At 45.3% G+C, this 94854-nt stretch carries 75 protein-coding genes, 1 tRNA gene and 3 pseudogenes; 48 read left to right on the top strand and 31 right to left on the bottom strand.

Annotated elements, in window-relative coordinates:
* Positions 1-106 precede the first annotated feature (106 nt).
* On the top strand, positions 107-553 hold the full coding sequence (locus tag QUA62_RS18525) for a hypothetical protein (protein ID WP_333405826.1): 447 nt from the start codon (positions 107-109) through the stop codon (positions 551-553).
* Between the two features lie 84 nt (positions 554-637).
* Here QUA62_RS18525 and QUA62_RS18520 read toward each other — a convergent pair whose 3' ends face one another.
* The gene (locus QUA62_RS18520; RefSeq protein WP_333405822.1) at positions 638-1552 is read right to left on the bottom strand and encodes an alpha/beta fold hydrolase; all 915 of its coding nucleotides are present in this window, start codon (positions 1550-1552) and stop codon (positions 638-640) included.
* Between the two features lie 272 nt (positions 1553-1824).
* On the opposite strand from QUA62_RS18520, the gene speB reads away from it, so the two are divergent.
* The 12 genes and pseudogenes from speB to QUA62_RS18465 all read left to right on the top strand — a co-directional run bounded on the left by speB (position 1825) and on the right by QUA62_RS18465 (position 15055).
* On the top strand, positions 1825-2754 hold the full coding sequence (gene speB / locus QUA62_RS18515; protein ID WP_006632090.1) for an agmatinase: 930 nt from the start codon (positions 1825-1827) through the stop codon (positions 2752-2754).
* Positions 2755-2887: 133 nt separating this feature from the next.
* On the top strand, positions 2888-3445 hold the full coding sequence (locus QUA62_RS18510) for a thioredoxin family protein (RefSeq protein WP_190661312.1): 558 nt from the start codon (positions 2888-2890) through the stop codon (positions 3443-3445).
* 179 nt (positions 3446-3624) lie between these two features.
* Positions 3625-4431: a molybdate ABC transporter substrate-binding protein gene (modA, locus tag QUA62_RS18505; protein ID WP_333405820.1), complete on the top strand. Its 807-nt coding sequence runs from the start codon at positions 3625-3627 to the stop codon at positions 4429-4431.
* Between the two features lie 70 nt (positions 4432-4501).
* A pseudogene (modB, locus tag QUA62_RS29445) lies at positions 4502-5134 on the top strand (molybdate ABC transporter permease subunit); the annotation flags it as partial.
* 234 nt (positions 5135-5368) lie between these two features.
* Positions 5369-5786: pseudogene (locus tag QUA62_RS29440) on the top strand (sulfate/molybdate ABC transporter ATP-binding protein); the annotation flags it as partial.
* A gap of 626 nt (positions 5787-6412) precedes the next feature.
* Positions 6413-6811, top strand: coding sequence for a peptide-methionine (R)-S-oxide reductase MsrB (gene msrB, locus QUA62_RS18495; RefSeq protein WP_006632094.1), 399 nt, complete (start codon positions 6413-6415; stop codon positions 6809-6811).
* A 151-nt stretch (positions 6812-6962) separates the two neighbouring features.
* Positions 6963-7691, top strand: a complete 729-nt coding sequence (gene pyrH, locus QUA62_RS18490) for a UMP kinase (RefSeq protein WP_071884014.1) — start codon at positions 6963-6965, stop codon at positions 7689-7691.
* Complete coding sequence (gene frr, locus QUA62_RS18485) at positions 7678-8226, top strand: ribosome recycling factor (protein WP_006632096.1); 549 nt, start codon at positions 7678-7680, stop codon at positions 8224-8226. Before pyrH ends, frr begins: the two co-directional genes overlap by 14 nt.
* A gap of 187 nt (positions 8227-8413) precedes the next feature.
* Positions 8414-9508, top strand: coding sequence for a geranylgeranyl reductase family protein (locus QUA62_RS18480; protein ID WP_333405816.1), 1095 nt, complete (start codon positions 8414-8416; stop codon positions 9506-9508).
* A 470-nt stretch (positions 9509-9978) separates the two neighbouring features.
* Positions 9979-11151 carry an RNA-guided endonuclease TnpB family protein gene (locus QUA62_RS18475; RefSeq protein ID WP_333405813.1) on the top strand — a complete coding sequence of 391 codons (1173 nt, stop codon included), beginning with the start codon at positions 9979-9981 and terminating at the stop codon, positions 11149-11151.
* Between the two features lie 78 nt (positions 11152-11229).
* Entirely contained in the window at positions 11230-11682 is a 453-nt protein-coding gene (locus QUA62_RS18470) for an NADAR domain-containing protein (RefSeq protein WP_333405811.1), read from the top strand.
* 367 nt (positions 11683-12049) lie between these two features.
* Positions 12050-15055, top strand: a complete 3006-nt coding sequence (locus QUA62_RS18465; RefSeq protein WP_333405809.1) for a GAF domain-containing protein — start codon at positions 12050-12052, stop codon at positions 15053-15055.
* 82 nt (positions 15056-15137) lie between these two features.
* Here the strand turns inward: QUA62_RS18465 and QUA62_RS18460 are convergent, their stop codons facing one another.
* From QUA62_RS18460 to QUA62_RS18445, 4 genes are all read right to left on the bottom strand, one after another.
* Entirely contained in the window at positions 15138-15746 is a 609-nt protein-coding gene (locus QUA62_RS18460; protein ID WP_333099789.1) for a DUF4276 family protein, read from the bottom strand.
* Complete coding sequence (locus tag QUA62_RS18455; RefSeq protein ID WP_333405807.1) at positions 15743-16891, bottom strand: AAA family ATPase; 1149 nt, start codon at positions 16889-16891, stop codon at positions 15743-15745. The genes QUA62_RS18460 and QUA62_RS18455 overlap by 4 nt, the downstream gene beginning before the upstream one ends.
* Before the next feature lie 179 nt (positions 16892-17070).
* Positions 17071-17847 carry a pentapeptide repeat-containing protein gene (locus QUA62_RS18450; RefSeq protein WP_333405805.1) on the bottom strand — a complete coding sequence of 259 codons (777 nt, stop codon included), beginning with the start codon at positions 17845-17847 and terminating at the stop codon, positions 17071-17073.
* Between the two features lie 260 nt (positions 17848-18107).
* Positions 18108-18752, bottom strand: a complete 645-nt coding sequence (locus QUA62_RS18445; protein WP_190655462.1) for a pentapeptide repeat-containing protein — start codon at positions 18750-18752, stop codon at positions 18108-18110.
* A gap of 1082 nt (positions 18753-19834) precedes the next feature.
* Here QUA62_RS18445 and QUA62_RS18440 point away from each other — a divergent pair.
* Positions 19835-20272 carry a helix-turn-helix domain-containing protein gene (locus QUA62_RS18440; protein ID WP_333216224.1) on the top strand — a complete coding sequence of 146 codons (438 nt, stop codon included), beginning with the start codon at positions 19835-19837 and terminating at the stop codon, positions 20270-20272.
* Positions 20273-20843: 571 nt separating this feature from the next.
* On the opposite strand, the gene QUA62_RS18435 is transcribed toward QUA62_RS18440, so the two are convergent.
* The 4 genes from QUA62_RS18435 to QUA62_RS18425 all read right to left on the bottom strand — a co-directional run bounded on the left by QUA62_RS18435 (position 20844) and on the right by QUA62_RS18425 (position 22709).
* On the bottom strand, positions 20844-20981 hold the full coding sequence (locus QUA62_RS18435) for a hypothetical protein (RefSeq protein WP_333405803.1): 138 nt from the start codon (positions 20979-20981) through the stop codon (positions 20844-20846).
* 149 nt (positions 20982-21130) lie between these two features.
* Positions 21131-21715: a hypothetical protein gene (locus tag QUA62_RS18430; protein WP_333405801.1), complete on the bottom strand. Its 585-nt coding sequence runs from the start codon at positions 21713-21715 to the stop codon at positions 21131-21133.
* Positions 21716-21871: 156 nt separating this feature from the next.
* Positions 21872-22057 carry an IS1 family transposase gene (locus tag QUA62_RS29435; protein WP_445301685.1) on the bottom strand — a complete coding sequence of 62 codons (186 nt, stop codon included), beginning with the start codon at positions 22055-22057 and terminating at the stop codon, positions 21872-21874.
* Positions 22058-22355: 298 nt separating this feature from the next.
* Positions 22356-22709: a metal-sensitive transcriptional regulator gene (locus tag QUA62_RS18425; RefSeq protein ID WP_333405799.1), complete on the bottom strand. Its 354-nt coding sequence runs from the start codon at positions 22707-22709 to the stop codon at positions 22356-22358.
* Positions 22710-22887: 178 nt separating this feature from the next.
* Between QUA62_RS18425 and QUA62_RS18420 the strand changes: the two genes are divergently transcribed.
* The 3 genes from QUA62_RS18420 to QUA62_RS18410 all read left to right on the top strand — a co-directional run bounded on the left by QUA62_RS18420 (position 22888) and on the right by QUA62_RS18410 (position 28157).
* Positions 22888-24132: an HhoA/HhoB/HtrA family serine endopeptidase gene (locus tag QUA62_RS18420; protein WP_333405797.1), complete on the top strand. Its 1245-nt coding sequence runs from the start codon at positions 22888-22890 to the stop codon at positions 24130-24132.
* Positions 24133-24793: 661 nt separating this feature from the next.
* Entirely contained in the window at positions 24794-27208 is a 2415-nt protein-coding gene (locus QUA62_RS18415) for an EF-hand domain-containing protein (RefSeq protein ID WP_333405796.1), read from the top strand.
* A gap of 307 nt (positions 27209-27515) precedes the next feature.
* Positions 27516-28157: an RNA ligase family protein gene (locus tag QUA62_RS18410; protein WP_333405795.1), complete on the top strand. Its 642-nt coding sequence runs from the start codon at positions 27516-27518 to the stop codon at positions 28155-28157.
* Between the two features lie 38 nt (positions 28158-28195).
* Here QUA62_RS18410 and QUA62_RS29430 read toward each other — a convergent pair whose 3' ends face one another.
* The gene (locus QUA62_RS29430) at positions 28196-28330 is read right to left on the bottom strand and encodes an NACHT C-terminal alpha/beta 1 domain-containing protein (protein ID WP_445301684.1); all 135 of its coding nucleotides are present in this window, start codon (positions 28328-28330) and stop codon (positions 28196-28198) included.
* A 6-nt stretch (positions 28331-28336) separates the two neighbouring features.
* Here QUA62_RS29430 and QUA62_RS18405 point away from each other — a divergent pair, with 6 nt between their 5' ends.
* Both QUA62_RS18405 and QUA62_RS18400 read left to right on the top strand, forming a co-directional pair.
* The gene (locus QUA62_RS18405) at positions 28337-28552 is read left to right on the top strand and encodes a hypothetical protein (protein ID WP_333405794.1); all 216 of its coding nucleotides are present in this window, start codon (positions 28337-28339) and stop codon (positions 28550-28552) included.
* A gap of 2 nt (positions 28553-28554) precedes the next feature.
* The gene (locus QUA62_RS18400; RefSeq protein WP_333405793.1) at positions 28555-29640 is read left to right on the top strand and encodes an ATP-binding protein; all 1086 of its coding nucleotides are present in this window, start codon (positions 28555-28557) and stop codon (positions 29638-29640) included.
* On the opposite strand, the gene QUA62_RS18395 is transcribed toward QUA62_RS18400, so the two are convergent.
* From QUA62_RS18395 to QUA62_RS18380, 4 genes are all read right to left on the bottom strand, one after another.
* Positions 29641-29907: a hypothetical protein gene (locus QUA62_RS18395; RefSeq protein WP_333405792.1), complete on the bottom strand. Its 267-nt coding sequence runs from the start codon at positions 29905-29907 to the stop codon at positions 29641-29643.
* Between the two features lie 29 nt (positions 29908-29936).
* The gene (locus tag QUA62_RS18390; protein ID WP_333405791.1) at positions 29937-31130 is read right to left on the bottom strand and encodes a glutathione S-transferase family protein; all 1194 of its coding nucleotides are present in this window, start codon (positions 31128-31130) and stop codon (positions 29937-29939) included.
* 235 nt (positions 31131-31365) lie between these two features.
* Entirely contained in the window at positions 31366-32247 is an 882-nt protein-coding gene (locus QUA62_RS18385; protein WP_445301681.1) for a tetratricopeptide repeat protein, read from the bottom strand.
* A 358-nt stretch (positions 32248-32605) separates the two neighbouring features.
* Positions 32606-35839: an ATP-binding protein gene (locus tag QUA62_RS18380; protein WP_333405789.1), complete on the bottom strand. Its 3234-nt coding sequence runs from the start codon at positions 35837-35839 to the stop codon at positions 32606-32608.
* A 396-nt stretch (positions 35840-36235) separates the two neighbouring features.
* On the opposite strand from QUA62_RS18380, the gene QUA62_RS18375 reads away from it, so the two are divergent.
* The 6 genes and pseudogenes from QUA62_RS18375 (at position 36236) to QUA62_RS18350 (ending at position 43453) form a co-directional block, all read left to right on the top strand.
* Complete coding sequence (locus QUA62_RS18375; protein ID WP_333405788.1) at positions 36236-37171, top strand: circadian clock protein KaiA; 936 nt, start codon at positions 36236-36238, stop codon at positions 37169-37171.
* A 188-nt stretch (positions 37172-37359) separates the two neighbouring features.
* Complete coding sequence (gene kaiB, locus QUA62_RS18370; RefSeq protein ID WP_006632119.1) at positions 37360-37674, top strand: circadian clock protein KaiB; 315 nt, start codon at positions 37360-37362, stop codon at positions 37672-37674.
* 346 nt (positions 37675-38020) lie between these two features.
* Positions 38021-39583: a circadian clock protein KaiC gene (gene kaiC, locus QUA62_RS18365; RefSeq protein WP_190661008.1), complete on the top strand. Its 1563-nt coding sequence runs from the start codon at positions 38021-38023 to the stop codon at positions 39581-39583.
* Between the two features lie 567 nt (positions 39584-40150).
* A pseudogene (locus QUA62_RS18360) lies at positions 40151-40834 on the top strand (EAL domain-containing protein).
* 118 nt (positions 40835-40952) lie between these two features.
* Entirely contained in the window at positions 40953-41831 is an 879-nt protein-coding gene (locus QUA62_RS18355; protein WP_333405787.1) for an alpha/beta hydrolase, read from the top strand.
* Positions 41832-41845: 14 nt separating this feature from the next.
* A complete protein-coding gene (locus QUA62_RS18350; RefSeq protein ID WP_333405786.1) occupies positions 41846-43453 on the top strand; it encodes a diguanylate cyclase domain-containing protein in 1608 nt (535 codons plus the stop codon).
* Between the two features lie 70 nt (positions 43454-43523).
* Here QUA62_RS18350 and QUA62_RS18345 read toward each other — a convergent pair.
* Positions 43524-43596: transfer RNA gene (locus tag QUA62_RS18345), tRNA-Arg, on the bottom strand.
* 368 nt (positions 43597-43964) lie between these two features.
* Between QUA62_RS18345 and QUA62_RS18340 the strand changes: the two genes are divergently transcribed.
* The 4 genes from QUA62_RS18340 (at position 43965) to QUA62_RS18325 (ending at position 51387) form a co-directional block, all read left to right on the top strand.
* Positions 43965-46832, top strand: coding sequence for an ATP-binding protein (locus tag QUA62_RS18340; RefSeq protein WP_333405785.1), 2868 nt, complete (start codon positions 43965-43967; stop codon positions 46830-46832).
* Positions 46825-48261, top strand: coding sequence for a response regulator (locus QUA62_RS18335; RefSeq protein ID WP_333405784.1), 1437 nt, complete (start codon positions 46825-46827; stop codon positions 48259-48261). Before QUA62_RS18340 ends, QUA62_RS18335 begins: the two co-directional genes overlap by 8 nt.
* Positions 48262-48388: 127 nt before the next feature.
* Positions 48389-48784, top strand: coding sequence for a response regulator (locus tag QUA62_RS18330; protein ID WP_333405783.1), 396 nt, complete (start codon positions 48389-48391; stop codon positions 48782-48784).
* The gene (locus QUA62_RS18325; RefSeq protein WP_333405782.1) at positions 48781-51387 is read left to right on the top strand and encodes a PAS domain S-box protein; all 2607 of its coding nucleotides are present in this window, start codon (positions 48781-48783) and stop codon (positions 51385-51387) included. The genes QUA62_RS18330 and QUA62_RS18325 overlap by 4 nt, the downstream gene beginning before the upstream one ends.
* A gap of 104 nt (positions 51388-51491) precedes the next feature.
* On the opposite strand, the gene QUA62_RS18320 is transcribed toward QUA62_RS18325, so the two are convergent.
* The 6 genes from QUA62_RS18320 to tkt form a co-directional block, all read right to left on the bottom strand.
* The gene (locus tag QUA62_RS18320) at positions 51492-52580 is read right to left on the bottom strand and encodes a response regulator (RefSeq protein ID WP_333282855.1); all 1089 of its coding nucleotides are present in this window, start codon (positions 52578-52580) and stop codon (positions 51492-51494) included.
* A 125-nt stretch (positions 52581-52705) separates the two neighbouring features.
* Positions 52706-54208 carry an ATP-binding protein gene (locus QUA62_RS18315; protein ID WP_190660991.1) on the bottom strand — a complete coding sequence of 501 codons (1503 nt, stop codon included), beginning with the start codon at positions 54206-54208 and terminating at the stop codon, positions 52706-52708.
* Between the two features lie 91 nt (positions 54209-54299).
* Positions 54300-54449 carry a hypothetical protein gene (locus tag QUA62_RS18310; protein ID WP_333405781.1) on the bottom strand — a complete coding sequence of 50 codons (150 nt, stop codon included), beginning with the start codon at positions 54447-54449 and terminating at the stop codon, positions 54300-54302.
* Positions 54450-54754: 305 nt separating this feature from the next.
* Positions 54755-55201 (bottom strand): response regulator, encoded by a 447-nt coding sequence (locus QUA62_RS18305; RefSeq protein ID WP_190660988.1) that lies wholly within the window; start codon positions 55199-55201, stop codon positions 54755-54757.
* A gap of 48 nt (positions 55202-55249) precedes the next feature.
* On the bottom strand, positions 55250-58045 hold the full coding sequence (locus QUA62_RS18300) for a PAS domain-containing sensor histidine kinase (protein ID WP_445301683.1): 2796 nt from the start codon (positions 58043-58045) through the stop codon (positions 55250-55252).
* A gap of 486 nt (positions 58046-58531) precedes the next feature.
* Complete coding sequence (gene tkt, locus QUA62_RS18295; protein WP_333405779.1) at positions 58532-60547, bottom strand: transketolase; 2016 nt, start codon at positions 60545-60547, stop codon at positions 58532-58534.
* A 34-nt stretch (positions 60548-60581) separates the two neighbouring features.
* Between tkt and QUA62_RS18290 the strand changes: the two genes are divergently transcribed.
* On the top strand, positions 60582-60719 hold the full coding sequence (locus tag QUA62_RS18290) for a hypothetical protein (RefSeq protein ID WP_333405778.1): 138 nt from the start codon (positions 60582-60584) through the stop codon (positions 60717-60719).
* A 318-nt stretch (positions 60720-61037) separates the two neighbouring features.
* Positions 61038-62591, top strand: a complete 1554-nt coding sequence (gene lysS, locus QUA62_RS18285; RefSeq protein ID WP_333405777.1) for a lysine--tRNA ligase — start codon at positions 61038-61040, stop codon at positions 62589-62591.
* Positions 62592-62735: 144 nt separating this feature from the next.
* Here the strand turns inward: lysS and QUA62_RS18280 are convergent, their stop codons facing one another.
* The 5 genes from QUA62_RS18280 to QUA62_RS18260 form a co-directional block, all read right to left on the bottom strand.
* Entirely contained in the window at positions 62736-63335 is a 600-nt protein-coding gene (locus QUA62_RS18280; protein ID WP_333405776.1) for a TerD family protein, read from the bottom strand.
* Between the two features lie 81 nt (positions 63336-63416).
* Positions 63417-64871: a TerD family protein gene (locus QUA62_RS18275; protein WP_333405775.1), complete on the bottom strand. Its 1455-nt coding sequence runs from the start codon at positions 64869-64871 to the stop codon at positions 63417-63419.
* A gap of 99 nt (positions 64872-64970) precedes the next feature.
* A complete protein-coding gene (locus QUA62_RS18270) occupies positions 64971-65543 on the bottom strand; it encodes a TerD family protein (RefSeq protein ID WP_333405774.1) in 573 nt (190 codons plus the stop codon).
* A gap of 54 nt (positions 65544-65597) precedes the next feature.
* Complete coding sequence (gene def, locus QUA62_RS18265) at positions 65598-66131, bottom strand: peptide deformylase (protein WP_333405773.1); 534 nt, start codon at positions 66129-66131, stop codon at positions 65598-65600.
* An 87-nt stretch (positions 66132-66218) separates the two neighbouring features.
* Positions 66219-67463: an HhoA/HhoB/HtrA family serine endopeptidase gene (locus tag QUA62_RS18260; protein ID WP_333405772.1), complete on the bottom strand. Its 1245-nt coding sequence runs from the start codon at positions 67461-67463 to the stop codon at positions 66219-66221.
* 206 nt (positions 67464-67669) lie between these two features.
* Between QUA62_RS18260 and dnaA the strand changes: the two genes are divergently transcribed.
* The 3 genes from dnaA (at position 67670) to dnaN (ending at position 70905) form a co-directional block, all read left to right on the top strand.
* The gene (gene dnaA / locus QUA62_RS18255) at positions 67670-69037 is read left to right on the top strand and encodes a chromosomal replication initiator protein DnaA (protein ID WP_333405771.1); all 1368 of its coding nucleotides are present in this window, start codon (positions 67670-67672) and stop codon (positions 69035-69037) included.
* Positions 69038-69353: 316 nt separating this feature from the next.
* The gene (locus QUA62_RS18250) at positions 69354-69527 is read left to right on the top strand and encodes a hypothetical protein (protein WP_190734896.1); all 174 of its coding nucleotides are present in this window, start codon (positions 69354-69356) and stop codon (positions 69525-69527) included.
* A 238-nt stretch (positions 69528-69765) separates the two neighbouring features.
* The gene (dnaN, locus tag QUA62_RS18245; protein WP_190660964.1) at positions 69766-70905 is read left to right on the top strand and encodes a DNA polymerase III subunit beta; all 1140 of its coding nucleotides are present in this window, start codon (positions 69766-69768) and stop codon (positions 70903-70905) included.
* Positions 70906-71013: 108 nt separating this feature from the next.
* Here dnaN and QUA62_RS18240 read toward each other — a convergent pair whose 3' ends face one another.
* Positions 71014-72453, bottom strand: a complete 1440-nt coding sequence (locus QUA62_RS18240; RefSeq protein ID WP_190660962.1) for an ATP-binding protein — start codon at positions 72451-72453, stop codon at positions 71014-71016.
* A gap of 1109 nt (positions 72454-73562) precedes the next feature.
* Here QUA62_RS18240 and QUA62_RS18235 point away from each other — a divergent pair.
* The 9 genes from QUA62_RS18235 (at position 73563) to QUA62_RS18195 (ending at position 84791) form a co-directional block, all read left to right on the top strand.
* Positions 73563-74642 (top strand): permease, encoded by a 1080-nt coding sequence (locus QUA62_RS18235; protein ID WP_333405770.1) that lies wholly within the window; start codon positions 73563-73565, stop codon positions 74640-74642.
* A 186-nt stretch (positions 74643-74828) separates the two neighbouring features.
* On the top strand, positions 74829-75617 hold the full coding sequence (locus QUA62_RS18230; RefSeq protein ID WP_333405769.1) for a TIGR03943 family putative permease subunit: 789 nt from the start codon (positions 74829-74831) through the stop codon (positions 75615-75617).
* A 185-nt stretch (positions 75618-75802) separates the two neighbouring features.
* Positions 75803-77179, top strand: a complete 1377-nt coding sequence (locus QUA62_RS18225; RefSeq protein WP_333405768.1) for an oligosaccharide flippase family protein — start codon at positions 75803-75805, stop codon at positions 77177-77179.
* Positions 77180-77199: 20 nt separating this feature from the next.
* Positions 77200-78186 carry a hypothetical protein gene (locus tag QUA62_RS18220; protein WP_333405767.1) on the top strand — a complete coding sequence of 329 codons (987 nt, stop codon included), beginning with the start codon at positions 77200-77202 and terminating at the stop codon, positions 78184-78186.
* A 483-nt stretch (positions 78187-78669) separates the two neighbouring features.
* On the top strand, positions 78670-80235 hold the full coding sequence (locus QUA62_RS18215) for a hypothetical protein (protein ID WP_333282804.1): 1566 nt from the start codon (positions 78670-78672) through the stop codon (positions 80233-80235).
* A gap of 249 nt (positions 80236-80484) precedes the next feature.
* Complete coding sequence (locus tag QUA62_RS18210; RefSeq protein WP_333282801.1) at positions 80485-81051, top strand: hypothetical protein; 567 nt, start codon at positions 80485-80487, stop codon at positions 81049-81051.
* Between the two features lie 715 nt (positions 81052-81766).
* Positions 81767-83122: an ATP-binding protein gene (locus QUA62_RS18205; RefSeq protein ID WP_445301682.1), complete on the top strand. Its 1356-nt coding sequence runs from the start codon at positions 81767-81769 to the stop codon at positions 83120-83122.
* A gap of 108 nt (positions 83123-83230) precedes the next feature.
* Positions 83231-84607 (top strand): ATP-binding protein, encoded by a 1377-nt coding sequence (locus QUA62_RS18200; RefSeq protein ID WP_333216123.1) that lies wholly within the window; start codon positions 83231-83233, stop codon positions 84605-84607.
* The gene (locus QUA62_RS18195; RefSeq protein ID WP_333282795.1) at positions 84582-84791 is read left to right on the top strand and encodes a hypothetical protein; all 210 of its coding nucleotides are present in this window, start codon (positions 84582-84584) and stop codon (positions 84789-84791) included. Before QUA62_RS18200 ends, QUA62_RS18195 begins: the two co-directional genes overlap by 26 nt.
* 93 nt (positions 84792-84884) lie before the next feature.
* On the opposite strand, the gene QUA62_RS18190 is transcribed toward QUA62_RS18195, so the two are convergent.
* Entirely contained in the window at positions 84885-85664 is a 780-nt protein-coding gene (locus QUA62_RS18190; RefSeq protein ID WP_333405765.1) for an ion transporter, read from the bottom strand.
* A gap of 46 nt (positions 85665-85710) precedes the next feature.
* Between QUA62_RS18190 and QUA62_RS18185 the strand changes: the two genes are divergently transcribed.
* From QUA62_RS18185 to QUA62_RS18175, 3 genes are all read left to right on the top strand, one after another.
* The gene (locus tag QUA62_RS18185; RefSeq protein WP_333405764.1) at positions 85711-87447 is read left to right on the top strand and encodes a pentapeptide repeat-containing protein; all 1737 of its coding nucleotides are present in this window, start codon (positions 85711-85713) and stop codon (positions 87445-87447) included.
* A gap of 275 nt (positions 87448-87722) precedes the next feature.
* Entirely contained in the window at positions 87723-88244 is a 522-nt protein-coding gene (locus QUA62_RS18180) for a hypothetical protein (protein ID WP_333405763.1), read from the top strand.
* 75 nt (positions 88245-88319) lie between these two features.
* On the top strand, positions 88320-88664 hold the full coding sequence (locus tag QUA62_RS18175; protein ID WP_333282783.1) for an NAD(P)H-quinone oxidoreductase subunit M: 345 nt from the start codon (positions 88320-88322) through the stop codon (positions 88662-88664).
* A gap of 219 nt (positions 88665-88883) precedes the next feature.
* Here the strand turns inward: QUA62_RS18175 and QUA62_RS18170 are convergent, their stop codons facing one another.
* Complete coding sequence (locus tag QUA62_RS18170; protein WP_190735248.1) at positions 88884-89267, bottom strand: hypothetical protein; 384 nt, start codon at positions 89265-89267, stop codon at positions 88884-88886.
* Between the two features lie 829 nt (positions 89268-90096).
* On the opposite strand from QUA62_RS18170, the gene QUA62_RS18165 reads away from it, so the two are divergent.
* Together QUA62_RS18165 and QUA62_RS18160 are read left to right on the top strand one after the other, a co-directional pair.
* Positions 90097-92394 (top strand): protein phosphatase 2C domain-containing protein, encoded by a 2298-nt coding sequence (locus QUA62_RS18165; RefSeq protein ID WP_333405762.1) that lies wholly within the window; start codon positions 90097-90099, stop codon positions 92392-92394.
* Positions 92395-92559: 165 nt separating this feature from the next.
* On the top strand, positions 92560-93285 hold the full coding sequence (locus QUA62_RS18160; protein ID WP_333405761.1) for a glycosyltransferase family 25 protein: 726 nt from the start codon (positions 92560-92562) through the stop codon (positions 93283-93285).
* 352 nt (positions 93286-93637) lie between these two features.
* Here the strand turns inward: QUA62_RS18160 and QUA62_RS18155 are convergent, their stop codons facing one another.
* Positions 93638-94255 carry an LPS assembly lipoprotein LptE gene (locus QUA62_RS18155; RefSeq protein WP_333405825.1) on the bottom strand — a complete coding sequence of 206 codons (618 nt, stop codon included), beginning with the start codon at positions 94253-94255 and terminating at the stop codon, positions 93638-93640.
* A 123-nt stretch (positions 94256-94378) separates the two neighbouring features.
* The gene (locus tag QUA62_RS18150) at positions 94379-94744 is read right to left on the bottom strand and encodes a DUF1823 family protein (RefSeq protein WP_006632158.1); all 366 of its coding nucleotides are present in this window, start codon (positions 94742-94744) and stop codon (positions 94379-94381) included.
* Positions 94745-94854: the final 110 nt, after the last annotated feature.

Raw genomic sequence — 94854 nt, 5'->3', positions numbered from 1 at the left:
CTCAGGAGGTTTTATCGTTTCGGCAAGAATTTTAATATTGTTAATCTTTTATTTCAATTGTTTGCTAAATATAATCTCTTCAATTTTCCTAACTTGAAAAGATTTGATGCCTTTTCACAATTCATATAGGATTGCTATAGAGAATTTCGTTAATGTCACAGGTACTCCCAATGTAGATGTCCTTACCGGAAACATCCAAGACAATTATTTAGTAGGAGGAGATGGTAGCGATATACTTTCAGGTTTGCGCGGCAATGATACCCTGATTGGAGTAAATCCATTGACTGCTACACCGGGAAGCAATGAAACGGATGTGCTGATTGGGGGTCGAGGTACAGATGTTTTTGTTCTCGGTGATGCCACCAAGACATACTATAGTGGAACAGGATTTGCCTCGATTCCATATTTTCAGCAGGGAATCGATCGCATTCAGTTACGTGGCAGCCTTTCTGATTACAATATTGTTGGTAACTCCATCAATTTGGCTGGTACGTCTGACCAAATTGCTGTAATTCAAGGCCCGTTTACCCCTGATAGTTTCATATTCGTGTAAAATATCGACTTTTAGAACCCCGACTTCGCAGAATTGGTCGGGGTTCGGGTATTATGTTTTTTTACAAATAACCAATAAAATCAACTAATTTTCTGCAAATGCCGATCGCTCTTTAATCCAATCGAGTAAAATAGGATTGACCAATTCCGGCGCTTCATCCTGGGGACAATGGCCCACTCCCTCCAAAGGAATAAACTTTTCAACAGCCGGAAACTTTGCCAATTCTCGCCCCAATGCGATCGGCTCCCAAGGGTCATCTGTCCCCCACAAAATCAAAGCAGGACAGCTTAAACGCGGCAACAAATCCTCCGGTAGCGGGCCTTGAGAATAACTGATAAATGCTACAAATACTTCGACTGCGCCGCTGTCTTTTGCAGGTTCCAGCAGCATATTTACCAGTTCGTCGCTGACAGCTTCAGGACGGTGATAAGCTTGCAAAAGCACTTTTTTTACTGTTTTTGGCGTTGCTAATTGTTTAAAAAATAATTGACTTATCCACTTGACATTTAAAACTTTTTGTGCAATTGGCGCTCCAAAACTGCGATACCAAGGCAATTCGGCGCGTTTGCGATCGTGCAGCAACCGCAGGGAACAATTGAGTAAAATTACGCCAGAAGCAATATCGGGAAAATCCACAGCGGCTTGCATAATTGCCACGCAGCCGATCGAATTTCCCACCAAAAAAGCCGGCCCGCCCGCAACTTCCCGACAAAAATCAGCAATTAGCTGACCCCAAGTTTCAAAAGTATAGTCAATTTCAAGCTTGGGCGCTGGTTTAGCAGAACCGCCAAAACCAATGAGGTCGATCGCAAAACAGCGGCAATCAGCCGCCAGCGCCGGCAAATTCTTACGCCAGTGACCCCAAGACGCACCAAAACCGTGGACAAACACCACCGCAGGTCCCTGGGAACCCGCAGCCTGGTAGCAAATCGGAAAGCCTTTCCACAGCCAAGTTTGAGGTGCAGCAACTGTTGACGAAGTGGGAGTAGAAGATGTCATGCGATTTTAGATTTTAGATTTTAGATTTTAGATTTTAGATGAATGCAAGGCTGCAAAGCACTCAAATCATTACTACAAACCGTATCGCAATTCGAGGCAACCACGGGGAGATGGCCCCCACTGCATAAATCCTCAGCCTTCCTTCCCTCTCCCCTCTTCCCTCTTCCTTCTTCCTTCTTCCTTCTTCCTTCTTCCTTCTGACTTTGCAGTTAGAGCCGATAGTATGTCACGATTAAAGATGCTGACTTCTTTGCCTTATTGAAATTTCCCTTATGCCAACGATCGTTTCCACTGCTGTCGTACCGTTTCTGGGGTCGGAAATTGTACCCGACTACGACACCGCCAAAGTAGTTATCTTACCAATTCCCTACGAAGCTACCACCACTTATCGCCGGGGGTGCGAAAACGGGCCGGCTAAACTTCTAGAAGCTTCTCATCAACTCGAGTGCTACGACGAAGAACTAGATTCCGAAGTTTGCTACGATGTCGGAATTTATACACAAGAGCCGATCGCCGATACCCGCAACCGCCAACCGGTTTCATCCTCAGAAATGCTGCGAGTCACCCAAGCCGCAGTGCACCAGCTAGTTACCGAAAATAAATTTGTCATCTCCCTCGGAGGCGAACACAGCATCACTGCAGGCGTTGTCGAAGGTTATCGCCAAGCGTACCCGGATGAACCTTTCACAGTCGTGCAAATCGACGCCCACGGCGACTTGCGGCACGAGTACGAAGGCTCGATTCACAACCACGCCTGCGTGATGCGACGTATTGTCGATATGGGCTTACCGACACTGCAAATCGGGATTCGCGCCATTTGCAAAGAAGAAGCAGACTTGATTAAAGCAAAACAGCTAAACGTGATTCGAGCTAGGGAAATCGCTACTCAACCGGATTGGGCCGATCGGGCAATTGCCAGCATCACAACTAAGCGAGTATTTTTGACGATCGACTTAGACGGCATCGATCCGACTTTAATTCCAGGGGTGGGAACACCCGAACCGGGCGGGTTAAATTGGTATTCCCTCACCGGATTTTTGCGCCGCATCTTCGAGTCCTACGAAGTAATCGGGTGTGACATTATGGAATTAGCACCTATTGTAGATTCTGTAGTCTCAGAATTTACCGCCGCCAAATTAGCATACAAACTTATTGGATACCAAGCTCTGGCTCAAGGTTGGCTAAAGCCAGACGAGGAATAAATCCCGAAGTACGAATCACAAGAGGCTGTTGGGAAGGCTAGAATTAAGTTAAAGCCAAACAACAGCCAATTTTAGTCGTGCTGACAGTTTCATCTTTCATGCTGGCAAATACTGCTCTTCACCTCCTGAAAACATGAGTTTACTAATCGATACAACTGGTACTCCCATTAACGGCTACGCTCCCGATTTTGAATTGCCGGGAGTTGACGAAGAAGTTCACCATTTAGCTCGATATTTAGAAAAATTTCGGGCGATAGCGGTGATATTTATGTGCAATCATTGCCCTTACGTGCAGTTGTATCTCAATCGCATGAAAGAACTTCAAGCAGATTTTCAAGATCGAGATGTTACTTTAATCGGGATTAATGCTAATGATGCAAACCAGCATCCCGACGACAGTTTTGAGAACATGAAAACTTTTGCCGCCAACAATCAACTCAACTTCCCGTACATCCGAGATGTTGCTCAAGATGTGGCTGAAAGTTTTGGGGCTTCTAAAACGCCGGAGGTTTTTTTGTTAGACCAAGACGGCAAACTGCGCTATAAAGGTTTAATTGACGACAACGCCGACGATCCGGCGGCGGTGCAGGTTTCTTATCTGCGGAGTGCGATCGACCAATTGCTCAATAACCAACCCGTTGAGCCTTCAACTACAGAGGCGATAGGCTGTTCCGTCAAATGGCGAGCATAGGCAGATTTAAAATTAACGTTCCGGCACTAATTATTAACTGGTTCCCTGGCTGTGCCTGGGAACCTATCTCCAGAGGCTCTGCCTCGTCAAAGAGTGGAGGCAAATTGGAGGTACAGCCTCCGAATCTGCTTTACCAGGCAGAGCCTGGTAAGGAGTAAAAAGATTCAAAACAATTTTCTGTGAACTTAAAAAGTAGACGTATTCCCAACTTAATTCTCGCAGTCGCCTTCATACTAGCACTGCTGATTAGTTGGAACTTATTTAAGAACTTTTCCTCAGTCGATACGCTGCAGCGCACCTCCTTAAACGTATCCGCTGCCATCAGCCTCTCGAAAGCTTTAGAGGAAATCAAAACTGTTTATCAAAGCAGTAATCCGAATTTTACTATTACTTATAATTTTGGTGCTTCCGGTGCTCTAGAACAGCAAATTCAGCAAGGAGCGCCAGTAGATGTATTTTTCAGCGCCGCCACCAACCCAATGGATGCTTTGCAGCAATCTAACCTGCTAATTAACGACACGCGCCGCAATTTGCTGACAAATCGCCTAGTTTTGATTACTCCCAAAAACGGTGTTGCTTTGAGCGATTTCAAACAGTTGACAGATGCCAGAATCAAGAAAATTGCGATCGGTGAACCGAAAAGCGTACCTGTGGGCCAATACGCTCAGGAAATGTTAACTAAGCTTGGATTGTGGCAGCAACTCCAGCCAAAATTAGTGCTAGGAAATAACGTCCGCCAAGTGCTGACATTCGTCGAAAGCGGCAATGCGGATGCTGGCATAGTTTACACGACTGATGCCAAAGCATCCGACAAAGTAACTGTGCGGCTAACGGCTGCTGAAAATTTACACTCGCCCATTGTTTATCCCCTGGCAGTTATCAGAAACAGCCGCAATCCGGCTGCGGCAAAAGCGTTTGTTGACTTTTTGGCGGGCGATCGCGCTAAAATAGTATTTCAGAAATATGGATTTGGCATAGTTCGATAACTAATTAATTAGGGATTTTTTACCGCTGATGACAGCAGATAAGCGCTGATTAACGCGGATGTATTTATAGATGGAATTTGATATTTCTCCGCTCTGGATATCTCTAAAATCCTCCGCTATTGCGACATTTATCACCTTTTTCCTGGGAATAGCCGCCGCCCGGTGGATGCTTTCCACTCGCATCAGAGGTAAAGCTTTAATTGAAGGGATTCTAATTTCTCCCTTAGTTTTGCCGCCGACTGTAGTGGGATTTTTGCTGCTGCTGCTGTTTGGTAGAAATGGGGCGATCGGGCAATTCTTGCTACAATTCGATTTAACTATAATTTTCACTTGGCAAGCCGCCGCTATTACTGCCACAGTTGTATCATTTCCCCTCATGTACAAAACTGCTTTGGGAGCTTTTGAGCAAATTGATGCCAATCTTCTCAATGCTGCTCGCACTTTGGGAGCCTCGGAGTGGCAAGTATTTTGGCGCATTATGGTGCCGCTAGCATGGCCGGGAATTTTAGCAGGAACTATTCTCGCATTTGCCCGCGCTTTGGGTGAATTCGGCGCGACGTTGATGTTAGCGGGGAATATTCCCGGACAAACTCAAACTATCCCGATGGCAATTTATTTTGCTGTGGAAGCAGGGGATATGAGGCAAGCTGCTATTTGGGTTTTGATTATTCTTAGTCTTTCTTTGAGCGTGCTAACTGCTGTTAATTTTTGGACTGATTTACAAAGGAGAGCGCTCAAACCGAATTCGAGCCAAAGACTGCAATCAAATTTTCCTAAAGTCGCGTCTACTTTTACCACAAAATCCCAAAAACAACAACCGAAAAACGGACTTTTTTTAAGCATTTTTAAACCTCTCTCCGGTTTTGCCTTGGATGTCGGCTTCAATATCGGCCCGGAAGTGCTGGGAATTTTGGGCGCGTCGGGTTCTGGTAAGAGCATGACTCTGCGCTGCATCGCCGGTTTGGAAACTCCCAGGAGCGGTCAAATTTCAGTCAATGGCAGGGTTTTATTTGACTCAGCACAGGGTATTAATGTAGCTTCTAAAGACCGCCGCATAGGTTTTTTGTTTCAAAACTATGCTTTATTTCCTCACCTGACTGTTGCTCAAAATATTGCGTTTGGCTTGCAGCATTTATCTGAAAGCGAGCAAAGACTTCGGGTAAAAGAACAGCTAATTTCGGTGCAAATGTCGGGACTGGAAAACCGCTATCCGCACGAACTTTCAGGAGGCCAACAGCAGCGGGTGGCTTTGGCGAGGGCGATCGCCCCTTCTCCTGAATTGCTGCTGTTAGACGAACCGTTTTCTGCTTTGGATACTCACTTACGCAGTCAACTGGAACAGGAGTTAATGCAGACTCTGGCTAATTATCGGGGAATTACTTTGTTTGTCAGCCACAATTTAGAGGAAGTTTACCGGGTGTGCAAAAATCTGTTGGTGTTGGCCCAGGGAAGACCGATCGCCTTTGATACCAAAGAGAACATTTTCGATCGCCCTGGCAACTTCATTGTCGCCCAGTTGACGGGCTGCAAGAATTTCTCAGCAGCTAAACCGATCTCCGTAACTGTCGTGGAGGCGATCGACTGGGGCTGTACTCTGGCTGTAGTCGAACCAATTCCCAAATCTCTAGTTTCTGTGGGAATTCGGGCTCATCAACTGATTTTTGTTAGCGGGTGCGATCGTGAAAATACTTTTGCTTGTTGGATCGCCTCGACTGTGGAAACTCCGCACCGGGTGACATTATATCTCAAATTGCACTCGCCTCCCAATGATTCCCAAGATTATCACTTACAAGCCGAAGTTTTCAAGGAAAAGTGGAGGGCTATTAAGGACAATCCTTTTCCCTGGTATGTTCATTTCGAGCCAATTAGGTTAATATTAATGGAAGCCTGAGTTAACTAGGAATATAGCGTTAACCGTCAACACTCAACAGTTAACCGTCAACACTCAACAGCTAAATACATCTTAACCAAACATCAAATCATGCCTGAAAAAGTTAAAAAAACCGACGCAGAATGGCAACAACAACTCACGCCAGAACAATTCAAAGTCGCCCGAAAAAAGGGAACAGAAAGAGCTTTTAGCGGCGAGTACCACGACAACAAAAAGCCCGGAATTTATAATTGCATTTGCTGCGGTACGGAGCTATTTAAATCAGAAACCAAGTTCGATTCCGGTACCGGTTGGCCTAGTTTCTACGCTCCAGTTAGCGAAGAAAATGTCAAGTGCGAGTCGGATAACACCTTGTTCATGCGCCGAACAGAGGTACTGTGCGCTGTTTGCGACGCTCATCTCGGTCACGTATTTAACGACGGGCCCAAACCTACCGGTCAGCGTTACTGCATGAATTCTGCTGCTCTTAATTTCGTCCCCAAGGATTAATTCAGTCCACAGTCAACACTCAGCAATCAACGGTTCTCAGCAAGGTGTTCTGGAACAAGTTCAAAAGGCTGTTCCAGGCAATTGATGTTCAAAATGCACCCGTACTGCTATCTTATGGTGGAGGCAAAAAGAGTAAAAAAATAGTGGCGGCATGGGGATGGTATATCAGCGAGTTTTGCTGAAGCTCAGCGGTGAAGCGCTTATGGGCAGCTTGGGCTACGGCATCGATCCGGTAGTCGTTCAGTCGATCGCCCAAGAAGTGGCCAAAGTCGTGTCCCAAGGGATTCAAATCGCGATTGTTGTCGGTGGCGGCAACATTTTTCGCGGGGTGAAAGCGGCTTCGGCAGGGATGGATCGGGCAACGGCTGATTATGTGGGCATGATTGCTACGGTGATGAATGCTATCACTTTGCAGGATGCCCTTGAACAAGCAGGAGTGCCAACGAGGGTGCAATCGGCGATCGCCATGCAAGAAGTAGCTGAACCCTACATCCGGCGGCGGGCGATTCGACACTTAGAAAAAAAACGAGTAGTGATTTTTGGTGCCGGTTCTGGCAACCCTTTTTTTACTACTGATACTACAGCCGCTTTGCGGGCGGCTGAAATTGATGCAGAGGTGATTTTTAAAGCTACTAAGGTAGATGGGGTGTACGATTCCGACCCCCACCTCAACCCCAACGCGCGCAGGTATCAAACCCTCACCTATGCCCACGTCTTGAATCAAGATTTGCGGGTGATGGACAGTACGGCGATCGCCCTTTGCAAAGAAAATAATATTCCTATTATGGTATTTGACCTCTCGGTGTCGGGCAACATCTACCGAGCTGTAATGGGAGAATCGATTGGAACTCTTGTCGGAGGTTTTTGTGAAGTTAGCTGACGCAGAAGATCATATGCAAAAGGCAGTTGAGGCTACTCAACGGTCTTTTAATACTATTCGGACGGGACGGGCCAACGCCTCCCTCCTCGATCGAGTCATGGTAGACTACTACGGCTCTCCAACTCCGATCAAATCCCTTGCCAACATCGGCACCCCGGATGCGACTACGATCACCATTCAACCGTTCGATCGCACAGCGCTCAACTCGATCGAAAAAGCAATTTCCCTGTCGGATGTAGGACTCGTTCCCAACAACGACGGTTCAGTTATTCGCTTGAACATTCCGCCGCTGACGAGCGACAGACGCCAAGAATTTGTCAAAATGGCCAGTAAGTTTGCTGAAGAAGGTAAAGTTGCAATTCGCAATATCCGCCGCGATGCCGTTGACTCGATTCGCAAGCAGGAAAAAAGCAGCGATATCTCTAAAGATGAATCCCGGGACTTGCAAGATAAAATTCAAAAGCTGACGGACAAGTACATTGCCAAAATAGAAGAAGTTCTGGCAGCGAAAGAGAAAGATATCACGACTGTTTAGGGAATGGGAAATTGGGCAGGGGGAATAGGAATAGTGTTGAGATTGCGGAGATACGGCCGCGAACAACGAGCAGATGCTTAATGATTTGTGAGTTGTGAGTTAAAAACTCAAGATTTAACACTCATTAACTTACCAATTCCTCCTGCCCCACGACCAATCACCCATTACCAGTTACCCATTACCCAAAATGTTTGATTGCATTATGGTCGGTGCAGGCCCGGCAGGCAGCACAGCAGCTTATCACCTGGCCAAGCAGGGACGTTCTGTTGTGGTAGTAGAAAAAGCATCTTTGCCCCGTAATAAGCCTTGCAGCGGCGGCGTTTCTGGGGCGATCGCCCACTGGCTCGATTTTGACCTGACGCCAGCTATTTCGATGAAAGCTAACAAAATTACCTACACATGGAAAATGGGAGATCTGGTGCAGGTTCAGATAAATTCCCCAATGTGGATGGTACAGCAAGATGTATTTGACGACTTTTTAATTAAACAAGCTCAAAAAATTGGTGCGGAACTTAGAGACTCTACACAAGTTAAAGGAATTGAGTTTAAAAATTATGTTTGGGAAGTTAAAACAAACTCAGAACCTGTTTCTGGCCGCTATTTGATTGGTGCTAGCGGTGCCGGCGGGCCGATGACTAAGAGGCTGGGATTAAAAGAACCAACACTCTGTTTGAGCGCAAGTTTAGAAACTCGCTCAATCAAGGGCGATTCCGTCAATTTCGATTTTGGTACTATAAAAAAAGGTTTTATCTGGAGCTTTCCCAAAGCTGACGGCTACTCTTGGAGTATTGCTGCGATGCGTGACCACAAGCCAAAAGATATCAAAAAAATGTTGGCAGAGTACGCACCTAAGTGCGGGGCGGATGTTAGTGTCAGCAACGGGCGGGAACACCCCAGGAGTTTGTGGGAGGGCGATCGCAAATTGCACTCTCCAAATTCCCTGCTCGCAGGAGACGCAGCCAGTCTCGCCGACCCCCTGTCCGGTGAGGGAATTCGTCCTGCCATTTTTAGTGGCTTTAAGGCCGCTAAAGCGAGCGATCGAACTCTTGGAGATGCCGAGGACGCTAAGGAGTCGTACACTGAATCGATCGCCCAAGAATGGGGCCCTGATATGGTTTGGATCAGCCGCTTAGCCAGGGCCTTCTATGAGTTTACAGGAGTTGTTTATAGAGCGGGCCTCCAATTGCCGAGGACTACTCAGTTGATGAGCAAAATTTTGTGTGGCGAACTGCTTTATGCCGATATCGCTAACCGCGCTTTTCAAAAGCTGATGCCGTTTTAGAATGAAGGAAGGGGGAATAATAAATATTCTTAAATCCCCATTGCTCATTCTTGATTTCAAATTCTTACTCGTTAATTTAAAAATAGGAATTACGCACTATTCCTCAGAAAGCCTGTTGATTCCTAGATTTTGCGTTCCCCAACCCGATTTTTTCCAAGAAACTGGGTTCAAAAGCGTAAATGCTATTTTAAATAAAGTCGATGCGAGGATTTTTTAATACAAGCCGCGCGCTGCTTATAGAATAAACCTCAAATAGCCCGGGAGGCAAAAAAAAGTGGTTTGACACGTTACTCTAACGCGGTAAGGCGCTTCAGGGACACCCTGAATAATTACCGAAAACTTTGGGTTTAAAGCCCCGTCCTTCTAGGACGGCTTTTTATTCCACTTCATGTTAAGATACAGACAGTAAATATCAAAAATAAATGAAAGCTAGATATCGCTACCGATGCTATCCGACACCCTCTCAGAAATTGGCGTTAGCCAAATTATTTGGGTGTGTCAGAGTAGTATGGAACGATAGCCTAGCTTTTTGCATTTCTGAATATACTGGAGGCAGAAAGAAGCCGAAAAACGCCGAACTTCAAAAGCAATTCATCACTCTATCCAAAAAACTAGAGGAACGTAAATGGTTGTCAGAAGTTTCAGCCGTTCCTCTGCAACAATCATTAAACGATTTAGAGCAGGCATACCAAAACTTCTTCAATTCCTGTAAAGGGAAACGGAAAGGGCAAAAAGTTAAGACCCCTCGTTTTAAAAAGCGGAAATCTCAACAATCCGCCCGATTCACTAAATTAGGGTTTTCCATCAAAGGTGAGAAGGTTTATTTAGCGAAAATTGGGAAGCTTAAGGTAGTTTGGACAAGAGAGTTGCCATCAGAACCCAATTCAGTCACAATCGTCAAGGACAGTTGTGACCGATATTTCCTCAGTTTTGTCGTGGAAGTTCAACCAGAAGTCTTGCCATTTTCTGATAGTTCAGTTGGCATAGACTTAGGGATTTCAACCTTTGCAACTCTGAGTAACGGACAAAAAATAAAAGCTCCCAAACCCCTAAAGAAAAGAATTAGGAAGCTGAGAAAATTATCTAAATCTTTGTCTCGGAAAACTCAAGGCTCTAAACGACATGAATATTCAAGAAAGCGGTTAGCTAAACTTCACGCTAAAATAGCTGATACTCGCACAGACTTCCTGCACAAGTTATCAACTCAACTCATTCGTGAGAATCAAGCGATTGTGTTAGAAGATTTAAATGTGTCAGGAATGATCGAGAATCGCAAATTATCTCGTGCAATTTCTGATTTAGGCTGGAGAACATTGAGAACTTTCCTAGAAGCTAAATCAGAAAAATATGGCAGAGATTTTCGAGTCATTGATAGATGGGAGCCGACTTCTAAAACCTGCTCTTGTTGTGGGTTTAAAATCGGGAAGTTAGATCTCTCAATTCGAGAATGGATTTGCCTAAACTGTGGCACGTCTCACGATAGGGATATTAACGCTGCAACTAACATCTTAGTCGCCGGAGGGCTTTCGGAGACTTTAAACGGGCGTGGAGGAAGCATAAGACTATCCCAGGATAGCAGCACCCAAAGAAGCGCTAACCCACCAGAATTTAAGCAATTATCAATTTTTGATTTGCTTGAATAGATGGAATCCCCGTGCGTTCACGCCGGGGTGGATGTCAAATTCTACCTACATCCTGTAAAATATAAAATCTCAAATCTAATGATAATTTATTTTTATAAAGTAGAGGAGCCTTACGGCTGCTTTTCTAATTTTTCACTACACGACATTAGCCTGCAGGGTCAACATTGGTTGACTGTGGAACATTACTATCAAGCCCAGAAATTTGTCAGCGCTGATGAAAGATTAGTGGCGGCGATTCAAGCCGTAGCAACTCCTCAAGAAGCCGCTAAATTAGGTCGCGATCCCAACCACCGGATTCGCGCTGATTGGGAAGCCGTGAAAATTCCTATTATGCGCGAAGCAGTTTTAACTAAGTTTCTCGCTCATACAGACATTCAAGCGATTCTACTCGCCACAGGCGATCGAGTGATTGTCGAAGATTCGCCAACGGATTACTACTGGGGCTGTGGCTGCGACCGAACCGGTCAAAATCATTTGGGTAAAATTCTGATGAGCGTGCGCCAAGAAATTAGTCAGCGCCTTGCGGGCTGATAGAAACTCAAATTCTTTCGTTAATTATCATTATATGAAGTTATACAACAAATGTCAAGTTATCCTAACAATGAATAATTCTCATAGTGAGAGTTTAAGATTGCGAGAAATTTATAAGAGCATTAAAATAATAATAATTATTTGCTTAAGTCGCTCTGCCTGTTGAAGGCAAGGATTAAACTGGCGCGATCTCAGATTTTACTTAGCCCAGCCCACCCGAGGCGATACACGGTCGTCTCTGACAAGTGCGCGACCGATTAATTGTACAGATCGGTTTAGTCAAAAATTCCAGGTAATATATTTGAGTTTGAATGTTCCAACAGCACATCAAAACTTCTTATTATTGTATAAGTACAAAAGGAGATTTATGCAACTCACAGAAAATACGGAAGAATTACATTATAAACTAGACAGAGAAGTTTTGATACGGCGGATAACTGAACGTATCCGCCAATCTCTAGAATTAGAAGATATTTTAACCAGTACGGTAGCAGAAGTGCGGTCTTTTTTGAAAACTGATCGCATTATGATTTACAGGTTTAGTGCCGACGGAAGTGGAGAAGTTGTTGCTGAGTCAATTAATAACAACCGTCTCCCTTCCTTGAAAGGACTGCACTTTCCAGCAGACGACATTCCCGCGAGCGCCAGGGAGATGTATGTCGCTTTGCGCCAGCGGACAATAATAGATGTTAACTCAGGGACGATCGTCCTGAGTCCCCTCGATGCAGCAGACACCGGTCAACCTTTAGTAAAGGAGGAGATGCACTACCGAGCGCTCGATCCTTGCCACACCGCTTACCTGATGGCAATGGGAGTGCAATTTTCCTTAGTCGTGCCGATTTTGCACCGCAGGATCGCGTCGCCAAACAGCAAAACAGATATCTGCGAGGCGGCAACGTGTCTGACTCGATACGAGCCAGGAAATAATCAAAAAATTCACATCGAACTGTGGGGACTTTTAGTGTCTCACCACTCTGCGCCCCTCAATATTTCACCAGCAGATTTACAAGTAGTTCAGCTCGTATCAGATCAATTGTCTAGCGCTATAGCCCACGCGCTTCTCCTCCAGCAAACCCGCTCTCAAGCCGCCCGCGAAGCTACCGTGAGCCGCATAGCAGCCCTGTTGTACGGTCACGTCAACATTCAACTGCAACAGGGTTTAGAAGCCACCGTCACCGCTTTGGGCGGCAGCGGTGGCAGACTCTATCTCAACCAGCCGAAAATCAACGGTGAAAAGTTATCCGCTCCCAAGATTGAAGGAGAATTGGCAATTGCCCCGGCCCACCGCGATACTACCTTTGAACTGTTCACCACAGGAGAACAACCGACACTTCCCAACTGGGAAAAAGTTAAGGCGATCGAAGCTCATCCCCTCTGGCATGAATGGCTAACCAAAGGATTCAAAAATACCGAAGAAATTCCCAAATTATCAATTTTTACTAATTCTCAATTTCCAGTTTTGATAATTACCGACTTATACAAAGAACCTCTATTTAGAGTTTTAGTTCCCGGTTTCCAATCTACTAAAATTCGGGGTTTGCTGGTAATTCCCCTCCACTACAAACAACAATTAGTCGGCTGTTTGACCATTTTTCGCAATGCAATAGATACCGAAAAAATGTGGGCGGGGCGCTTTGACAGCAACGCTGCACAAACCCTTCCCAGACAATCCTTTGAACTCTGGCGAGAAATAAAAAAAGGTCAGTCGCCCGAGTGGAAGTACGAGGAAATTGAGCAAGCTTTAGCTATAGGCCGCCAATTTTGTTCGGCAATTGGGCAGTACGTTCTTTATAAAGAAGTACAGACCCTGAATGCCAACTTGGAGCGCCAAGTTCAAGAACGCACCGCCCAATTGCAACAATCCTTGGACTTTGCCAAAGTATTGACGCGAGTTAGAGACCAGATTCGCAGCACCTTAGATTTAAAAATCATACTGCAAACTATTGTGCGAGAAGTCAGAGTTTTGTTGGATACCGATCGCACGGTAATCTACCAATTTGCAGCAGACAAACAGGGCGAGGTAGTTGTCGAAGCTGTTTGCGGCCAGTGGCGGTCAATTTTAGGTATCACATCTCCACAAGAATGCTTTCCCGAAGGCTCAGACTGCTTTTATCGAGCCGGACGGGTGCGAGCAATTAATGATATTTATACTGAGGATTTAACACCCTGCCACCGCGAATTTTTGGAAGAGTTGCAGGTGAGAGGAAGTTTAATTGTACCCATGAGAGGCAAAGATTCCCAATTGTGGGGGTTGTTGATTGCCCATGAGTGTTCGGGGCCGAGAGTTTGGCAAACAGCAGAACAGGAATTAGTGCAACATTTAGCGGCTCAAGCTGCGATCGCCATTCACCAAGCAGAACTTTATCAAGAAAGTCTCAATGCAGCAACGGCCGAGCGATTAAAAGCCGAACAGCTAGCTAAAACAGTCACAGAACTGCACAATACCCAAGCCCAACTGATTCAAACCGAAAAAATGTCCAGTCTCGGACAACTCCTGGCCGGAGTCGCGCACGAAATCAATAACCCCGTTAACTTTATCTACGGCAATCTGTCCCACGCCAGCGAATACACCAAAGATTTGCTCTGCTTGGTGGAACTCTACCGCCAGCACTACCCCAATCCCAACCCAGAAATTAGCGAGTGTTCCGAAGCAATCGACATCGAATTTCTTGCCGAAGATTTGCCAAAAATTTTGGGTTCCATGACAGTCGGAGTTGAGCGCATCCGCCAGTTAGTTGTATCTTTGCGTAATTTTTCCAGGAGCGATCAAGCCGAGAAAAAAGCCGTTGACATTCACGAGGGCATCGACAGTACCCTGTTGATTTTGCAGCACCGGATCAAAGCCAATTCCGATCACAACACCGTAGAAATAATTAAAGAATACGGCAATTTGCCCTTAGTAGAATGCTATGCCAGCTCGCTCAATCAGGTATTTATGAATCTGATCGGTAATGCCCTTGACGCCCTAGAAATGGGAAAAAAAGAGCGAGTTATGAATCTTCCCTTTAAAGCGGCAAGTGCAGGGGCGACACATTTAAGCTCCCAAATACTGCCTATCGAGTCAGGAGATATAAATGCCACCACCGAGTGTTTGATTCCTGATTTCCCATCTCCTTGCATTCGGATTCGCACTGAATTAATCGATGAAAAAACGGTAGGAATTTGCATTGCCGACAATGGTCACGGCATCCCCCAAGAGTTAATCTCTCACATATTTAATCCGTTTTTTACTACTAAACCCGTAGGTCGGGGCACGGGTTTAGGACTGTCTATCAGTTACCAAATTGTAGTTGAGAAACACCAAGGCGTACTTAAGTGTGTTTCTGTACCCGGTCATGGTACAGAGTTCTGGATCGAGATTCCGCTGAATTAGGTAGAACAACCTAAAAAAACAACACACCCAGATACCCGACTTCTTTGAGAATTCGGGAAATTAACAACGATCGCGTTTTACGTCAAGAAATTATTTTCTCTTCATCGCAGAGAGAGATAATTCGATTCACAAAAGCTTTTAGCTCTGGACAAGCTTGAATCGCAATCATCAGATCGTTGTTTTTCAAAATAGCCATTCCATCAATCACTTTGTTATAGTCTTTTCCGCGTTTTCCAGAGCTAAAAATCTCCTTAATCCAATAGTAAGGTGGCTTTTGATGATTCACTGTTTCAGGCGAACCGCTAGGAGCAGAAAGGTTGTGTTTCGCTAGCTTCTGGATAGTTGTCCAGTAGGGAAGAAGCCATGCTTCAAAATCATGTGATGCTGTGTGAGGATAGAATTTTGGGTTTTTACCTACCCATGTCCTCATTTTCTCTTTAGCATCATTGGCATCTTTAAAGTCCGGCTTTCCGGTATAAACGTCTGTAAGTGCAATTACAGCATCATAGCCATCATTATCGAGGAGAGTTTCAACTATTTTCTTGAGTTTCCCTTCCTTGGGAATTCCACCATGTTGTGGTTTAAAGTCTAGTCTGGGCATTTTTTGCTCTAAACGACTTTGCAGAAACTCATGAAGCTTCTTTCTAAATGCCATTTCAGTAGCACCTTCAACCAAAATAGCAATTCTCATGGACGGCCACCCATCACATTCATTTCCCAAACCTGGTCAAGACTGTAATCTTCTAACCATTTATCCAGGTTAAAAGTGTCACCCCACCTCATTTTTGCCTCCCCTTCTTCCAAATCGCAGACCAAAACCTCGCTTGGATCAAGAAATCTGATGAGTCGATCTGAGTGTGTTGCAACTATCAGTTGAGTGTGTTTTGAAGCTTCTCTCATTAGATAAACTAAGTGTCTTAATAGTTCCGGGTGTAGGCTAACTTCTGGTTCATCTAGCAACGTAATAGTTGTTAAAGTTTGACTTTGCAGGAGCGCAACTAACCAGAGGAAGCGCAGCGTTCCTTCTGATAGCTCATGGACATAGAAAGGCTGAGGAAAATTCCTATCTGTCCACGTCATAGACATAGTTCCTGCGGCAACCGGAGGAAAGTTTAATCGCTCGAAATCTGGAAAGGCAGCAGAAATGATATTTTCAACCATTTCAAAACTGTCTCGATCGGTTTCCCGAAGGTCATAAAGACAGGAAACCAGGTTTTCACCGCTTGCTCCAGGCAACTTTGCAGGGCGCATTGCTTGAGGTAGACGAATTGGACTTTTCTCTGAAACATCCAGTGCTCCATAATATGTGCAAGAAGCAAGGCTCTTTCTCAGGTTCTCTGGTTCGCGATACATTTTAGGAACTTGAGAAAGGGATGTTTCAAGAGGATTGTGATCCCAACTCGGTCTCACAAATCCTCTGCTTTCTTCTTGAGAATATTTAATATCCAAACCTTGTGATTCAATATACTTGAATGGTTCAGCTCTGTGGGGATTTCTCTGCTGTGTTAAAGATTCGTCTCTAACTTCATAAGATAAACCTTTAGGTGACAATGTTAAGCTGTACTTCAAAGGTTGTTCCTTTGGCACTTGCATTGAAATTTCAATTTCAAGTTCTTGTAATTTACCTCTTGTCAAAATTTCATTCAAGCCGCCTTTAAGTTGCAATAAATTCTGTAAATTTCCACTTGCTGAAGCGGCTAGTATTGAAAGAACATCTAAAAAAGAAGTTTTTCCTGCTCCGTTTGCACCAATCATGACGATAAGATTTCTCATCTCAAGCTCAATATTTTGAAGACGCCGAAAACCCCTTACTGATATATTTTCAAATCTATTCATATTCTGTCCTTAAATAGTGAAACTAGCCTAGACACATATATTGAGACTAGGCTAAGTATATCTGCCTTAGATACTTTAGAGGTTTAGTAAAGCCAGATGGGTGTATGAAACGGTCTGCATCCTTTGGGTTGGCGCAGCATGAAAAGTCGTTGGAGCAGGCCGAGGTCGTTCACAAGTCTTTAAGGCAAGATTAGCTTCACCAGCACAGAACCGATCGAGCCCAGAAGACTCATAAAGTTGCCACCGCCGCCCGTGCGGGGTTCCGTAGGCTTTTGACGTGCAACAATGGCTTCGGCTAACTGCTTTGACAAATCCTGACCTTGGGGATTTCCTTGAGCTGCAAAGAGTTGGTTTGCTCGATCGGCGTCTTGAGTCGCGCCGGCGAAGTCTCCCAAGTCAGCGCGAGACATACTGCGCGCAAAATAAACGGCTGCTAAATCCGATTTCAGATTCAGCGCTTGATTGTAATAATCAATGGCGTTTCTGTAGTTTCCTGCTTGAGCTTCCAGCACTCCCAACCGGTAGAAGTCTTCAGCGGTGCCGATATTGGTTGGCATTCCTCTAACTCCGAGCAGTTGCGCGTTAGTTAAATTGGCGCTGAGCAAATTGGCGTCCGTGAGATAGGCACTTCTCAAGTCAGCACCGCTGAGGTTGGCACCGGTGAGGTTCGCCCCTGTCAGGTTGACGCCAAACAGGCTAGTGCCGCTGAGGTTCGCACCGCTGAGGTCAGCCCCGGTGAGGTTGGCTCGACTGAGGTTAGCCAACCTCAAGTCAGCACCTTTGAGATTGGCTCCTGTTAAATTGGCTAAAACCAAGCCTGCACTGCTGAGGTCGCAGTTGGGGCACTGTCGGGTGGCTAGTAATTGTTGCGTGTGTTGGATGTTCTCGGCGGGTGCAGGAGCGATCGGGGCGATCGCGCTCAGCAGCGTTGCCGCAGCGAGGATTCTGAGTTTCATTTTGACCGTCCAAAATCCAAAATATTAAATCTAAAATAGCTTTTATCCAAGCAATTGAAAATCACCATAACACAAGTTCACCCAACAAATCTTTTGACTCGCCGTATGTAGGAGTTCTGCGCGCCATCAGCACCCTACATTGAAGTTCTCGGCCTTACCTTAGTGTCAAATAAAGATTTCGCTGCCAATAAATTAGGGTAATGAATTACTCATTACCCTTTAGCCGCTGTTCTCGGCAACCATAAAAATTAACAAATAAATTAGTCGTGAATCGTGCCGTCGGGCATCGTTGTACCCTTAAGATATACTCCGCTCAGGTTAACTTTTGTAAGGTTTGCTCCCAACAGGTTTGCTCCGCTTAAGTCTGACGCACTTAAAATCGCTTCAGTCAAGTCTGCCCTAATTAGACTCGCCCCCATTAAGTCGGCTCCGCTAAGGTCTACTTTGCTCAAGTTTGCGCCAATTAAATCGCATTCTGTCAGCACCGCCCTACGCAAGTTTACCCCGTAAAGATTTACTCCGTGCAAGTCTGCACGGCTGAGTGTGGCCCGAGATATGTTGGCTCCAATTAAAGTTGCTTGGATGAGGTTCGCTCCGCTCAAGTCTGCTTTGCTGAGGTTCGCTCCCATCAACTCAGCTCGATTCAGGTTAGCTTCAACTAAAAGTGCTTCTGTGAGGTCAGCTCCACCTAAGTCTGCTCTCCTCAAATTAATTTTGCACAAATTGGCTTTGCCAAAGTTGACTCTGTTGAGTTTCGCTTTGCTGAGATTGGCTCCAATCAGGTCGGCTTCATACAGATTGGCTCCAATCAATTCTGCTTCGTAGAGGTAGACCTCGTGCAGGTAGACCCCGCTAAAATTTCTTTCTCCTATTGCGTATAGCTTGAGCAGTTCGTCAACGTTCATTGTGGCTTCTCTACACCTTTTAAATGAAGAATACTGTCAGCAAGCTCGTTGCACCGGATGTTCTGCTATTTTAGATTCTGAAATATTCACACCCAGCCTGAAACTTCCCTCAATCTGCAAGGTTTGAGTATAAATTAGATGGTTTGGTGAGGGTGAAGGACAAAGCTGCATTCTCTTTTCCCTTTGGTTAAAAATTAATATTTAAAAATTTTAACAACAAGTTTGCTCGCACTTGGTAACTAAATCCCAAAGATTCTACGTGGAAACTCCGATCGAACCCATAACTTTTTGTGGCTAGTTGAGCTTACTGAGTAAAACTGTGATCTTGGTCACACAGCCATGTTAGTAGGATCACATAGAAACCCCCCTTTCGATCACAGCAGGCGGGCAAAAATAGCCGATACTTATACTGTAATGCTGAAAAATTGACAATGCCACCCTCGCCGTGTTTTACTCAATTGGCAATAAAGTCAGTAGTTTCACAGATACTTGCCCGCGGCAAGAAAGTCGGTGGCAACGTCACTCGGCGCTACCCGCTCTGACCGATGAGAGTGCTGATATCTAAGGATTTTTCGCACAGCGAAAGCCAAAAATGCACTTCGGGGACTAGGGGAATGTCTGTATAAAAATGCGATCGCTGGTGTACATTCGCCTGTTTGCTAGCACCTAATGACTAAAAATCGCCCGTACGTTCGCAAAAAATACCAATAAATACCAGGAAAACCATGATAGATGTTTAACAATAAGAGAATAAATGGTATTCCTTAAGAGTCACCTATGGCCGCTAATCTTACAGTCGATCGGTTAACGGCTATCAGTATTAGCAATGACGCTTGTCCATCAAATACAAAGCTGACCCAGAAACCGGGTTTTTACTAAAAAAAATCGTTGCAACCTTGCTCCAGGTTAAAATAATCCGGTTTCTGAGCGTCTGAGTGCCTCCAGGAAGGAAAAAGTTTAATGAGAACGAACGCTTTTGTATAGCTTCAGGGCAAACAAAAGGTCAGCATTTAGGATAGGAGCAGCTTTTGCTCCATTGTCAAACAAAGGTACTGTAGAACGCGAATTGTGAGGTAATTGATATGGCTGGAGTATGTAAACTTAGCATCACAGAGACAACTGAAGAACTAAAAAACCTGTTAACTGAACAAAAAACAGCAAGCGGCTTTCAAAAAATTCAAGCACTTTACCTGTTCAAAATTTGTCACGTTAAGACAGTTAAAGAATTGGCAATGACGATCGGGGTCAATCGAATTACAGTGCAGCGGTGGCTGAGAAAGTACCGCTCTGACGGACTCGAAGGACTCCTCGAAACAAAGCACAGCGGCGGCCGTAAGCCCGCCATTCCTCCTCTGGCTCGCGCTAGTTTGGCAATGCGCCTCAGCAACCCCCAGGAAGGCTTTAAAAGCTATGGAGAGATTCAAGAGTGGTTGCAGCAGGAATACAGCATTGAAGCTTCCTATAAAGCGGTTTACGCAACAGTCAGATACCACCTAAAAGCCAAGCTGACGAAAGTCTAGACATTTCATACCATGTCGGATTAATCACTGGTCATCTAATTGTTTGCAGTCAGCCTTTGAAGATTTTGAGGAGTTCCTTCGTCACGAAAAACCTGATTAATTCTTTTTTAACAAAACTCGCTATCATAAATTGCGAAGCATATACAGCCAGCCTAAATCATTTGTGAATTTCTTACTCCCTCCCCTTGATAAGGGGAGGGTTGGGGTGGGGTCAAAAATTTACGACTCCTGCAAGGATTGCTATACAGCGTATCCCTGGTTTATGAAGCAGCTTTAGACACGGCCGTGCCCCGTGTCTCTACGGGGATTGATCGAGCGGCTGGTGTACTTCATAAACCTGCAATCTGCTGTAAATTAGATGTTGCGGCGATTGGGGTGAGGGCGAGAAGATTTGACGCTTTTTCCCTGTTTGTGAAAGATGCTTAAAAAAGGGCCCAGAAATCATAACTTGCAAGTTTTGTCTAATTTGCAGGTTTTGTTTATATGGATTTGAAATACTCTCAAGCCGTCGATGCGTGGAGATTCTAATTCATGGTTCATCGAAGTCCACTTGTTATCTCACGGCGCATCGTCACGAGTAGAGGGGGTCTTCTCCCCATGCTTTCCCTCTTTCGAGGCGCATTCCTCTTGCCCAGAGGTACTGTTTTGCTGCTCCAACCGGTTCAGCAGTTTCTTCGTTAAAAAAATATTTGGAAATGATTTTAGACATCAAGCACAAATCATTGTTTGCGATCGCTCTCATCTGTTAGGTAAAAAAATGCACAACTATTGCATCATTTTTTAGCAAACTTTTTGTGGGAGATAAAGAAACTCAAGCAGAGGCAAATCTTACTGTTATTAAAAGCCCTCAAAGGTAGGTCAATTATTTGACCTGACTTTAAGTCTTCTCCGCTGTACCCAATAAGCGTCAAACACGAATCCAAGGGAGATTGTTTGTTCGGCTAGAAGCAGCCAATGACCCTGAATACCCATAAGACCGGCGCAAGTAATATTCCCTAGCATCAGCCAGAAATATCCATGAGGCTTGTCTTTGGAAAGCAGATAAGTTCCCATTAGGAATCCAGAAGCCATTCCTAGTTCCAGCACCTGACTGAGACTGGTGAGGCCTCCGAAGTCATACAAGCTCAATCCCAGACCGATTGCTAAGGCTAGTTTGGCAAAATGGTCAAGCCATAGGGGTGCGTGCCCTTGACCCCTCCGCGCGTTAATCAGCCCAACCAGCATAGCCGGAGCGCCCCCAGTTTCGATAGCTGCGGCTATCCAGTTGCGTCCCGATACCAGGACTATGACCCATGCTGGTACACCAATGAGATAGAATGCCCAGGCCCAAAAACGCGATTTTTGCTTGCCTTGACTGTTTTTACTGCGTTCCGCCCTTGAGAAAAAAACTTTGTTGAGAAGATAAAATAATCCTCCCCATACTTGAAGAAGTAAGTTGAGCACAGGTTACACTTTGATAGAAGATAGTCGATAAAATATTCCCAACAACATTAGGCTTAAAACTTAATTAATGTCCTTTGGAAAAGGAACAGCTCGTTATGCCAGTTATAACTCGTAGCTTTCTAAACACTTAAAACCCTTCACCAAGTATTGGTAGTGCTACACAAGTAATGATGCCTTATAGTGATGAATGAAATACCAGATGGCACCAATGTGATTCTCCAACGATTTTAAAAAGGACAAGGTTTTTCGGACTAGCCGAGACACCCGTTGCTTCAATGTATTGTTGAATCGCTCTTCGGTAGCTGGTTTTGCTGTCGGACAGCGGGCGTAGAACGGCTCCATACGCTGCCCAGAAATTGGCGATAGACCGGAGGCAAAGATTCCCACAATTTGCGGGCTGCAGCTTCATCCCGTGCGCCAATGTAAATGCCAACAATCTCGCTCTTTGTCTGCATCAAGCGCCAACAAAACCCACTGCTTGTTGTCTTTGTTTTCTACCAATGACCATAACTCATCGCATTGAAACGCTCACGCCTCCCCTTTTTTTGGGTGTTACCTGCACGCTTCGGGCAACCTTGGCATATGTCGCGTTTTTAGTGCGGGGCTTTCAACCCAAATTTTCGGTAAAAATTGGCAGCGGCTAAGGCAAAAACCGATCCAAAGCCGCTTTCAACTCTTCGATTTCCGTATCGATATTGCCTTCTTTAGCGGCTCTGCCAATACACTCAGTTAAATGTTCATCAAGAATGATTCTCGCTACGCGATCGAGGGCGCCTCGAACCGCAGCAACTTGCACGAGAACTTCGGGACAGGGACGGTTTTCTTGGACCATTGTTTTAATGCCGCGGACGTGCCCTTCAATCCGAGACAAGCGATTTACCAGCCGCCGCATCGATTCTTCATCGTGATGGTGAGGGTGGACTGATTTATCGTCGTGATGGTGGTGGGAAGTTGAGGGCAAGGATTTGTCAGTAGAAGTATCAGATAGAATCATTGGGGTTACGAGGGAATTTTTAAAAGTTAGAATTCTGAATATGTTGAGTTGGTGCGGGCTCCTGACTCATGTATTGTAACTGTCAAAATATATTTAGGATCTTCATAGCGGCAGATTATTGAGTCCGCACGATCGCACACGTTTACCAGACTAACCCAGACTAACAAAGATTGACGCTATGCGACTATTTAAGTTTTTTCGCCCCACACCTCGAATCGGTGCTCGTTGGTTCGCCCTAATTTTAGGAATGACGATCGCCCTGAGTGCGCTGGGTATCAATGCTGCACCCGCTGCCGCCGCTGATGGCACAAATCCGCCCAACTTAGAGTTCCAGAGTTCCCCCGCCACCCCCCCGAATCCGCAACAGTTAGCGCTGCGGGGCGGGGAACTCCCGGCGGATACGGCCAGTTTTGTAACGGCGGCAGTCGATCGAGTCGGGCCGGCAGTTGTCCGCATTGATACCGAGCGCACTGTCAGCCGCAACATCGATCCTTTAATGGAAGACCCATTCTTCCGCAGATTTTTGGGAGAAGATTTACGCAGCCTGACGCCCAGACAAGAACGGTTACGCGGTCAAGGTTCCGGCTTCATCATTGACAAAAGCGGGATTGTTTTAACCAACGCTCACGTAGTTGACAAAGCCGATCGAGTGACTGTCACCTTAAACGACGGCAGGACATTTCCAGGAGAAGTCCAAGGTACTGACGAAGTAACAGATTTGGCTGTTGTCAAAATTAATACCAAGCAATTAAACCTGCCGACGGCCACCTTGGGAGATTCCGACGCGGTGAAAGTGGGAGATTGGGCGATCGCTGTGGGCAACCCCCTGGGATTTGACAACACCGTCACCTTGGGCATTATCAGCACCCTCAAACGCTCCAGTGCAGCCGTCGGCATTCCCGACAAGCGGCTCGATTTCATTCAAACCGACGCCGCCATCAATCCCGGCAATTCCGGCGGCCCGCTGTTAAACAGCAGAGGAGAAGTGATTGGCATCAACACGGCGATTCGAGCCGATGCAATGGGTATAGGCTTTGCGATTCCGATCGACAAAGCCAAGGCCATCTACGCGCAGTTAGCCAAGGGAGAACAAGTCAGCCATCCGTTTTTGGGGATTCAGATGATTGCTTTGACTCCTGAAATGGCCAGAGAGAATAATTCGGACCCCAATGCTCCTTTGATTGTGCCGGAAGTTCAAGGGGTGTTAGTGATGCGAGTTGTGCCAAATACGCCTGCTGAGGCAGCAGGGGTTCGCAAGGGGGATGTCATCGTTCAAATTGACGGTGAGGCAGTGACTGAACCCGAACAGTTGCAAAATTTGGTGGAAAACAGCAAAATCGGTCAAATTCTGCAACTGAAGGTGCGCCGCGGTGCCCAGATTAAAGAAGTTCCGGTTCAAACTGCTCAACTGAGAGATTTTTAACTAGAAGGGGAAGGGGGGAAATCGTTAAAACCCCCTCCTCGACTCGATCGGGCTGCTGGGCATAAAAATTGTTCACAAATGAAATAGGATTGCTATCATAGATGATTTAACTTCACTCAACTATGACCGAATATTGCGTCTATTTTTAACTCAAATCCTGATGCAGAAGGATCTCGCCCTTCAGTCAATTCGATCGGACTATAACCACTTCACCTCAAAGTCGCGCTTCATCGGAATTACAAAGTCGAGTCAAGTGGCAACCATATGTATTTTCGATATAGCAGCGCACTTTTCAGTTTATCCACTCATAGTCAACTGCCCCAGGTCAACAATAAAAACTATTGATTGACTTAAATACGGATGGCTTTCTAACTATTTAATTCACCAACTAAAACGCCCAAGCATTGCGATCTGGCAAGTATGCAGAGTTATAGTATCGGTTGTAACAGTTGCGTAAGTTATTAGCAATTAAAGTAAGTTGGTTTAAATAAACCTTACAGGGTAGACCAGCTTTTGCACTAATAACATCTCTCTTAGTATAGATACTAGGCTAAACCAGCCCCGGCAAGACCTTACAAAATATAATTGTTTTTTTGCGCTTACCTACTTATATTAGCCATAATTAATAGACATAAAAAAAAAATATCAGGGAAAATTTAGTATGACATCTGTGGAGATTGAAAAAAAAGCCATGACTGAAGAAGAGGAGGCAAAGTTATGGGAAGCGTTCCAAGTATTTGACGCGGACGGGAGCGGTGCTATTTCATCAGAAGAACTCGGTCAAGTGATGCGATCGCTAGGCCAGAGTCCTAACGAAACCGAGCTGCGCGAAATGATCGAAGAAGTGGACGTAGACAAGTCTGGCAGTATCGATTTTGAGGAATTCAAAATGCTGATGGTGTCCGAACAAGGCGATCGCCCCAGTCGTCTCAAAATGTCATTTAGTGTATTTGATGAGGATGGTAGCGGTCAAATCACTAAAAACGAGATGCAGGATATGATGAGCCCGTTTGGGCTGACAGAGCCAGAGCTCGATGAGATTATCAAAGAGGCAGATCATGACGGCAATGCCTTAATTGACTTTGAGGAATTCTGCACACTCGTACCCGATGAGTCAGATATCACAACAGGAGATCAAGACTCGCCGATTCCCGTTGTCAGTACACAGACAACCGAGATTTCAGATAGTACAGTGGCTGCGATCGAAAGTATAGCCACTGCTGTCAACGAGCCAGCTTCTGCCACTATTGAACCTCATCTACAAGAGCTACAAGAAGCACCCACCGATTGCAATCGAGAAATAGCGCGGCTAAAAGAACTACTCGCCCAACACCCACAAGCTGATAAGAAGCGCGGTACGTCCCGCTTGGAGATGCAGATTGGTTTGTTTCGTCTGATCCAGGGAGCAGCCTACCGCAGCTTCCGCGAGAGTTTTTCCGCCAACCACGAGACTCACCTTTGCGTGAGAAACTTGCCATACAGAATCGTTGATTTTGTGCGATTTGTCAGGAGTGCGATCGCGCTTTATAAAGGATTAGGTGTAGTAGAATCGGCGTGCAACCCTCTACTGGATGCTGTAGTTAAATCGCTCGAAGATGAATATGCGCGACTAGAGCATCGCATCAAGAACTGGAAAACCATAGAAAAAACTCCTGAAATGTTGGCAGAAGAAAAAGCCATGTTGGAGGCGCGGGGTAAGTCGGCCACGGCCAAGGAGAAGTTTGGGGCGGCAGTCGAGTTGGCAATGACGATCAAAAAGGATAGTCTCAACTTGCGTGACATCGCGGAGGGTGTGCTTGCAATCAACGAACTCAACCGACTGCGAAACCTGGAGCTGAGTGAGAACATGGCGCCACCACCCAAATCCGAGGGAGATCCCAAGGAGTACCTGAAGAAGTGGAACCGCGTCATCGTCTCGGAGGCATTAGAGGAAATAGATGGTGCGATGATGCCAGTAGCATATTGGTATGAAGACTTTATGCCGAAGTTGCTGGCTGCCTTCAGCGTCATTACCGCAGCAGACATCCCCTTCAACACGGTGCCTGATGAAGCAGCTTTAAACGAGTGGTACGAAGCGACTAAAACGTCAGGGGAATTTGGGCGCTATGGGGCGGATGTTGCAGAAAACTTTGCCAAATGCGCTCCAAAACAGCAACTGATGCTTCAACAGGCATGGCGCTTGACGCACCACTACCTCAATGGGATACAGAAACGGCGCGAAAGCTTAGAGTGTGGGCGCGAGTCTGGCGAACTCTCGCAATATGTGGCGTTTATCGATGTTTATATCGATCGCACTGAAGTAAAGAATTCACAAATGCGGGTCAGCTTCCCTTACTATATTGGCCCTGCGGTGTGGCGTTTCTTCCACACTACGGCTGAAATCGTCTCTACCAAGACCCCCGAACAGCAAAAAACTCTGGTGGCAATTTTCAAGGAATTCTTCAACCTGTTTGCCACTATGTATCCCTGCCCCTACTGCCGCCACCACCTCAACGCCTACGTCGTGCAGAATAAAGAGGTGGAAATGTACCCTCTGGAGTACCTGGTGCTTGGGCGCGACCCGCGTCTCAATAGCTTTGAGGTATCAATGGAGGCCAAGCTGTCCACCGTAGTAGATGGCGATTCCCTGCGCTTATTCTTCTGGAAGTTGCACAATACTGTCTCCTCATCAATTGCGCGATCGGAAGAGTGGTATCAAAAGGATGAGGAAGCATTCTACACCACCCGTTATTGGCCCAGCATTGAGTCTGAGCTAGCACGAGCCAAAGCCCTCAAACAAATCAGCATTGCCACCGATCGGATGTACCGCCTCTACACTATACTCAAGCCCGCAGCACGACTGACAGGGGTGAGAGCTATATTGCAAAAGCTGTTGGATAAGAGGGATGAGGAAGGCATCAAGGAGGTATGCTTAGTTGCCCAAGATTACATCAAGGAGTTGGACGAGGCGATCGTCACGGGACAATTCTTACAAGAGACATACTACTTTGACCCTGAGCTTGTGGATGAAGCTCCTGTCTTCACTCCTGAAGAAGAGGAGTTTGCTCGCAGCGGTGTGTTCGTCGAGGCTACTTGAATATCAGCAAGTAAAAACTTAAGTTTTTCCGCTTAACTCACATCTTGCACCCTTCTCAATTACTTGTTTAGGAACAGGCAAGATGCCTGTTCCACAAGAAAACTCATTCTTTGTGGAACGGGCATCTTGCCCGTTCTTGACAATGGTGCAAGATATCAGTTAACTTTTTACGCCTTCAAAGATATAGATAGCAATACTCCAGGAGTTCGGTACGGGAAAAACCGCGATCGTTTTATGGCAAATGCTTTCGTCGGTTATGGCATAAACTGAGAATAGTCTCTTTTGTTGCGGAGCGATCGCACGACTCATGCTTCTTGCCTATCCCAAAATTCCCGATAGTAAAAATTGCCCTAACGAACAATGTGTAGCTTTTGAGAAGTACGATGGCACTAATTTGCATTGGGTTTGGGAAGTTGAACTTGGTTGGTATGCTTTTGGTACGCGCCGCAGTAGATTTGATTTGGATGAGATGGGAATTGCAGAATTTAATACTGCACATCCAGGTTTAGAAGAAGCACCGGAAATATTTAAAAGAGACTTTGCTAGTCCCTTAGAGTCTATATTTCGAGAGAACGAACACTATCACTGCCCTGAAATTACTGTGTTTACAGAGTTTTTTGGTGCTAACTCGTTTGCGGGAAGGCACAAAAAGGACGATCGCAAACAACTGGTGCTTTTTGATGTGGAAACCGAGGGCGGTATGGTTGTTCCCGATCGGTTTATTCATGATTTTGGTAAATTAAATATTGCGCGAGTGATTTATCGCGGCAAACTGACGGGCAAGTTTATGGAGGATCTTCGCAAGGGGAAATACGGTGTGGATGAAGGTGTTGTGTGCAAGGGAGGCCGCAATGCTAATAATCTGTGGATGGTGAAGATTAAGACTGATGCGTATATGCAGAGATTGCAGCAAGCTTTTAAGGATGATTGGGAAAAATACTGGGAGTAATATAAAATCTGAAGACTAACTTTTATCGGCTAGTTTTCTCATAGGGTGCGTTGCAGCCAGGTAAGTATAGATTGGATCAGGTGGGGGTCTTGAGGTGAGAAAGTGGGAATGATGGGATAGGATGAATCGGTGATGAGGCAGATTGTAGCGTCAAAGCCTGTGAGGGCATCCAGAAAAGTTTGGCTAAAATCTTGGGTAGTGGCGATCGCGTCTTCGTAGAAGTTGTTGTAAGACAGTCGGACAATCGAGCAGTGATTATTTACTATACCTCTAAAAAAGCTACTGTAGATAATCCTAATGCAGAATTATGGATTGATAATGGGGTTGATGAACCAAGGCATTTAACTCTAGGCAACATTATTAAAACGACAGGTATTAATAGGATTCGAGTTTAAACATGGATATTACAAATGAAGTAGCCCAAATAATTGGACAGGCCGAAAGCTCTACGCTTGAATATAAAGCGGTTTTGCCACCATCCAATAACATTGCTAAACTAATCAGTTCATTTGCTAATGCTGAGGGTGGATACATCATTTTGGGTGTGTCAGAGGCTCGGAAAGGAAATATCGAAATCAACGGTTTAAGTGAAGAATTTCATGCCAACACAATTATTCATAAAGCATTAGATATTCTTTCACACCAACCGCAGGTATATTACCAATACGTTGTATATAATGGCAAAAAACTTTATGCAATAAAAATTGAAAAATCTGATTGTTTAGTTGCTGTAGAAGATAAAATTTATAAAAGAGTTGGCGCTCAAGTTCTACTTTTAAATCCTAGTGAACCTCAATTAAAATTCAACGGATATTTAAAAATTACAAGTATAAATCAGCAGCTTGAAGAATATAAAAAAAAGGCAACAAATGCCAAGAGCAAGTTGATTGAACACTATCAAAGTATTTTAAAGATAATAGATGATCTTGCTCTGATGCTTTATCCAATAGATGCAAATACGCCTACAATCAATCAAGAAGGGAAAATACTTACAAGAATATTGTTTTCCTCCTTTGTGGATAACTTTGAAACATATTTGTCGGACTTGTTGTATGAGATTTTTCTTGCAAATCCGGCAACACTAAAATCTAAACAGCAAGTTACTCTTGAAGAGGTTTTAAATTGTTCAGACATGGAAGAATTTGTCAAATATTGTGCCAAAGAAAAACTTGGTAAGTTGCAAAAAGGTAGTGTAAAAGGTTTTATCAAAGAAAATAAACAAATAAGCGATTTGGGTGTTCTTAATGAATTAAAACAAAATGAAATAGAGAAGATACTTCAAATAAGGCATTTGTATTCTCATAGAAACGGCTTTGTAGATGAAAAATTTATTCAATATTTTGCGGGAAAATTTACTTTGAATTCAGAACATCAAATGTCTATAAGTGAGATTTGCGATAAGCTATATTATTTGGCTGAAATTACCGATCAGATTGATTCAGCAGCAACAGCTAAATATAAACTGGCACAGATTAATAAATGATTAAAAAATCTTTTTCAAATCAAGGGCTTGTACCGTTGCTCGGCCGATCGCCCTTAACCCGATCGCTTCCACACCATTCCAAACAAAGTGAGTATTCCATCTCTGTTGACGAGGATTAAAAATATAGACAACCTCATCTTCAAGAGCGATCGCCAACTCCACCAGCCCAGTATCCTCCTCTTCAAACAGAACCGGATTAAAAATCACATCAACCTTTAGTTTCATCGATCGAGCAGATAGCAAGCTGATGAAGTAGAGCAGCAGCAACGCCCATTCCGTCTGATTCCGATCGCCCCCTACACAAAATTAGCCGGATCTTGATCTCGCCGATGCTTCAGCAGAATCGGAGAACCTTGGCCATCACCCACCAAAGTCGCCGTTTCCTCCAACGCTTCCCTCAATCGCTTGGCCGCGTAGATCGACATATCGCGCGGCACATTCACCCGATCGCGCAAATACCGCAAAGCCGCATCAGAACCAGCAGGCGGCGTACAAACTTCGCCAGTCATCATCAAAGTTAAAGCACAACGCAAAGCCTCATCGAATAACTTGTCATCAGCAGGATTGACTCGAACGATGTTGCGCTGGTGCTTAATGACGCGGTGAAGTGCTTCAGCGCGGCAGGTTTCCGGTTCTGGATACATCACATCCGGCAGTCCAGCCCAAGGCCCATTATCCACGCGGGCTTTATTGAGAAGCATCTGAGGTTCGCCGTTTTCATAACACCCGCCCATTTGAGGTGGTAAATCGTGGACGTGGGTGTGAAAATCGCTTTGAGTGCCGCGATAGGTAGGGCGGGTTTCCATCGCCGCAAACCAGTCCGCAAAGCGCGGGTTTTCTTCCCGCATCGAGTAGCCTTTGTAGTAGTAAAGACTGGCATTCATGCGTTCGACGTAGGGCGTAAAGATCACATCCGCAGTGCCAAATTCATCGAGGAAATAAGGCCCGGGGGTGCTGCCGAGAGCCTTTTCTACCTGGGTGACGACGCTGATAAATTGGTTGCGGTTGTGCTGTTCTACTTTGGCTGAACTTGCTGGGTAGCACAGCCAAGAGCACCAGGCTCTAAACAGCAGTCGCTCTAACCGCCGCATGGGTATTACTGCGGGGTTTTCCATGCCCAAACCCAAGGGGCCATAGACTCGTTCGAGGGCGATTAAGATATCATCGCTTTCGGTGATGATGCGGCCGTCTAGTTCGATCGCCGGTAGCATTCCCGATGGCACTTTGCGCTTGTACCAGCTTTCTTTTTCCCCATAGCAGAACATAGTAACTTTCTCAATGCGGTAGGGGATTTGTTTTTCTTCCAGCCACAGCCAGATTTTTTGGCAGTAGGGACACCAAGCATGGTTATCGCGGTAGAGGATGACTCGCACATCCGATTCGGTTTTACCAAACAGGCGCAACCGGGCTTGGGCGTTCGTTGGCCCGTTGACGCGATCGATTTGAAAGTCTGTGAGGGCTTCTAATTCTGTCCAGCTTAGAGGGGTCATGCGATTTTAGATTTTAGATTTTAGATTTTAGATTGGAGAATTGAAGACAGCGACTGCTTCGTGGCAATAATAGAACTTACGCACAAACTCTATCTGTAGGGTGCGCTGTGCGCGCACCTTACCCCTACCCATAGCGCATTCAACTATTTTTTGGTCTTAGTCCTGAATAAGATAGTTGGTTATCAGTTAAAAAAGGCTTTGAGGACTTCAGTCCTCACTACCAACTTAACTACAATTAAGGCGACATTTGGGTAGGGGGTGGGGCGTCTTGAATTTTAGCCAGTGCTGCTTTCATTTCAGGAGTGGCTAGCAACTTTTGGGTATCTGCGATTAAACGATCGCCCCAGAGGTTTTCTTTGAGATATTCTACGGTAGCATAGCGTTTGTCGAGTTTCAGAGCTGCTTCTCCCATCGCTAAGCCTTTTGCTTGGTCGCCTTTGCCGTAGAGTGCTACTGCTAGAGCTAGCATTGCTTCTGCTGCTTTGTCGTCGATCGCGATCGCCTGTTCCCAGCGTTTTATGGCGCTATCAACATCTCCCATTTCGTATTTCACTAATCCGATATTGTTAATAGCAGGCCACAGGTTTTTTTCTAAAGCAAAGGCTTTTTCGTATTGGGCGATCGCCTGATCGAACCGCTTCAGCTTATAAAAAGCATTGCCTAAATCAAATAATGCACCTGGAGTGTCGGGTTTTAACTTTAACCCTGCTTGCAAATATTCGGCTGCTTTCTCGTAGTTCGCTTTGCGAAAGTGAGCTTCTCCCAAGACAAATTTAATTGAGGGATTTTCTGGCGACAGAGATTGAGCTTGCCCCAAAGCTTCAATACCTTTGTCAAACTGCTCGACTTGAAGGTACAAGCTGCCTAACAAAGTCCAAGTTTGAGCATTCTTGGGGGCTAACTGTGTGGCGAGTTCGGCTCTGGGTACGGCTAGTTGGTACTGCTGGAGTCTGGCTAGCTGGACGGCTTCTTCTGCAAGGCTCAAGGCTGTTTGTTCGAGTTGGGCCGAGTCGATTTGCAGGGTGTAAGGCAGGAGTGCCTGTGCGACAGCAGGCTCGGGCATTGCCCCCAAACCGAGTGCAAGTAGCAGAGATATTAAAGGAATGCGATTAGGCACTGTACAGCCCCAGAAAAAAATATAAGGGTTTCTCGATCGCCTATAATAACTCATATTTTTGAGTTTTGATATTGCTTCTTGACTCGCAACACTTCGGGGTTTTCATTTAAATATTTCTCAAATTATGTTTACACTCAGGGTAGCCGTTTTTCTTCACTGTTTTATAGACGACTGAGAACCTCACTACAAATAGGCAAAATTATGAGTTATTAGAAACTTGAATGAGTTAATAAATAACGCTTGGCGGTTTTCCGTTAAAGAATTCCCCAACTCTGTTCTCACTCAGAAATAATAGTTTGTCTTTACAGGTTTAGAGAGGAGTGAATTCCTCACTACAAACCTGGTAAATTCTTCATTTTCAGGAATTTGAGTGAGTTAATAAAGTCTGTTGAATTTTGTCTAATAATTGTGCTGCCGATAAGGAAGAAGGCAAAATTTTGGCAGATACTTCTTGCAGTAGAAAGTCGATCGCCTCGGATTCCGAATTTACAGCAGACCGATAATCCCAGACTAAAATTGGCACTTTTACTGCCATTTGGCGCAGGTTCGATAGCGCCTGCAACATAGCGGGGGATTCTGAGGGGGCATCTCGCAAACACAGCAAAACTAAGTCAACGCTTTGATATTGCAACTGCTGCAAAACTTCTGTCCAGCAGGAAGCGATCGACCCTCGAAATCCTGCAGTTTGGATGTACTGAATCAAAGCTTGAAAGTTAGGAGTAGAAAACTGGGAATTGGGGAGGGGAATCTCGGCATTTGTCGATCGATCGCAATGTTCCAATTCTTCCGTCGGGTTCCCCCCAGAAGAGGAGTGCAAATCGGGTAAAGTCGAAATGTCTGCAAATAAAATGCTGGGCTTCCAACTCATGCCAGCAGCAACTTGAATCACTTGCCACAAAGCACTTGGTACCAACCCGGTAGGTGAAGTTTCACTGTCACCAGGAGTGCTAGTGGCTAAACAGGGAAATACCGACAATCCTTTGACTTGATTTGCCAGTTGCGTAGTTGGAGGGTCTAAAGTCACCAAAGGGAGAGAACCCAAATTTCGAGACCGGCTTAACTGTTCGATAAAAGCTAAGGGGTTTTGCAGTTGACTTGTACCGTCCAAGACGATCGCGTCGGGCCGCCAAATTCTGGCCACGAGTTCTGCTTGGCCGAGGTCGTCTGCTTCTAAAACCCGGCAGTAGTTGGGGTTGAGCAGTAAAGCGGAACCTTGAGACGAACTGTTTTGCGGGCTGAGCCACAACACGGTTAAAGAACTCCTTACTTTGGGGCTGCTAGCATTACTCTGACCGATCAAGTCTGCCAGCAGCCGGCGCAAAGCGGGTTCTTCCACCGGCAAGCTCAAAAAGCCTTCGGCTCTGTTGACACTGGCCCGTTCTTTTTCCCCTCTGGTGGCCGTGACGATCGCCGGAATCGATCGGGTATCCGGGTCACTCTTGAGCAGCGTCAGCACGTCCCAACCCGACAGCAGCGGCAGCAGCGGGTTGAGGAAAATCGCTTCGGGACTGAACCTGCGAGCTTTTTCCAGCGCTTCGGTGCCGGAACGGGCGACTATTACTTGGTAGCCCAAACCTGAGATGAGGTTGGTTAAATCTTCGATATATTTGGGAACTGCTTCGACTATTAATACTAAACGAGAGCGAGAATTGGCGCTCAGAGTCGGATATTGGGGTTTTAATAATTCTTCCTCAGCCGCTTCCTGTGCCGGGATTTCTTCGCTGCTGTTTCCCGGAGGATTTGGTGGCAGCAGCAGGGTAAATTGAGAGCCTTGGTTTTCTGAGGAAATAAACGAAACGTCCCCGCCGTGGAGCCGAGCTAGGCGTTGAGTCAGTACCAGTCCCAGTCCGGTTCCTTGAAAGCGCCTGGTGAGGGGGCTTTCTAGCTGTTGGAATTTCTGAAAGATCAGGTGCTGTTTGTCGGCGGGGATGCCGATGCCAGTGTCCCAAACAGTGAATGCGATCCAGCCTTCCCAAACATTTACTTTCAATCCGATTTTGCCGCCGAGTTCGGTGAATTTTAGGGCATTGGAAAGGAGGTTAACCAGCATTTGCCGCAGCCGCAGTTCGTCGGCAATTAAGTGGCTCAGTCCCGGTTCTATTTCGAGGGTAAACTCTATTTGGGCGGATGGTTCTGCGTTTGGTGTACCGTCCGTTTTGCTGGGGGCGGGAGGGTTTTTTTCTTCTTGCTGTTGCAGTTGTTTTGCTTGTTCAAAGGCTCTGTGGCAGGTTGATGCTATTTCGACTGCTTCGGGAATTAATTCTAGCTGCCCGGTTTCCATCCGGGTCAAGTCTAATATATCGTTAACAATTGTCATCAAATGCCGCCCGCTTTTATGGATTAGTTTGGCGTAGCGTGTTTGGCGGTCGTTGAGTTCTCCGATCAATTTATCTTTCAGGAGGCTCGACAAACCGAGGACGGCGGTGAGCGGGGTTTTTAGTTCGTGGCTGATGCAGGATAAAAATTCGTCTTTGAGTCGGTTGAGGTGGATTAAATCTGCGTTTTTCGCTGCTAGTTCTTTGGCGACTAAATGTTCTTCGGTGACATCTTGTCCCATTACTAAAATTAGCTGGTCTGAGAGCGGTTGTTTGACAAATTGCCAGATCCGTTCTTGACCTTTTTGTACGGGGCACTCGCAAATGTAGGTGTCTGGTTTGCCGGCGATGGGACACCAAGCTGGAGCGGTTAATGTTGAGGGGGAGGCTGCAGCGTACAGGGGCAGCGGGCAACTGGTGGCTGCGGTTGAATCGCGATCGTCCGCTCTACTTGCTCCTACTAGGCTCCTGCAGTCTGTGGTGATGCCCTCTAACTGCACGCTCTTGTATTCGCTTGTTAAATGGCTTGGTTTGCGGGGCGAGTGTTTACCCAAATTTGCTGCTGGTTCTGGAACTGGTTCTGGGCCTGCTCCCAGCAAAATCCGCCACGCTGCGTTTTGGCTGACTATTTGTGCGGTGGGGGTTTGCAATCTCAGGGGCAGGGGCAGTTTTTCCAGTAGTTGGACTAGGGAGTTCAGGTTTTCCGAAGGTTTCAATCCTGCTTCTAGAAAGCGCACTTGAGCGTCTAGGACCGTGGCGATGGCTTGGGAAATCGGCCTTAATTCGATTTCTTTGACTGCTGTGGCCTGCTCTGTGAGGCTGCAGAACGAGCTGCTGTTGAGTGCGGCGAATTGCAGCAGGCTCAGGCTGTCTAGCATTCCTAAAAATTGACCGCTGGCATCTGTGAGGGCGATCGGGTTGTTTGATGAAACGCCGGCGGTTTGGCGGTTTGGCCGGGCTGGGATGTTCTGTTCCTCTGTTTGCAGGTACTGCCAGAATTCGCTGACGCTCATAGCGGCTGGTAATGCCCTGACTGGTTCGATCGCGATCGGGCTTTCTGACAAAGGTTGCTGCCCGTCGTTTGTGCGATCGGCCGCGCGGGCCCAAAGGCTGCGGAGGTAAACTAATCCCACCGGCTGTAGCTGTTCGTTGACTACTGCGACTCGATCGCAGTTGCAGGAGCTGAAGATTGACTGCAGCGATTCTAGCGCTGCTGTTTGGAGGCACAGCGGCACTGGCTCGATAAAATTTTTGATACTGGGGCTGGTGAGTGGCATAACAAACCTGAGAGTCTGCTCGCGAGAGCAGTAATATTTTTGATTCTCAATGTAGCTGCGGATTTCTGTATCTTATTTGTTTTATATCAGTTCCCTATCAGGCCCGGGTTCTGCACCGAAACCTGGGAGTTCGATGCCTACACCTGATTTGAGGCGACTAACAATTATTTTAAGGCTTAAGCTTAATTGCAGAAATCACGCTCAGGGTGCTTGACACAAAAACCACCGAGTAAACTTTGATTCTTCCTCTGGTAGAAGCGCATCACTTATTTTGCGGTTAAGATTGGTTAAAATAAATGTTGAGATGATTGTTAAAATGTTAAGTTTTTTGTAAAGGAGATATCAACTCTGAGCGAGCCAGCACTTTCAGGCAACTTAGGTGGTGCACCTACAGCTTTGCTTCCTCAACTTTCTATCGGTATTTTTGTCCGCTCTGAGGAAATCGCAGCCTCTGCGATTGAGCTTTTGAGGGGCGATCGCTATGCTTTAACGCACATTAAGTCGCCAGGGGAGTTTTTGGGGTTCCTCAAGCACAATTATCACCTTGATTGTTTGGTTTTGGAGGTGGATGCGGATCTGCGATCGCTTCTGGGCAAGCTGCAAGAACGATCGCTCTTTTTGCCTGCTGTGATTTTTTCGCCTCACGCGCAGGTAGATGGCAGACCAGAAGCACCATATTCAGATGGTTTTGAGGCCGCAGCCAGTACCGCCAACAAGAGTCAAGACGAAAGCTGTGCTTTTTTTTATCACCCTGGTGAGGTGCAACTGGCAATCGCTCGATCGAGCGAAATAGCTGCAGGTATCGAGCGGGCGATCGCACAATTTCTAAAACTTTCAACTCCGGTTCCTGTCAATTACCAATCCGTAACGGTCGATGCGACAGCCCAATTGACTGCTCAAAGTTTGCTCAGCCGACAGCAGCGGCGGCTGGCGGAAAAATTACGGGAGCGATTAGGATACTTAGGTGTGTATTATAAAAGAAATTCCCAGATTTTTTTGAAAAATCTGCCGGGAGCTGAGAAACAAAAGTTTTTGGAGCAACTCAAGTCGAGTTATCGCGACATCCTTTTGAATTATTTTTCTCAAGATACTGCGGTCAACAATCAAATAGATGAATTTGTGAATTTGGCTTTTTTTGCTGACGTTCCGGTGACTCAAATTGTAGAAATTCACATGGAATTGATAGACGAGTTTGCTAAACAGCTAAAAATAGAAGGGCGCAGCGAGGAAATATTGCTCGATTACCGCTTGACTCTGATTGACGCGATCGCTCATATGTGCGAGATGTATCGGCGATCGATTCCGAAAGAAACCTCTCCAGGTAGAATGTAGAAGGGATTCGGCATAATTTAAGAAAGAAAAGGTAGAAGGTAGAATCTAACAAAAAAGAAAGGAGCCGACAAACGGCCGCGCGAGCGCGAGGCGGAAATTATTATAAAATAACAAAGAACAGCGGATTTAAGACAAATAACAACTACAACTAACATCTGGCAACTAATACTCAACATTTAAAAAAGTTCATGAGTCCTCTGAAGAAAACCTACGTTCTGAAGCTGTACGTGGCGGGGAATACTCCCAACTCCGTGCGAGCTTTGAAAACCCTAAAGGACATCCTAGAACAAGAATTTCAAGGCGTATACGCGCTGAAAGTCATAGATGTTCTCAAAAATCCTCAGCTAGCAGAAGAGGACAAAATATTGGCAACCCCAACGCTGGCCAAAATCCTGCCGCCGCCGGTGCGAAAAATTATTGGCGATTTGTCCGATCGCGAGAAAGTTCTGATAGGATTAGATTTGCTCTATGAAGAACTTCGCGAAGAAGACCTGAATTCATAAGATAATCAGGTGAGAGTCAGTCGATTTTAGATTTGAGACTTCGGTTTGGCGTGAAACGTTCGGCGAGCGCTCAGTCGAAGCGTCGAGTCGCGCTCAGTCGAACGCTTTTATATTTTAGATTTACTCAACAGATGAATCTGGGAGGTTGAACAAAAGTCTAAAATTTTTATCTTTCCACGACAGGAGTACGTGGCACGGTATCGGTTTTTGGGCGGGGGTCATTAGTCAGCAGTCAGCAGTCATTAGTTATTGAGCAAGAGCCAAAACTAAAAGCTGGGTACAAAGACTCATGATCGGCGGTTAATGAGTGACAACTAAAGAATACTGAGAGTTGACAAAAATCGACATGAATGAAATTAGTCAAACGGTTCAACGACAAGGATTGGGAACGGCAGGAGTTGAAAAAATTCGCACGATGATTGAGGGTTTCGATGACATCAGTCACGGCGGAATGCCGCTCGGCAGAACCACCCTAGTCAGCGGCACGTCAGGAACGGGAAAAACTTTATTTGCCGTACAATTTCTCTATAACGGAATTACCCATTTTGACGAAGCTGGAGTTTTCGTAACTTTTGAAGAATCTCCAGCAGATATTATTAAAAATGCTTGCAGTTTCGGTTGGGATCTGGCACAGTTAATCGAGGAAGGCAAGCTATTTATTTTGGACGCTTCCCCGGACCCGGAAGGTCAAGATATCGTAGGGAATTTTGATTTATCTGCCTTAATCGAGCGAATCCAGTACGCCATTCGCAAGTACAAAGCCAAGCGGGTTTCTATAGATTCAGTGACCGCCGTATTTCAGCAGTACGATGCTGCATCGGTGGTGCGCCGAGAAATTTTCCGCTTAGTTGCGCGCCTCAAACAAGTCGGAGCAACTACAGTTATGACGACGGAACGGGTGGAAGAATACGGCCCGGTGGCGCGGTTTGGAGTGGAAGAGTTTGTGTCGGATAATGTGGTGATTGTTCGCAACGTTTTGGAAGGGGAACGCCGCCGCCGCACCATGGAAATTTTGAAGTTGCGGGGTACAACCCACATGAAGGGCGAATATCCTTTTACTATGACTAATGACGGAATTAATATTTTCCCGTTGGGGGCGATGCGATTAACTCAAAAGTCTTCAAACGTGCGGGTTTCTTCCGGGGATAAAACTCTCGACGAGATGTGCGGTGGCGGTTTCTTCAAAGACTCAATTATTTTGGCTACGGGTGCAACGGGAACCGGCAAAACCCTGTTGGTGAGCAAGTTCTTGCAGAATGCTTGTATGAACGGCAATCGGGCGCTGCTGTTTGCCTATGAAGAGTCGCGTGCTCAGTTGTTCCGCAATGCTTATTCTTGGGGCATTGATTTTGAGGAAATGGAAGAGAAAGGACTGCTAAAGCTGCTGTGTACTTACCCGGAATCTGCCGGTTTGGAAGACCACTTGCAGACTATTAAATCAGAAATTGCTGAGTTCAAACCTTCTCGAATTGCTATAGACTCGCTGTCGGCCTTAGCTAGGGGTGTCAGCAATAATGCTTTCAGGCAATTTGTGATCGGAGTGACAGGTTTTGCGAAGCAGGAAGAAATAACCGGGTTTTTCACAAATACAAGCGACCAGTTTATGGGTGCTCATTCGATTACGGACTCCCATATTTCTACGATTACTGACACGATTATCATGCTGCAGTATGTAGAGATTCGAGGAGAAATGTCGCGGGCAATTAATGTGTTTAAGATGCGCGGTTCGTGGCACGACAAAGGAATCCGGGAATACACGATTACTGAAAGAGGGCCGCAAATTAAAGATTCGTTCCGTGGTTACGAACGGATTATCAGCGGTTCTCCGAGTCGGATTACGATTAATGAAAAGAGTGAGCTATCGCGGATTCTGCAGGGTGTGCAAGGCCAAGACGATGAGGATATTTGAGATTTAACAGTCATTCTTTATTAAAAGTAGGTTGGGTTGAGCTAGGAAACCCAACTTTTTTAATTTGAGGAGTTTGTGAAAATTTATAGCAACCGCGACAAGGTTTTGGAGGTTCTTAATTGCTGAAATAGGAGCTTTTATTGCCTTCTGCATCAGCGCCTTTTGCTATAGCAATCCCACTAAATAGGTTTTGGTAAAAATCTAGGGGTAAGCTGTTTTCCCTCTAAATTGTATATTTCAATGACATCTCAAAAATCCTAAAATCCTCTCTCTATCCGATTCTCGAACCTAACAGAAAATCTTTCTGGCCTAGCAGCTTAGTGCCGCATCGTGCCTATCCCTACTACCCCTAGATTAGGGAAACTCGGGGGGATTACCTCTACAAAAATATTAAAGCTAATTTTCTTTTCCAAAATCATTATTTACACCTCATCAGCAGTATTGGCGTCTCCCTAGATTCACAAGATGAAATGAAGTTCGATAGCTTGCTCAAAAATGCAGATATTTCCGTATATTACGTTAAGGATTTGGGCCCAATACCTATAGTTTTTACACAGCCACAATACCTTGGGCCAAATCCAATACCCTGGCGATCGCAAATCTCTTGAATTGTGCTTGGAAAGCCAATACTTGCTGTACGATAAACCTCAGCTCGATTGGCAAACAGGTAGCCTTGCTGGTGTTAAAGTTCTAGTAGGAGGATATTCTCCTCAACTAGGTTGGATTCATCGCCATCGATGTATTCCCATCGCCGAAAAAACTGGATTGATTTTACCCGAAGGGCAAATGGATTTTAGAGCAAGCTTGCTGGAATATCAGCAGTGGCTAGCAGCAAAACTAATTCTTCCTAATATCGCGGTGAATCTGTCGGCACGTCAACTCAGCCAACCGACTTTAATCGCTAAGAGCGATCGCCTCCTTGAGCGCACCGATATGAAGCCAAAATATCCATAGCTAGAGATTACGGGAACGGCAATAATGCTTAATGTTGACATTACCTACAATCTTTTGAGCCAATGATCGGAGCATAATATTGAGATTTATGTCGATGATTTTGCGACTGCCTATGCTGCTTTCAACAACCTGAAAAATTTTCTGGTGAAGTCGCTCAAAATTGATCGCTCATTTGTCCGCGATTTAGCCAGCGCTCCGATCGCTCGCGGAATTGCCCAACCCATAGTTGTAATCCCACATGGCTTAAATGTGAGCACAATTGCCGAAAGAATTGAAACCCCAGCGCAATTGCAATAGTTACAAGCGATCGCCTGTGAAATCGGGCAGGGTTATATTATGTTTAGCCAGCCTGTCAGTGCTGAGGTTGCCACTCAATTAATCCGACATCCTGAATTGTTGTCTACCAGTCTTTGGGATGAGCAATCCTCATAAAAGCGCGCAAAAGTCTTATAATCAATTTAATCCTCGTGTCGAGCAAATGACTCATAAAATTTTACGACGGAATAATATAAAAATGTTTGGACAAGGCACCCAGACGATGATGTTTGCTCATGGATTTGGGTGCGATCAAAATATGTGGCGTTTCGTAACACCGGCCTTCGAGAAGGACTACAAAATCATCCTATTTGATTATGTAGGTTCTGGACAGTCTGATATTAGTGCCTACAGTTATGAACGGTACAGCGACCTCAATGGCTATGTTCAGGATGTCCTCGATATCTGTCAAGAATTGGCGTTGACAAATGTGATTTTTGTCGGTCATTCGGTCAGCACTATGATCGGCCTTCTGTCCTCTATTCAAGCTCCTAATTACTTTGATCGCCTGATTTTCGTAGCACCTTCACCCTGCTACATCAATGATTTACCAAATTATTACGGAGGGTTTGAGCGCAAAGATATTGAGGATCTCCTCGATATCATGGATAAAAATTACATTGGTTGGGCAAGCTTTCTGGCGCCAATGGTGATGCAGAATCAGGATCGTCCTGAGTTAAGTGAGGAACTTGAGACAAGTTTTTGCTCCACCGATCCGGTGGTTGCAAGTCGCTTTGCCGAGGTGACTTTTTACTCTGACAATCGCACTGATTTAGCGAATGCCTCAGTACCTTCACTGATATTGCAATGCACTGATGACATGGTAGCTCCCACTGAGGTAGGGCATTATCTCCACCGCCACCTGCCTAAAAGTACGCTACGGCTGATGAAAGCTACGGGACATTGCCCGCACCTGAGTCATCCAGAAGAGACGATCGACCTGATTAAGGAGTATTTGAGTGAACCTCATACTACCTGATTTGTATGGCAAATATGACCTACCAGATAGACGAGCTACTCAACAAGTCACCCTGTGGATTCCTCTCGTTTGCTGACGATGGTACGATCCTAATGGTCAACGCCACATTACTGCAATTACTCGGATACGAAACCGATGAACTGCGGGAACGGAAAATGGACTTTATTCTGCCAATGGCCAGCCGGATTTTTTTTCAAACCCATTTCTTCCCCCTGTTGAAGCTTGACGGTAAAGTAGAGGAAATTTACTTCTCATTAAGATCAAAGCAGGGTAGTGATATACCTATGCTGATCAACGCTGTGCGTCGGGAGAAGGAAGGAAGCTCCGTCAACGATTGCATCTTGCTCTGTATCCGCCAGCGTATCCTGTACGAAAGTGAAATTATTAAAGCAAAAAAAGCAGCAGAGGCAGCTATTATCGCCCAAAAGCAAGCGGAAATAGCTCTGCGGAAACAGTACGACAAGGCGATATTACTTCAAGAAATTACTCTACACATTCGTCAATCTCTTGATTTGTCTACAATTTTTGAGATTGCTTCGCAGGAGATTCGCCTGTTTCTTGAAGCCGAGCGCGTCGGCATATTTAAGTTCGCTCCTGACAGTAAATTTGGATATGGTGAGTTTGTTTCAGAATCCGTAGGCGAAGGATGTAAATTGGTAAGCAGAAATCAATTTAACGACCCGTGTGCTGGTGAACAAGATCCTGATTCATATCAAGAAGGGAGAATGCAGGTAGTTCAAGATCTCAATAAGATTGACCTTCAACACTGTTACCGCGCTCTTTGGAAACAATTTCCTGTTCGGGCTAATTTAGTTGCGCCGTTGCTCAATGGACAAGATTTGTGGGGGTTGTTATGTATTCATCAATGTTCTGCTCCTCGGCAATGGGAAGAATTTGAAGTTGACCTTGTTAAACAGATTGCTAATCAGTTAGCGATCGCCATTAAACAAGCGGATATTTTTCAGAAGTTGCAGAAGGAATTGGCAGAAAGGCAGCAGGCCCAAGCGCGAATGAGAGAAATTAATCAACAACTTGCACTCTCTAACGAAGAACTAGCTCGCGCTACTCACCTCTTAGAACAAGTGGTCAATATTGATGGATTAACTCAAATTGCTAATCGCCGCTGTTTTAATGACCGCTTAGAGCATGAATGGCAGCGGCTATACCGGGAACAAAAACCTCTTTCTCTTTTGTTGTTTGATGTGGATTATTTCAAACGTTATAATGATTGCTACGGTCATCTAATGGGGGATGATTGTCTGTTCAAACTTGCTCAGACTGTGCAAGAGGTAGTGTACCGTCCGGCGGATTTGGTGGCGCGTTACGGCGGAGAAGAATTTGCCATCATTTTGCCTAATACTGATATTGAAGGAGCGAGTTCGGTGGCCCAACGGATTCACGCTGCTATTAAAGCTTTACATATTCCTCACAAAACCTCTGATGTGAGTGATGTAGTTACTATTAGTATGGGTATCGCCAACTTGATTCCGATTTCGGAACTATCATCGGCTGACTTGATTGCGATCGCCGATCGTTCACTATACCGGGCCAAGCAACAGGGGCGCAATCAGTCTGCGATATGCGAGTACAGTGGCGATTCGATTTTTGACACTGGCGCTTAAATCACAATAATTAAGACCGAGGACAAAAATTTGTCCTCGGTCTCACAGTCAGTCATTCAATAAATTTCAATGAGCACGGAGGGATTTGAACCCCCGACCCTCAGGACCGGAACCTGATGCTCTATCCACTGAGCTACGTGCCCTCGACTGTTTACAGTATAACACGTCTTGCGGAAAATGGCGAGTGCCGATCGCAAATTTCCTGACCAGCCTCCAAACCGCTTGACCCCTCCGGGTTCAACTCGCCCGCGCGATCAAATATCAGGCTGTTCTCGAACCCAGAGACTGCAACTTTTACCTAAATGGTAACAATAATACGACAATGGATAAAATAATAGATTTTAATCGAGTAAACATTAGGTGCACATTCGATCGGGATCGAGCATCTACCACAGCTAAAATAGCCCGCATCAATTCCCCCTACCTAAGCGGCAGTAAATAAATGGTGCTGCTATTAAGACCCGTTGTGCAAATACGGTTCTAGACTAAGTTCACCAAACCTCTCAATCTTATGGTTTCTAAACTTTTAGACAAATTACCGCTGCGAACTGTTCTCATATTTCCCTTTGTACTGCAAATCGTGGGAGCCGTGGGACTCGTAGGAGATCTGTCTTTTAGAAACGGACAAAAAGCAGTTAATAACCTTGCCAGTCAGTTAATGAGCGAGGTGAGTTTGCGTGTCGAGCAAAACCTGCAAGTTTACCTGACAACTCCCCATCTAATCAATCAAACCAAGCTGGATGCTGTCAAGCTCGGCTTGTTAAAGATGGAGAACTTATCAGCTTGGGAGAAATATCTTTGGCGACAAGTACAATTATATCCCTATATCAATTTTACCTCGGTTGGCAACGAGAAGGGAGATTATAGATCCGGTGAACAACTTTCTAACGGCTCCCGCACGATGAATGTGATAGAAAAATCTACTGGGTTAAATTTTTATTCTTACAACACGAACGAGCGAGGCGATCGGACTACAGTTGCCACCGTTGTCAAAAACTTTGACAATCGGCAAAATACTGCGTACAAAAAAGCCGTAAAAGTCGGTCAACCTACTTGGAGTTCGGTTTATATTTCCTTACTAGAGCCGACCTTAATTATCAGCGCTCTCCAACCCGTATACAGCGACAAAAATCAGCTAGAAGGAGGATTATTTGCTGCCTTGCGTCTCGACCATCTTGGAATATTTCTCCACAGTCTCAAAGTCGGCAAATCCGGTCAAACATTTATTATAGATCGCCAGGGTACTTTGTTAGCAACTTCCACCCCAGAAAAACCGTTTCGCACTAAAGGTAATGAAAGGCAATTGTTTAAAGTGGAAGAAAGCAGCAACCCTTTTACTCGATCTACAGCTAAATATTTAACTGCACAGTATCAAAAATTCGACCTAATTAAAAAAGCGGAGTTATTGAGCTTTGAAATAAATCACAAGCGACACTTTTTAAAAGTCCTGCCGTTCCAAGACGGCAAAGGTTTAGACTGGCTGATTGTCGTAGTTGTTCCCGAAGCTGATTTCACCGCAGAAATTGATGCCAATACTCGCACAGCGGTTTTGCTTTGTTTCGCAGCTTTAGGAGTAGCGGTGGCGATCGGCATTCTGACTTCTCGGTGGGTAACAAACCCTATTTTGAGCTTAAATGCAGCCGCAAAAAATATTGCTAAAGGTGAATGGGACACAACCGTAGAAAGTGAACGCTCCGACGAATTGGGGGAATTAGCCAAGTCATTTAACAGCATGGCTCAACAACTGCAACAATCTTTTGAAACTTTAGAAAACCGAGTGCAAGAGCGGACGGCAGAATTGGCTGTAGCTAAAGACAAAGCAGAGGTAGCGAATCAAGCTAAAAGCACATTTCTTGCTAACATGAGCCACGAATTGCGATCGCCTCTCAATGCAATTCTGGGCTTTTCCCAACTGATGACTCGCAGCCGAACTCTATCCCCAGAACATCAAGAAAACATTAGCATAATTAGCAGCAGCGGAGAACACCTGCTCACCCTGATTAATAACGTACTCGATTTATCTAAAATTGAATCCGGGCGTACCACCCTCAATCCCAAAAAATTTGACCTCTATCGCCTGCTAAACGACTTGGAAGATATGTTTGAACTCAAAGCAGATGACAAGCAGTTGCAGTTAGTTTTTGACCGCAGTCCCGACGTGCCGCAATATGTAGAAGCCGACGACGTAAAGTTGCGACAAATCTTAATTAATCTGCTCAACAACTCTCTTAAATTTACCCATGAGGGGAGTGTAGCCGTCAGAGTTAGCAAGCAGTCATTAGATAGAAATCAGCAGGTAGAAGGGGAAAATTTTGCTCACCCCGAACTATCACAAAATACAGAAAGTCCAGCAATTAATGGTCTTAACATATCTCAATTCAGTCACTCTAAAAACCAGATTATTGCCACGCCAAGTGACGATTCAGCGTCTGCCTTTTCCTTCTTCCTTCATTTTGAAGTCGAAGATACTGGTTCCGGTATTGCTACCAATGAATTAGACGCTATTTTTGAACCTTTCGTGCAAACCAAGACAGGGAAAGATTCGCAAGAAGGTACAGGCTTGGGATTGCCAATCAGCCGCAAATTTGTGGAATTAATGGGCGGCAAGATGAGCGTCTCTTCTGCTGTGGGCAAGGGAACTAATTTTAAGTTTGACATTCAAGTTATTGCGGTCAATGCGGCTGATATTGAAAGCCCAAAACCCAGCCGGAATGTTATTGCACTGGTTCCCAACCAACACACCTATCGAATTTTGATAGTAGACGATAAACCGCTCAACCGCCAACTGTTAATTAAAATCCTCTATCCTCTGGGTTTTGAAATAAAAGAAGCTACTAACGGTCAAGAAGCTATTGAGATTTGGAATAGTTGGGAACCGCATCTAATTTGGATGGACATGAGAATGCCTGTGATGGACGGCTACGAAGCTACGCAATACATTAAAGGTACTATTAAAGGTCAAGCAACTGCGATTATTGCGCTGACAGCGAGCGTTTTGGAGGAAGAACGGGCAGTTATTTTATCGGCGGGTTGCGATGCTTTTATGAGGAAGCCTTTCCGGGAAGCCGATATTTTTGATGCTATGCACAAACATATCGGAGTGCGCTATATTTATGAAGATCCGGGTCAAACTAATTTATCGGCAATCAAAGAGGGCGATCGCGCAATGACGGCGGCTGATTTCGTGAAATTGCCTGAGCCGCTGGTATCAGATTTAAAGCTGGCTATACTAAATGCAGATACGGATGTAATTGATAGCTCGATCGAGCAAATTCGATTAAAGGATGCAGTAACGGCTGGTGCGATCGCCAATTGTATAGAAAATTTCGAGTACGACAAAATTTTAAAGTTAATATCTCAAGCAATATCACATGAATAACGACCTTGCTAGCACCGATCGCGGTAATATTTTAGTAGTTGACGACACCCCAGCTAATTTGCGACTGCTAGCCGGAATTTTGAATGGCAAGGGCTATAAAGTCCGCCCCGTACCTAGCGGTGAGTTAGCGCTTTCTGCGGCAAAAGGTATGCCTCCAGATTTGATTTTGCTGGATATTATGATGCCCGAAATGAATGGGTATGAAGTTTGCGAAAAAATCAAAGCTGATGAACGCACTCGCGACATTCCGGTGATTTTTATTAGCGCGATTAATGACGTACTAGATAAGGTGAAAGCCTTTGCGGTGGGCGGCGTAGATTATATTACCAAGCCGTTTCAGGTGGAAGAGGTTATAGTTAGGGTAGAAACCCATTTAGCAATGTGCCAGTTGCAAAAAAAACTCCAACAGAAAAACAATGAACTTACAGTTACTTTAGACCAACTGCAAGCTACTCAGAATCAATTAGTGCAATCAGAAAAAATGGCGGCATTAGGGCAACTGATTGCGGGCATTGCTCACGAAATTAATACGCCCTTGGGCGCGATTCGGTCGTCAATTGGAAATATTACCAGCTTTTTGGATAACAATCTCGAAAGTTTGCCAGTTTTTTTTAAAGAACTGTCAGCAGAACGCGAGCACGATTTCTTGCGTTTGATGTACAGTTCCAGCCAACAAACTTACTCTTTATCTACGCGAGAAAAACGGGGATTGAAAAAAACCGTGAAGCAGCAACTAGAGTCGGAAGAGATTGACAATGCTGACAGCCTTGCTAGCATTTTAGTCAATATCGGATTGCAGGGAAATTTGCAAGAATTCTTGCCGTTGCTCAAAGACCCGGACAGCGAAAATATTATAAAAACAGCCTACGACTTTGCTAGCATCCACCGAAGCGCCCGAACCATCGCTACCGCTACTGAACGCGCTGCAAAAGTCGTCTTTGCCCTAAAAAATTATGCGCGTTACGATGTAAATGGGGAAAAAATACAGGTGAATATTACGCATGGAATTGAAACTGTATTAACTCTTTATCAAAACCAAATCAAGCAGGGTGTGGAAGTCGTCAGAAATTATCAAGATCAATTGCCTGCGGTACTGTGTTATCCCGACGAACTCAATCAAGTGTGGACAAATTTAATTCACAATGCCTTACAAGCGATGGACAATCAAGGAACTTTAACAATTGACGCGGTACAACAAGATACCAGCGTCTTGGTAAAAATTACTGACAGCGGTAAGGGGATTCAACCGGAGATTATTCCGAAAATTTTTGAGCCTTTTTTTACTACTAAACCTGCGGGAGAAGGCAGCGGGTTGGGATTGGATATTGTCAAAAAAATAATTGAAAAACATCAGGGTAAAATTGATGTCGAGTCGGCACCCGGTAATACCGTATTTACAGTTTCTTTGCCGATTAATTTAACTGAGTAGGTAAAGCGTCGCAGACTGAAGGCGGGGGCTAAAAATTTGCAGTCTACCCGCGCGGAATGTAGAATTTGGAAAACGGTGTGCTTACCCATCGGGCTTCACCCTCCCAAACTAAAGAAGGAAACTAGCGATGTCTAAACCAGCAATTTTGTGTGTTGACGATGAAGTAGGGGTGTTGCAAAGTCTGGAAATTGAACTGCAACAGGCTTTTAACGGTAAATATCTTTGGGAATTTGCTGAAAGTGCTGCCGAAGCCCTAGAGATTATTGAAGAGCTATCTGAAGCTGAGGTTAAGATTCTAGTGATTGTCTCGGATTGGTTGATGCCCGGAATGAAAGGAGATGAGTTGCTAATTAAAATTCATCAAAAATATCCGCAAATTGTGACAGTGATGCTGACGGGACAAGTAGACAAAGAAGCCATCGAACGAACAAAAATTCAAGCAAATCTTCATGCTTTCATAGAAAAACCCTGGCAAAATCAAGAACTAATTGAAGCGATTAAGTCTGGTCTAGCAAATTTATGAAAAAACCAGTCATTATTTGTGTCGATGATGAGCAGACTATCCTCGATAGTCTGGAAATAGACCTGCTAAAAGCCTTTGAAGATAAATATTTAATTGAAACCGCCCAAAGTGGCGAAGAAGCTTTAGAGTTGCTGTCCGAACTTTTAGCAGAACAGTATGAGGTTCCTTTAGTTATTTCGGATCATATCATGCCTAGTATGAAAGGAGACGAACTATTAAGGAGCGTTCATGCTATCTCGCCGAACACTCTCAAGATTATGCTGACGGGGCAGGCAGATTTGGAGGCGGTAGCCAATGCTATTAACTATGCTAAATTGTACCGATATATACCTAAACCTTGGCAATCTGATGACTTAAAGTTAACTGTTACTGAGGCAATATATAAATATTTTCAAGATAAAGAGTTAGCTAAAAAACAAATAGAACTTCAGGAAATGAATCAGGAGTTGGTAAAATTAAACCGCAAGCAGGCAATGCTGATTGCCAAACTCCATGAAAACGAAAGTCGCTTGACCCAATATCTAGAAGCTATGCCATTGGGCGTATGTGTACTTGATGCAAACGGGCAATCTTTCTACGCTAACCAGAAGGCGCGAGATGTATTTGGCAAAGGCACTGTGCCGCATATTAATTCAGAGCAAAAAGCAGCAATTTATCAATTCTATAAAGCCGGGACTAATCAGAGATGTCCCGTGGAAGAATTGCCAATTATGCGAGCGCTTCGGGGCGAAAATGTGCGGACTGAAAGTGTAGAAATTCGTACAGCTAATAAGATTATTCCTGTAGAGAGTTGGGCAACTCCAATTTATGATTCTACAGGCGACATTTCCTATGCGATTATTGCTTTTAGTGACATAACTGAACGCAAGGAAGCTGAAGCGGCGCTAATTCAAGCTGAAGAGAAGTATCGCGGGATATTTGAAAATGCTCTAGAAGGTATTTTTCAGACGACGCCGGACGGACATTTTATTAGTGCGAATCCTGCTCTGGCGGAAATTTACGGCTACGATTCCGCGTCAGAATTGATAGAAAGTATTAATGATACTCAGCAGCAATTGTACGTGGAACCGAACCGCCGTCAAGAGTTTCTGGCGCTGATGAAACAGCACGGTACTCTGTGTGAGTTTGAGTCTCAGGTTTACTGTCGAGATGGCAGAATTATCTGGATTTCTGAGTATGCGCGCACAGTTTATGATGCTAACGGGGAAGTGCTTTACTATCAGGGTTTTGCTAAGGATATTAGTTTGCAAAGACAGGTGGAAGTGGAACGAATCAGGTTTACTAATGATTTAGAAAAAGCTTTGGCAGCCAAAGAAAAGTTAAATGAGGCACTGTCAGAAAACGAAAGCCGATTGACTCAATTCCTGGAAGCGATGCCAGTGGGAATATTTGTTGTCGATGGTAAGGGTAAACCTTTTTACATGAATTCTTGGGGGGAAAGGATACTAGCCCAAGGTTTAATTTTTGATGGGGCTACTGACCAATTTCCTGAAGCTTATCATTTTTACGACCCTGGAACTAATCAATTGTATCCGAGGGATAGCCAACCGATTGTTCGGGCGTTGCGGGGAGAATTTGTGCGTATGGACGATCTAGAAGTTCATGGGTCGGATCGGATTGTGCCGATCGAGGTTTGGGCGACTCCCATCTACGACGAACGGAAAAACATAGTTTACGCGATCGCAGCTTTTCAAGACATCACAGAGCGTCAAGAGGTAGAAACCGAGCGCCGGCAATTCACAGACGAGTTACAAAAAGCTTTAGCAGCGGAAGAAAAATTAACAGATGCTTACGGGCGGTTTGTGCCGCACGAATTTCTCCACTTTCTGGGATATGAAAGTATTCTGGAAGTAAAATTAGGCGATCAGGTACAGAAAGAAATGTCGGTGCTGTTTTCAGATATTCGCGATTTCACTTCAGTTTCTGAAACGATGAATCCCGAAGAAAGTTTTCAATTTATTAATGCTTATTTGTCGCGGATGGAACCGGCTATTACTAACAATTTTGGTTTTATTGATAAATACATTGGCGATGCGATTATGGCGCTGTTTGATGGCAGTGCGGACGATGCTGTGAAAGCGGGAATTGCCATGCTAGAAGAGCTTAACGAGTATAATATTAGTCGTAATCAGGTCGATCGCCCGCCGCTGCAAATTGGCATTGGAATCAATACGGGTTCTTTGATGTTAGGCACGGTGGGCGGCCAAAGTCGAATGGACAGCACGGTGATTAGCGATGCGGTAAACTTAGCCTCCCGCGTGGAAACTTTGACGAAAGAGTATGAAGTTTCGATGTTAATTACTCACAATACTTTTATACAGTTAAACGATATTTATGATTTGAGGTTGATAGATCGCGTAGCAGTTAAAGGCAAATCGCGAATGGTAACACTTTATGAAGTATTTGCGGCCGATCCGCCAGAGTTACGACAGAAAAAGTTAGAGACAAAGACAATGTTTGAGCAAGCTTTGGTACTCTACAATAGTGACAAGTGTGGCGAAGCTATAAGATTGTTTTCGGCCTGCTTGGAAATCAACCCTAATGATAAGGTAGCTCAAATTTATCTGCAGCGGTGTCTGAAAGGAGCGATCGCTCCTGCATAATAGCATTTGAGAGTTGAGATTTGAGAATTGGGAATGAGTTATGCCATAAGGGTTGGGAGTTTGCCTACAGTTGTATTCTTTTTGGAAACTGGTATAATCATTGTTTAGACAGGCAGGGAAACGCAAACTATTGTTTCTTGCTGCGGCAAACTTTCTATTTTAAATTCTCCTCCGTGCAATTCTACAAGGCGTTGAACAATAGCCAGGCCCAATCCCAAACCTGCTTGTTGGTAAAGTTTGCGATCGAACTGCCTGTAAGCTTCTAGCTGTGCAATCTGATCGGTAGTCATGCCGCGGCCTTTGTCTTTGACAGACAGAATAAAAGTCTGATTTTCGACGAAAGTGCTTAATAAAACTGGCGTTCCTTCTAATGAAAACTTGAAGGCATTGTCCAATAGTTCTTCAACAATTTTTGCGAGTCTGACAGAATCCATAGCTACCGACGAATCTTGCAAGTTTAATTGTAAATCTTCTGTTCTATTCGCGTGTTTTGCTTGCTGCCGCGCTTTTTGACTCAGCAAAGATTTTACACAGCTAAATTCGCTATTTCGCATCTCCTTTAGCAGTTCGGGATTTGTGGCTGCTATCTCCAGTTCGGCATACAGCAAAAAGTTCTGAATCAGTCGATACAAGCGATGACCGGAAGTTTGAATTTGACCGATCATCTCTAAGATATCTGATTCCTCTAAGACCTGATATTCGGACAGAATCAGCTCAGAAAAACCCAGAATTGCATTCAAAGGAGTCCGCAATTCGTGGGGCAGCGACATACTAATATTAGTGCGTAATTCGTCTAGCGTCTTTTGAGATTGTCGGCTAATTGTTTTTTGTTTTTCAAGTCTAATAGCAATGGCTTTTAGCAGTTCTTGGGGCGTACACGGCTTAGTAATGTAATCGTCAGCTCCCAGTTCCATGCCCGTGCGAACGTCAACTTTATCGGCTTTGGCTGTGAGGAAAATAAACGGAATTGTGGCAGTCAAGGGTTCGGAGCGCAAAGCTTTGATGACGCCGTGACCGTCTACTTCCGGCATCATCATGTCGCACAAAATTAAATCCGGAATTTTTTCTATCGCCAATTTGATGCCGACTTTGCCGTTAATCGCTCCTATTCCTTCAAAATTCTCGGCTTCCAGCAACTCTAAAATATTCTCTCTAATCGCTTCTTCGTCTTCTATTACCAAAATCTTAGCCACGGTGATAGCTCCTTTTAGTCAGTAGTTTGTTGGAAAATTCTGGGTTCAGACACTTGATAAGTTTGTTTGTTAGGTGCTTAATTAATCGTTAAGTAGCGGATATGTATAGTTAATAATTCAGTTGGTTATTGATTGGGAGGGCAGATTAGAGGCAAGGTAATAGTGAAAGTTGTGCCTTTTCCTTCTTGACTGTCGATCGCTAGTTGGCCGCCGTGAAGTTCCACAGCCCTCTTCACAATTGCTAAACCGAGACCTGTCCCCGAAATAGTGCCGACATTTGTAGCTCGGTAAAAAGTTTCTAATATCCGCTCTCGATCGGCTTGGGGAATGCCGATGCCCTGGTCTCGAACTTGGAAAACAGCTTCTTTGTTTTGACAGTTGAGGTGCAAGGAAACTGTACTGCCGACGGGGGAATATTTGATGGCATTTGAGAGGACATTTCCCAAGATTTGCTGCAGCAGTTTTTCATCCATTTGAGCCTCGCAGTTGCCGCCTTCATATTGAAAGGCGATCGGGTGTTGGTTGCTGTCGTTGAGCTGCTGCTCTTCTACCAGTTGACGGCAAAATTTTTCGAGGTTTAAGGAAACCGGTTGAAACTGCAAGGTATTGGCTTCGATTTTGCCAATTACGAGGATATCTTCTAATAACTCTGTCATGCGTTTAATTGCTAATTGAATCCGCACAAAATGAGTAGATTTTTTATCTTGAGACCACTGAGAACTGTAATCTTGCAGCAATCCAGCGGAAAATTGGATGGTTGTCAAAGGTGTGCGGAACTCGTGGGAAACCATTGTGACAAATTTAGCTCGCAGTTCTGAAAGTTCCTTTTCTCGTGCGAGGGCTTTGAGAATTTCCGCTTCTGCTCGTTTGCGATCGCTAATGTCACGGGCTTCAGCAATCAGCAGCAAAACTTGTCCTGTCTCATTTTTAACAGGTTTCAGTGAGAAATCAACTGTCATAATTTGGCCACTTTTGCCTAACAAGTCGATTTCGCTGCGGAAAAACTCGCCGCGACTTGCTTTGCCGATCGCGCATTGCAATTGTTCAGAAACCTGTGGCGACTGGGCCCAAATCGCCATTTCCCACATCGGGCGGCCCACAATACCCTCCGATCGCAATCCGGCAAAATCGAGGGTTGTCTCGTTCACTTCCAGCACAATTCCTTCGGGAGTCAGCAGCTTGGTTAGCTGAAATGATGAGTCAAAAATCGCCCGAAAGCGGCGCTCGCTTTCCCGCAGCATTTGAAAGGTTTGAGAGCGTTCGATCGCGTAGCGGATCGTCCGCACTAATAATTGAGTAGTAATTTGACCTTTAACAATATAGTCTTGAGCTCCCAAGCGAACTGATTCTAGGGCGATCGCCTCATCGTCCAAGCCTGTCATTACCACCATTGGCACATCAGGAGCAACTTCTCGCAGGCGAGTTAGCGTTTCCAAACCGCGGCTGTCGGGCAAAGAAAGGTCGAGCAAAACTACATCAAAGGGTTGTTTACACAGTTGTGCGATCGCCTCATGCAGGAACTCAACAGACACCAGTTCCCACTCGACACCCACAGATACTTCTAACAGTTCTGCAAGCAAATCAGCATCAGCCGGATTGTCTTCTACTAACAGAATTTTAATCCACATAGCTTAGACGTTTTTGACTGTAAAATTTTTACTTTACCAATCTTAGGTTAAACTTTTCCGCTTTCCCATGCCATTTTAAACTTGAAAATTATTATTTGGGAGCTATCACCACCAGCCACCAATCCTTAATCGATCTCACCAGCTTAGCGACTTGACTAAAATCGATAAGCTTAGTGATGTAGTACCGGGCTGACAGGGCATAAAACTTGAGCATCTCTTCATCGACTGCTGAGGTTGTCATAATTACCACCGGAATCATTTTTAACTTGAGTGCTGAGTTGATTTATATCAATATTTCTAACTCTTTTTTTTAGGCAAAATCAAGTTAAGCAGAATTAAATTAGGACGAGACTCCGAACAGAAAAGCCTGCTTCTTCAATAAACTTCTTGCTTCTACCATATCTTATACTATTTGCAAATGGTTCAAAATTGGCTTGTCGCCAGCTTTTATAAAGTCCATTCAGCCTCGCTGAGCAAATCATCCACCAGCAGAATTTCCATAGGTTAAAAGTTTTTAGAAGGCTCACAAGCAAAGCATCTGTTCGTTTAATTTAGAGGAAGTTTGACGACTGCCAGCCAGAACTCCTCAATTAACCTGACTACTTTAGTAAATTCTACGAAGTCTACTGGTTTTGTTATGTAACAGTTGGCGTGGAGGGAGTATGACTTAAAAATATCTTCGGGGGCTGCTGAAGTGCTGAGGATCACTACAGGGATTAATTTTAAGGTTGGGTCAGTTTTAATTTCTTCTAGCACTTCAATACCGCTTTTTTTCGGCAGATGCAAATCGAGCAAAATCAAATCGGGACGAGGTACCCTAAGATAGGGTTCTTTTCGCCGCAAAAACTTGATTGCTTCGACTCCATCCTCCACAAAATGCAAGTTATTCAATATTTTACCCTGATTGAGGACTTCTATTGCCAAATCGGCATCGCTGGGAGAATCCTCAATCAGCAGAATCTCTATAGGTCTAACAGTGCTTCGATCGCTCATAATCGGCGTATCCTTTAAAGTATAAAAACAAAATGGAACTTTGAGGCTTCAGGTACTAATTATAGGAATAGTGAAGTAAAAAGTCGCTCCTTTTCCCTCCTGAGATTCCACCCAAATCCGACCGCCGTGGCGTTCAACAATGCGCTTGCACATCGCCAAACCTATACCAGTACCGGAATATTGGCGGCGGGAGTGCAGGCGCGCAAAAATGATAAAAATGCGATCGGCATACTGTGGATCGATGCCAATGCCGTTATCGCGGACACTGAACACCCATTCGCTCTCTTGCCTGCAGGCAGCGATATGAATCAACGGGATATCTTGGCGACAAAATTTGATGCTGTTGGCGAGCAAATTTTGGAATAATTGCACCAGTTGAAATTCATCCGCCATCACGGTTGGCATCGCGTCGCAGGTGATTACAGCTTTTGCTTCGGCGATCGCAATTTGCAAATTGCACATAGTTTGCTTAACCACAGCGTGGCAGTCCGCCTGCTCAAACTCCTGACCCCTCGTTCCCAGGCGGGAATACGCCAACAAATCGTTAATTAACTGCTGCATTCTGGTGGCGCCATCGACAATATAATTAATATACTTATCTGCGCGATCGTCCAAATTTCCTTGATAGCGCTGGGCCAGCAATTGAGTGTAACTGGTAACGGCTCGGAGCGGTTCTTGCAAATCGTGGGAAGCCACATAAGCAAATTGTTCTAATTCCTCGTTGGAACGCTTCAAATCTTCTGTAAGTTGCAGCATTTGCTGCTCTGCTTCTTTGCGGCCTGTAATGTTGTAAACCAAGGCGCAACAAGACAGCAGATTACCCTGAGAGTCCATGACTGGACTGGTAGACATATGAGTCCAAATATCTTTGCCGTCCTTACTTTTGAATTTAAATTCGTGTTGTTCAGCAATACCTTGCTTGCGCCGATCGACATTATCAAGAGCTTGTGGTTTTTCCGGTTCGTCCATGAAATCAAAAAGCGACCGCCCGAACATTTCTAATTCACTATAGCCGAGCATTCGCGCCATTGCATGGTTCACGTAAGTAGTGAGGCCATTTCTGTCAATTACCCAAATACCTTCTTCTGCTAATTCAACTATTTGCCTGTACTTGAATTCGCTTTCCTGCAAAGCTCTTTCAGTTAGTTTCCGCTCAGTGATATCTTTCATAAAACAGTGGTGGCCGTTAAATATCCCTTGTGCGTCGCAAGCTTTTACCATCGTTAATTGCTTGTAAAAAAACGAGCCATTTTTCCGAACGCCTCTAGCTTCAACTTCTACTTTGCCAGAAATTAGCATTTCCTGATAAGCTGAGATCATCATCTCAAGATCGCTCGGATGTACGGTGGGCTGCCATTCCATGCCAAGCATTTCTTCCGGTTCGTAACCGCATTTATGAGCGTAAGCTCGGTTAACCTTCACGTAGCGTCCCTCAATGTCCAGCCGCGAAATGCCTTCCACCGCATTTTGCATGGCACTGGTTAGGTCGCGCAGCTCTTTTTCAGCTTGTTTGCGATCGCTAATATCCTGACCGATACCCAAAAAACCGTTAATATTTCCGTTACTGTCAAATAAGGCAGTCACCGACAGCAGTACCGGAAACCGCGAACCATCTTTGCGAATGTAAGTCCATTCATTTTCGTCAGCGATTTTCCGGGACGGTAAGGCAAAAAAGGCTTCCATTCCCCGCTCTATTTTCACTCCCAATTCTTGAGAAAGAACTTCAGCTCTTTTAGCGACCTCCAGAGGATCGTGAATTATTGCTACCGTGACTTTCCCCACCACTTCTTCTTGCGAATAACCTAAAAGTTGCTCTGCCGCCCGATTAAATGTTTTAATTGTACCGTCGGGATCTGTAGAAATAATTGTGTAGTTAGCGCTATTAAGAATTGCATTTTGCAGTTGCGTCAATTCCAACAAAGTGAGTGCTATTTTTTCGCGGTAGGCTATTTCTTTTTGCAATGTCTGGTTAGAAATTTCAATTTGAGCAGTGCGCTCAGCAACTCGATGCTCCAGAGTTTCATTGAGCCGTCGATTTTCCTCTTCTACCTGCTTGCGTTCTGTAATATCAGTAATAGTACACACATAACTTTTAACCTCCCCATTTTCTCCGATTTGACCGACAGCTTGACCGAATACCCAAATGATTTGAGAGTGATTAATGCCTTGGAAGCGGTACTCAGATTTAAACGGCAATTTCTCCTGCGTGGGGCTATACCATTCAGTAAAAACCCGATCGCGGTCGTCTGGATGAATGCCTTGCAACCACCCTTTGCCCAAAGCTTCATCGCAGGTAATTCCCGAAATTTGACACCAGCGCTCGTTGACATACAAGCAGTCTCCTACAGCATCTGCATAAAATATTCCTACCGGCGAAGCTTCAGTTAAAGTTTGATAGCGAGCTTCCGTTTCTCGGCGCTCCATAATTTCTTTTTGCAGTATTGAATCGATCATCCCTAATTGAGTTGGACTGAGGAGAGTTAATGCTTGGGGAACTAAAGGAATTAATGCAAAAGCGGTGTAAGCAGAAATCGCGGCGGTAATAATTTTCAGACTGCCAGAAACCCAATAAACAGGATGCCAAAGCGTCCAAACTTCCATTATATGAGTAGTGCCGCAAGAGATAATAAACGCTGCAAGCAGCCAAAAGATGTTACGGAAGGGCAAGTCTTTTCGCTGACCGATAAAATAAATTAGGGATAGCGGTATTGAATAGTAGGCCAGGGCAATTATAGAGTCTGACACTATGTGGAGCGCGACTAGCTCTCGCTGCCAAAGGTAACAGTAGCCTTGAGGAATATAATTCCCGGTGAATAACAGGTGATTTAAAAATTTCCAAATCATCATAAATGGAATGGGTAATCGAGAATTGGTAATTGGTAATTGGTAATTGGTAATTGGTAATTAGTAATTTAACCCAATGACTTATAACCTATCTCAAATTTTTGAAAGATACAGTCTTGAACGCACCGGGGGCTAAAAACCCGGTTTCTGGTTAGATGCCTTGTTGCCAAACCGAATATTGTCGTAGAAACTGGTTTTTCTTCCGTAACTCTTAATATAGCAATTCTCAATGATGCGCGAGCTGTAGCGAGCTCTAGGTTGGGTAGAACGAAGTGAAACCCAATATTCCCATTTTAGATTTTAGATTTTAGCTTTTCCTTCCTTCTTCCTTATCTTCTAGATAACTAAAGCCTTCTCTCCTAGATAACTAAAGCCTTCTTCCATCCATCTGTTACATCTGTTACATCCGTTGCCGAACTTCTTCCTTCTTCTATAAAAAATGGGGCGAGCCAGAAGCCCGCCCCACCAAAAATTATGCTGTTGCTATTAACCCAACAGCGCCTGAGCCTTAGCTACCACATTATCAACGGTGTAGCCAAACTTTTCTAAAGCAACGGGGCCCGGTGCAGAAGCGCCGAATGTGTCGATGCTTATGCTGTCGCCTTCGGAACCCAAATAACGTCCCCAGCCGAAGCTACAAGCTGCTTCAACTGCCAACCGTTTAGTAACAGCTTTCGGCAGTACAGATTCGCGGTAAGCGGCATCTTGTAAGTCGAACAATTCCCAGCAAGGCATCGAAACTACGCGCACTTTATTGCCTGCGGCGCGCAATTTTTCAGCGGCATCAACGCAGAGGTATGTTTCGCCGCCGGTACCGATTAAAATGATGTCGGGAGTGCCGCCGTCGTCAGACAAAATGTAAGCGCCTTTGGCAGTTCCTTCGATCGAGCTTCCAGCCAAGTTAGGCAAGTTTTGGCGCGACAAAGCCATTAAAGTTGGGCGAGTGCGGCTTTCAACTGCCACTTTGTAAGCGCCGGATGTTTCATTTCCGTCTGCTGGGCGCATTACCAACAAATCGGGAATTACTCGCAGAGAAGCGATGGTTTCCACGGGTTGGTGAGTCGGGCCGTCTTCGCCCAAGGCTACGGAGTCGTGAGTCATTACGTAAATAACTCCAGCTTCCGATAGTGCAGAGAGGCGAATTGCTCCCCGCATATAGTCAGCAAATACCAAGAAAGTGGCGCAGTAAGGAATTAAACCGCCGTGCAGAAGCATACCGTTGGCGATCGCACCCATGCCGTGTTCCCGCACACCAAAGCGCAGGTTACGTCCTTCGTACTGACCTTTTTGGAAGTCTTTTTCACCCTTGAGCAAAGTCATGTTAGAAGATGCCAAGTCAGCGGAACCGCCGATCAATTCAGGTAGGACACCTGCCAAAGCATTCAAACATTTTCCAGAATGATTCCGAGTCGAATCTGCCTTATCTTCCGGGTTGTATGTCGGCAAAACTTTATCCCAACCTTCAGGAAGTTTGCCGGCAACCGTGCGCTCATATTCTGCAGCTTCTGCAGGATATGCTGCTTTATAAGCATCAAAAGCTTTCTGCCATTCTTGCTCAGCTTGAGCACCGCGATCGACTGCTTTGCGGAAGTGTGACAAAGCATCCTCAGGAATCTCAAACGGTGCGTGTTCCCACTTCAAGAAATCGCGAGTTGCTTGCACTTCATCGGTACCCAAAGCAGCACCGTGAGCGCTGTAGGAATTGCGCTTGTTTGGAGAACCGTAACCAATGACGGTGCGGACTTTAATCATGGACGGTTTGTCCGTGACTTTTTTGGCTTCTTCAATAGCTTTGTGAACTGCTTCTAGGTTAGTATCTTCGTCTAGAGCGGTATTGTCTACTGTAATAACGTGCCAGTTGTAAGCTTCAAAACGCTTGCCCACATCTTCAGTAAAGGCCAAGCTTGTGTCGCCTTCAATAGAAATGTGATTGTCATCGTACAAGGCAATTAATTTGCCGAGTCCGAGGTGTCCGGCCAAAGAACAAGCTTCGGCAGAAACACCTTCCATGTGGCAGCCGTCACCCAAAATTACATAGGTGTAGTGGTCAACAATTGTGTGGTCGGGCTTGTTAAACTTAGCAGCGAGGTGAGCTTCTGCCATTGCCAAACCGACGCCATTAGCAATTCCTTGTCCCAGGGGGCCGGTGGTAACTTCTACGCCTTCGGTCATGAAGTTTTCGGGGTGTCCGGGGGTTCTGGATTCCCACTGGCGAAATTGCTTGATGTCGTCGATGGTGACGCTATCGTAGCCGGTCAAATACAGGAGGGCGTACTGTAGCATACAGCCGTGGCCGGCGGAGAGGACGAAGCGATCGCGATTAAACCACTTGGGGTTTTTGGGGTTGAACCGCATGAACCGATCCCACAGCACAAAGGCCATAGGGGCAGCGCCCATCGGCAGTCCCGGGTGTCCTGATTTTGCTTTTTCTACCGCATCGATGGCCAAAAAGCGGATAGAGTTGATGCAGAGTTCTTCGAGTGATTGGGTTGCAACAGCCATAATTCTGGTTTTTATACGTTAAGAGAGAGTGTGTGTGGTCGATTCTGACAGAGGTGCGATGAGCCGAATTCGATCGCTCGCGTTTCTGCTGTTCAGTTTCTATGGAACTGCCGTGAGGCTGCACTACATATCATCTCACCAGTTGCGATCGACAGACAACTTAATTTTTTAATGTTTCGGTCGCTTTGTACACTCGATCGCAAATTGTTATCGGAGATATTTCTGGGGCGAGTGCGGCTCTGTGCGATCGGGTTACGAGAGGGTGTAACTTATTATTTGGCAAATTGGCTCTCAAAACCACCCTGTTATGATAGAGTTTGGTGTTTCTGACATCTTGCAGCTTTGTCACGAACAGGCAAGATGCCTGTTCCACAAAGAGTGAATTTTCTTGTGGGGAGTAGGGGTTGGGCTCTTCTAGCCCACCCGATCGCACGATCGCCAGAATAGTGCAAGATGTCAGATATTTGTAATTTTAATCAGGCAATAACTAATGACTCTCAGTGAAGCCGAAGTCCGCAGTCAAAAAGTAGACGAACTGCGATCGCAAGGCATAGAACCGTATCCCAGTGAATCCTACGCGCGATCGCACACAGCCAAGCAAGTTCGCGAAATATTTAGTCAGCCGGGAAAAGAACTCCAAAACGGAGAAACTGACCCCGAAGAAATTTCCCTGCGATTAGCTGGCCGCATCACTTCCAAGCGAGACAGCGGCAAAATTGGTTTTATCGATTTAAAAGACGCCACAGACAAAATTCAACTCAAAATTGAGAAAGCAATCGTCACCGGCGAAGTCGGTTTGAGCTTTGAACAAATTAAAAAATTGCTCGATGTTGGCGATTTTGTCGGCGTCGAAGGTATCGGCTGCCGCACCCCCAGGGGAGAACTTTCTATTTTAGTGAGGGAATTAAAGCTTTTATCAAAAGCTACCATTCAATTTCCCGATTCTTATTATGGAATTAACGACCCCGAAGTTTGCCGCCGTCACCGCGAAATGGATTTGGCAAGCAACCAAGATGCGCTCAACCGTTTTATGCTTCGCAGCCGCATCGTTCAAAGCATCCGTTCCTATCTCTGGCAAGCCAATTTTTACGAAATAGAAACGCCGACACTGCAAGCTATTTACGGCGGTGCTGCTGCTAAGCCATTCATCACCCACCACAATGCTTTGGAGGTGGATTTGTATTTGCGAGTGGCTCCAGAATTATTCTTAAAAAGAGCAATTTGCGGCGGTTTCGAGCGAGTTTTTGAACTAGGGAAAGCATTTAGAAATGAGGGAATTGACAGCACCCACAATCCAGAGTTTACATCTTTAGAAGTTTACCAAGCTTATGCTGATGTTTTCGATATTTTAACAGTTGTCGAAGACGTGATGTGTTTCGCAGCGGCGGCGGTATTTGGGGATGTCAAAGAAATTGAAAATCAGGGGGAAACGATTAGTTTAGAACGCAAGTTCGACTACAGCGAAAAATATCCCGGTTTCAGCGGCAAACACTGGCAAGTGAAAACGATGGTAGAAGCTGTCAGAGACGAGTTTGAGCTGGATTTTGACACTTTGGACTTGGAAAGTGCGATCGCCTCTGCAACCAAGTTAGAATTGCACCTGTCTAAGTTAGAACAACAGAGTTTAGGTTACGTGCTGTATGCAGTTTTTGACAAATTAGTTGTTCCCAAACTCATTCAACCTACATTCATCATCGACTATCCTGTCGAAGTCAGTCCCTTAGCAAAAGGACATCGCAGCAAGCCCGGATTTGTAGAACGTTTCGAGCTATTTATCAACGGTACAGAATACTCGAACGGCTTCTCAGAATTGAACGATCCGAAAGAGCAAAGAAAGCGGTTTGAGGAACAGTTGGCGCAGAAAAATGCCGGCGATGACGAAGCGCATCCAATGGATGAAGACTTTATTCAAGCGCTATCTTTGGGAATGCCTAACTGTGCCGGAATGGGTATCGGCGTAGACAGATTGGTGATGCTTTTAACTAATACTCAAAGCATCCGAGATGCCGTCATGTTCCCGACAATGCGGCCGGTCAAAGATTGATTGGAGTAGGTTTTTTGCAGATGTCTAATAAGTACATGGGGATTTTTTAACCGCAGATATCAGCGGATTAACACAGATAAACGCAGATGGAATTTCATCTGCGTTTATCTGCCTTTATTTGCGGTTAAAAAAACATTTTTAAGATCACCGCATAAACGAACCGACAACACCGTTCATATCTTCAGCCAAAGGATTTCCCAAAGCCTTAAACTTCCACTCGCTGCCTTCTCGATAGACTTCTCCCATCAACATATTTAATTTTCCTTCATAAGATGGGTCATTTGACAAGCGATAGCGAGCGATTTCTTTCCCGGCGGCATCTACAGCCCTCACAAAAGCATTTTCTACCAGGCCGAAATGCTGTTTTCTCTCTTTTCCATCGTAAATATTTACGCCCAAAATAATTTTGTGATATTCTGCTGGCAAAGAACTCAGTTTCACCACTATTTGTTCGTCGTCTCCGTCTCCAGCCCCCGTGAGATTGTCGCCTGAGTGAACAACTGTTTTGTCCTTTGACTCCAAATGAGAGTAATAAATTACATCCTCTTTGTAGTTCTTTATTTTGCCATTTTCTCCCAGCAGCATAGCGTAGGAATCTAAGTCAAAATTGGCACCGCTGCTTCGACCGAAAAGACCTTTTTTAGCTTGTGCAACATCCCAGCCCAAAGCCATTGTTAATCGGGATAAGTCGTATTCGCTTTTGCTGAGAACGATTGATTGTCCTTTTGTCAAGTTGATAGCCATAGTTTTGTGATTTTGTAAGGTTTATTGTGAAGTTGAATGATTGCCCTAAGCTAGCATTTTGTTTGGCTGCAAAAGCTGTTTCTAGGGTAAGAGATTTTTGATTCGTGCTGATTTTACCCAATGCGGATATTCGGCGGTCAACAAATCGTATAATTCCTCATCGGCAATATGTTCCGGGTCTTCTAAACTAAAGAAATCGGCGTTGTCTAGGTAGCGAGCGCCCATTTCGTCAAGCTGTTCTAAAAAGCTAAAATCGCTGGCTACGGATCTTGCTAACCACCCTCGAACTCCCTTACTTTTGACATCTTTCTGCGACGTGCCGATCGCCATAAACTGCCAAAATATGGGCTCATAGGACGACCATTGTAGCTGCTGCTTGCTTTCCGATTCGTCCGCAGTTTCTCCATCCGTTACAAACATCACGTAGACAGGTCGATCGGCTTTCATAGCTGCGTAGCGCCTGCTACCGCGACCATCAGGAAAATAGAACTTTCTAATTTCCTTCATCACTTTACCGTAGTAAGTACCTCCTTCTAAAGGATACTGTTGCAGTATATGGTGAATGAAGTTTGAGAAATTGTCGATCGACATTTCTCCGGGATTGTGGGGGTTGACTCCAAACAAAAATATGTCGATCGATCCGTTGTCATCAAACCGACACCCCAAAGCCAAAATCTTCTCTGCCAAACGCTGAATTTTTCCTGAACGGTATAGGGAAGACATAGAAGCAGAAATATCGAGGCAAAGCGCTACTTGAGCATCGTGATTTGTGAGATTTGCCTTTTTTAGCGAGATATCGGCTTTCTTAGCAAGATTGAAAATGTGCGGCGCTTTCTCCTGAAGCTTTTTGTCTAATGCTATAGCTTTCTGACTTTTGTGGCTATCTTCAATAACTGGTAATTTAGGCAGTTCTACTGTAATTTTTGCTGGCTTTTCTTGCTGTTGAATCTCAGAATGATACTTGTCAACAAAACTCTGTAACCCTGCTTTATATCCTTGTCCTACGGCCTGAAATCTCCAAGCTGCATCTTTTTTATACAACCGTCCGAACTCGACTGCTGTTTCTTCAGAAAAACCTTCTGTTAAATCATAGCGGGCTAGTTCGCTGCCGGTTTGGCGATCGTACAATCGGATAAAAGCATTTCTGATTTGGCTAAAATTTTGATGTTTAGCTTGTGCGTCGTGAATCGTGACCACAAAAACCATTTCCTCAACAGCAGCCGTTACCTTTTCTAAGTCTACATAAATTGTCTCGTCATCTCCTTGAGTTTGACCCGTTTGATTATCTCCCGAATGGGCGATTGCTCCGTCCGGCGACTGCGAGTTATTGTAAAATACAAAGTATCTTTCATCGGGAATTTTGCCGTCCGAACCTAATGCAAAAACCGAGGCATCGATATCGCAGCTTTGCTGGTTTGAGTCCGATAAACTTCGTTCAGTTGCTATTTCCCATCCCAGGGCGATCGCAACTTTTGTTAAAGTTGGAGATGTTTTAGAAAGATTAAATCTTTCGCCCTTCTTTAATTGAATTCCCATCTGGTTTATCACCTCATGAGTCTGATTGCTTAAAATCGAGGGAAACATTCCTGCTTCCGAATTTCCCCTCGATTTATTTAGCTAGGAGCGATCGCCTTTTTATGCGGCATACTTGTCTACAAAGCTTTGCAAGCCGGAATTGTAGCCTTGTCCTACAGCTTGGAACCTCCACTCACCGTCTTTCTTGTAAAGTCTGCCAAACTCTACCGCTGTCTCCCTAGAGAAATCCTCGTCCAAATCGTACTTCGTTACCTCTGTGTTGGTAGTAGTGTCGTAAATCCTGATAAAAGCATTCCGCACTTGACCGAAGTTTTGCCTTCTCGATTCTGCTTCGTGGATAGTTACCACAAACACAATTTCTTGCACCGCCGGATCGACTTTGGTTAAATCGACTGTAACGGTTTCATCATCGCCAAATCCTTCTCCAGTTCTGCTATCTCCCAGATGTATTACAGAACTGTCCGGCGACTCCTTGTTGTTGTAGAAAACAAAGTATTGTTCGCCGGGAATTTTGCCAGTAGTCCCCAACATAAACACGGAAGCATCTAAGTCAAACGCTGCGCCGGTGTCTGTAGCGTTGATATCCCATCCCAAACCAATCCCGGCATTTTTCAACCCCGGTGCTTCTTTCGATAGATTGATTCTCCCGCCTTTTTCTAAGTTGATAGACATTCGCCCTCCTATTCACAACATCACTGGCGTTACCGATCGCAATTATATCAATTATTAGAGGAGCTTGACAAATTGCTGCTGATACTCGTCTTCTGTCATCAGTTCTTGGGTGCTTTCTACCCTGTCTAAAAACACGATTCCATCTAAATGGTCGTGTTCGTGTTGAAAAATTCGCGCCACAAAGTCTGTCAATTCTTGTTGGTGGAGTTGGCCGTCTCTACAAGTGTATTCTATCTCGATCGCCCTACTTCTCGGCACCAATCCCCGAATCCCCGGAATGCTCAAACAGCCTTCCCAGTCTTTGACTGTCTCTGTTGATGCAGCCACAATCCGGGGATTAATCATCGCTGTGGGCTCCATCTTCGGGGCTTGGGGATACCGCAGGTTGGGACGGGATGCGACGATGAACAGGCGATCGGACTGAGCCGCTTGAGGGGCGGCAATCCCTACTCCGTTCGCGTGTTGTACGGTAGAGATTAAGCTGTCAATCAACTCTTGAATGCGATCGTCCTTAATATTCTCAACAAATTGCGACTGGCGGCGCAATACGGGATTTCCTAATTGTGAGATTTGTAAGAGTTCTGCCATAGTTATTGGTTAGTCGTTATTGGTTAGTCGTTAACTACTGACAAATTATTATTTCCTTCTTCCTTCTTTTTTCTTACTTCTTCCTTCTTATCTAACTTTTTGAATGGGCAAACTCCCCGGTTTAACAGTCAAATTAACTCTTTGCCCGTTGCGGTTGATTTCCATTTGCAACAGACCACCAACCTTAGCATTTTGCACAAACTCCTGAACAGCTTCCGACTGAATAATTGGCTGATTGTTAATTTTTTGAATCACATCTCCAGCGCGCAAACCGCCTGCTGCTGCGGGAGAATTAGGAACTACACTAACAATAGCCACACCCCGATCGACTGCAACTCGCAGGCTGCTATTAGCGTTGCTGTTAATTTGCTCTTTAACCTCTGGAGTCAGCGTCGCCATTTCAATGCCCAAATAAGCGTGTTCGACTTTCCCCGTCGTAATCAGTTCCTTCGCCACCTGTTGCGCCGCCTGAATGGGGATCGCAAAGCCCAATCCTTGAGCACCTTGAATAATCGCCGTATTCATGCCAATAACTTGGCCCGAAGCATTCAGCAGCGGGCCGCCGGAATTCCCCGGATTAATTGCAGCGTCTGTTTGAATAAAACCGACCCGCTTGTCGGGTACGCCCACATCAGAGCTCGATCGCCCCGTAGCGCTAATAATCCCCGCAGTTACGGAATTGTCCAAACCCAAAGGATTGCCGATCGCGATCGCCCATTCCCCAGACAACAGCTTATCCGAATTGCCGATCGCCACCACAGGCAAATTATTCGCCTCAATCTTCACGACAGCCACATCCGTCACCTTATCCGCCCCCAACACCCGCCCCTGATAGCTGCGGCCGTCCCTAAGAGTGACATTGACCGTATCTGCCCCCTCTACAACGTGAGCGTTAGTGAGAATCACGCCGTCGGCCCCGATGACAAAACCCGAACCAGTGCCCCGTTCGATCCCGCCCCGGCCGCCCGAATTCGGTTCTATTCCAAAAAAATCTTCCGGCGACAGGCCTCTATTTCCCCCCGGTTTCACCCGGCGCGAAGCATCGATCCGAACCACTGCAGGGCCAACTTTTGCCACGGCAGCCACAATAAAATTCACATTAGTCCCGTCGCCCGACAAGGAAGCCGGCGGCAAGACTTTGCTAACTCGATCCTTTGTATTAGGAGGCAGTTGCAATTTAGGTTCCAGCGCCCTTTGTCCCGAATCGCCAGAATTTGCACGAAATTGAGAAACCGTCAGACGATCGCCCAACATGGCGGCCCCGGCTCCCGTTACCAGCAGCAATATGTAAATTGCCGGTTGCTTCCAAAATTTGCCAGTAGAACTCTTCATTGCCATGTTTTAAGGCTTTCCTGCCAAATCTAAATATTTGCCGAGCAGCTCCCCGATACCTGGTTTGGGCTGCAGAGCCGCCAAATTTTTGGGCGATGGCGTCCCGCCCCGCAAGCTACGGCAGACTCCCTTAAACTTTAGCATCTGAGGACTAAACTCTCTAGAGTAGAATTAATATCTTGAATGCCGATCGGCAGAGGTGAGCAGTGGACATTCCCCTCGAAAGTCTGTGGAATCAGATACTTGAACGTCTCCAGGTACAACTGAGCAGACCTAGCTTTGAGACGTGGATCAAAACTGCCAGGGCGGAACAGCTCGAAAATAACTGTTTGATCGTCAGCGCCCCCAACCCCTTTGCTCGCAATTGGTTGCAAAAATATTACGTCAAAACCATTGCCGATGCAGTCTACGAAATTCTCGGCTATCCCGTAGACATTTACTTGACCATTGCCGGAGGAAACGAAACAGGCGGCAGCAGCGATTCCGCCATGATTTGGCCCTCCCCCATCGCCGATGTGGAAAGCCACTCGCTTCACCCCCCCAAACCCGCCAATTTAAACCCGAAATACGTATTTTCCCGCTTTGTCGTCGGTTCCAACAACCGCATGGCCCACGCAGCCTCCCTCGCCGTAGCCGAGTCTCCGGGCCGAGAATTCAATCCCCTATTTTTGTGCGGTGGCGTCGGTTTGGGCAAAACTCATTTGATGCAGGCGATCGGTCATTATCGCTTGGAAATTGACCCCAATGCCAAGATTTTTTACGTTTCTACTGAGAAATTTACTAACGATTTAATCGCCGCCATTAGGAAAGATAGTATGCAAACTTTCCGCGATCATTATCGAGCAGCCGATGTTTTGTTAATAGATGATATCCAATTTATTGAAGGCAAAGAATACACTCAAGAAGAATTTTTCCATACTTTTAATACTTTGCACGAAGCCGGGAATCAAGTAGTTTTAGCTTCCGATCGCCCGCCGCAGCAAATCCCACGCCTGCAAGAGCGTTTGTGTTCCCGATTTTCCATGGGATTAATTGCCGACATTCAATTGCCCGACTTGGAAACTAGGATGGCAATTTTGCAGAAAAAAGCCGAGTATGAAAATATGCGGCTGCCGCGAGATGTCATTGAATACATTGCTTCTAGTTACACTTCCAACGTTCGGGAATTGGAAGGTGCTTTGATTCGGGCGGTAGCATATCTTTCAATTACCGGTTTGCCGATGACCGTGGAGAATATCGCCCCGGTTTTGAACCAGCAAACTGAAAGCTTAGAGGCGACGCCAGATGCAGTAATTGCAGTTGTGGCTGAGGAGTTTGATGTTTCTGTTGAAGATTTGAAAGGCATTTCTCGCAGGCGAGAAATTAGTCTGGCCCGTCAAGTAGGGATGTATTTAATTAGGCAGCATACTGGTTTGAGTTTGCCAAAAGTTGGCGAAGTGTTCGGCGGCAAAGATCACACGACTGTGCTTTACAGTTGCGACAAAATTGCTCAGTTGCGGAACACTGACCCGAATTTGGCTCAAACTTTGCGTCAGTTGAGCGATCGAATTAATGTTGTCAGTCGCAAAACTTGAGAAGAAGTCAATCGATTTTAGATTTTAGATTTTAGATTTTAGATTAAAGAATTGAAGCATTGACCCCACGGATAAATTCGGGGGGCAAGTTTCATCGGATACAGGTTTTTTATTTCTCCACGGATGAATCCGGGGGTTTGTATCCTGGATGCTTTCGGTCAGTTGTCAGTCAGTTGTCAGTCAGTTGTCACACCAATGACTCTATGCAGCGATTTCAAGATCCGCATCATCGAAGGGGTTACTCTCCGATAACAGACAATCTCTATGCGTAGCAGCTTGCCTGTGGAAAAACCTGTGGAAAAGTTGCCCTCGGTTTGTGGAAAACTTTACTCGATCGCCCGAAACAGTTTGTGCACAAAAATGGGCGGGCGATCGACCGCAACAGCTTTTCCACAAGTTTTCCACAGGTATTTATTACCTAGAGGTGATGCCCAGCCAGCAGTTAGCTGTTTTTTCCACAGTTTCCACAGGGCGATCGATACAAAAATAGTTCAATAAATTAAAAAAAACAGGCGATCCCTGCGTACCCTACACAGATAGTTCGCCACGCGCGCTGACATCAGAAACCCGGTTTCTACGAAGATTTCTCGTTTTTACAGACACAATTTTGCGTAGAAACCGGGAATAAGCGCCCCATGCTTAAGCCCTACACACAGAAAAACCGACCCGCTGGCTTTCTGTGATACGATTTGTTTCTGTTTCAAATCCGGTTAATTAACCTTCCTACCATGAAATTGGTTTGCACCCAAAGTGACCTCAACGCCAACCTCTCGTTGGTAAGTCGGGCCGTTCCCTCCCGCCCGACACATCCGGTACTAGCCAACGTGCTCTTAGTAGCCGATGAGGAAAATCAGCGGGTTAGCTTGACAGCTTTCGATCTCAGTTTGGGCATCCGTACCAGCTTCGCAGCAGAAGTGAGTGGCGGCGGCAGTTTTACAATACCCGCTAAATTGCTTAACGATATTGTTTCGAGACTCCCGGATGGAGAGATTACTTTAGAAGACGAAGCGGGGGACACCGTAGCATATCTCACTTGCAGTTCTGGCAGCTACCAAGTTAGAGGCATGGGCCCGGAAGAATTCCCAGAATTGCCCGCAATCGAAGCCGGAACAATCCTCAAATTGCCGCCGGAAGCCTTGATAGAAGGACTCAAAGGAACTTTATTTGCTACTAGCCCCGACGAGGCAAAACAGGTACTTGCAGGCGTGCATTTAAAGGTATTGCAAGATTGCTTGGAATTTGCAGCTACAGACGGCCACAGATTGGCAGTAGTTCAAACTGCAAATGAAAAAGCTGAAGGCGAAGAAACGCAAGAAGAATTTGAGGTGACAGTCCCCGCTAAAGCATTGCGGGAAGTAGAAAGAATGCTGGTGATGCGCCAGTGGACTGAACCTGTCACCCTGCATTTTGAACACGGTCAAGTAGTGTTTGAATGGGCAGACCAGCGGCTGACAACCCGCACCTTGGAAGGGCAGTATCCCGCATATCGGCAGTTGATTCCGCCCTCCTTTGAGCGACAAATTACTTTAGAAAGGCGATCGTTCTTAGCAGCAGTAGAAAGAATTGCCGTTTTTGCAGACCAAAAAAATAATATTCTCAAATGCAGCATCGACGAGGAGAATCAGGAAATTACTTTGTCTGTAGATGCTAAAGATGTCGGCTGCGGTAAAGAGTCAATGCCCGCACAAATTTCTGGAGACAGCATAGATATTGCTTTCAACGTGAAATATCTGATTGATATCTTAAAAACGGCTCAATCCCCAGAAATTCAACTGCAATTAAACGGTGCTTTAGCCCCCGTAATTTTCCAGCCTTTGGGTGGAGTCAATGCTACATTCTTGGTAATGCCAGTTCAGCTTCGAGCGTAACCGATTAATAGGGGCGGGTTTTACAAACAATCTCCCCCTAAAATTGCTCGTCTAATAAACCCGCCCCCGCTTGGGCGGTAAATCGATATCGACCAGTCCCCCAGACCTTCAAATCAATGGCAACAAAATTTCAAATTCCGTACCCGTACCGGGAGTTGAATGCAAATTTAACTTGCCTTTATGTTTTTCCGTAACAATTTGATGGGTAATTGCCAACCCCAAACCGGTACCTTTGCCGGCGGGTTTAGTAGTAAAAAACGTCTCAAAAATCCGCCGCTGAATTTCTGGCGGAATTCCCGGCCCGTTATCGGCAATTCTGATGGCTATCCAAGCGTTATTTGGATTTTTTTCGCCTGCTTCGGGGCTAAAGCCGGCATTTTGGGTGGCGCAGGATAGCTGTTTTGAATTTTGTCGATCGCCCATAACATAATTTTGAATTAATTCCGAATTCACGCAGTCTCCGTCAGAACTGTCTATTACCTCGGTTTCAATAGTAATCGCCGGCACAAAATCTTTTTCTTCTTTTACCTCTTCCAAAGCGTCGATCGCATTGCTGATGATATTCATAAATACCTGGCTCAACTGACCCGAGTAACACTTGACTAAAGGCAAATCACCATAGCTTTTAACTACTTCTATTTGGTACTTGAGACGGTTTTTCATAATTAGCAGCGTACTGTCAATACATTCATGGATGTTAGCTTGTTTCAAGTGGGTTTCGTCCATGTGAGAAAAGGTGTGGAGGCTGGTAACGAGTTCGGTCAGCCTCTGTGATGAAACTTTCATACTTTTGATAATTTCCACCCAATCTTCTTGCAAAAAATCAAATTCTATGTGTTTTTTGAGTTGGTTAATTTTTTCGTTTTCACCCACAATGTGTTCGTAAGCAGACAGCAAGTCCATGATGTCTTTCGAGTAGTTTGACAAAAAGCCTAGATTTCCGCTGATGCAGGTGACGGGATTTCTAATTTCGTGGGCGACTCCAGCTACCATCTGCCCCAAACTGGCTAGTTTTTCGGTTTGAATTAGTTGAGATTGAGTTTGCTGCCTCAGCAATTTTGTCGCTAGTTCGTGAATGTTGGATTGGGCTACTAACAGTTCGTGTACATCTAGCAAAGTATAAGTTTGAGGCGACACTTGAACTACAATCGGTTCGTAAAGCAGTTCTTTCGATCGCAACAGCGACTTCCTGGCTGCATCCACGATTAAAGTATTGCTGGGAAAAATTAAACTCTCAGTTTCGGCAAAGCGGTACAAAGCCCTCACAGGTCGCTTTAAAAATAATTCTCGCCCAAAAGGACGGCTGATAAATTCTAAAAATCTCCGCCGGGAAATCATACCAGCAAATTCACCTTGATGGGTCACAATGACTCCCGGTAACAGCGGATTAGCTTCTAACATCTGAGAAATTCGCATTCCCCAATCCGTAGCCTCTACATGAAAATCGTAAAGCGACAATTCTTGGAGAGTAGAGTCTAAACAAAGTGCTCCTAGGTCAGCCTCGGAGATGGGTGGAACTGGTCTTTCTACGCAGGAGGTATTCAACATAAATTCATCAGTACGCTTTTTTGGGGTTATATTGGCTAGCAGACATTCAGCTACCAAAGGTCAGCAGGTAAGTTGCTGAGTGCTTTGACCGGGATCATCCTGACAAACTGCTTTTTTAATTACACAAAAAACTGACTGTAGTAAATGGGATTTTACCACTTAAAGTATGAGGCAATATTAAGTATCACCGAGATAAATGCGCCCTGGCTATGCCTGACTTTATTTTAGACTGACTTGAGGGGTATTAACGCTTGGTTCGACTATTTAATTATTCATTAACCTTGAGTTATTTTTTTAACCTTGTGTTAATAAAATTATTAAGCTGAAAAATATAATTAATGGACAAGAGAGGAAAATCGGAATTGCCCCATCGCCCACCCGATGCACCCCGTCAGGAGACAAGTTAAAAGCAGAAATAGGGGCGATCGCGTCCCGGAGTTTTAGCTTGCAATCGCGATGGCGGGACGCCTTGCAAGCTAGGGCATTTGAGGCGATTTCATCCCATCTCCCCGATCCGGTACTCGCAACCCCCCGTAACGTTCAGCAAGCGACACACCTGCCAGTGCGCCCCCTATAGGTTTGTAGTGAAAACTAAAGTCATCGCTACAAACCAATTTTATAGCAATCGTTATATAAAACAGTTAGGGAGCATCTCATATTTGTAAAAACACTTCTTCTTCCTTCTGACTCTTTCCTCCTGGCTCCTAACTCCTGGCTCCTAACTCCAATTTTGGGCTTGGCTGCTTTCATGGAGATGTTCCCAAAAGTTAGCCTCGCCCGCAATCTGCAAAATCTGCCTTGGCATTTGTTCTACAATCAATTATTGTTAACCGAAAGATCCATCAAATCTGCGACGGTTTGCAGAGTCAATTATTGATTGGCTGTACGAGGCGGATATAAAGAAAACTTCAGTCAAATTCAAACAAGTTTAACCAGTCCAAATCATTCAAGGGATCAGCATTGATTAAATTAGAAGATCTACAAAATCCAGCAAAAAAAAGGCTAAAAAAAATTAACTGGCTGTTAACTTAGTGCTATGCTTTGGTATGATATACAAGGAGTTCTACCAAAGACGTATAACTAAATAGCAATCTACCAGTAGGTGATCGATGCAACCCGCCCTCACGAACCAGTTAAACAATGCTTTTACCCTTTTTCTCAGCTTGTTAGTAGAAGCAATACCTTTTCTGCTGCTGGGAGTTTTATTCTCAGGTTTGCTGCTGGGGTTTGTAGACGAACGCAAACTCGTATCCCGCATCCCGCGAAACCCGCTACTGGGGGCTTTGATGGGCAGTTCGATCGGCTTTTTGTTCCCCGTGTGCGAGTGCGGTAACGTGCCCGTAGCCCGTCGGCTACTGATGCAGGGAGTGCCCGCACCAGCGGCGATCGGCTTTTTGCTCGCGGCCCCCACCATCAACCCCGTGGTAATTTGGGCGACTTGGACGGCATTTCGCGATCAGCCAGAAATTGTAGTTTTGCGGGTGGTATTTTCCCTACTCACAGCCACAATTATCGGCTGGGTGTTCAGCGCCCAAAAAGACTTGCGGCCTCTGCTGCAACCCTCTGTAGCGCGCGCTATCCCCCTGCCAAAACCAGAGTTTTCCGAAAAAAAACTCGTCCAAGCCAACACTCCGCTGCTGTTGCAGTCGGGAACTTTTATGCTGGGTCAGCCGGGTGGAGCGGTGCCGATCGAATCCTTGCTACAAGACGACTGGAAGCCATTACAAACAGACCAAACAGAAAAAACCTCGAAACGTTCCTCCATGTTCCACCGCGTTTCTAAAGAGCGTCTGCGCCTGCTTTTAGATACTATGGTACAGGAGTTGCGCGAATTGGGAGGAGTGTTGGTAATCGGAAGTGCGATCGCAGCCATCATTCAAGTTGGCGCCCCCCGCGAACTAATTCTCAACCTCGGCCAAGGCCCCGTTTCCTCGATTCTAGCCATGCTGCTCTTAGGCGCAGTCGTATCGATTTGTTCTACAGTAGATGCCTTTTTTGCCCTGTCTTTTGCTTCCACATTTACCAGCGGTTCGCTGTTAGCATTTCTCGTTTTCGGCCCGATGATTGACCTCAAAGGCATCGGTTTAATGCTGTCAATTTTTAAAAGTCGAGCCGTAGTTTACATCATTGTCTTGGCAGCTCAGTTAACCTTTTTAATGACCCTCGCTGTAAACTTGCATTTAGGTTAATAAATGAGCTGGGACAGACAACTCATACCCTTTTCGATTGGCGATTTTTAATTATTTTGAGCCACGACACGGAAATCGATATACAGATAGCTATTTTTCCCCTCTTCCTTGTTCCTTATTTCCTCTTGTTCTTCCTTTTCTCTTCCTGCAACGTTCTAGTTTCCAATTCTCAATGACTCTTAAAAAATGAATCTTAAAAAAATTAGCCCCTGGCTGGACGCCCTAGCTATCTTAGCGTGGGGAATACTGCTTCTTAAATATTGGATTACCGGCAAATTAAGCATTCTCATTCACCCCCATTACTTTGGCTTGACTTTAGCTGGAGGAATCGGCTTAATGGTTATTGGGGGTTTAAAAACTTGGGAACTCTTAAAACTCGATCGCACCACAAAGCAATCGCGGACATCACCAGCAAATAACTCTCTCAGAATTACAGAAGTTGAACACGTTACTTTGTTTCCTCCCAGCATCGGCAGCACCTTAATGTTGAGCGTCGCATTAATAGGTTTACTAACAACGCCACGCACTTTTACCAGCCAGACAGCATTAGAACGAGGCCTCACCGAATCTCTGCCAATCACCAGACTGCAACCCCAAGAATTTCGCAATACTACAAAACCCGAACAGCGATCGCTCGTCGAATGGGTGCGGCTGTTAAATTTCAACCCCGAACCGGATACATACAGAGGTCAAAAAGTCAAAGTTCAAGGATTTGTAATTCATCCCCCTAACCTAGCAGAACAATATATGTGGATCGGGCGTTTTATCATTACCTGCTGCGCGGCAGACGCCTATCCGATCGGGTTGCCAGTAAAATTACCGCTCGGTCAAAGCCGCACCGCCTTGACCCCAGACAGTTGGCTAGAAATAGAAGGAGAAACGATAGTAGAAGAACTGCAAGGCAAGCGCAAATTAATCATTCAAGCATCATCCCTCCAACCAATTCCCGAACCAAAAAACCCTTATGATTATTAAAGCCGGAGCAAGCTGGAGATTAAATTTTACCTTTCTGATTTTGGGATGGGCATTCCGGGCCCGTCTTCGGTATGCAAATTAAGATACAGTAAAATTAGCTATAAAAGTGGCAGCAGCATCCTGTAACAGTTGCCAAGCGCAAATTCAGCAACTAGACTCGTAATTAGGAAATAAGTTCTGAGTATATGTCATCAGAAAAAAAATTAGCTATCAAAGGTGCAGCCTGGACGATCGCCAGCTATGGAAGCAGTCAAATTATCCGATTTGGCAGTAACTTAATCCTGACGCGTCTGCTTTTGCCCGAATTATTTGGTCTGGTAGGTCTAGCCTACGTTTTCATCACAGGGATTAACTTATTCTCAGACATAGGCCTGGGCCCAAGCATAATCCAGAATAAGCGTGGGGAAGATCCTCAATTTCTCAACACCGCTTGGACACTGCAAGTTATTCGCAGCTTGTTCATTTTCATGTGTTTGATTATAATTGCCCAGCCCGTTGCTAGTTTTTATAAAGATCCCCGTCTTCTGTGGTTGATTCCAATAATAGGTATAAATTCCCTAATAGGAGGGTTTAAATCCACCGCCACATGCAGCCTAGAACGCAAAATGGCAGTGAAGAAAGTAGTAATTTTTGAGTTGGGCATACAGATTGTTTCTACAACAGTGATGATTGTTTGGGCATGGTTCGATCGCAGCATCTGGGCGATCGTTGCAGGCGGCTTGACTGGAGCTTTAATGGAGGTAGTATGGAGCCATTTTTTGATTCCCGGCAAGTCAAACCGCTTTGCTTGGGATAAAGAAGCAGCTAAAGAAATATTTTCTTATGGCAAATGGATCTTTGTGTCTACGGCTTTGTTTTTCTTGTGTTCTCAAGCCGATAGACTCATCCTCGGGAAAATATTTACTTTAACAATGTTGGGCATTTACGGAATCGCTTTTACCCTGGGGGATATGCCGCGCCAAGTCATCATCGCAATTAGTGGTCGGGTGATTTTTCCCTCAATTTCTATGCTGGCCGAGTTGCCGCGGGAGGAGTTGCGCGCCAAGATACTCAAGAACCGCAAGCTAATTCTAATACCATTAGCCGTAGGTTTAGCAATTTTTGTGAGCTTTGGAGATCAGTTAATTTTAATACTGTATCGGAAAGAGTATGAGGCTGCATCTTGGATGATGCCAATCTTGGCGTTAGGTATCTGGCACACCACCCTGCACAATATAATGGGTTCTTGTCTGCTAGCCGTAGGAAAGTCTCAGTACCCAGCTATAGGCAATCTGCTGACTTTTGTGAATCTATGTATAAGTATACCGCTGGGATACCACTTAAAAGGTAATTTAGGTGCCGTGATTGCTGTAGCTCTCGGCGACCTTCCTACCTATGCAGTAACTAACTACGGTTTGTGGAAAGAAGGACTAAGTTGTTTTTGGCAGGATATTCAATTAACAGGGCTGTTTGTAGGGGTGCTGGCCACTCTACTTTGGTGTAGAGTCGCTTTTGGTTGGAACCTCCCAATCGATAAAATATCACCGATGGATTTAGTTCCAATCAATCAACTGTTTCAGTAAACAAAAAGGAGATTGTCTATATGTCAGGCGAACACAATACAAGAAGAAAAGTAATGCACTTTATCTTTTTACAAATGGCTCTCTTACAAGAAATATCGCGAGTAGCCACGAGGTATACTAAACTGATGTTTTTTTATCAAAGAAATCGCATCATAAATTTATTCAAAGAAATAGAAGCCCCCAAAAAAGAACGCCCCAAAGTCTTTGCCGCTGTCGCACACATTACATCAGTTGAAGAATCTAACAATCCAGAAAAAGGCGCAGAAAAAATAGAGAGACTCAGGCAAACAATAGATGGACTGTTGACGAGTTTTGCTCATTGCGACCTGACAATTACTATCCAAACTCTACCGAACAGGCACATTACAGCCTACTTACCTGAATATCAAATTAAGTGCATTCAGATACAAGAAGGCCCTGAATGCGACCCCATGTTTGTAGAGTTTAGACTTCAGGAAGAATTTGTCGAAAGAGTAGAAAATTTTGACTGGTTTTTATTCATAGAAGATGACATTGTTTTGTACGATGCTTTCATTCTAGAAAAATTAGAAAGTTTTAACCGACAAAGCGGGTATGAAAATGCTATTCTTTACCCAAACCGTTTTGAAATGTATCAAGGAACCAAGAGATACATTGATTTGACAATTGATACGGAGCTATCATGGAATCAGCTATCTAGTGTAGAGATAGAAGGTGTAAAATTTGCTGAGTTTAGCAATCCTCATTCAGCATTTTACTGTTTGTCAAGAAAGCAGATGAAAGAGTGGATGAAATCAGGTCGCCTCTTCAAAAATCAAGTAGTGAATGTCGGGCCTTTAGAGAGTGCAGCAACTTTTTGTCTTTTGGAATGTTTCTCGCTATATAAGCCTCACCCGTCAAACTTAAACTATTTTGAGATCAGGCATTACGATAGCAAATATTCTAAGCTACATCCCGAACCGGAATCTCCGTATACACTATCAGCGGTTAATAATAATTCCCACACACCAATCCTCAAGGGTTCGTGAAAGGGATCTAAGTAGGGGTCATGATTCTTAGTAGGATGGGTAGATCGCCAGGGTTACCCCTCAACCTATTAAAGAATTAGCGATTTGAGGTTTGAGATTAAATTAAAAATCTAAAATCTCAAACAGTCTTGGACACAACTGGCACAAGGGTAGGGTGCTCTACTTTCCTCAAAGCCTCTCTCGATCGAGCAATTTTTAGCTCTGAGGCATCATAAAAGGTAAAATCTATAATTTCACATCTCCACTCGGTTGATACTGTTAGAAGTGCCGCATACTCGGCGGATTTAAGCTTGTGAGTTTAATTCAGTCCTGGAGATACCAACACTTTCAGAAACCGAGTTTTTTACCAAGATACTTCGCTGCATTCGTTTTCGCTGGTAAAAAAAAACCGTTTCAGAGGGTCGGGAGTACGCCCAAGGCAGTAAAATTTAAGAGGGAAAATTTGGCAGTTAATTTTCAGCAGAAAGTAGGAGAGAAAGATTTGTGAGTATTTTTAAGAAAAAAATTAATCCTTCACCCTTCGCTAATCTGCCATTCAAACAGCCGATCGACCGCACGGCCATATTCCTCATGCTAGTGCTGAGCGTCTTAATCGGACTGCTGCTGCTGAGCGGCGATCGCACAGCACCCAGAGTGCGAGAATTTACCTGGGAAAACAAACAAATCGGCGCCGAAGATACTGGCTTTATCCTCACATTCTTTCGGCCGATGAACCACTCCACCGTCGAGGAAAACTTAAAGCTAGAACCCCCCCTCCCCGGTAAATTTAGTTGGGCGGGAAGGCGCATGGCTTACACTCTCAAAGATCCAGCACCCTACGGCGTTACCTACACAGTCAAACTCGCCGGAGCAACCGACAAGTATTTCGGAGACAACAACCAAAATAAAGGAACGCCAATGCAACCGTTTAGCAGTTCCTTTCGCAGCCGCGATCGAGCTTTTGCTTACATCGGTGTCCAAGGCGAAACAGAAAGCAGATTAATGCTAGTCAATCTCACCAGCAGCGAATCGAAACCGATAGCGCTGACTCCCAAAGATTTAGTCGTTACTGATTTTAAACCGTATCCCGACAGCGATCGCATTTTATTCTCCGCCACAGATCGATCTATCGCCCGTACTCGCGGCACTCTAAATCAAGAACTATTCACAGTCACCACCGGCCTCAACCCCCAATCGGGCTCAGGAACTCAACAAAAATACCCAGCCGGTAGAATCGACAAAATCTTAGACTCCAAAGATTACCAAAACCTCAAATTCGACCTCTCAGCCGACGGAAAAATCATTGTTGTCCAGCGCGTCAACCGCAGCAATCCCGGCGATTTCAGTCCTTGGATTTTGGAAGAAAAACAGGCGCCCAGACCATTGGAAAACGAACAAGGCGGAGATTTTATGATTCGCCCCGACAGCAAATCGATGGTAATATCTCAAAAACAAGGATTAGCGATCGTCCCCCTCAAACCGGAAGCAGACCCAGTAGAATTTTTGCCAAAATACGAACAAGTATTGGGGATGGCCCGCGACAACTCGGCCGCCGCCTATGTTAAATACAACAGCGACTTTACTCGATCGCTTTTCATCTTAGATAACCAAGGTGTAGAACAAGAAATATTGCGTATTCCCGGCAGCATTATGGCCGTTTATTTCGACCCCCGCAAAAACCAAGACAACCAAGTTCAGCGTCTCTACTGTTTGTTAGCCCAACGCCTCAAAACAGAAAGCTACAAAGAACAGCCTTTCCTCGCCACCATCGACCTCAAAAAAGAGGGTACTCGTTTGGTAGGAACCATCAAACCGCTGCTGATTTTGCCCAACCAATTAGATACCCAAATCAGTTTATCTCCCGACGGGCTGGCATTAATTTTCGACCAATCAGTCACAGCAGCAACTCCCTCAGCAGCAGACAGTCCCCGCAACGATAGCGGACAGTCGATCGCCACCAGCCGCCTCTGGCTGCTACCCTTAGGAGACATACCCGCAGACGGTTCTCCCGCAAAATTACAGCCAGAAGAACTTCCCCTTGCCGGCTATCACCCCCGCTGGCTTCCCTAAATCGATTTTAGATTTTAGATTGACCGATATTGGTAAATATCAATAGGGTAAGGTGCGCCCATAAACACCAAGCGTTGAAATGTGCGCGGTGTACACCCTACTTTTACTAAATTGATTTGAGATTTGAGATTTGAGATTTGAAATTGAGTTGATACTAAGCCATACTGGTAAGTATTACAAACTTTTGAAACAAACTCACCAGCCTGCAATTTCACATCTAAAACCTCAAACCTAAAATCTAAAATTCGCATGACTCCCGAAGAAATTAGCAATACCCTTAAAGACTTATTTGGTGACAGTGTTGAGATGCCTGCTGCCACTTCTTGGCAAGTAGAAACCCCCAATTTTCGCCTGTTAGTCCTCCTTTCAGAAGACGGGACTTGGCTGCGGATTTTGCTGCCGATCGCCGATGCCCAGGAAGCTCAACCATTTTTTGATAAACTCCTAGAAGCTAACTTCGACACCACCCTCGAAACTCGCTACGCCTTACATCAAAACGTTGTGTGGGGAGTATTTCAGCACAGTTGTGCCACACTCGCGGCCGCAGATTTCTCGGCCGCCGTCTCCAGAGTGCTGGCTTTGCAAGAGCGAGGTTTGTCCGACTTTTTCGGCGGTTTAATAGAAAGCCGCATCCGTCAAATCATCAAAGGTGCGAAGATGCAGGGACAGTCTGTGGAAACTACCCTTCAGACTTTAGACCGTTTCTACGCAGAAGGATTGATGGGTGAAATGGAATTAGGGCGAGAGTCTCGCGAAAATACTCTGGCGGCTTGGCGGTATCAGCTAGAACGCCTCTGGCCGGAGGTGGAACCCTAAGACGATTTGAGATGGCAGATGGCAGATGGCAGATTGCAAAAAACCGACTACCATCGAGGTTGGAAGTTGCCTAAAGTTGCATTTCTTTTGAGTGGTATAGCAACCGCCAATACGGTGAGAAGGTTCTTAATTGCACAAACCCTTGCGGAACATTGCTTGTTCCTTCTCTCGCGACGATAACTAAAGCCTCCCATCCGTTACATTCGGTTACATCCGAAGAAAGCGAATCCGTTGCCGAACTTCTTTCTGCTGTAGAATCTGCCGATTGTTACCTGGACCCCAGTCTTGACGGTACCGTTGGAGCCTCAAGCCCCTTGGACGATGGCTAATCCGGGCCCTCCAACCCTCGAAGGATGGCCGTATATTCACTGATAACGCGCTCGCGGTTCTCAAATTCCCTTCTATCACTAGAAAAATGGTATAATTTATCACAATAATTAGTTATAAATATTAAAAATTTTCGGAAAACAGGCGATCACAGGTATATCATGGTAAAAAGTTTAAAGCGCGTGCTCCGTAAGTTCCACAAAAGCTTCGATCGTTTAATATTGACTTAGAAACAAAATCTTTAGCAGACAATGCTACTGCGATCGGGTTTTCCCATCGGGTGCTGTTGAAATTTCACAAATTAGCAACTACCCGCTACCAATTACCCGTTACCAATTAATAGCAACTTAAGTTGTTAATGAATACAATTTTAACAGGGGTTTCATCTATGTTTGCTGTGCGTGAGACTAGCTCGGAGTTATCAGTGTTGCATATACCTGAAATTTGTACTTGGAACATCTCCTTAGAATCAACTCTCCTAGACCTGCCCCTCTACCACTGCCAAATTGAATTAACTCAACAGGCAAAAGAAGTAGCCCAGGCTTTTGAAGAAAATTCCATGCTTCCCGGCGTCATTTTGACAGAGGGGGGTAATTTTGTCGGCATAATATCCAGGCGTCTCTTTTTTGAAAAAATTAACCGCCGCTACGGATTAGAAATGTTTTTCAAGCGACCAATAGAGGTATTATACAAGTTTTCCAAGCCAGCTCCGCTGGTACTTCCCGGCAGTAAATTAATAGTAGAAGCTGCCCAGGAATCGCTTTACAGGTCAGGAGAATTAATTTACGAACCCGTAGTAGTAGAAATAGCCCCTCAGACCTACAAGCTGTTAGACGTACACCAATTAATGGTCGCTCAATCAAGAATTCACCAATTAACAAATAAGTTACTCCACAAACAAACCCAAGCCAAACTCATCCAAACAGAAAAAATGGCTAGTTTGGGGAGAATTGTAGCAGAAGTAGCCCACGAAATCAGAAATCCGCTGAACTGTATTTGGGGAAATTTAACTTTTCTGCTGTCCTATTTTGAACACTTGCTTCAGCTCATGTCGGTTTATGAAGAAGAATATTCGGCACCGTGTCCCCGAATTGAGGCCCTTAAAAAAGAAATTGAATTTGATTTTTTACAAGAAGACTTGCCTATCACCTTAGAAGGGATGGAGTTGGGAGCAGCGCAATTGCTAAAAATAGTTAACGGGCTGCACCACTTCTCTCACATGGACGAGACAAAACCAGTGGAGACAGACATTCACGAATGCGTGGAGATGACGCTGTTAATTTTGAAAAACCGCTTTAAAAACAGCATTGAAGTAGTTAAAAATTACGGCGAACTGCCGCTAGTTAGCGGCTACTCCGGTCAGTTGAGTCAGGTGTTTTTGAATTTGTTAGTTAATGCTCTAGACGCCCTGACAGAGTACGCAGCCGATCGAGAAATACACACCCCGTGTGGGGACAACTGGCAGCCCCAAATCGAAATTACCACTAAAGTGATAGAAACCGAACACGGCAAGCGGGTGGCAATTTGCATTGCCGATAACGGGCCCGGCATTCCTCCAGAAAATCACCAGCAGATATTTGACACCTTTTTTACCACTAAACCAGCAGGCAAAGGCAGCGGTATGGGGCTAGCTATCTGCAATCAAATCGTTACAGAAAAGCACGGCGGCCAACTCAATTTGCGATCGCAACCAGGCAAGAACACTGAATTTGAAATTCTCCTGCCCATAGTTCCCAAAACATGATTAACTCAAAAAAATTCTCGGTTGTTCGCTCCTGTGGTGAAATGATAGGCTAGCTTAGTAGTACGTTCTCCATTCACTTTCTCAGCGTTTCGGCAACTAAAAGTTCCAGTGGCAAATAAATTCAGTTCCAAACTCATTGGCCCTTCAGTCTCCGAAGGCAGCCATCAAGACCTTTCCCTAGAGTCTACGCTCTGGGATTTGCCCCTGTATGACTTTCAGGTTAAATCGAGCTGCTTGGCTGTGGCAGTTGCCGAAATGTTTGAACAGCATCCGCTAGTGCCGGGAGTCGTGTTGATGGAAGCAGGAGAGTTTGCTGGCATGATATCTCGCAGGCAACTGCTGGAATATTTGCTCAAACCCCAAGGCCCCGAGCTATTTTTGCACCTACCGCTAAAAGTTCTCTACAGTTACGCTCGCCTCGAAATATTATTGGTTCCAGAGAGTACAACCATTTTGGCAGCAGCTCCACAAGCTCTGCGTCGATCGCCCGAATTGCAGTCAGAACCGATCGTCGTCCAAATAGACTCTCAATCTTACCGGCTCTTAGACCCTCACGCGCTAAACATCGCCTACTGGCAAATTCGCGGCATAGAAACTCAAGTCCGCTACGAAAGAGCCCAAACTCAAATGATTCAAAGCGAAAAAATGGCGAGTTTAGGGCGTTTAGTCAACGGAGTAGCCCACGAAATTTTAGATCCGGTAGGCTTTATCTGGGGGAATTTAACCTACGTAAGCGACTACAGCAAAAACTTGATGGAATTGCTCTCAGTTTACGACGCATACTGTACCGACCCCCCGCCGGAAATAGCACAGCTCAAGGAAGAGATCGACTATGACTTTTTGCAAAACGATTTCCTCCGAACTGTTGCCAGCATCAAATCGGGAGCCGAACGTTTGAGCAAGTTGGCAACCAGTTTGCAAAACTTCTGCCACATCGACGATATTTATCCCAAACCGACCGACTTGCACGCCAACCTAGACAGCATACTTTTGCTGCTCAAAAGTCGTTTGACCAGGGAAATTAAAGTAGTGAAAAACTACGGCTACCTGCCGCCAGTGCCCTGCTATGCAGGTCAACTAAACCAAGTATTTATGAATATCTTGACCAATGCTATTCATACATTAATTAATGAAGCAGTCGGTCAAGAATTGGCGAAAGAGTTCAAAGGTGGAGGACTCAGAGACGCCACTCGCCAGCCTAAAATTGAAATCACAACTCAAGTCTGCTGTCCCGAACCTGCGCCGGATTTAGATAAACTTCATGTTCGGTGGGTTTCGATTTGCATAGCAGATAACGGGCCAGGAATGTCACCTAGCAAGTACAAAAAAATCATAGAATCATTCTCTACTGAAAAACGCGCCCTCAAAGAAACCAGTTTAGCAGTTAGCTATCAAATCGTGACGGGCAAACACGGCGGTGCATTCAGAATGCGATCGGAATTAGGCAGCGGCACTGAATTTGAAATTTTGTTACCCTTGGCTTAAAGAAGGAAGAAGGAAGTTCGGCAACGGATTCTGTAACGGATGTAACGGATGTAACGGATGTAACGGATCTCAGGAAGAAGGAAGTTCGGCAACGGATTCTGTAACGGATGTAACGGATGTAACGGATGTCAGGAAGAGGGAAGAAGGAAGAGGGAAGAAGTTACAGTGTATTCCTGATTTATGAAGTATAGGACACGGCAATTCCGTCTCCCTACCTGTTATCTGTACTGCACTCAACTGAAAACTGCTGTAACAGTCAACAGTCAACAGTCAACAGTCAACCATTATCTAATTGACTGCCGCACATTTTACAAAATCTAGCATTAGCATCGTGTACAGACCAACCGCAACCTGTACAAACAGCTTCTCCGTGATTAGCACTTTTAACTAATTGTTTAATCAAATCTCCCAATTGCCAAGGAATCAGAGCAATTCCTGTCAAAATCATCAAAATAGTCAGAAAACGGCCGGATTCCGAAATCGGAGTAACATCGCCAAATCCCACCGTCGTCATCGTGACAACCGAGAAATAAACAGCATCCAAAAAAGTCCCAAAACTTTCGGGATTTGCCGGATGTTCGACTTGATAAATCAAACCAGAATAAACAAAAATTATTGCCAGCAAAGTAAACAAAATCCGAGCAAAAATAACCCCATCTTCGCTGCTGATGCGGAAAATAGAAATTTTTAATTCCAGAAAGCGGATGAGTCGGAGAATTCTAAACCAGCGAAAAATTCGGATAAAACTAACGTTGACAAATCCCAGCAAAAATGGTAATATTGCTAGCAAATCAATAATTGAAAAAAAACTAAAAATAAATTTAACTCGATTTTCGGCACACCACAGCCGCAATAAATACTCAACTACAAAAACGATTAAAAGAACAGTATCGAGAGTTTGGAAATTAATTCTAACAGGCCCCGAAAGCGGGTAAGTTTCGGCGATGAAGCTGGCGGAAGATAAAAGAATGAGTCCGGTAAGAGTTAAATTGACGGTTCTGCCAATTGGGGTTTCGATGTCTTCGAGATAAAATCCAATTTGCGATCGGGTTAACATAGATCAGATAATTAATACCATTTCTCAGGTAAGGGAATTATCGCACATGAGCATCGAATTAACTAAGGGTGAAAGATTCAATCTTTCTAAAGAAACTCCTGATTTCAGTAAAATTGCGATCGCCCTGGGGTGGCAAGTCAGCCAGACAGCACAAAACTGCGACATTGACGCATCAGTTTTTATGTTAGCGGCGGACGGTCGCATTCCCGATGAAAAGTATTTTGTATTTTACAACAATCTGACATCGCCGGACGGTGCGGTGCGACATTCAGGAGACAGCAGGAATGGACAAATTGAGGGAGATGATGAGACGGTTTATCTGGATTTGGGTAAAATCAATTCGGCGATTCAGGAAATTGTGTTTGTTGTGACTATTCACGACGGACAGGAAAAAAATCAAAGTTTTAGTCAAGTTGAAAATGCTTTTATCCGGCTTTACAATTCAGAGACTCTTAGCGAATTGGTTCGGTACAATTTAAATCAGATTTTTTCCCAAGAAACGGCTTTAGAATTTGGACGGTTGTATAAGAAGAACGGCGAATGGAGGTTTCAGGCGGTTGGACAGGGATATAATGCTGGGTTGCAAAGTTTTGTAGACAAGTATTATGTTGAAAATGCGGTTGAGAAAAGCGCGAATGTTGGTGAGAAGGTTGATGATGCTGAGGTTGTGAGGCGGTTTAGCGATCGGGTCGATCGGTTATTGCGGGAAGAGGCGATCGATCAGACACCCATTCCAGCATCTAGCGAAGCGGTAGAACAGCCGGCTGCTACTCCTGTAAATGCGGATACTGTGGAATCTGATGCTGACAAAATAACTGATGATTCTAGTCAAAAAAGTCAAGAAGCGGCTGTTACTGCTGAGGAATTTTGGAAACGGTATAAAGACGGAGAACGCGACTTTACAGGGATTAACCTAGCGGGAGTGGATCTAAGTGGCAAAACTCTCGACTCTAATGTCAGTTTAAGTCAAGCAAACCTGAGCAGTGCCAATCTAGCAAATGCCAAATTGACTGGCGTAAATTTGATTGGAGCTAACTTGCAAGAGGCAAATTTGAACTCAACAAACTTGCAAAACGCTGATTTGATTGAAGTTAATTTAAGTGGGGCTAACTTAACCAAGGTAATATTGTATTCCGCAAGACTAATTCAGGCAAATTTTAGTCAAGCCAACTTAAGCGAAGCAAAGTTAGATAGCGCCAACCTGACTACAGCAAACCTCAGTAGAGCTAACTTAACTCAAGCAAGTCTAGGTGGCGCTAACTTAACAGGAGCTGATTTAAGCCAATCGAAGGTAACTAAAGTCAACCTTAGTGGTGCAAATCTTAGTGGTGTTAACTTAACAGGGGTAAGTTTGACTGGGGTAAACCTTCAAGGAGTTAACCTTAGTGGCATGAATTTGAGTGGGGTAAATTTGACTGGCACAAACTTAAGTTATGCCAAGTTGATTGGGATTAACTTAAGTGGAGCAAGTTTGAGTGGGGCAAACTGTTTAGGCGCTAACTTGGATGGTGCTAACCTCACAGGGGTAAATTTGATTGGGGTAAACTTACAGAGCGTTAATCTGAGCGGGCAAAACTTGAGTGGCTTTAATCTGTCTGGGGTTAACCTACATGGAGCAAACTTAAGTGAAGCAGACTTAACTTCTGCAAACTTGTGCGGGGCAAATTTGAGCTATGCAAACTTAGAAAAAACTAACCTGAAGGAAGCTAAACTGGTTGGAGCAAATCTGGAAAAGGCAAAACTTGCAGGTGCAATTATGCCAGATGGCACAATTCACGAATGAATTCGATGGCACGTAGTAAGAGTAAGATGGACAATGTATTTGTGTCAATTTAACCGAAAGTCCGCCAGGGAATGAATTCCCTGGCTAATAGCTTAAGTCCTCTGAAGAGGACTAATGAGTTCTTCAGTCCTCTTCAGAGGACTTTTGCTATGAGGCAGGGGTTTAAACCCCTGCCGGACTGAGGGAAATAGCGTTAAATTGACACCAATGGTGTGCATCGCCCTCCATAAAAATAAAGTATGATGAGTGTGAAATATCAAATACATAGATTGTCGATGAATGAATCTGACACAGAAATTATAGAATCGACCCTCAGATGGATGACGGAGTTTGTCGAGCTACCGCATCCAGTTTTCAGCGATTTACCGATTTGTCCCTTCGCTAAAAAAGCACGCTTGGCAAATCAAATTTTATTCAAAATCGAGCGGTTTTCAGCGCGGACTGAGTTCGATCGCGATTCTGCCATAATGAAATCGATTTATGAATTTTACAATTCCGACTTGGAAATAATGGTAGTAATTAATCCAGAAAAAACAGCAATTACTGCGCCAGAAACTAAAGAATTGATAGACAAACTGAATAATCAGATTTCCGAGTTCGGCTTGCTGGCTTTTCACATCCATCCCGAAGAAGATTTTAATATTGACGGGCTTCATACTAGGAGGATGCCGTATCCGGGCTTCACTGTTCAAGTAAATTCTAAGCTGAAGCCAGCTTCCGATTCTTTAGAGAAAACTGAATATTACAAAAATTGGACTGCCGAACAACTAAAATATTTGGGGATTCCGAGAAATTGACGATCGCCCGCCCTCCCCGCGTATCTCCCAGCCATTACAATTAATTCAGCAAAAAATCTTTACACATAAGAACTCATGCAGCTCAAGTCAACAACCCGCCATATTCGCATATACACCGCCATCCTCGAAGATAACGAACTCGTACCCAGCAATGACCTTTTGACCCTCGACATTGACCCAGATAACGAACTTAACTGGAATGACGAGTCAGTCAAACAGGTACAGGCCAAATTCGACCAACTCGTAGACGCTTACGAGGGCCAAGATTTGACCGAGTACAACCTCCGCCGTATCGGTTCGGACTTGGAACACTTGGTACGATCGCTCCTCCAAAAAGGCCAAATCAGCTACAACCTCAACGGGCGCGCTGTCAACTACAGCATGGGATTACCTCAAGTTGATGCGAAAATTCACCTGTAAGCACGATCGGGCGATCGGCATTTGTGTCAACTTAAGATTGAAACCCCTAATAAATCTCGCTTGTAGCTGAGTTTCCATCCCCTCTTAGCTTGCCCCCGACTCCCCTTAATGAGGGGAGTCGGGGGTGCGAGAACTCGTCTGCCTTAAGGGCGATTAAGGGGGCTCTAGACTTCGATAGAAAGCAAAGACTCTGAGGCGGAAAATTGGGAAAATCTGCTTTTATTCTTCTTCCTGCTGCTTTCTGACTCCTGACTCCTGACTCCTGGCTTCTTCCTTCTTTTTACCCTCAGCGGAGTCAAAGGGCCTTCCTCCTTCTTCCTTTTCCCTCGCACCCCCTGCATCAACTCGACAATTAGTAGGATGGCGATCGCGTTCCAAAAACTGTTTAACTGCAACTTGGCGGTTGGTCATAAACTGACCCCAAGCGCCGGGAAACATCCCATCCAAGGTTTCCACCAGCGCCCAAACCTCAAGATTCATCACTTTGTAATAATAACTGTGAGAATGTTGAATGCTAGTGAGTATTTCGTCTATTTCAACTGCAGGCAGTAGCTTCGGATCGGGCAAATTCTTGGGAAAGGCGCTGGGTTCATGTGGGGGCATGGTTAAATACTCAACAGCTTGCAGAGGCCGGTCAGTCGATTTTAGATTTTAGATTTTAGATTTTAGATTGATTCCACAGATGAATCTGGGGGCTTGAACTAATATCTAATTTTTTTTGCTCTCCACGACTACTGTCGCGGGCTGGCATCGGTCAGTAGATGTGAGATGTGAGATTGGAGATTTTATACTTAAGATGGATTCCACAGATGAATCTGGGGGCTTTTATCCGTCTTTGGGTCAGGTTAAATTTAACTTTACTTGCGAAACTCGGGAACGAGGTAATGAACACCCTTGGCGAGAAAACCGAGAATTGATATTTATTTATACCTGTCGGCTCAGGTGATTTCTACGTAGCTGCATCATACCATTATAGTTAGTCTAAAATTTCAATTCCCTTGAGTGCTGCGATTTCTTCGGAAATGGCCACTATCAGGAATATGCTGAAAACAGCGTGATTTCAAGCCGAGGACTTGGGCCTCGCGCGATCGTCTAACTCTGAAAGCTCCTAGCAAAATTCATCGGCGGGTTAACAAAATGGTAGACTATTTGTGTCAGTACAAGACATTAAAACCTACCCCTGGACAGGGGGAAAGTCACGCCTAAAACATTGTCAGGAGATATCACTACGCACACAACAGTGGAAACGTGGTGAGCCCGGGAACCTGAAAAATCAGGATATGAGGACTGCGAAGTCTTAAGAATCTCCGTCTGTTGAGAAAGCGGGGGTGTCAAATAATCGCCACGTATCAACCCGTCGAGGTTCAATCGCTAAAATAGTTCAGATCAGCACGCTTGCCCAAAGGCGTCAGGAACCCTTATGCAAAACTCTGTGGCAAAACACTACTTATGGGCTTTAGGTGAAGGGATCAAAGGGTGTAAGCCAGGCGATCTGATCGCTGGTCGCTACTTGGTCAAGCGCGATCGACTTCTTGTCGATACTCAACCCGAACACTTGCCGGAACTGCCCGAAGAGATTCCGAGTGTTGTCACTCCTTATCTGAGACTGTTTGCCTATCAGTTGCACGTACCTCAAGTATACGGGCTGGTATCGTCCAAGATGAGCAAGCTCTCGGGAGATATCTGGCTGCTGGAAAACGGGCCTATTTTGAAGGTGACGGAATCTTTAATGCCGGAATTGGCGGAATCCTGGAAAGGAGCCGCAGCGATGCGCCAGCTCAATTGGCTGTGGCAAATGGCTCAGTTGTGGCAGCCGTGTATCGCTCAGGGCGTGGCTTCGACGCTGCTGACTCCGGAACTGCTGCGGGTGGAAGGGCAATTGGTGCGGTTTCTGGAATTGCAGCCCGATCGCAAACCGCCTCATTTGTCGCAGTTGGGCAAATTGTGGCAGCAGTGGCTCGAAGATGCTCACCCGGCTATTGCCAATTTTTTGAGGCAACTTTGCCAGCAAATGGTGGCCGGTCAAGTGCGCCACGGCGAACAACTGATGAGCCAGTTGGATAAAGCTCTGGCAAAGTGCGGCCGATATTACGATCGTCACGTTGAAATTGCCACGGGCACGGATGTAGGCAGATCCCGGGCTCACAACGAAGATGCTTGCTATCCGCCCAGCGGTACGCTGTTCTCCGGAAACCCGGGTGCGGAAGCTTGCGCGATCGTCTGCGACGGTATCGGCGGACAAGACGGCGGCGAAGTCGCTTCAGAAGAAGCGATTGGTGTGCTGCGCGACAAGTTGCAGCAAATGCCCCTGCATCAGGCTAATTGGGACCCGTTGAGCCTGACTTCCAAGCTGGAACGGGCGGCTTGTGCTGCTAACGACAAAATAGCCAGTCGCAACGACAGCGAACACCGCCAAGGCCGCCAGCGGATGGGAACTACCCTAGTTATGGGTTTAGCCCACATTCACGAACTCTACGTCGCCCACGTCGGAGACAGTCGCGCTTACTGGATTACCCGCACCGGCTGCTATCAAGTTACTCTCGATGATAATGTGGCTTGCCGCGAGGTGCGTTTGGGCTTCTCTCTCTACCGGGATGCTTTGGAACAAGTGGCCGCCGGAGCTCTGATTCAAGCTTTGGGGATTACTTCGTCCAACACTTTGCACCCGACTGTGCAGCGTTTTCCGGTGGATGAAGACTGCGTTTTGCTGCTGTGTTCCGACGGTTTGAGTGATAAAGACCGGGTTGAGGAATGTTGGGAAGCGGAGATTTTGCCAATTCTCGACGGTAGCATTAATTTGGCTAAGGCGCGCGATCGACTGATTGAGATTGCTAATACTAGAAACGGTCACGATAACGTCACTGTTGCTTTAATTCACTGTCAAGCACATTTGAGGGAAGACGGCAATACTTTGACAGAACTGTCTGTGGCACCTTTAGATACGCCGATCGAACTAATTTCCGACAGCGAGGATATGCCAACGGATTTGACCGGTATCACAACCTTTGGCGGTGGGAATTCTGAAGGAAAAACGCAGTTGTTACAGCCGGAAAAAAGCAAAAGCCCATTTTCGCTGCTGCTGAAAATTTTATTTTTATTAGGCTTGGGAGGTGTATTTGCTTATTTTTTCATCCCTCCGGTGGGTCGGGCGATCGATACTGCCGGGGAGTCGATTTTTGGGAAACGCGGTTTTATTAAAGCTGGAAGCACGCCAGAAAAAACTGTTGAATCTGTACCTTCTCCGGTCAAATCTTTAGAAATCGGCTCGTTTATAGAGATTAAAAGTTCTGGGGCTGGGGAAGGGGAAAAAGAGGGCGATCGCTTGGATTTGCGAGCCGCAATCGGTGAGTTGACTGTCAAAGGAACAGTCCCAGCCGGTAGCGTTTTACAGGTGACAAACAAACAGCTTACGCCTCAAGGCAATTGGCTGGAATTGAAAGTTTGTTCGATTCCTGAAATAGTGCGATCGAACTCTCCCAAGCCCGAGCCAAATAAAGATTTTTCTACAGTTTCAAAACCCGCACTGACTCCATCTGCCGCTGTGGCAACTCCGTCGCCTTCCCCGGCAGTTAAGCCAACAGTTGAAGTAGAAAGCGCCAAGCTGCAACCGGGGGAAATCGGATGGATTCAAGAACAAGCTGGCGTTTCTAAAGTAGTCTCTAACCTAGCCTTAAACCCCACTCAAAAGGGGAAATGCGTTGCTTCTGACTCACATCCCAATGCTAATTAAACTGTTAATGGTAGCTCCGACCGAGGTAATTTGAGTAAGTTTAAGAAAATGGAAGATGCAGCTTGCTAAAAAAAATAGAATAGTTTAAGGCACACACAGACCTAAAATAAAATTTGAGGCCGCTCAAGCCGAAGATTCATCAACTTCTTGATTCGAGATCAAACTATGACCAAAATTACAGACTATTTCCAGGGAGTTTATGCGGTAAATCTCCCTGAAAGGAAAGACCGACGGCAACTCATCGTCAAGGAATTAGAGGAAGCAGGAATGCCCCTCACGCCCCATAAGGTTGAGATATTTCCCGCAATCCGCCCCAACGAAGCTGGAGGTTTCCCCAACATTGGGGCGAGGGGATGCTTTTCCAGTCATTTAGGTATCCTCAAGCAGGCAAAAGACAAGGGGTTGAGCAATATTTTGATTGTAGAAGACGACCTAGAAATTTCAGCAAAGTTCAGAACAGACCAAGCTGTTATCCTCGAACAACTGTGTCAGCAAGATTGGGATTTCGTCTACTTCGGACACGTCGAAGAGGTTGAACAAAAGTCTCCTGTCGCCCTCGTGCCCTTTTCTGAGGGGGTGATGACCACTCATTTTTACGCTGTAAATGGCAGGATTTTCGATCGCCTCCTGCGGTTTCTGGAAGAACTGCAACAGCGACCTCCGGGACATCCCGACGGCGGTCCGATGCACCTCGACGGAGCTTATTCTACTTTCCGAGCTCAAAATCCTGATGTGGTCACCTTGATTGCTTCTCCAAACCTGGGGTGGCAAAGAAGTTCCCGTAGTGACATCTATCCTAATGCGTGGTTTGACCGTGTACCTGGGATCGCGCAATTGGCAGGCGCAGCAAGAACAACCAAAACATGGCTGAAGCGTTGCCTTTCTAGTTAATTGAATGGGAGTTGAAAATCGTTGACTTATATCAAATCGGTTAGCACGATCGCCCGGAAAATAATTAATACCAAATCCGGGTTTATTAGTCCCTTTATGAAGGAGGCGGTTGAAACCTTTTGACTTCAAACTATACAAATAAAGTCTGCCGGAGTTGACGCGACACGACGTAGGCTCGGAGCAACTAAGAGATTAAGGGGATATTTAAACCGGATTTGGTATCAGCATATTTGATATAGCAATCCTCGCATCATTTGTGAATTTATTACGGACTCAGAGCGGCTTCAGGGAGGGTTGGCGTGGGGTAAAAAATTTACGACTCCTGCAAGGATTGCTATATGATGGCTAATTGCTAACCTAATTTCTTAGATACTTCTGCCAGTTTAGTCACCATTTGGGATACGGCTTTGTCAACGGCCTCGCTCAAAAGTGAGTCTTCATTGCTATTGCTGGAATTGCCGCCAATACCCCTAACGGAAACATTAGAAGCGCTTTGATCCGCTTCTCCTACTGCTTTGGCAGTGGCAAGAATATCTCCCGAAGCTGTACCGATTAACCGCACATCTATTTGAACGGTAGCTTTGGTTTTTTGTGAACCGGCGCCGATTCCCATGAAACTGCCGCCGCCTGATTGTTTGTCGATATTAAATTTGGTAATGGTGCCGATGAGTACGGCGTCAACTCCTAATTCTTTGCCAATTTCGGCTGCTGTGCCGGCATCCATCGCGCCGCTGCGATTTGGCTGTTTGAGCACTTGTTCGAGTTTGCTACGATCGACTACTGTATAAGTGCCGTTGTTGACGAGTTCGTTGATTAACAGTTCGCTGAGGCCTTTGGCGGCGCCGACTCCTCTGTAGGAAGTGTAATAGCTGTTGGTGGGGCCGTAGTCGAAGTCCATGACGACGAGGCGTTTTTTGGCAGTTGCTTGGGCGAGTTGGGTTGCGGGTTGGGTGGTGGCTGGTGTGGCGATCCCATTGACTCAAACGCCTGCTAGCATTAGGCTAGCGAGGGAAATGCTCGTTTTCCTGCCAAAAAATCTAATATCTCTGTACTCTAAGGTGGGCAACAACCGCACAGCCATCCAAAATTTCTTTTACGCCCCAGCTTCCATAAAACCCATCAACCAATTAGCCATCGTCGCCCTGCGAGTCTGCCTGGGCCCAAATTCTCCAATTTTATAGCCTTTAAACCCCAATTTTTCCTTCAGCAACTGCTTGTTTTCTGGAGGAGTCGATCGAGTCAATTTCACCGTCGCCGGCCTAGAATCGATAAAATCGGGCGGTTCCGGGTACTCTTGACGCCACTCGGGTGCAACACCTGCACTGTTCCACTTGCCAGTCTCGGCATCGCAGCGGTAGCCCAGATACTGCCAAACTAATCGGTTGACGGCAGCATCGTCGATTTCTTCGTTGAGAATAGCCCAAATAGTTTCGTTATTCAGCGGTGGTAATTCAGACATGAGCGCGATCGAATCGGAAACAAAAAAAGTTTAATACCAATTTTACATGAAGTTGCATAGAATAAAGATACTGTTTAGAGGTGATAAGTTATGGCACGTCAACTGATTGT

Source organism: Microcoleus sp. MON1_C1 (assembly GCF_036701945.1).
In the GTDB taxonomy this organism is placed as follows: Bacteria; Cyanobacteriota; Cyanobacteriia; order Cyanobacteriales; family Microcoleaceae; genus Microcoleus.
Note: the sequence above shows the minus strand (reverse complement) of the source record. Positions and strands in the feature narration are given on the sequence as shown.

Bases quoted from the DNA above. Each gene is read 5' to 3' on its own strand.
- QUA62_RS18335 (WP_333405784.1), top strand. From the start codon at position 46,825: ATGAATAACGACCTTGCTAGCACCGATCGCGGTAATATTTTAGTAGTT.
- dnaN (WP_190660964.1), top strand. From the start codon at position 69,766: ATGAAATTGGTTTGCACCCAAAGTGACCTCAACGCCAACCTCTCGTTG.
- QUA62_RS18230 (WP_333405769.1), top strand. From the start codon at position 74,829: ATGAATCTTAAAAAAATTAGCCCCTGGCTGGACGCCCTAGCTATCTTA.
- QUA62_RS18300 (WP_445301683.1), bottom strand. From the start codon at position 58,045: ATGATTTGGAAATTTTTAAATCACCTGTTATTCACCGGGAATTATATT.
- QUA62_RS18310 (WP_333405781.1), bottom strand. From the start codon at position 54,449: ATGACAACCTCAGCAGTCGATGAAGAGATGCTCAAGTTTTATGCCCTG.
- QUA62_RS18465 (WP_333405809.1), top strand. From the start codon at position 12,050: ATGCAACTCACAGAAAATACGGAAGAATTACATTATAAACTAGACAGA.
- QUA62_RS18380 (WP_333405789.1), bottom strand. From the start codon at position 35,839: ATGCCACTCACCAGCCCCAGTATCAAAAATTTTATCGAGCCAGTGCCG.
- QUA62_RS18160 (WP_333405761.1), top strand. From the start codon at position 92,560: ATGACCAAAATTACAGACTATTTCCAGGGAGTTTATGCGGTAAATCTC.
- QUA62_RS18330 (WP_333405783.1), top strand. From the start codon at position 48,389: ATGTCTAAACCAGCAATTTTGTGTGTTGACGATGAAGTAGGGGTGTTG.
- QUA62_RS18350 (WP_333405786.1), top strand. From the start codon at position 41,846: ATGACCTACCAGATAGACGAGCTACTCAACAAGTCACCCTGTGGATTC.
- QUA62_RS18470 (WP_333405811.1), top strand. From the start codon at position 11,230: ATGATAATTTATTTTTATAAAGTAGAGGAGCCTTACGGCTGCTTTTCT.
- QUA62_RS18410 (WP_333405795.1), top strand. From the start codon at position 27,516: ATGCTTCTTGCCTATCCCAAAATTCCCGATAGTAAAAATTGCCCTAAC.
- QUA62_RS18280 (WP_333405776.1), bottom strand. From the start codon at position 63,335: ATGGCTATCAACTTGACAAAAGGACAATCAATCGTTCTCAGCAAAAGC.
- QUA62_RS18440 (WP_333216224.1), top strand. From the start codon at position 19,835: ATGGCTGGAGTATGTAAACTTAGCATCACAGAGACAACTGAAGAACTA.
- QUA62_RS18185 (WP_333405764.1), top strand. From the start codon at position 85,711: ATGAGCATCGAATTAACTAAGGGTGAAAGATTCAATCTTTCTAAAGAA.
- QUA62_RS18425 (WP_333405799.1), bottom strand. From the start codon at position 22,709: ATGATTCTATCTGATACTTCTACTGACAAATCCTTGCCCTCAACTTCC.
- QUA62_RS18150 (WP_006632158.1), bottom strand. From the start codon at position 94,744: ATGTCTGAATTACCACCGCTGAATAACGAAACTATTTGGGCTATTCTC.
- QUA62_RS18270 (WP_333405774.1), bottom strand. From the start codon at position 65,543: ATGTCTATCAACTTAGAAAAAGGCGGGAGAATCAATCTATCGAAAGAA.
- QUA62_RS18180 (WP_333405763.1), top strand. From the start codon at position 87,723: ATGAATGAATCTGACACAGAAATTATAGAATCGACCCTCAGATGGATG.
- QUA62_RS18220 (WP_333405767.1), top strand. From the start codon at position 77,200: ATGTCAGGCGAACACAATACAAGAAGAAAAGTAATGCACTTTATCTTT.
- QUA62_RS18525 (WP_333405826.1), top strand. From the start codon at position 107: ATGCCTTTTCACAATTCATATAGGATTGCTATAGAGAATTTCGTTAAT.
- QUA62_RS18325 (WP_333405782.1), top strand. From the start codon at position 48,781: ATGAAAAAACCAGTCATTATTTGTGTCGATGATGAGCAGACTATCCTC.
- QUA62_RS18355 (WP_333405787.1), top strand. From the start codon at position 40,953: ATGAGCAATCCTCATAAAAGCGCGCAAAAGTCTTATAATCAATTTAAT.
- QUA62_RS18260 (WP_333405772.1), bottom strand. From the start codon at position 67,463: ATGAAGAGTTCTACTGGCAAATTTTGGAAGCAACCGGCAATTTACATA.
- QUA62_RS29435 (WP_445301685.1), bottom strand. From the start codon at position 22,057: ATGGAGCCGTTCTACGCCCGCTGTCCGACAGCAAAACCAGCTACCGAA.
- QUA62_RS18420 (WP_333405797.1), top strand. From the start codon at position 22,888: ATGCGACTATTTAAGTTTTTTCGCCCCACACCTCGAATCGGTGCTCGT.
- QUA62_RS18455 (WP_333405807.1), bottom strand. From the start codon at position 16,891: ATGAATAGATTTGAAAATATATCAGTAAGGGGTTTTCGGCGTCTTCAA.
- QUA62_RS18315 (WP_190660991.1), bottom strand. From the start codon at position 54,208: ATGTGGATTAAAATTCTGTTAGTAGAAGACAATCCGGCTGATGCTGAT.
- QUA62_RS18240 (WP_190660962.1), bottom strand. From the start codon at position 72,453: ATGTTGAATACCTCCTGCGTAGAAAGACCAGTTCCACCCATCTCCGAG.
- QUA62_RS18170 (WP_190735248.1), bottom strand. From the start codon at position 89,267: ATGCCCCCACATGAACCCAGCGCCTTTCCCAAGAATTTGCCCGATCCG.
- lysS (WP_333405777.1), top strand. From the start codon at position 61,038: ATGACTCTCAGTGAAGCCGAAGTCCGCAGTCAAAAAGTAGACGAACTG.
- msrB (WP_006632094.1), top strand. From the start codon at position 6,413: ATGCCTGAAAAAGTTAAAAAAACCGACGCAGAATGGCAACAACAACTC.
- QUA62_RS18235 (WP_333405770.1), top strand. From the start codon at position 73,563: ATGCAACCCGCCCTCACGAACCAGTTAAACAATGCTTTTACCCTTTTT.
- QUA62_RS18400 (WP_333405793.1), top strand. From the start codon at position 28,555: ATGGATATTACAAATGAAGTAGCCCAAATAATTGGACAGGCCGAAAGC.
- QUA62_RS18275 (WP_333405775.1), bottom strand. From the start codon at position 64,871: ATGGGAATTCAATTAAAGAAGGGCGAAAGATTTAATCTTTCTAAAACA.
- kaiB (WP_006632119.1), top strand. From the start codon at position 37,360: ATGAGTCCTCTGAAGAAAACCTACGTTCTGAAGCTGTACGTGGCGGGG.
- QUA62_RS18225 (WP_333405768.1), top strand. From the start codon at position 75,803: ATGTCATCAGAAAAAAAATTAGCTATCAAAGGTGCAGCCTGGACGATC.
- QUA62_RS18445 (WP_190655462.1), bottom strand. From the start codon at position 18,752: ATGAACGTTGACGAACTGCTCAAGCTATACGCAATAGGAGAAAGAAAT.
- tkt (WP_333405779.1), bottom strand. From the start codon at position 60,547: ATGGCTGTTGCAACCCAATCACTCGAAGAACTCTGCATCAACTCTATC.
- QUA62_RS18450 (WP_333405805.1), bottom strand. From the start codon at position 17,847: ATGAAACTCAGAATCCTCGCTGCGGCAACGCTGCTGAGCGCGATCGCC.
- QUA62_RS18510 (WP_190661312.1), top strand. From the start codon at position 2,888: ATGAGTTTACTAATCGATACAACTGGTACTCCCATTAACGGCTACGCT.
- QUA62_RS18460 (WP_333099789.1), bottom strand. From the start codon at position 15,746: ATGAGAATTGCTATTTTGGTTGAAGGTGCTACTGAAATGGCATTTAGA.
- QUA62_RS18205 (WP_445301682.1), top strand. From the start codon at position 81,767: ATGTTTGCTGTGCGTGAGACTAGCTCGGAGTTATCAGTGTTGCATATA.
- def (WP_333405773.1), bottom strand. From the start codon at position 66,131: ATGGCAGAACTCTTACAAATCTCACAATTAGGAAATCCCGTATTGCGC.
- QUA62_RS18210 (WP_333282801.1), top strand. From the start codon at position 80,485: ATGACTCCCGAAGAAATTAGCAATACCCTTAAAGACTTATTTGGTGAC.
- pyrH (WP_071884014.1), top strand. From the start codon at position 6,963: ATGGGGATGGTATATCAGCGAGTTTTGCTGAAGCTCAGCGGTGAAGCG.
- QUA62_RS18340 (WP_333405785.1), top strand. From the start codon at position 43,965: ATGGTTTCTAAACTTTTAGACAAATTACCGCTGCGAACTGTTCTCATA.
- QUA62_RS18415 (WP_333405796.1), top strand. From the start codon at position 24,794: ATGACATCTGTGGAGATTGAAAAAAAAGCCATGACTGAAGAAGAGGAG.
- QUA62_RS18480 (WP_333405816.1), top strand. From the start codon at position 8,414: ATGTTTGATTGCATTATGGTCGGTGCAGGCCCGGCAGGCAGCACAGCA.
- QUA62_RS18305 (WP_190660988.1), bottom strand. From the start codon at position 55,201: ATGAGCGATCGAAGCACTGTTAGACCTATAGAGATTCTGCTGATTGAG.
- QUA62_RS18175 (WP_333282783.1), top strand. From the start codon at position 88,320: ATGCAGCTCAAGTCAACAACCCGCCATATTCGCATATACACCGCCATC.
- speB (WP_006632090.1), top strand. From the start codon at position 1,825: ATGCCAACGATCGTTTCCACTGCTGTCGTACCGTTTCTGGGGTCGGAA.
- QUA62_RS18390 (WP_333405791.1), bottom strand. From the start codon at position 31,130: ATGACCCCTCTAAGCTGGACAGAATTAGAAGCCCTCACAGACTTTCAA.
- QUA62_RS18520 (WP_333405822.1), bottom strand. From the start codon at position 1,552: ATGACATCTTCTACTCCCACTTCGTCAACAGTTGCTGCACCTCAAACT.
- QUA62_RS18435 (WP_333405803.1), bottom strand. From the start codon at position 20,981: ATGTCTAAAATCATTTCCAAATATTTTTTTAACGAAGAAACTGCTGAA.
- kaiC (WP_190661008.1), top strand. From the start codon at position 38,021: ATGAATGAAATTAGTCAAACGGTTCAACGACAAGGATTGGGAACGGCA.
- QUA62_RS18190 (WP_333405765.1), bottom strand. From the start codon at position 85,664: ATGTTAACCCGATCGCAAATTGGATTTTATCTCGAAGACATCGAAACC.